The following is a 112,990-nucleotide window of genomic DNA, read 5'->3' as shown; positions in this document are numbered from 1 at the left end:
TTCTCCATTCCGGGGCGCATATATAAATCCATTAATATCCTTTTGTATTTCCTTGCCAAGACTGTTTATAGCTTCAGGATTACCGTGGACTAAAAATATCCTCCGCGGGTATAAGTTATTAGCAATATTTAATATTTCCATCTTATCGGCATGAGCTGAAAGACCAAACTTGCCTACACGGCATTTTACACTAATCTCTCGCTCTCCTAATTTAATAGTTCTGTCCTGTTTTTTATCAGCATCATCATCTGTTTCAATGATTTTTAACAAATCTTTTCCTGGTGATTCTTCATCCTGATACCCGGTTACGGCAATTAAATTGTTTTCATTAGTTGCTAAACTTTGGGCATACATTTGACTAGGTCCGCCGGTTAACATACCTGAACTGGCAATAATAACACATGGATTTTTTGATTCTAAGATTTCTTTACGAAATTCAGGGTTGGCCACAGGGGATACATTGTCATCATAAAAGATATCCACTCCTCTAAATACTTTTTTTGCCAAATTTGATCTTAAATAATTTGGGTTAAGCTTATAAATCCGACAAATATCCTTCACCATACCATCGACGTAAATTGGACACGAAAGCAGCTGCCCTCTGTTCATAGCTTTTTTTAATATCAGAATTACTTCCTGCGCCCTTCCCAATGCAAAGGCAGGAACTAAAACCTTCCCTCCGTTGATTATCACTTCATTTATAGATTCAATAAGTCTTTGTTCTTCTACTTGGCGGTTAGCGTGAAGCTTGTCTCCGTATGTAGATTCAAAAATAGCCACATCAGGCCTAAGTTTAGGAACGGTAGCCCCTTCTATTGTATTTTGCCTAAATCCAGAAATATCTCCCGAGTAAAACAAACTGCCTTCAGAACCAACCATATAAATAGACGCCGCACCTGCTATATGGCCTGCACTGTAAAAGGTAGCAGTAATATTACTGTCACTAAACAATTTAAAACTAAAATTTGGTGAAAAACAAACGGTTCTACCCAGCATTTCCTGTACATGATTTTCTGCATATATGGGAATTTCTGGTTCTCTTTCCATTATTTTTAGACTGTCATATAAAAGAACTCTTGTAAGGTCTTTAGACATATGAGTCATGTATATAAGTGCGTTAGGAAATTGACGGCTTATGGCCGGGAGAGCACCTGTATGATCTGTATGGGCATGGCTTATTATAATAGCATCAATACCACCGTTTTCTTGAATTAGCCTAAAATCCGGAAGGGTATCTTTTGATGAAGTAAGCCGTATACCGCAGTCCAATAAAATATTTTTTCCGTCTATTGTCACAAGATAGCAGGAAGCTCCTACTTCTTGTGCTCCACCACAAAATATTAACTTCAAGTTTTTACCTCCAATTTTATTAGTATTTATAATTAATCTGTTGTTTTTTATTCTTTAACAGAACTATTATATCAGAAGAGGTTTGATTTTTCAGTATTATATATCGAATTGAACAGCAATATGTAGCTTAAAGTCTTTAATTTGGTATAATAAGTTTATCATACATTATAATTTAAGTAATAGACGGAGGTTTAAAATGACACCGATTAAACTTATAGCTCCTACCCTCTTCGGTATAGAATCAGTCACTGCAAATGAATTAAGGAGATTGGGATATAGTAATGTAACAGTGGAAGACGGCAGGGTTACCTTTATAGGTGACAAGCAGGCGATTTGCCGTTCAAACCTTTGGATACGCTCTGCCGAAAGAATTTTAGTAAAGATAGGCGAGTTTTCTGCCACAACTTATGACGAACTCTTTGAGAATACAAAATCTCTTCCATGGGATGAGTGGATACCGGAAGATGGAGCTTTCCCCGTAAAGGGCTACTCCTTAAAATCAAAACTTTACAGCGTTCCTGACTGCCAGTCAATAATAAAGAAAGCTGTTGTAGAAAAATTAAAAAATAAATATAAGAAAAGTTGGTTTGATGAAACCGGACCTCTTTATCAGATACAATTTTCTCTAATGAAAGACAAAGTCACGCTCATGATAGATACTAGCGGTCCGGGGCTGCATAAAAGAGGCTATAGGGAAAAGGCCAACATAGCACCACTTCGTGAAACTCTGGCAGCTGCAATGATACTGCTAAGCAGATGGAAAACTGACAGGCCGCTGCTTGACCCGTTTTGCGGTTCGGGAACAATCCCCATTGAAGCCGCACTTATTGGAGCAAATATCGCACCGGGTTTGGATCGTGAATTTGTATCACAGAGTTGGCCACAAATACCTAAGAAAATATGGTGGGATGCAAGAAATGAGGCTCATTCACTGATAAAGAAAGAAAAGCTGGAAATTAGGGGTTCGGATATTGATAAAGAATCAGTAAAACTTTCTAAGGAAAATGCCTACAAGGCAAATGTTGATGAATATATTACTTTTGAAAATGTGGCTGTAAAGGACATCAAGCCCTTTGGAGACTATGGTTGTATTATATGCAATCCACCGTATGGTGAGCGTATGGGTGAAAAACATGAAGTAGAGCAAATCTACAAACAAATGGAAAAAGCCTTCAAACAATTTGATACATGGTCACAATATATACTCACACCACATGAAGACTTCCAAAACCACTTCGGAAAAATCGCAGATAAAAACCGAAAATTATATAATGGCATGATAAAGTGTTATTATTATCAATACTTTGGCCCTCGATTTTAGGAAATATCGAGTATATGAGCTTTTAATGATATATGATATAATTAGTATAGTATAACTTTAGAGTTTAGAATTTCCAACAAACGGGGGTTTGGATATTGGAAAAAAAATCTCGAGACCTTGTCGTGAATCGAAAAGCAAGGCATGACTATCATATATTAGAAACTTTTGAAGCAGGCATTGCTCTTACAGGTACCGAAGTAAAATCTGTGCGTGAGGGAAAATGCAATCTCAAAGATAGTTTTGCAAGAATTGAAAATGGCGAAATATATCTATATAATATGCATATAAGCCCATATGAAAAGGGTAATATTTTTAACAAAGACCCTTTAAGAACACGAAAGCTGTTAATGCATAAAAAACAAATTAACCGACTTTTTGGGCAGGTTAAAGAAAAAGGCCTGACTCTCATCCCACTTAGATTATACTTAAACGAGCGGGGACTTGTTAAGGTTGAATTAGCCTTGGCTAAAGGTAAGGCTCTATATGATAAACGTGAAGATGCAAAGCATAGAGATGCTGCAAGAGAAATAGAAAAGGCCTTCAAAGAGTTTAATAAAGCATAAACTATGATTTAGCTGCAGGAGAGATGTGCTTTCCTTAAATTTGCAGTAAATCATAGTTATAATGCTACTATTTTTTAATGATAACATGTTTGAGGAAGGGAAGAAAAATGCCAACATTTGATTTTGAATGCAGAAAATGTGGTAATCGTTTTAGTGAATTTGTCAGCATTAAAGATAAGGATAATGTTCGCTGTCCAGAATGTAATGGTGAGGTAAAGCAGCTTTTCACCGGTTTCCTTTTTACGAGGAAAAGTAATGCGAGCAGCACAGGCACATCCTGCAGTTCTTGCAGCGGAGGCAATTGCAGCACATGTGGGCATTGATTTTGATGCAGCAATTTAATGACTTAACACATGATAAAGTATTTTAAACTCATGCATTTCTCGCACTTGACATATAATGACTAATCCTTTATAATCTATAATTGCGAAGCCGATGAATACAGAAAACAAGTGGTTTTAATCACTTGGCAAAAATATAATAAGCTAATCTGGGCTTAGCAATGATGCGGGATTGTGTAACGGTAGCACCCATGACTCTGGATCATGTTGTCCAGGTTCGAATCCTGGTCCCGCAGCCACGGCCATATCGTCTAGGGGTTCAGGACGCCGCCCTCTCACGGCGGTAACGGGGGTTCGAATCCCCCTATGGCTACCAAATACAGTATAGGCGCAGGTTACAGAAGTTGACGATAAATTAAAATAGTTTCAAGGGTGCCGCCCTCCTTCAAATTAGGAGGATTTTTTATTATGTGGAAAAAGCACTTGAAGATGTTTTTACTATATAAAAAGGCTCAGGGTTTAGCAGAAAGAACATTGCAAGATTACGAATACAATATTGGTTTATTCTTCAAAGCGTATCCAAATGCTTTAAAAGACGATGAAAGGCTAGAAATGGCTGTTTTAGAATACTTTTCAAGCATCGGTCATCTTGCGCCGGCAACGTTCAATAGCCGCCGGAAAAACCTGAATACGTTCTTTTTGTGGCTGAAAGATGAAAAGGGTATCATTGAACAGAATCCTATATGTCATATCAAGCGGCGAAAAGAAGAAAAACTGCCACGGGCATCCGACGAAGAAACTCTGGCAAAACTCCTCAAGGCTCCCGACATAACAACCTTTGCCGGCCTTCGGGATTATGCTCTTATTGTGCTTACACTTGATACCGGTATCCGGCCCGGTGAGGCTTTTGGATTGCTGAAAAAGGATTTTGACCTTGAGACAGGGCAGATAGAAATTCCGGCAGAAGTGGCAAAAACAAGGACAAGACGAATCCTGCCTATCCTCCCTCAAACTGTTCTTGCCATTGCTGAATTGATACAATCCCGGCATAAATACTGGCCTGACACTGTTCCGGTGTTTTGCACAGAGAATGGTGGAAAGTTGGGAAAGAATCAGTGGGGTAGAAGGATGATAGAATATGGTGAGAAGATAGGCAAAAAGGTCACACCCTATCAACTCCGGCATTCTTTTGCCCTGCTATTTTTGCGAAACAAAGGAAGTGCTTTCCATCTTCAACAGATGTTAGGCCATACCACAATGGAAATGACGGAGAAGTATGTGTATTTGAGCAAAAGTGATGTGGATGAAGTGCATTATACGGCAAGTCCTCTAAATAAATTGATGCCGATGAAAAAAGAGTAAGGAATATCAAAAAGGAATGAAAATAACCCGGTTTTTGCCGGGTTTCTCTTTATACGCTCATATGCCGATTATGAAGGGGTTCTGTGTTTATACATCATACTATCTTAAAAATCCCGCTTACAGCTGAAATGTGGGAGCGGGTTGAGGGAAAAAGAAAAAACTATTCGGACTTTGAATTTTCATCGTCAAAATATAGTGATATTTGCTGTGGTTTCGATATATGATTAATCACTTTAAGAACTTTATGTTCATTTTTAATAGCTTCAGATGTTGCTATTTGTGTCGTTTCAATCTCAACTTCTAATGTATCCCCTTTGGCAAAAGCTCTGCTCTGTTAGGCAACTCTCTTCCTCCTTTCTCTTCGTTGTTAAAAAAGCAGAACCTGTAATATCTTATTTAGACATAAACAGGATTTATCCTGCTTACAAAACAAAAAATCCCCTGTTTGAGGGCAGTGGATCGGCTCTCTAGATCCCTCTCTGAGTAGGTTTATGCACTGCTGCTCGATTAGTTTTAATCCAATTTATTATTACTGTTCTTGAGAAAGTGCTCTTTAGTCAATAAAGATTGTTGCGCATTTATAAATTCCTTTTTCCTCATATCCTTATTAATGTTATAAACTCTTTTATTGCTTTGTATTAAAGGCCCAAAAAATATTAGAATAAGCACTAACCCTAACACAATATCAAGCCTAATAATGTTATATATTATGTCAGCAATAAAATAAAGGACAACTGGTATTACAATAAAAATTCCAATAAAATATGATAAGCCTTTTATAATATCAGTGCCAACATCGTTCTCAACTTCCATTAATTTAACACCTTCTGTTGCCTGACTATCAATAAAATGCCTAAACGAGACACATAATTCACTAATTTTATTCGAAACAAAATTGTTCTTCTTTATGAATAACGCAACCCAAGTCCGTAAAACATGAAATCCAGAGCAAAGTAAATGGATTAATAATTTGTATAATATACTGATAAGTAATATCATTATTATGGAAAAATAAATAGAAATTAATCCATAGCTTATAATATTCCTACTAGTTAAATCCTCATGTATAAGACAATAAAATAGAGCTTCTGCATCTCTATTCTTAAAAGACACATTGTTTAATATATAGTCTTGGTATAATTTTGTTTCTTTATCAATTGCTCTATTAATATCTTCAACTGTCATAGATTTATATTCTGCGAGAGATATCTCTTTTTCGTATTGCCTTAGTTCCCCAATATAATATTCTACTAGTTCCAAATCTAATGGACTAACTACATCAATTAACTTTTCCATCCTAATCTTTATTATTTTCTTATCATTAAAAGGAGAAAATATCTTTGAAACAATATCTTTCAGAAATGATACCGCAATAGGAAAAACAAGTTCTTTTAAAAAAGCAAACATTATTCACCCCCCCATCTAAAATACAAATTTATCAAACTATGTTTGCCTCAGTATTTTCAGCATAGTCGCTTTGTGTTTCTGGCACCTTTGATACCTCTTTGTATTCAATTCCGGCATACTTACACACACCTTTTGCTATCGCTGTGGATACGTGCTCCTGAAACTCAGCATCGGATAGGAGTTTCTCTTCCTCCGGATTCGATATAAAAGCAGTCCCGTGCTAGTATAATAATAGTACAAGTTAAACATGGACAATTTCTCCAGGAAACCATAAACTATATTCAGGAGGATGAGAAAAATGGTAAGAAGACAATTTACCAAGCAGTTTAAGGAAGATGCTTTAGCCTATGTCCATGATCACTCTGATCTAAGTGTTAATGCTTGTGCGTGCAATCTAGGCATCAGCTTGAGCACGCTCCATGGTTGGATAAAAAAAGCCAAAGAGACAGGAGAGGTTCATCGAGGTTCCGGAAACTATGCATCCGATGAAACCAAAGAGAATGCTCGCCTCAGAAGGGAATTGCAGGATACAAAAGATGCTCTTGAAATCTTAAAAAAAGCCATCAGCATCCTGGGCGACTGACCAAGGAGATCTTCTCGCAAACATCAAAGCTTGAAGAAGAATTAAAGCGAGAAGGCCTACGCCGCCTTAATGTCAGCGGGGTGCTGCGGATTCTAGGCGTATCTCGAAGCGGCTACAACAGCTTCAAGGAAAGGGAATCCAGTAAAGATAATAAGCCAACACGTAAACAGAAGATAAAGATTAATCCTCGACATTTACTTACAATCAAAGCAAATATAGGCGTTCCAAAAATCACGAAGGAGCTTGAAAAAATGGGCATCACAATCGCAGAAAAGACCGCCCTCCACTACATGAGGGAAATGAAAATTAAAGCCCGTTATATCAAGCCTTTTACTAAAACTACAATAGACCCTAACTTTGATAGCAACCTTAAAAATCTTCTCAAAGAACAATTCAACCCCGAAAAACCTAACGCAATTTGGTGTTCAGATATCACCTATATTTACACCAAAGAGGGATTTGCTTATTTGACTAGCATTATGGACTTATTCTCACGAAAAATTATCGCTTGGCGACTGTCGAAAACGCTTGAAGCAAAATGGGTAGTCGAGTGTGTTCTTGAGGCCAAGAAACTCAGACGTACTACACAGCCCTTGGTTCTTCACTCTGATCGAGGATCTCAGTATGTCTGTGGAAACTACCTTGAAGCTTTAAATACAATTATGCCTAGCTATTCTCAAAAAGCTAGTCCATGGCAAAATGCTTGTATCGAATCCTTTCACGCCTTAATCAAGAGAGAGTGGTTATATTGCTTTAAAATCAAGAACTTCAGCCATGCTTATAAACTTGTTTTTGAATATATTGAGACCTTTTATAATACTGTTAGAAGCCATAGTCACTGTGGATATTTATCGCCAAAGGAGTATGAAGATTATTATTATGCTCAGTTAAGAAAGTTTTTAGCGAAAGTTGGATAATGAGGAATTGTACCCGTTTGGGTTGTACTATTTATTGACATAGTACCATTCGCCTATAAATTCCCCTCCCACATCATCTGATAGGAATATATGTGCATCATTTTGTTCTTTTGTATTTGTAACAATTGTCCCCTGGTCTGGATAAATTGAATTAGTTTCAGTGCTCTTGTTCTCAACCTCTACCTCTAATGCTAAAATAGTGACTGCATCTTTATCATCGAACATACTTTTATAGTCTTCACTGGTTTCCAATTTTGCAACTTGCATTTTATTAATCTTCACAATAAATGGCCCTATTTCTTGGGCTGCTTCAACTTCCTCGTTTTTCTTAAAAATTGTAAGCTTTCCTATTTCACTTTCCTTGACTTCTGCCTGTTCATCTTTCTTTTTTTCTATATTTTCCTCTCCAACTTTATCTGCTATTGCATTCTGATTGTTGTCTGATTCATCTTTAGTGGCACTGCATCCAGTCAAAACTAATAGGACTATAAAACATATTATTAGTATTTTTTTCATCGATACCCCTCCCATATGTATGCTAACTTTAGCATACATATGCAGGAAAGAATTTCAACATTATTCAGCTTTTTACAATATAACTCTAAGAATACTTATGTAGAATGTTTACTTTTCTATCTTTCGTGTTATAATATATGTAAAGGTAATCAGCACCGCAAGGTGCGGTTGCCCAAAATAGTTACGGTTTAAGCCATAACCACCCTGGGGTAAGCAGGGTGGTTATCTTTTAGTCCCGAATTTCAGAACGGCTATGACGAACATTGCAAACATTATCATCAAAGACAATGCTTCATATGTAGTCATAAGCACCACCTCCCTTACGAGGGAAAGTGGCAACCACACCTGCCTGCCGATTACCTTGTCCTTATAATAACATCAGTTTTGAGAAAAGTCTATAAAAAGCTCTATTGAATCTATTACGTTTCAGTCGGATTAGTTGTAGTTATATCAGATTGCAAAAACATACTAGCCGTAAATGTTGCCGGAGTATTTACACCACCGCCCGCAAGCTTAACCGTTACATACGCATCGAACTGATGACCTGTTCCGTCAGGATACTCCACTTTAAACGTTGCAAGTTCATCATTGTCTTGCAATCCCTTCAATATCCTATAATTTGATGTAGATGTGCTATTATCAAACAGAAACACAAAATCTAAATCCCCTAAATCAGATATGCCAGGGATGTATTTCTTATGTTTATCCGATAGAGTAGTAACATCAATCTTCTCAGGGTCTCCACCTATTTCAGGTACTTCCATTAACAAATCGATTTCTTCAAAGTCAGTCATACTGCCTTCTTTATATGAAATTTTAGTTTCATTATAACTTATTCCTGCCATTATACTTCACTCCTTTTTTATTGATATACTAATAGATTTCTCTTGTCTACAATACCCCTAAACCTCATAGTCTTATGTTTTATGTTAGGGTCGGGTATGTCCCTTGCAAATTCCCTTCTAAAGCCTATAGAGTTCATTTTCTCATTCACCTGCTGGGCTAATGCACCTGTGCTTCTGTTATGCCATATATCTATTTGAATTACTATTTCAGTCAAATATTCAGGGCCTTTTTTAATATAGTCTTTGTTGAATTGCTCATAAAATGATATATAGGGAGGATTGGTAAAATCTTCAGGGTAAGCATCCGATACTTTATCTTCTCCTACAATCTCTTCCATTAGTTTATTTATGACCGGCTTGACATCATACATTACTTACCCACCTTCTTTATTTCCATCCTTACCTCACCCTTTATGGTTTCTTTAACATATTTCTCATTTTGTTTCATAGCTGGATACATATATGGATGTGGTCTTTGTCCATATGTTCCATAAAAAACCCCTTGCTCTGTTTCTATCTTGATAAATCCATATTTTTCAGCTACATCTGGGTCTATTTGGCTTTCATGTATCCACCACATGCCTTCAACGTATTTGGGGTTTATTCCCGGTGGTAGGTCTTTAGGTGATGCTCTACCAACTGGCCCCGTGCCAAATTCAACATACTGATTATGACCAGCTGTGCTTTTTACTATTCCTACTATTTTATCTTCTTCCTCTATTATTTCGGTTACTATGCCATCTTTTAACTGCCCATAATTAAATGGAGCGAAATCTTTTGCATCTCTCTGGATCTTTCTTGTGGCTTCAGTAACACCTCTCTTAACTGCTTTATTAACATCCCCACCCAAGCTATTCAGTTTCTTTAGTAATCTGTCAATGCCTTGCACACTACTCATTGTTTCACCTTCTCTAAGTCAGCTACTATATGGGTATTCCAAGGTCTTATAGCAACTATTTTATAATCAGGGTCTTGGCTTTCGTCAACACATACACAAACTCCGTCATTCTCGCTTAATTCCGTTCCTTTTTGACAATACATAGTAAGCATATAGGCAAGTCTCAGGCCATAAATTTCTGACAGCATTTTCCCGCCTGCTGGTTGGATATTGGCTTTTATAGCCCTGCCTTCCTTTTCATAGCCTGTATATTTTGTTCCATCAGCATCCTTGAAGGTACCGTGTTTTTTTACTGTATAAGGTTTTAAATCCCTTTGCCTAAGTCTCATATAATCACCTCGGCAATCTTCTTACGCTTCTAATCTTCTTCATTATGCTTTCAGGAATGCCTTCTTCAAAGTTTCTGTTTATTCCACCTTCACTATGGCCTGTTTGGCACTCAATACCTTGCTTATTATAGTAAATAATAGCCAACTCTACTTGTGCCCTTAGAAGGTTTACTGGCACTTCTGATAAATGTGTTAATTCCAAAATGGTATCCTTAGCATCTTCTAAATAAAGATTTAATAACTCATCTTGCGATGTATCTTCTAATGGTATGCCTAATTTAATTTTAAGTTTATCCAATTGCTCCATGAAATCACCTACTTAAGAAAAGAAGGCCACTATTTAGCAGCCTTCTTATTGGTGTCTTTCTTTTCCTCTTTCACTTCTTTAAACCCTTTACTAATAAGTTTATCTCTTTCATGCTCTGCCTCAGCAATCTTGACTACATTTAACCTTTCTAGCTTAAACACCAATCATCACCACCTACGCCAATGCTTCTTTAATATTTACTCGAATAGCCTTAAATTGATTGTCTTTAATCCATAGGTCATGATACTTTCTATAATCAATCTTCCAAGCATCTGCTTTTTGATTCACTTTTGGCTCAAATATTCTAATTACATCTGTTTTGCTCACTGCAATTGGAGCAGTTCTAGGAGTTATAATCCAATTGATATTTTTAGCTGTAGTATCAGGTGTAAATCCTCCAGCTTCTTGGCCGGACGTTTTGCCATCTAGAAACTGGTATTTGGTTTTCATCCTTAAAGAAGGAACTTTAATAATAGGGTTATTATCTATTCCTCTTACAGTAGTTTTAATATCTCCCTGCGTGAAGTCTATTACTGATAAATGTTTAGCCAATTCCGTTGAGTTCTCTAATATTGCAGCTACCTGCATATTCATAGTAATAACTAGAGGTATCTCCCCCGCCACATCGTATATAGCATAAATATCCTCTTTAAGCTTTGCCAATATAGTAGCGTCAGCTGGAGTGTATCCTCCTACTGCTGCGCTTTTTGCTATGGCCTGTGTTGCAATAGAAGAATACCTGTATGCGTCAATCTCGGGTATTACATGAGTTCTTTGAAACTCACCCATTACATTAGCAGCAGTTGCCACAAAATTAGTCTCATCTACATCCATTCTATCTAATTGGAATGTCCTGCCTCTATCCTGTGTAAGTGTTTTGGTCTGGTATTCTAGTGTTACCGCTCCATCCACAAAACCATTAGTTCTGTCATAATCCCCCAATGCATCCATGTCAATCATAGGGATTTTACACTCATTACCACCGTTATACTTTACTAATCCTGCGTTAGCTTCCATCCATCCGGATGTCGCCTGTGCAACAACCTGCTTATCAAGCTGCTGCATAAATAACTTTGCATATTCTAAAACATTAGGAATAGCAAACAGTTGAAGATTCATTACTTAACACTCTCCCTTTCTAAAATCCTAAATTTTGCCTTATAGTATCGGCTACTTGCTTTAACTCGCCACCATCAGGATTATCCCCAGTATTGTTGGGAGTTTGTCCGCCTAATGGCTGCTCGAATAAGTCTTTATAGCCTTCCTTTAAAAACTTAATCTGCTCGTCTAGGCCTTCAATACTGCCATCATCTTTGATTCTTAATTTTTCTCTGTCAAACTTACTCATCAATAAGTCGTCATATTTAGCTTTGTTGTCTTTCAGGGCCAATCTGATAGCATTGTCTAGAGTAATATTTTTGATTTTGGCTTCATAATCTACAGCGGCCCTTTTATTGGTCTCTTGTAGCTCTTTTACTTGCTTTTCTAGTTCCTCGTTACCTTTTACTTTATCCCCAAGGTCTTTGAGCTGTTTATCTCTCTCTTTGATATCAGATTCAAGCTGTTTCTTAGCCTCATTAACCTCGTTATATTTATCCTTAGGTATAAAGTATTTCGGCAGCTCTTTGTTTATATTTCCTACTATTTCATCAACCTTGGCCTCTTCAATTCCTGCTTTCTTAAGCAATTCTTTTAACCAATCCATTCTTTCATACCTCCATAGATTTTTATAGTCGCTCTCCGACTTGGGAGTTACTTTGTTCTTTATGCTCTACAAACTTTTAAAAAGAGCAATAAAAAAAGACCTTATTTGGTCTTAATCTACTTTTTCGTATGTTATTTCGAATATGTCTGCCTTACAAGGGTATCTTTCACCTTTCACTCCTGTAATAATATAACTTCCTTTATGAACATAGTGCTTGCCTTCCAATGTCCTAATGTATGGATATTTCTTTCCATAGTCGGTATCAAAATATTCTAGTTCATCTAAGTTAAGGTTTTGCCCTTCGAGTTTTATAATATCTACAATATCGAATCCATCCTCTAATCCACTTTTGAATTTCTCAGCCTCGATTATAACTGGTTTCTTCCTGTACCTTGCCATTTACTCACCCCTTCCCATCCATACTAATATTATCAAAGTCGCACATATAATTGCTGTTATCTGCACACTTGTTGCCAACACCTTCACCTCGCTTTAGGGAATAATAAAAGCACCCTCTAAAAGGATGCTAATCACCTGTAAAAAAATCAAGAAACTGTCTCCCCAGTTTTGTTAAAACAAAAGAATTCATACTGCCGGAGCTTGATTTTTTGAATTTAAGTGTTGCTTTTTTCCCGTTGCTAAGCTTCACCAGGTAATCTCCCATGTTTTTTACATTATCAAATAGTTCGTCATATTTGGATTGGGCTTTACTTTCTATGAGACCTAACCTTTCAAGTTTGTTTTGGATCAGAGCATATTGATCGTAGCTTATATTGGCGTCTTTTAAGATGTCCACATAGCTTTCAGATCTACTAAAGTAATCGTAAAGCTTTAAAACCCTTATATCCAGTATGTTCAGCTCGTCCAAAATATCATAATATATTAATATGACATCTTCTTGTAGTTTTTCCATAGAAGTGAGGTTTATAAAACCATTGGTAATATATTTTATCTTCTCTTCCTGTTTGGTCTCCATAACATAATCTAAGACTAAACCAAAATATTTGCCCTTGATCTCGATAAACCTTTCCTCATCTAATTCAATCAACTTTTCCTCTAACTCTTGTTGCCTTTTCCTAGTTTCAATCATAAACTCTTCAATCATTCGCTCGGAACGCTTTTGCTTATATGCTAACATTGCACTCGTCACCCCCTGCACCACTGAACCCGCTACCCCCTCTAAAAACATACTAGACACAATATCAACGGTCGGCTGGGCAGCAATATCGAATATGTCCTCTACTTTCCTTCTTAAATCCATAATTAACCCCCCTGCATAGCTTTTATCTGGGTCTATTATAGCATAATAAAAGCACCTACCGTTTTATCCAGTAAGGTGCTTATCTATATTGCTTTTCCTTCTTTTGTAGGCTTCTTTTGCTTCATTTAGGCTCATTTTATTAGCCCCACCTTTGTAGTCAGGATTATCATTTTGCAAACCATCATCCTGCCAGCCACAAACCTTACAAATTTCGAAGATGGAATCTTTTTCTAAAGTATATTGGCCGCAACATGAACATTGTTTATTTGGGTTCATATTTCTTTTTCTCCCCTTCCCAATATTCCAATCCTTTATCAGGCTTAAAGAATGTTGCTATTACCCCATCGGGTCTAGCAACTGCAAAACTATTATTGCTTTTGTCATATCTAAAAATATAACCTTGCTTTGTGGTAAATCCATCAATGTCTCCAGTAATTTTACTATTTAGTAAATCCTTGGCCATTACACTATATTCTTTTTCAGTTATATTCCCAAAATCAGAACTATGTCTTTGGTAGTGATCTTTAAACTTTTTAGGAGCAAAGTCTATAGCCTGCCAATCAATGGCATTCTTGTTATTGCTCCATATTTTTATAGTCATGTTATCCGGTATCCAGCCATCAATTTTCTGCTTGTAAAACGACTTAGTTTGCTCCCACTTCTTAATATCATTATACTTCAAATCTTGAAATTTATCAAAGGAATTAGGCATATCCTTTCCCAAAACCTCTTTATACTTTTCATACTGTTTCTTATCACTAACTTTGTTTAATATCTTCTTTTTCATTACCTCAGCTTGGTCTTGCCCGTATTTATCTACTACATATTTTTGATACCACTCTTTATAATCCATATCAGCCGGAATTAGATAAGTCCTACCTGTCACTGGGTCTCTAGCTCTTCTTTGGGTGTCCTTTAATGTATCCGGGCCAAGGTAAGCCCCTGTTGTGCTCCTGCAATTTGGATGCATGGGAGGAAGATTCTTCCCTGGTTCTGCTTCACTTACCTTAAATACCTTTCTGTCTAACTTCTGACATATCTCGCTTGTCCTATTATCCAAAGTAGATATATAGATATATTTCTCTATTCCACATTCTTTGTAACTTTCTATCTCTGCCATATTAGCCATATAAGTAGACTCTGTTCTCACTAGTCTCATTGCTGCATACTTGCCATATTCAGTATATTCCTCAAGCTCTTTAGCCATCTTGTAATAGCTTTTGCCACTCATAAAACCTGCAGTAATTGTCTCAGTTAGTTTTTCAGCTAATACATCAGTGTTGCCCCATATTCTTTCGGAAAAATGCTTACCGCTCCAAGGATTTTTGAGTATCTGTTCTATGGTTTTAGTCGGCAGTGCAGCAAAATCGAATCCAGTTCCCAAGCCTTTATGAATGTCATGTATGTTCCTGTAGTAAGCTTGGTTAATTGTATCAATATACTGCCTTTCGCTAAGAGTTATCTCCACATCTGCTATCTGCTTACACCTAAAATATACAGTTTCTTTTAAAGCTTCTAATCTTGTTATTCTAGCCTTATATGCCGGTGCATTGACTTTTGCTAACATCCATCTTTTTATAGTCTCGTTTTTTATATTAGGATAATATTGTCTCATAAGGTTTAAAATAAAATTAGGTATCCTTTGATTTAGATACCTTCTTGCCTCTTGATAAGATAAATTACTATCTGACGCATATTTATCAAATATATTTTTTATATCTTCCTCAATATCTCTTATAGCTTTATCATAGGCTTTAGTTATAGTTTGAATGGTCTTATCGCTATTCCTGTGATAATAATTCATTCTCTCCTTTGCTCTATTAGCCCAATACTTATCACTCCTCATCTTCACCATCTACTTTGCTAAATTTATCGGTGCCAAAGGCCTTTGCTGCTACTTTGGCTTTTTCTTCTTTTTGTTTCTTTAATTTCTCTAATTCACCTTCCACATCGCTAACCCATGGATGATTGGCTATAATGGTTTCTTGACTTATTACATCTTCTGAAGCTACACAATTGCTGATAGCCTCGGTTTCATTGATTTGTATATCTCTATTAAATATAAGCTCTACATCCTCATCGTAAGCGCCCTGACCATCTTCGGCTAAGTAAACATTCACAAAGTAAAGCAACTGCTCAAACGCTCTCTTGAATTCCACTTCTAGGTGATTACATTTTAAATCCAACCCTGCATATAAGAATTTAAGTGATATGCCACTAGGTGAATTCCCAAACTTATCTAAATCCTTCGGTACTCCCTGCCCAAATTCGTTTATGTCTCTTTTAAGCTGTTCAAAATGCTCTTTTGCCGCTTGAATGTCTATCTTTGGAGTTAGCGTGTCTACTCCACCATCTTTAACGTCATCAATTTTTATAGCACGATAATAGTTTAAATCCCTCATAAATTCTCCTAAATCCTGGCCACCATAACCTTTTAATACATAGATAAGGTTCTTGGTTTCTTCAATAAAATTATCTATATCACTCCTGGACTTATCATAGCTATCTATTAATGACTTTATGAATCGTACATCTGGATATTCTATTGCATTATTTTTAAAGCCTATGAAAGGTACCTTCCCCCATCCTCTGCCTTCTTCACCTTTTCTATAGTGTAATATAGGCCCTCCTTCATGTTGTTCGATATCAGGGATTAGATGCTCTCCATCCATCACATAGAAATAAACTTCATTTTCTGTATAATATTCTACTCTAGTAATTCTCTTCTTCTCCTTGCCCTCATACACCGTTTGCACGTAAAACCTAATCATTCCATCTAGTTCAGTGTGGGTGTTATCCTTCCACAAAGGCACACACTGTTCCGATGGTATCAGCATAGTTCCAAAGTTGCCCTGTTCGTCAATATATACCTGTAACCATGCAATACCTTTGTTAGACGCCTCATAGCCCAGCCTAGTAAGAGTGTATTGAAAGTATTTGCCTAGAGCATCTTTAACCTTCTTAATATATTCCTCATTATCACATTTCAACGCATAATCCTTTGTTAAGAGATATCCTATTTTCTCATCTACTAGGTTCTTTATAAACCCATGGGCTAGCTTATTGTTGGCCTTAGATCTATCGGTAACTTCCCCGCTTTCAGTCTGCCTTGTAATCCTTCTGTTGTAGATATCGTTTTCGACACGGTAGTATTTATCGCCTTCAACCATCCAGGCCCTTTTATCACTAGAGTTAAACTCTTGGATTTCGTTATATAAAATTTCTTCTGTGGTCATTATATTTATATTGTTTCTGAACAAACTCTTAAAATTAAACAAGTTATCACCTTCTTTACTTGAGTATTGATAGTCCCCTGCCTCGCATTTCATCTTCTAACGCATACCTAGTGGCATCTATGGTGTGATTATCCTTGTCCGGGTATTCACTCTTAACTTCCCCGTTTTTGTCTGTCTCAAGGGCATAGTTAATAAACTCTTTGGCTGCCCTTGGGCATCTTGCCGGATCTATTATTATTTCTTCAATCTCTTCAGATAAAAATTTAATGCCGTAGTCCACTGAGTCCGGCCCCTTCTTAGCTCCCTTTATTTTCACGCCATAACCTTTTAACTCTGCAATAGATTTAGGCTCTGCGCTATCCGCTATTGTCATTTTTTGAGTGTGAGGTTTTATACTGTTGTATAACTTTCTGTTAGACACTTGTATTCCGCTGAATTCATAAAACAAATATAGCCTTCTTCTTGTTTTATCATAGTGCATTTTTTCAAATGCCACCGGATCTACAGCATAACCAAAGTCAAGCCCTTGCTTAATCCTGTCAAATGTCTTAATCTCTTCATCTGTGATTTCTCTTAGTGTTACGTTGGTGAATACTTCAAGCCCTGTCCCGACTTCTTCGCCCATATACTCATGCCTGTAAGCTATTTCATTGGTCTTCTTTAGATGCTCTGCATCGGCAATAAATACATTTCCCAGCCAGTGTTCAGGCACGCTCCTATAATCTGAATGATGAACTTTTCTACCTGGCTTAGGTGTTTTAGCCTCTTGGTTTACCCATGACCTAGAGCTTTTAGGCGGATTATAAGTATAAAAAACTACAAATATCTCCCCGCCCCTCATTAGTGATTGGTTTATGATCCTCAATTCTTCAGGGCCGTAAAACTCGTCTAATTCTTCAAACCAAATATATTTTATATAGCCCTTTTTAACCTTGGTTGATTTAATCTTCTTAGGCTTATCGGCACCTCGGAACAAGATCTTTTGACCTGTAGGAATATATGTTATCTCAAGCTTTGACTGAGGTATATGCCATAGATGGCCAACACCGAGTATTTCTATGGCCCAGGCTAATTGCTCAAATACGCTGTCTTTCAGGGTATCTTTTACTTTTCTTAATGCTACTGCATTAGTAAATTCCCTTTGCTCTGCATCTCTCATCATGCCAAGTATTATTTCTAGGCTTGCAAAGGATGATTTAGTAGATCCCCTGCCACCTTTAAGCATGTATTCAGTGTGTTTATTCTTTTTTATATCTACATGTAAATCGTAAAAAGAAGGCGCAATCACTTCTGAAAGATTAACCCTCATTCGCATCACCTTCTATGTCGTCTACAATGGTAACTCTAATATTTGTATCTCCTTTGCCTTCCTTGATTTTGTCTACTTCAGCCTTCAACTTCTCAATCCTCATCTGTTGCTCTTCTGTTGCAAGGCTAGACTTCATCAACTCATCATACTTTGCAATCATATTGCGAAGTTCAGCCATGGCCCTTGATTGAGCCTTCAAGAATGTGGCCTGCCTATCCCAAGCAAACTGAAATTCCCATTCTGTTTCGGAGCCGCCGCCGTATTGGGTAGTGAATTCCTTCTCCTTCTTGAGCTCCTTAATCATTTCTTCTTTTTCAGTCACATACATAATCCTTTGAGCCCTAACAATAGCTGCATATTGGATGGTGATATTCTCCCATAAAATATCAAGCGGATCCTTCTCGGTTATCTCCTGCATTATGTGTAATGTCTCTTCCGGGAGATATTTAGAAAAGAATCCGTGGGTTTCGGCGTTCTTGTTTTTAGGTGGTGCCCCTCCGTCATTACCTACAGCATTCTTATTACCTTTGGGTGCACCCCTTTTGTTTTTGTGTGCACCCTTTTTGCCTTTGTTTTTTCTCTCGTCAGCCCAGTTGTGTCTCTTCACCCAAGATTTTAATGTGTTCATGCTGAGGTTATATTTTTCGCAGATATCTTTATATTTTAAACCGCTCATATAATCCTTTTTTGCTTTTTCTCTGATTACATCCAATATCACCACCTGCTTATTTTGAGTTGTTTTGTATATATGGGTTTTGGGCATGAAAAAAGAGCCTTGATAGGCTCTTAAATTGCTTTCCTTTGTTTTTTAATTTCATTATACATTTTCTCAAAGCCTAATGAAACTAAATAAACTAAGCCGTTATTACCTAACTTATAATTCTTTGAAATAACGTCCTCAGTGGAACAGGATTCAGAATATAACTTATTTATTAAATCAGGTCTGTTTAAAGGAAGTAAAGTTAAACTTTGTGTATCATAATTCCGCTTAATGTGGCCTATTATGTAACCCGCCTTACAGGCCTGCACTATACTATCAATATCGGCAGTTTCGCTTCTATCAATTAATTGTTGTAGTAGGAACAAAAAATTATATAAATCATTGAATAATTCCAACCTTAGCTACCTCCTATTCTTTTTATATGACCTCCTTCCCTTTTTACTTCGACACGAGAAAGGAGAGTCCTGCCATTGTCGAAAAATTATAAAAGCACCAGCTCAAACTTCAATAGTTCAAAACATCTCAAATAAACACTTGACATACGTATAATATACGTGTATAATATAACTAAGAGGTGAGGTTGGTGAAACGTAAAAACTTGATACATAAACTTAAAAAAGCGGGATGGGAAATATCAAGTGGTTCAAAACACGACATGGCAAAACACCCAAGCAAACCAGGTTTTAAAATCCCAATCCCGAGACATACTGAAATTAACGAATACACCGCAAACCAAATCCTCAAAGAAGCGGGGCTGGAATAAGGCCCCTCTTAAAACAATTACGAAAGGAGTTTTTTTATGAAGTATGTATATCCGGCTATATTTAAACTTCTTGAAAGCGGAGAATACTTTATCAAAGTGCCAGATTTACCCGGCTGTATAACTGAAGGTAAAAATCTTCCTGACGCTTTAGATATGGCACAAGATGCTATATCTATATGGCTCTGTGATGCTGAAGATAATAACGAACCCATTCCTCCGGCATCTGATATATTTAGTTTATCCTGCGATAAAGAAGAATTTGTAAATCTTATTTCTGTTGATACTACAGAATATCGTAATTTAAACGATAGTCGGGCCATTAAAAAAACATTAACTATACCCAACTGGTTAAATACTAGAGCTGAAAAGGTTGGTATTAACTTTTCCCAGGTGCTTCAAACTGCTTTAAAAGAAAAACTCGGTATCCATGACAGGCCATAATTGAAGGCCTGTTTTTGTATTACAAAAGCACCGGTTTCCCGATGCCTTGTTACACTTCGACTTAATATCATATTAACATACTTAAAGCGGACATAACGGACAACTTCAATTTTTCATTAAAAACCTTTCAGCCACTTTTCTCACACTGTCTGCTGTATTCCCTCCCCCTATACTTGCCGCCACTTGTCCCCAAGAAAGGCGTTTATATATCGAAGTGCTATTATTTGCCGTATTAGGCTATCATCTATACTTTCAATAAACTCATTGGTTTCTTCCACCAAGTCCATTAGTTCCTCTATTCTTCTGTTTAGCTTTCTTTGTAATCTTCTTACTCTGCGATTATAATCTTTGAAATTTATACCTGTAATTGTAAATGACCTTTCATTATAAGGGAAATATGGGTCAGAACCCTTTACGCTATCTGTTGCAATTTTATAATCCACATCAGCTATTTGTTTTTTTAATATCTCTATCTCGCTTTTTAAATACCTGATTTGAGACAGTTGTTCTTTGTCCATAGTTCCTCCTCCTTTTCCCCTTGCAGCAGCCCTCCCTTACCTCCCTTAGGCCTCTCTTGCATGATGCTCCGGTAATGTCTGTCTATTTCGGTTTGTCTCCCGTACATCTTTTGCATTTTTTGCAAACAACTTTTTTGAATACCGGTATATTAACCCTCATTGCCATCCTCCAGTTCTGCTTTTTTGTAACGGTCATTCCTCCGGCTCTATGGTCACCTTGAAAACTTTCCCAGATAGCAGCTGTAGGTTTATTACCGCTGGCATTTCCGACTGTGGTATGTCGAGCTTTATTCTTGCTCCGTCACCTTGACCGCTAACACTGATTGCGGATTGGATTGGCGGTAGGCTTGCTACAAATGAAAATTTATTCATCTATCAAATACCTCCTCATAGAATGCTTGTAAGTCTCTATTATCAAACCCCGGTGCTATTCTGCCTGTTATTTGGAAAGAAAGTTTAACGCATTCTGAATATGCTTTCTTTCTATCTCCTCCTGCAAGTTCAAGTGCTCTTCTTGCAAGTGAAGGAGAAACTTTGTCTGGATTACCTTTGCTCATCCTTATTGTTCCTCCTTTATATTTCTTAGATTCCTGTTGGATACGAAGCCGATACATGTTCCTACCCCGGTTATAGATGATTGTTTCTCATTTTTTACATCCTTTGTTAACCTTCCGGCCTTACAAGTTCCACAAATTCTACTGCCGGCATAATAACAACCCACTCTCCATAATCTTCTCTGAAAAAGACATAGTTGCTATTCTCGTCTTCTTCTAGCCACTTTTGAATTGTTTTCAAGCCGGATTTTCTCCGCTTGACTTCGACACGTTTGTCTATTTCCGGTATATACACATCACAACTGTATTTTTTGCTTTTGAGGGCCCCGCTCAAGGGCACCCGTTCTGCTTGTATCCCGTATTTTTGGAGAAGGTCAGCAACTTCCTTTTCGCCGTCGTAGCCTTTCTTTTTGCTACGTTTCCCCAGTTTGCTTGCTTTCGATTGTTTCTTCTTTTTCTTAGCCAATTTTCTCTCCTTTCTCTCCCTGACTTGTCGCTTACAAAGTATACTTTTATCTTCGGGCCAGTATAGGCCGTAGTCTACGCAATGCCAGCACCCGTCCCGTAGGTAGCTGTGGCAGTTTTCTCTTACTTCACATTCGATTTTTACCGCCTCCCTCTTCCATTTCTTTTTGTTCTTCTTCGTTTATAATTGCTATTTTTGCGTCAAATGTAACTCTATCTATGTCTCTCCTGATATATTGTTTCATTGTGGCTATCCTGCGTGCCTCGTATTTATCCAATTCAAAACGGATCCCCTTCCATGCTCTCACAATCACTGCCATCAAACTCAAATACCGGGTAATTGTCGTCTTTAGGCCAATCTAAAAACTTCACTTCATCGGCCACAACTTCAGTTATATATTTGCGTTGCCCGTCGTTGCCGTCATATGAGCGTATCTGTAGTCTTCCATCAACCGCCACTAACCGCCCTTTTCCGATGTGGTTTGCACAATTCTCCGCCAACTTGCCCCACGTGGCTATACGTATGAAGTCTGCCTCTTTTTCGCCCTGTTGGTTTTTGAAAGGCCTGTCTACCGCTAGGGTGAAATTGGCAACTGCCTTGCCTTCTTGTGTATACCGAAGTTCTACATCTCTTGTGAGACGCCCAATAAGGATAATTCTGTTAAGCATTTTTAGCCTCCTTGATTCTTTTTGCTATAGTTTCACTGATTGAATGTGATAGAATCACGTGCCCTGTTTCCGTAAATATTACTGTGTTTGTTTTTCTGCCCATCGTGATGTCTATCAGCATCCCCATATCTTTTGCATTATTTATCGCCCTTATAATAGGCTGTGACTTTGCTGAAAAGTCTACCGCTGCTAATACTTTGTCATGATTGATGAAGTGTTTGAAACCTCCGTTGAACATCACATCACCCTTTCTATGTCGCCGCATTTTAGAAGGTTTTTGCTGATACATTCTTTGTAACCTGCCGTGGTTTCAATGAGGTAAAAGTGTTTATATTCTTTGATGATGCGGCCTTTAATGTATTCGTGGGTTTTGCGCTTGTCGCCGCCGATTTTAAATTTGACTTTAGCCACTATTTATACCCCGCCTTCGTAGTATTCAGTCAGTCTTTGCATCTGCTTCCCTCCCGATAAAGTTTTTCTCTCTGCCTAAAAAGGTTTCTAACTCTCTTGGAATTGCAGCTCACCTCTGTTTTGTCGCTGTAATTCGTGGTTTTCACAATTTTCCTGACTATGAAGTTTATTGCCGCTATTTTGTTTCGGTTTCGGTTTTCGGTTATCCAGTTCATAAGGATTCCTCCTTCATGGTTTCTATGGAATGTTCAATTAAACTTCGTAATGTTTTCCAAATTCCTTAGTGATATTTTTAGTTATTAAAGACCTAACTCTTGTAATGTCTCCTTGCATTACTGCCCCCATATTTATATCCCATACCTGCTGTCTGGTTAGTATTGGATTTATTTTTGACTTCCTATTATCTGCATCACCCATATGGTAAAGTAAGAAGTCTTTTATTTCCTCGTCTGTTGCAAATTCGCCCAATATTTTCATACTCATTCTCCCTTCGTTGTTACACATAAATTGCATACTACTCTTTATGCCGTTTTCTCGTCCTTTGCAAAGCCGATGAATTTCATCTTGCCGGGGTCGAATAAAACATCTATCATGCCGACAGGGCCGTTTCTGTGCTTGCCGATGTGGATTTCCATATACCGGCAGTTGTTCTGTTTGCAGGTTATGAATTTGTCTTTTTGGCTGTTACTAAGTTGGTTTTCTGTTGGATAATGCAAAAACCAGATATTGTCGGCGTCTGCTTCGATTGCACCGGATTCCCGAAGGTCTGATAATACTGGTCGTTTGTTTTCTGCGTTTCTGTTGAGTTGTGCTAAGACTATGACCGGTTTGTTGATGTCAAGTGATAGGTTTTTGAGGTTTCTGGATATGCTTGCAACTTCTTGCTCCCTTGTTTTATTTTTGCCGTCTGGTGTGAGTATTTGGAGATAGTCTACGACGATGAGGTCTAGGCCGTATTTGGCTTGAATCTCCTTTGTAACAGCCTTGATGTCGCTTGGTGTTTTCGATTCTGTATCTATGATTAAATCCGATGTGCTATATTTACCCATAGCTTTCCCCAGCCTCTCCCATTGTGTATCGTTTATTTTCCCTGCCTTAATTCGGCCTGTATCGATTCCACTTGCCATGGAAAGAATCCTCATACCAATTGCATTCCCTGACATTTCACGGCTGACAAAATGCACTTTTCGGCCTTCTTTTGCTAGTTTCGTGGCTATATAAAGTCCTAAAGCTGTCTTGCCCACTGATGGCCTTGCGGCTATAACGGTCATTTCTCCGTCAAACAGGCCACCCGTGTAGTAGTCAAGGTCAGGTATTCCTGTGAGTAATAAGTCGTTTTTCTCGGCTTTGATAAACTGGCTTTCAATCCATTCCGTAGTTTCAAAAAGCACTGTCTTGAGGCTTTTTATCTTCGTGTTTTGTATGTCTGATTCAATATTGTCAAGGGCCTCATATATCTTTGTCTTTATGGCCTTTGCATCTTCGCCGGCCTTAATATCGCTTTTTATGGCCGATGTAAGTTTGTTTATTTTTCGTATGGCTGATATGTTTTTGACTTGAGCGGCCATTTTGTCAACTTCATCTTTTGTCGCCGCAATCATGCTGTCCATTTTGATTATGTCAGCTATGACAATGCTTGGCTCGGCCGCTTTGACGCTTGCTAGTGATATTGTTTCGCCTGTTAGCCAAAGGTGTTTTACAACTTCAAATACTTTTTTATTGTTGATGTTGGTAAAATCATCTTCGTTGAGTTTTACTAATGTATCATCCCCGCCTCGCTGTATGATTGCGGCAAGTAGGGCTGTTTCTAGTTCGTTCACCATCCCACCTCCTTTAGTGGCCGATGTGATTCTTGTTGAAAGGCATTGATTTGCGGCTCTTTTTCTGTCTTCCATTCTGCCGACTTTTTACACCAATTGCGGAATTGCGACCGGGCATTAGAATTTTTAGCGAGTGGCTTATCGAGCTTATACACGCTCCATTTTTTTAGTTCTTCCTTTATATCTAAAGAAGGAAAATCTATTAAAAGTGAATTTATGAAGTCTGTATCTTTTTCGGTATCGAAAGGATAATTGTCGATGTTTTTAAGTTGGTTAAGAAGTTCTCGCAAAAAAGGGTTATTAACTACTTCTTTATCTTTATCTTTATCTATATCTATATCTCCTTCTTCTTCTGTTGCGTTACGTAACGTTACAGTAACGTTACATTCATCTTTTTTGCCTTCTTCTAGCATTTTTTTAGCCCTGTGTTTAGCCACTCGTTTACGTGTCTGCTCCCTTATACGCTCAAGCCCCTCTATGTTTTGATGCTTTTCCCAGTTAGTAATCTTTAAATATCCTTCATTGTTAAACTCAATCATTTTTAGCCGCTTAAGGGTTTGTAATGCTAACTTGACAGTGTTTAAAGGCCTTCGGAATTTATGGGATAACATTTCGTCTGTGTATGGTATATTTTCTGTGAGGAATATAAAGCCGTTTGCATTACACTTGCCCGCTAAAGTAAGTAATTTCACCCATATAACCAATATGGCATCGGCCTCGGGAAGGCTCTCAATAAAGTCAATTTTCTCATCCTCAAACATATTTGTTGTTATTTTTATCCACTTTACCTCTCCCATACGCTCCCTCCTTGAGGAAAAAGAAGGCGGGTAGGGGGTTATAACCCGCCTCAATAAAGCTAACTTAATGCCCACTTACCGAAAACGATTTAGACCTGTTTATGCAACAAGCTCTACGCTATTTATCCACTTCTTAATCCTCTTCATCCCTTTGACTTCAGAAAAATATTTTGTGCTGCAATAAAGCTGTTTACCTTCACCAAAGTCCCGCTCGACGCTCTTGTCCACGAATTCTTCAAACAAAATCCTATACATCTTCTGCGATTCTCTGTCGTATTGGTAGATATACTTGACGTTGTCTGCCTGCAATACCGGCACGAGAATTGATTGTAAGCTCCATGCCTCGAAGGTGTGAAAGGCATGTTTTGCACTATATATCTCACGATAGAAGCACCAGTCGCCTTTAATATTGAGTACCTTTCCGGCCACCTTCCAGCCACTAGGTGTTTTAATTTGAAATGCTCGCTCTTTTCTCATTTATTGCACCCCCATAATTCTAGTTAAGGCTCTCATATTCTCCTGCTTGTCTAACATGCTCTGAAGAATAATTACAGACATATCGTACTCAAGCTTTAGAGATTTGTATTCTGCAAGCCATTTTTGGTAGCCTGCATTTTCCTTCTTCCTTCTTTCAAGCTCTGCTTGCCTTTTTGTCTCATTTGAATAAACTGGCTTGCCTGCTTCGTTCACTTCATCTGCTATTCTAGCAATTTGCTCACATTCCCAAACCTTCATATATTCCTGCAATTCATCGAGCTTGTTTTTCTTATATAAAATTTGTCTTCTGCACTCCTTTATTTCCTCATGTATACTCAACAAAACGTCTTTAACTTCCATGTTTATCCTCCTTGTTTTTTTCTAGCAATATTGATATACTAGAGATGGTATTGGAGGGCCTAGAAAGGCCCTGTTTTTATTGTTCAGGTAAAAGGTCATTTATTTTCTCTATTAAGTCGCTTGCCTCTTGCTTGGTTAAATCTTTACTACTGTCTTTACTATAATGTAATTTAATTAACCCCTTCATTTCTTCCCCTGGGATACCTTTTTCATTAGCCATGGCATACAATTTTTTCAATTGAGCTGCTGTGGCTTTGTCGGGTTTTTGAGTTTTGTTTTCGTCGGTTTTTGTGGCAGGTGACTTTTTGTATGCCTTCACCGGATTTGCATTGCCATTATTTCCACTTGCAAAATTCCCGTCGTCGTCATCTTCTGATGAAATTCCTAGCATTGCTGAAAGTGCATATCTCCTTGCATATGTGATTGCACTTCCTGCCCCTTGTGCTGTGGCTTTATCGGCTTTTAAAGTAAGCGGATCACTTTCTATCCATTCTCCCGATTCGTGCGTAATCAAGGTAGTAACTGTGACATTCTGCCCATCCCCAGAAGGGCTTTGAAGGACACTTAATCCATGTTTAGATAGAATAGGTCTTACGGTATTTAAAATGTCATTTAAAGGTGCATATTTGCTGTTGAAAAAGGGATTTTCTTCTGTATTTGCAGGGTTTTTCACCTCTGCCTGAAATGCCGCCAATGCCTTTGCAATGTTTTTGATACTCTCACTTTTTTGCACTTGTAACCCTCCTTAACTTTGCTGCCATCTCACCAGCTTTACCGACGTATAAGTAAACTAGTTTTTTAATCTTCCTCACCTCCAAACAAAATTTCAAGTTTTCTTCTTGCAAGTTTTGAACAAACTTCATCATACTTTTCATTCCATTCCCACGGCGGTATAGCTTCATCCATCGCTGCTTGTTCGTGTCTGATTTCTTCCAATTCGTTGTAGTTATACATTGTTTACACCTCCTAAAATCTCTGCATAGTAGCTGTAGCCTTCTAGTCGCCCGCTCCCCGGAGCATCCATAAGTATAGGTGTTGGCGTCCAGTATTGTGGGTTATACCAGACTACTTCCTCGCCTTCGTTGGGCTTGAATATCCAGCCGTAGCCGCCTTGGGATTTTGCGAATTTAACTGCGCTTTGTAAGTCTTTGAATGTGATTTTTTTGATGCCGTCTAGCATGGCTTTCCTCCTTTCATGCTGATTCATGGTCTTATCCTCTTGTATGTGGTAAAATTTACATGAGCCTGAACTTACCTCCCGTAAAAGGAGGTGATATCCTTGTTTAACAATGAGACTTTAAGAGCTTTGTCCCTTGAAATTCTAAAATCTAAATGTGATCTAAAGAATTCCAGTGAAGAAGAAATATTAAAATTCTACTTAGACATTTACGCAAGTCTTCAAAATGCCAATAAAACATTAAAGTCTGACGACAATATAAAAATCTTAAAGTAAGTATCCTTTAGCTATCTCACCCATAGCTAATGATATTTTTACAACTAGTTCAGGCTCATTTTTTACTAATTCCGACTTGCTTAACTCTCTTAATTGAACTAACTGGTCATATAAAATTTTTTCTACACTTAGTTCTTTACCTCTGTTTTTAAGTTCCTTCACCAATTCTTCTGTTGAAATCATTTTTAACTCTTCCACTTCTTCTCCCTCCTTTCATGTATAAAAATCGGAAAACTTTCTGTGTAATCCACTGCATGGTTTGTCCTCCTTTCATGTATAAAAAAACGAGAGGCGAGCGTCATGCGATATTAGCATCATGCTGTGAATCTCGTATTTTTGCTTCTTTTTCGTAAGCACCAGCGGTAAAAAAAATATATTCTATGCCGACACCAAAGAAATCGGCGATTATTTTTGCCATTTTAAGGCCAGGTGTCCTTTCCCCAATCTCATACATGGCTATAGTGCTAGGGCTGACACCAAGTTCATTTGCTAGGTCTCTCTGTGTCAGCCCTTTACTGTTTCTTAGCATTGCCAGTCTATTCCTTCTTTTACCCATGTTTCTGCCTCCTTTCACGTTTCGTCAGCGTCTTTCATATACTATTATACCACGATTCGTAAGCATGTCAAGGGTAAAAACAATCTTTTTTTACATTTCGTCAGCACTATTGCTGCGGCTCACTTATTGTGATAGTATATTTGTACATTACTCACGGAATGATAGTAGAAGGGAGGGAATTACAATGTTTAACGATAGGATAAGAAAGCTACGAAATGACAAGGGCTTAAGCCAACGGGAATTAGCCAAAATGCTCAAAATATCCCCAAGCACTATAGCAATGTATGAATTGGGGAAAAGAGAACCAGATATAGCTATGTTTCAGAGGCTTGCCGACTTCTTCAATGTGCCAGTCGAATATGTGATGGGCGTTTCGGATGAACCAAAACCATGGTGGGAAAAAGATGAAGAGCCTACTGATATAGAATTAGAGGAATTTATAAAAAATAATTCCAATATTAAACTCATGGGAGATCCGCTTGATGAAAAAGCCAAAGATGATGTGCTTATGTTTCTACGTGCGGCACACCAGATGATAAAGGAAAAGAGAAAGGCCGAGGAAGAGGTTGGGAAGGAATAGATAAATAATTCACTTGGGAGAGGAATTATTATGCCGGAACGTTTAGAGAACAGACTTGTTAATAAAAGTATTGAAGCCTTTATTTTAGGTATAGAAATTTATAATAAACCCACTATAAAATATCGTGTAGAGGGATTTAGTTTTTTTATATGTAACGCTTGGGAATTACTATTAAAGGCATATTTGGTCAAATGTAAAGGCGACGATTCAATATACTATTCAGATAACCCTGATCGCACTTTATCATTGAATAGATGTATAAAAGATGTATTCACCAATGATAAAGACCCATTGAGAATAAACTTAGAGACAATAATTGATTTAAGAAATATAAGCACTCATTTTATAACCGAAGAATATGAGCAAATTTATATACCATTATTCCAGTCCTGTGTTCTTAACTATTCTAATAAATTAGCTGATTTTTTTAATATAGATATTTCGACTCATATTCCACAGAACTTTTTAACATTATCTATTAACATCGACGAAATAACTGAAACTACTATAAAGGCAAAATACCCCAGACAAATCGCAGATAAAATATTAAAAGCAACTAAAGAAATTAACCGGCTATCATCCGAACATGGGCCGAGATTTTCAATTTCTATCACTCATGACTTACATTTAACTAAAAATAAAAAACATGCTTCAGCAGAGTTTAGACTTAGTGAAAGTGCTGAGGATGCGGCTTTTATAATAAAAGATATCCGAGATCCAAAAGAAACTCATAAATATACTACCGGTAAATGTGTAGATATTTTAAATAAGTGGATAGAAAGAGACGGGTTAGCATTTCAAAGTTTAAGCCCAGCAAAAGGCAAAGACAATACTTTTAATGCTTATCACTTTAGATTGTTCACAGATTTTTATAATTTGAAAAGTGATATTAAGTATTGTTATGAATTTAACCTACATAGCCAACCAACTTTTACATATAGTCAGGCCACTATAAATTTAATTTATTCCGAAATAAAAAAAGACCCTGAAAATATAATTCAGCATCTCAAAGATAAAATAAATAAAAGTTAACCCCAGGGGCAAAGGAATTCTAAGGTTAAATAACCCTACTCCCATTTGGGAACCCAGCCTTATCCTTCACGAGTTAACTTTATTTAATCATAGTATATACTATTTTTATAGAAAAATACATCAGGCTAGGAGGCCATATTTAGCCTCAAGATGCAATAATGTCCGTAATGCTGTGAATAACTTGTGGATATATAGATTTTTATTTAAATGTTTTATAAATAATTTTTGTTTTTATTTTCGTCCACCCATGACGGACATTTAATAATATTACAGGTTTTGCACTGTCCTTCTACCATAGACATTCAAGGAGGATTCAATGACTTACATAAGAGAGGCTGAAAAAATTGCCAATAAATACAATACCAGAAACCCTGTTGAAATCGCCAAAAACATGGATATAAGCGTTGTTTATTTGCCTTTTGATGAATTGTATGGCATGGCATGCTCTTTGGGAAAATACAGGCTTATTGGCGTGAATTCCGGCCTTGATGAGCCTATACAAAGATTAGTCATAGCCCATGAATTAGGTCATTTTGTATTGCACCCGGAAGGAAACTTTTTCTTTATATTGAATGAAACCATGTTTTACAGCAAGTTTGAGTATCAGGCCAATATGTTTGCAATAGGTTTATGCTATGGTGAGGAGGTGGCAAGATATGACTACGTGAGAGAAATTGCATCGGGAAAAATCGAAAATTTATGCAAAATTTTATAGAAGGAAGGATGCCGCCCCATCGCCAACGTCGCCGCCCTATTTTCGGCTGTAACCCGCATGGAATGCGCAGCCACGGCCATATCGTCTAGGGGTTCAGGACGCCGCCCTCTCACGGCGGTAACGGGGGTTCGAATCCCCCTATGGCTACCAAAGCATATATTTAAAGAAGTCGTTGCACAAATGCAATTAATTTATAGGCTGTTAGACTACTATGGGGAACATCATAAAGCTATTTTAAAATAGTTTTGCGATGTTCCCTTTTCTGTTATCAGTCTGCCAACACAAAATCTATTTGCCTTTCAGCGACATTTACTTTGTACACCTTGACTTTCACAATATCACCTATTCGAAAAGTCCTTCCTGTCCGTTCACCGTATAATATCATGGTTTTTTCATTAAAGTGATAGTAATCATCTTCAATATTGCTTACATGCACAAGCCCTTCTATGGTGTTGTCCAGTTCAACAAAAATGCCAAAAGGTGTAACTCCGGAAATAATAGCATCATCATACACCTGTCCAATTTTTGTAGACATATATTCAGCAATTTTCAAATCAACGGATTCTCTTTCTGCTTCTTCGGCGATACGCTCACGCTCAGAAGATATTTTAGCTATTTTTTCTACAAGTTTACCTAGCTTTTTCTGACGCTTTAAATCCAGTTTATTTTCTTGTTGTTCCCGTAAAATCCTGTGTATTGCAAGATCCGGATAGCGCCGTATGGGAGCTGTAAAATGAGTATAATAAAGTGACGCAAGGCCAAAATGGCCTAAATTCATCTCACTATATTGGGCTCGTTTTAAAGATCTCAGCAGCATTGTGTTTATCAAACGCTGTTCAGGCTTACCTTTTGCCTTTTCCAAGATTTGCTGCAGAGATTTGGGTTTTATGTTATTTGTTCCTTTTATGGTGTAGCCTAGATTGTAGAGGAATTCTCGCAGAGTAATAATTTTTTCGTCATCCGGCACTTCATGAACTCTGTAAATAAAAGGTGCTTTCAGCCAGAACATATGCTCTGCCACTATCTCATTAGCCGCAATCATAAATTCTTCTATAATGCGATTTGATATTCGTCTCTCTTCTTTTACTACATCGATTGGCCGTCCTTGATCATCGAGAATAACCTTAGTTTCATCTAAATCAAAATCCAGACTGCCTCTTGCAAATCGTTTCTGTGTCAGTTTTTCTGCTAACTGTTTCATTAAAATTAAATCATCTATCAAGTAATCAAAACGTTTCATAACTTCCGGATCTTTTTCTTCCAAAATTTTATTTACTTGAGTATATGTCATTCTTTCACAGGTTTTGATAACTCCGGGCGTTATTTTGTAACTCTTAACATCGGCATTTTCGTCAAAATCAATTATTACACTCATAGTAAGTCGGTCTACTTGAGGATTAAGACTACATATACCATTGGAAAGTTTTGGCGGCAGCATTGGAATTACTCTATCCACCAAGTAAACGCTACAACCTCTTTTTAAAGCCTCTGCATCCAAAGGGCTTTTTTCCTTTACGTAATAACTCACATCAGCAATGTGAACTCCCAGTCTATAACCATCATTAGTTTTTTCAATAGAAACCGCATCATCCAAATCTTTAGCATCTTCACCATCAATGGTCACCGTTTTTAAGTTTCTAAAATCCTTTCTGCCTCTTAAATCTTGCTCTCTTACTTCATCAGGAATTTGTTCTAACTGTTTCATAACCTTTGGCGGAAATTCTAGAGGAAGGTCGTACTTCTTTATTATAGATAAAACATCAATACCGGGTTCGTCTTGATGACCTAATATTTCTACTATCTCTCCTGCTGGATTTCTATACTTACCAGGCCACTCCGTAATCTGTGCGACAACCTTATGCCCTGTTTTTGCACCTTTTGCTTTTTCTTTTGGAATAAATACATCATAGAATAATCTCTTATCATCTGGTATTACAAAAGAAAATTGCTTACCTCTTTCTACAGTCCCAACAATTTTTTTATTAGCTCGTTTTAAGATGCGAATTACCTCGCCCTGAGTTTTCAAAGTCCTGTCTGCCGGTATTTTAGGTCGAACTAAGACCAAATCGCCGTGCATTGCACCATTCATATCTTCACGACTGATATAAATATCTTCCTGTTCTGTGTTATTAGGCACTAAAAAAGCAAATCCTCCCGGATGGCATTCCAATTGACCCGCTATCAAATTCATTTTTTCCGGAACACCATATCTTCCCCTGCGGTTTTTTACCACCATTCCGGTTTTTTCCATATAATCAAGGGTTTTTATAAGGAGATCTATTTCACTTTTATCAATATTCAATGCTGAAATAAGTTCCCCTTCGGTCATAGGTTTATACGCTTTTTCCTTCATAAAGTCCAACAATTGCTCATTTAAAGGCACATACATCTCCCCTATTCTATTTTGAAATTCTATTGAACAGGTTTGTCTATATTTTACCCATTATTGGCAAATATAACAACATCTCATTTTACTATTTTAATGCACATCCAAATTTTCATAATATTTAGCCGCAATTTATATGTATTTTAAATCAGTTTTACTATTATTTTAAATATTTCTTTCAGCAGCTGTTCAATACTTCTAAAATTATAATATTTGAATAAAAATTTAACGGTAGGATGTTATAGTATAATCGAGGATAAGCCCAACAGTTTTTTCAAAAAATAGATAACAAAGAAATAAAGGTGGGTGAATCACTTGTTTGCAAACCAAAAGTTTCGTGTCGCAACACTTATTTTTGTCATTATTATCATGGGGCTTAGTTACAATATTTTTATAACACGATCATTGCCTGCATTTAAATTGTTCATTGCAGGTCAGACTGTAGCCATTGACCCGGGACATGGCACCATAGATAAAGGTGCGGTCCATGAGGAAACCGGAGTTACTGAAAGCCCCATAAATCTGGCAATTGCTCTGCAGCTTAAAGAACTCTTGAAAAAACAAAATTTTAATGTGGTTTTAACTCGTGACAAAGAAACTATGGAGAACCAGACTAATGGCAAAGACCTTCAGCGTCGGATAGACCTTGCTGTAAAAGCCAATGCTGATATTTTGGTTAGCATCCATGTAAACAAATTTCCCGAACCTCAATATTTTGGTGCCCAGTGTTTTTACAATCCCCGAAAACCTGAAAGCAAGTTACTTGCTTTGCTCATCCAGGAAGAGTTAAAAAAATTAGATTCGGAAAATATAAGAGAAGCCCTTCCTAAAGATTTATTTATACTAAGAGAAAGCCCCATGCCTGCTGTTTTAGTTGAAGTCGGTTTTTTATCAAACCCTCAAGACCGTGAAAGATTACAAGATTCTACATATCAGGAAAAGATTGCACAATGTATTGAAAACGGCATTAATCGATATTTTGCAGGTGATTCTCCTACACAAACTCCTAAATATAATTGAAAATATTATGCACACATGATATTCTTTTCATATAAAATAAATGAGCTTAGATATATAATGCTGTAATACCAACTAAGCCAAGTTTGCGGCAGGGATTCTATGTATAAGAAGTTTTTAGGAGGAAAGCAAATGAGCATAAAACCGATAAAACAGTCAAATTCTCAAACTGATTTTGAAGATAATCTGCAAGTTAGGGAAAAGGTATCAAACATCCTTTCTGAAATACGAAAAAAAGGTGATATAGCCTTATTTAACTTCTGTCAAAAATTTGACGGATTTGAAGGCGGCAATCTTAAAATATCATCCGAACAGATTCAATCCGCCTATAAAAATCTCGACTCTGAAGACATTCAAGCTATGAAAAAAGCTGCAGAACGGATTGAACAATTCGCTCAGTTTCAAAAGGAGTCAATATTACCTCGCGAAGTCGAACTATCTCCGGGTGTCACTCTCGGTCATCATATTCTTCCTATTTCTTCATCAGCCTCTTATGTGCCCGGCGGAAGATACCCTCTTCCATCTTCGGCATTGATGTCGATTATACCTGCCCGTGTAGCCGGAGTAAAAAGGATTGTAGCTTGCTCGCCGCCTGATCGTTCCAGTGGCACTATTCACCCTGCTACACTAGTAGCCATGGATATAGCCGGAGCTTGTGAGATATACTGCATGGGTGGTGCCCATGCCATCGGAGCATTGGCATTTGGTACGGAAAGCGTTGCTCCTGCCGATATTATCGTAGGCCCCGGAAATCAATGGGTAACCGAAGCAAAACGCCAGGTCAGCGGCAATGTCGGGATAGATTTCATCGCAGGGCCCAGTGAAGTACTGATAATAGCAGATGATGCGGCAAATCCCGAATTCATAGCGACTGACCTCTTGGCACAGTCAGAACATGATCCGCAAGCCAGAGGTATCCTGGTATCCACTGATGAAAAGCTTATTCAAAGTGTTTTAAAATACTTAGAAGGTTTTTTAGGACAACTTCCTACTGCCTCAGTAGCCCGCAAGGCTTGGGAAGATAATGGAGAAATTTTCCTTGTGGATTGTTTTGAGGAAGCTGCTCATTTATCCAACAAAATAGCGCCGGAACATCTGGAATTACATATGTCGAATCCCGATACCATAATTCCACAACTTAGCAATTACGGGTCTTTATTCATCGGTAATTGGGCTGCAGAAGTCTTTGGAGATTATGTTTCAGGAACTAATCATATTCTTCCTACTATGAGAGCAGCCAGGTATACCGGCGGTGTATGGGTGGGCACCTTCTTAAAGGTAGTAAGCTACCAGAAAATCACGAAGGAAGGAGCCCAAGAACTGGCACCGGTAGCATTAAAACTTGCCGAGCTCGAAGGACTCTACGCTCACAAACTGGCGGCTGATTTAAGGGGTTAAATTTTACATTTATTTTAAGGAAATTGATTTTTGCTTTGTTTTTTTAGAATAAGTTATATTTGATTTCACTGTAGAAAGTCAGTTTTGCCATAAAAGTATCTATATAATGTTTTGTCATAAAAAAAGCGGGCGGCCAATGGCCGCCCCTACTTGTTACACCCACTATGCAGTCTTTATCTTTATTGATTATTCTCCAATAATGCCTTTACGGACGTTTCCAATCTGCTTTCTTCGCCTACGCTTCCCGTCATAAGAATACCTACTAATTTTACATTGCCATTCTTTCGAGATACTACAAGCAGAGGACTGCCCATGCTGCTGGTTTCCTTAAGCCATCCGTCTTCATCCACATCCATGCCGCCCGCTAAAACTACCTTGCTTAAATCTTCCGGGAGCAGGCGATATTCCAATGCATATACCTCAATAGTTTCATCTGTTAAGTCGTCAAAGCTTTTCACAAGTTCTAAACGCGTTATTTTGCTGTCAATAATTTTAACTTCCGGATTTTCTTCATAGTATGCAATATCTCTGTTTATTACTTCCCATGCCAAACCGGTAATTGGGTCTGACTCATCGGCTTTATATGTTTCGTGCATTTTAAGCGGCCCATCTGCTCCGCCAATTGTACTAATGGAACTATTTCCATTCTTCTTAATAAAATCTCCTTCTATCTTATCTGCTATTTTTAGAAGCTGTGCAAATGTGTTTTTATCTGCGGAAAGCTCTCGCACATCTTTTCCTATCATGGCATCTGCCTGATCCTTTGTGTATTGAATTAGATATTCATTTTTGCCGTCAGTCAAATTAAAGTTGATATAATCAACGTTACCTATGAGCGAAAATATGATAACGGCATTTTTCTCAAAAGGTGTTTGATTCAAAGCACCGGTATATCTATTTCTTGTCTGTGTATCGGTATTCAAATGCACTGTAATACCATAAGGAACATTTTCTGTGTGAAGTTCAAAATAATCATAGTCTACCTTCTCTGGGAACTCTAACAACTGTATGATATTGCCGACCTTTGATGCATCACCTACATAATCTGTCTTATATTTTAAAAATTTCTCGGCTGAAGTTAAATATTCGGTTTTGTTTGAAGGATTTGCTATCAGTGCTATTGATATTGCTATAACCAAAACTGCAGCCGGACATACAGCCCAAAGCACCGGCTTTTTATAGCTTAGCACATTTTTGATGCGAGATTTAATATTGCTTTCTCCAAAAGCCAGTGGGATTAAAATGCCTGATTGCTTTGCCGAAAGAGAAAGTAAAGAATGAGAATAGCTTGCTCTTATATCCTCACTTGACTGCCTAATAACGCTCTCATCGCATGACATTTCCATATCTTTAGACATGAGGAAATAACAAAGCCACATGAGTGGGTTAAACCAATGAATAATCAGCACTAAAAAAGCGAATGGCTTGATAATATAGTCCAGCCTTCTTATATGGGTTTGTTCATGTGCTAAAATAAAATTCAATTCCTTCTCAATTATCCCAGCAGGTATATAGATTTTGGGATTGATAAAGCCACAAACAAATGGAGTAGTGATTTTGTCAGTTTCAAATATATTGTCTTTTACAAGGGTTGCGGTTTTAATATTATTTATTACCTTCAAATAGGAAATAATGCTGTAGATAAGTAATACTACAATCCCAAAAATCCAAATATAACCGGCAATCCCTATTAAAATTTGCATGGGATTTGAACTGGCTATCGACGTAGCTGGTGGCAGTGATGAGTTAATAGCATCATTTATCCTGCTAATTCCGATATCAATCGAAGGTTTTTGCATTAAGCCAATTCTGTGGGGCACATATTCTACTATACCCGGGCTTGATTGAGTTTTAAGTGAAAGAAAACTCAAAAAGCTGAACGAAGAGTTAAAACTAAAAGGAAAAACAAGTCTTATCAGTAATGGAAACCATAATGCATAGGAAAAGACTTTAGGCAACTTTATCAAAAACGAACGTATTATTATAATCGCAATAGCTACATAGCTTGCAGTGATGCTCATATTGAGTACGGTTATAAATAGTCTGCTCACTTTGTGGCCTCCTCTATCATTTTTTGGATTTCTTCAGCTTCCTTTTTTGACAGCTTTTTATCTTGTAGAAATGTAGCCAAAAAAACAGGCAAAGAACCATCGAACTTATCCTCTAATAGCAACTCACTCTCATACTTCTGAACCTCTTCTCGTTTTACCAGAGCAGTAACTGTTGCATTTTCATTTTTTAAAATGCCGCGCTCAGATAGCTTTCTTATCATAGTATAGGTAGTAGACTTTTTCCAACCTAATTTTTCCCTGCAAATTTTCGTAAGTTCCGTAGAGTTAATAGGTTCAATTTCCCAAATAATATCCATGAATTTATACTCCGCATCAAAAAGCTTCAAATCTTCCATAAAATCTACGCCTCCAGTTAAGTCTATTATAGTAAACCTTTACTCTAAGTCTATCGCAATAAACCAATATTGTCAATAAAAAATAAAAGCTGCCAATGCAATATAACCAGACAGCTTTTTAACTGATATTATTCTTAAAAGCATCTTGAGCATAAAACCTACTGAAGATTGCTCCCTGTGTTAAATTTTGCGGTTATTTATCCGAACTGGGAATAAAAGGTATAATCCTTGATGCCAAATTACCGATGGGCATGGATTGCAGCCATATCTTTCCGGGACCTTTTAGAGTTGTTAGAAACAGGCCTTCTCCCCCAAAAACTACATTTGTAAAGCCCTTAACCGTTTCAATGTCAAAATTTACACTGGGTTCAAATATGGCTACATGCCCTGTATCTACTTTCATTTTTTCGCCGGGATCTAGTTGGTATTCCACCGCTTCGCCGTCTATTTCAAGAAAAACCCATCCCGGCCCTGTCACTCTTTGCAGTATAAAACCTTCGCCTCCAAAGATGCCGGCACCTAATTTCTTCTTTAAATGTATTTCCAGTTTTACACTTCGCTCGGCACAAAGAAAAGAGGTTTTTTGACATATCAGGGATTCTCCTGTATCAAGATAAATTGGGACGATTTTTCCGGGAAAGGACGATGAAAAAGCTATGGTTCCTGAACTTTTATTGAGAGTATATGTGGTCATAAAAAGGCTCTCTCCGGCCAGTTTCCTTGCTATTCCTCCAAAAAGTCCACCTTCCATATTTGTTTTCATTTCAAACCCATCACTCATCCACGACATACCACCTGATTCGGTAAAGATGCTTTCACCTTCATCTAAAGTAAGAAGCACCACAGGTAATGTATCTCCTCGAAGCTCATATTTCACAAAATCACTCCTCGTCAGCCTTAATTACATTAATAATACCACACTAGAAAAAGCAGGTAAACATTCTTATACATAAACCATTATGAATGTGTACAATTTATTTGAGATAATTTAGTGCTCTCTTTGTTTAAAAAATATAATAAAAAACAAGAGCCTTGCACAATTATATATAAAATAGGCTCTTTGGCCGAGAATATTTTAACAGGTGAGAAGCTCTTGTTTTTTTAAATGGCATAGCCGAAATTATTTTAGGCTTTTACAGTCCTAAACCTATTTGTAACCGCATTATATTTTTACTTAATACCGGCTATTTAATATACTCATTGCTTACTAAGATATCTGATATTATCTGTGTTGGTATAACAAATTCTTGAATTCCCATATATCCTGGGGCTACATCATATTTGTCAAAGGAAATAACGAGTTTGTCATCACTGTTGATATAGAAATTTTGTTCCTTTGATATTTTTTCAAACAGCTCTACAAGGCCTTCATCTTCAATACCTTCAACCCAGTAAATCATATTATCATCAGCCTCATGCCGCATCTTCATTTGCTCCTTGATATTTTCGCTTATAGTATCGACATAGCTATCATCTTTGAATAAACTCGGCAGAGTTATCAAAACTTCATTTTTCTTATCTATGGTATCGTATTTAAAGGTTGTTGATGATGATCCTACTGTGTTTACGACATAACGGCCTATTGATAGAATCCTGTCAGTATCTGTTTTTACAACATATCCGCTGTCTACACCCAGATGCCCTCCGCCATTTTGCTTCATATCTTCCATATCAGCTATAAATTGCTCATATAATTTTTCATTTTCCTTAAGATACTTCTCGTTTAAACTGCTTTGCAATTTTTCATCTTTTAAACCACTGATTTCAGGCACCTTTATGTTTGCATTAAAAGTATCCTCGTCTACGGTATATTCTCTAAAAGTAAGCACCTTCACAATGCTGCTGACAACAGGGATTTTCGAAAGGGTTTTGGCAAAAGCAGGACTCGTATTAACGCCAATTGTAAGCACAGCTACACAAGCTGCTGTAGACGCTGCCACGACAGCAGCTTTCCTCAATCTCCCTTTTGACGCCATAGTAGTGCTATTTGAACGGCTCTCCTTTAAGGCTTTTTTAACTACAAAGTCAAGCTCTTGTGGAATGGGAATATCCATGTATTCTTTTTTTAGTTTCTCTAAACTATTGTTTTTCATTTTGAAACCTCCCAATTTTCATCATTCATTTTAATGCGCAGTTTTTTAAGACCAGTATAAAGGCGGGTTTTTACAGTATTTACATTTTCGTTTAAAATTTTGGCAATCTCTTGAAGCTTTAAGTCTTCAAAATATCGCAAAATGATTATACTGCGGTAATTCGGCGGTAAATCATCTAAGGCAGCCTTTAAATCGAAATCTTCGTAACTGTCATATTCGCTTTCATCATTGGCATATAAAAAGACTTCACTAACTACAATCTCCTTCTTTCTCTTTCGCAAAAAGTCCAGCGAAGTGTTTACTACAATCCTATAAAACCAAGTCTTTATGTAACTTGGGTTTTTTAATGAATCTAACGATGCAAAAGCTTTATATATAGACTCTTGGATAATATCTAACGCATCATCAGAATTTCTAACATAACTATAAGCTAGTCTGTAATACCTGTCTTTAAATTCAATTACATGTTCTGCAATTTGTTCTTCCAAGTCGGTTTTACTCATTCGCGCGAGTTTCTCCTCTCTTTTTTTCAAGATACGTATCTCATTTTGGTCTACACTATATAGACGGCTACATCAAGTAAAAAGTTTTAACCATCCTTGAACCATTTAATTACCTACTCGAATATACTGAATGTATCTAAAGTTTTTCTCAGGGAGGAACAAAAGTATGAATATTGCCGTATCTGTGTCGGCACAAGGATATGGAAACGAAGCAGCTTTTGACTACCGAGCAGAAATGACAGGCCATTTAATAATTAAGCCCAGTACGGGGCACGAGTTTCTAAATATGCTGGCTGATTTATGTCAGTATCAGAAATCCATATATTTACTAAAGGTCTTCAGCCATTCTTATCCTCGCGGTATTATCATGTCTAACTGGAGCGGGTTTTATGACGAACCTGGACCTAGTGATACAAAAAGAGCCGCTTATTTAAGCGACTTAGCCGATAGAATCTATAAAGGAGAAATTAGATTTATTCCAGATTCACAAGTTTTATTATTTGGATGTGATTTAGGAAGTTTTTCTCAAAAACTTTCTTCTGTTACCGGAAGTATCGTGGTAGGTGCTGATGGAGGCACTTACCCTGAAATTTGGGGCAATCGAGAAACAGGTGTATTCCTAACCACCGGTAATTGGCTCGTATATAAAAATGGCAGCCTTGCGTACAATGCAGGCAAGCGGTATAGAGCATGGTAAATTTATTTCTTCTTGCTTAAACCTAATAGAAGCATTCTAAATGGCGTCCTATCTACAATATAGCAGAAGATATATGAACATACTGTTGTAAGAGCAAATACTAAAATCAGTTGAAAGACACGTGTTGTATATGTTCCATAAAATTTACCGACAACTTTTTTTACTACTGTTAAAATTTGCGGATTTACAAAGAAAATACCATATGAATACCGCGATATGCTGTTAAAAAGCGTTGTAAGTTTATCCTGCTTCATTAATTTTTGGGCAAGAAGATATATTGCAGGTATCGCTGCCATTGAATTAATCAAAACTGTGGGCCTCATAGAAGTATATGCTTCAAGATGTGATTGTCCGTATTTTATAAATCCAAGGTATGCTTCTATTATGACTAAGAATGTGGTTATGACATATAATAATGCGGTGAGTAATTTATTCAAATGTATTTCTTTTACAATACTCCAGTTTTGAGCTGCAACCCCGCCAAGAATAAAATAAAAATACCACCCTACAAAATTTACGGAATAATATTTCTGAAGCCAGTCGATTATATGTATTCCGCTCATGGTCATAAAAAAGCGGCAATATGTAATTATAGAAAAATATAGGACAAAATTTACCACTATAAATTTCAGGGGCTTCCTTATTCTTGCCATCAGACTTAAAAGAACAGGGAATATAAAATATAATTGTACAATCATTAATACAAACCATATTGGTGTATGTATATTTTCTTTAAATGTCCAATTGATATATGATAAAAGTGCTTCTTTAGCGGGTAAACCGATAAAAGCAAAGGATGGATTGAACACATCCCTTAAAATCATGTACACAAAACTCCAGACAAGATATGGAACAAATACAGTTTTAAATCTCCTTAAGTAAAAATCCTTCAAGTCAAGTTTCTTCCGACCGTATCCGTAGAAAAGTCCAAAACCTGAAACAAAAACAAATAAAGGCAGACAAATTCGCGACCATTGATTTAATATAAGCCCCAGATGAAAAGCATTACTGTTTACCGGACTGTATGCCACATAAGCCGCCGTAACATGGAGCACTAATACCATTAAGATAGCTGCTGCTCGCATAAAGTCCAATTCAACTACCCTAGACTTAGCCATATTTCTCCTCCGTTCTAAATCTCATCTTCCGTACACTTCACTGCCAACAGCAGTCCCTGCTCTATTTCAACTTTGGCGGCACTTGTCAAAAATACATTGCTGATTCCGCGTGCCGGTCCCATAAGAAGTGTTTCGCCTTTTAGCGGATAGTATAATCCCTCGGTCGTAACACCTGTTACTTTAGGAGTTATCGGAACAAGGGATAAGATATCCCCCTCTTTTCCCTCTATTTCAACAGGTTCATCTATTAAAAACATTTCCCAGTTTCCGTCTGCCAGTTTCAGCTCAAGCCCCTGTTGCTTAAAGCTTACCATCAAAAATATATTGGCAAGGCTGTGATCCGGCCGATTGCCAAGGCCACCCAAGAGTAAAGCTTCATCGGCGCCAAGTTTTAAAGCCTCACATACAGCTAATTCTGTATCAGTAAAGTCTTTTTCCGAAGGAAAGTTTTGCTTTTTAACGCCCCATTTTTGCACTTTTTCCATATCAGCGGGACTAATTGAGTCCATATCTCCTACCAATAAATCCGGTACAACCCCCATGTTAAAAGCATGGCGGGCACCACTGTCGGCACATATAACTATACTACAACAGCTTAAATATTTCTTGACTTTTTCATAGTTTTCAATATCTCCACCACCAAAAATAACTGCCTTCATGATAATCCTCCATAAACATATGCCAAAACTTTTATAATTAATTATATCATTTATCAACTCACAGTGAAAAGGCCTTTTATCATGCTAAAGGAATATATTGTGTTTATTCTCTGCAATCACAAAAAACATGTGATATTGATAAAACAAATTAGAAGTTGTATTTTTTCATTGAATACTAAAATATTATCTGATATAATGGGAATGATTTTAAATAAGATGAAGTTGAAGGGAGTTGTATCTTTTGAAAGAAAAGGTAGAAGTTGTTTTAAATAAAATTCGTCCGTCCTTGCAGGCTGATGGCGGAGATGTAGAATTGGTCGATGTAGATGAAGTTGCCGGTATAGTTAAAGTAAGGCTTACCGGTGCATGCGGCGGATGCCCGTTTGCAACCATGACCTTGAAAAACGGTATTGAAGAGGCATTAAAAGAAGAAATACCGGAAGTCAAAGAAGTGCAGCAGGTTTAAGTTTTATTGATTTGTTAGCAATGCTGATAAACCTTTTGCAATTTACTCGCATTAAACAGGGAAAATTAAAGTGGCCATTGCATAATGCATAAAAGCCCGAATAAAACCTAAAGCCATGCAATTAATATAGCGAAAAACTATCTTATATGCATGGCTTTTATTTATATATAGGTCTTACGACAACCCCCTTAATTTCTTTTATTATCCAAGTGGTATGTGTCATTTACAGTAACGATAAAGGCATCGCTGTCCGAAAGCTCTTTTAGACCGTCATACTCGATGACGGTAAGCGAGGTATTGCTTATTTTAAATTTCCAGAAAAAACTCTGCTTGAGATTCAATAGAACTGAAAGTACTGCTCTGATTGGACCTGCGTGGCTTACTACAAGTATACGGCCATCAGGATGCACATTAGCCGCTTTCATTAGAAACCTTGAAACCCTTTCACATAGCTGTGATAATGTTTCTCCCTCCGGGGGTTTCTCATAATAGGGATTACCAATCCAGCTTCGATATTCATGCGGCCATTTCTGCAATATATCCTCATATGTGAGACCTTCCCAAATTCCAAAGCTCAGTTCTCGCATCAGTTCGGTCGGTATCACTTCAATATTGTGCTGCTCTGCTATGATTTTAGCGGTTTCCATTGTTCTGCCTAGGTCGCTGGCATATGCCACATCCAACTTCTCATGCTTAAGTCTTTTTGAAAGTAACTCGGCTTGAATCTTACCTTCATCAGTCAGCGGAATATCAGATTGTCCTTGATATTTGCGCTGCTTATTCCAAATGGTTTCACCATGTCTTACCAGAAAAAATCTCGCCAAAATATCACCTAGTTCCATAAGATAGTATGATAAACATTAGTAAAGCTATTATCTCACAAAACTCATTTGTCGCACCATATGTATCTCCGGTCATACCTCCAAAATGCCTTGTAAGATATAAAATAAAAAGCAAGCCCGCCATAAAGACTCCTATAATCACAATCAGACTCTTCAAGCCCAGCATTATGTACATAATGATTATTGTTGCAATGCTTGCTATTATGAATGCCGAAATTTTTTGGCTTGTAAATGCTTTTCCCAAACCTTTTTCACGTATATAGGGATAAAAAACAATAGAAAAAGTCATCATCCATCTGCTTAAAACTGGAAAACCGATTAGCGATTGTATCACATAAACCTTGGGTAAAGAAGCGACAAGGACATATTTTAGCAGTATTACCGAAACAATACCTATAACTCCATAAGCTCCAATACGACTATCTTTCATGACAGCAAGCTTCTTTTCGCGGTCACCATAGCAAAAAAGAGCATCCATCGTATCGGCGAATCCGTCTAAGTGCATACCGCCGGTTATAATAATACTTATAATCACTGTAAGCCCTGCTGCAACTTCATGTGGTAATACCTTTTGCCCTAATATGTATATCAAACTTAAAATTCCTCCGATAACCGCACCTGCACATGGAAAAAATGGTAAGGATGATGCAATCTTGCCTTCATCCAGTTCTATCTGCGGAAAGGGTATACGTGTTAAAAACAAAATTGCTACATAAAATCCCATAATTATAAAACGGCTCTCCTTTCAAATAATTTGACTTCTTCCTCTTTATTCCTAATATCAGATAGCATTTATATGGTATTTACGAATAATTCTGCACCATGCCGAGTATCCGCCAGACTGTGTGAAAATGCATTTTTTTGGGTTCTTGTCATTTTTATGAAAGCTCTGTTTTATTGTCATCCTGAGGACTTTGTCTGAAGAATCTTGTTAAGATTCTTCTGTCGCTTTGCTCCCTCGAAATGGCGAAAAATACTTTCGTTTATTGTGGTGTGGGTAGCAGTTTTATACACCCTGCCATAAGTGTGCACCTGTAAGTAGGGAGCAGTCAAAATGCCTCGCACACAGAATAATAAATGTCTTGCATATGCATAAATTAATCTCAGAACTGTTAAATAATATCAAGTATTATTTCCCCTATAATCAATGCAATAATTGCCGTAATAAAACTTAACTTCACTGTGGTTTTTATATCTTCAGCCTCAATTTCTCTTAGTTTTTCACCCATGTATTCCCTAAAACTCATCTCACCGCCATAGGAATTCCATCCACCGAGACGAATTCCGAGCACTCCTGCAGTTATGGCTTCAGGAATACCGCTGTTAGGACTTTTATGTTTTTTTGCATCTGCAAGAACAGTTTTTATTCCCCTCTTAATATCGAGCCTTATCACAGTTGCGGCCATCAGCATTAAAATACCACCTATTCTGGCGGGGATAAAGTTTGCTAAATCATCCATATGGGCCGAAAACCATCCTAAGAATTCATATTTTTCATTCTTATATCCAACCATGGAATCTAGCGTGTTTACAGCTTTATAAGCCATAGCCAAAGGTGCTCCTCCAATAAATGCATATAGCAATGGAGATATAATCCCATCTATTGTATTTTCTGCCACTGTCTCAATGGTTGCACGACATATTTCATTTACAGGCATATCGGCTGTATCTCTGCCAACTATGAATGAAAGACGTTTACGGGCACTGCCTATATTGCTTTTCCTTATTTCATGGTATATGCCCATAGCCTCGTCTGCTAAGTTGCGAACGGATAAAGTGGTATATATAAGCCATATGTTAGTCACATACCCAAACCATGGATTAAATTTGTAGGTTGTTTTAATTATACAGTAAGTTGCTATATATACCAACAAAACAGTAGCAAACCAGAGGATTACTCCTGCAGTTTTCAGACCTCTTGAAGTCTTAAACAATTTTCTAAGGTTTTTTTCAAAACTATCTATTAGTTTTCCTATTATTACTACCGGATGTGTCGGCCTTACCGGATCACCAAGAATCATATCCAATAAAAATGCTAATAAAATAATTATACTCATACTCATGAATTACCCTTCTTAATTTACGGATTCATTATTTCTTTCAATGCTGAAATAAGAACATCGTTATCTTCTCGGCTTTTTACCGCCACCCTGAAAAAACTGTCATCTAGAAACATGTAATTTGAGCAGTCACGTATTAAAATCCCTTTTTTCTTAAGTTTTTCAGCTAATGTGGATATTTTTTCATCTTTGGTTATTTTAACAAAAACAAAGTTTGCTTCAGGAAATAATGGTTCAAGGCCTGGTATGTCTTTTAAATTTCCCCAAAGCCTTCTTTTTTCTAGCAAAATATATTGGCGGGTCCTATCTATGTATGGTTTATCGCTCATTACTTTGCTTCCCACAAATCCTGCAAAAGTATTAATATTCCATGGATCTTTTAAATCATAAAATCTTTTTATAAGTTTTTGATTTGCTAATACAAAACCTAAACGCAGACCGGCCAATGCAAAGAACTTAGTGACAGATTTTAGGATAATTAAGTTATCATGTTCTTCAATATAACTTACCATACTCTCATCTTTATCGACAAAATCCATAAAAGCCTCATCAAGCATAAGGTAAGATTTTTTATTTTGTAATTCCCTCAGTATTATCGCTAAATCTTCTTTTCGAACGAGTTTGCCTGTGGGATTATTAGGATTGCATATAATAAACAAGGAATTTTGGGTTATCTTGCCTTTTATATTATCAAATAATTCTAGGTCAAACCTGAAGTCATTTGTTCTCATATTTACAAATACCGTTTCAATATTTCTGCTTTCACACGATAGGGCATATTCTGAAAAGGTAGGTGAAGGAATTATTGTTTTAGATGGTCTTAAGGCTTCAAGAATTATATTTATAAGTTCCACGGAGCCATTGCCGGGCATCAGATTTTTGGGGCTGGTATTATAGTAGCTCGCTGCTGCTTCCTTTAATTCATTTTGCTCTACATCCGGATAATATATGATATCCTTTATATGCTCCATAATAATTTCTTCCACTATTGGTGCAAACCCCAACGGGTTGATATTGGCGCTAAAGTCCAGTATCTGCTCATAAGGTATATTAAGTTCCTTCGCTGCCTTATATACATTTCCTCCGTGTATCGGTTTTCCCTGCATTTTCTTCTCTCCTAAAACTAAGTTGTTAAGCACTGGAACAATTTTCACTAATTCTAGGTCCATTGTTATCCGTGCAAGTTCGTATGATTCGATATGTTTGATTATATTTAAGCATTATATCGCCTATTTCTTTCCAAAAATCTCGGCATATAATATAACCTTTTTCAAAAAAAATGCCTACAATAGATCCGCTGTGTGCTATATTAACTCCAATTGCACCATATCTGTCTCCAAGCTGAACAATATCAGATAAATGGGGCTTAAAGAGTATTGACTGGTGAGCAAAAGCACTAATTTTCATAGCCTCTCCCAAAAGCTTTAGATTGCCTTCTTCAAAAGCTTTAAAAGTAAGTTCCAGAGCCTGCTTGACCATCGGTTCTTTCTGCTTGTTTTTTTGTTTTAAATCTTTTATATTGTTAAATTGCTGGGTATCCACCTGTTCTCCAGTATCAATTATATATACATCCATTTCCGGCATATGACCCAATCTTTTCCTAACTGTCCCATGTATATGGTCAAACATCATTACACCCGGGTACATTATTCCATCACTGGGCTCAATAGAAAGTGCTATATTGGCTATGACATCATCGGATATACTCTTGCCCAAAGCTTGAGCCGTTGCAATGCAGGCAGCCGTAATATCCGCTGTGCTTGATGAAAGTCCTACCCCACAAGGTATATCGGTATTTATCAATATTTCGGCTTTTAACTTTTTAATCCCAAAATATGTCAGAGTTTTTTCCACGGCTTGAATTGCTTTAGTATGTTCAAGCTCGCTGCAATCAATATGTTTAATCATATTTCTATCCAAGTGAACCGATACCTCTGTATAAAGCGCTATGGGGCAAGTTACTAAAAAATCACGTTCATCTATTGTTCCCTCTACGATTTCCCCACAGCTGGCAGGGCATATAGCTTTACCCCACAAACGTTTCACCCCTTTACAAATCCCTATTTCAATTTTATCGGTAATCCGGAAACCATAAACACTGCTTCATCTACTGCAGCCGCCACTATTTGATTTACTTCCCCAAGCAAATCTCTGTATAATCTGCCTAACGGATATTCAGGCACCAAACCAAGACCGACTTCGTTGGATACAATAATAATATTTTTCCGTATTACCCTCATATTTTTAATCATGGCTTTGATTTCATCTAAAAGGTCAGCTCTAAGCCTATCCCAAGACTTTGTATCCTCTACCCTCTCCAAAGGAAGCCAGTTTGAAACCAAAAGAGCCATGCAGTCGATTAAAATTGTATCATAACCATTATATTTTTCGTCAGTTCCTATTTCATCAAGCACCTTGGACAAGTATCGAGGTTCCTCAACCGTCAACCAGTTGTCAGGTCTTCGTTTTTTATGAATACTTATCCTATGAGCCATTTCTTCGTCTAGAGCCTGAGCTGTGGCTATATATATAACTTTATTACCTCTCTTTAAAGCCTCTTTTTCAGCAAATCTGCTTTTCCCACTTCTGGCTCCTCCTGTTATAAAAATAGATTTCATCTTTTTTCTCCTTATCTTTTTCAAATCCTATAATCCTTGTTTTTCTTCTGAAAAAGCAAATAAATGAAAAATGGTCCGCCAAAAAGTGCTGTTAATATCCCCACCGGCAACTCCGTCGGTGCTATTATAACCCTGGATAAGGTATCTGCCAACATTAAGTACATACCGCCTACAAGAGCCGAAAGAGGGAATAAGTGCCTATAATCCGGTCCAATGACAACCCGGGTTATATGTGGAATAATCAGGCCTACAAATCCTATTACACCACTAACGGCCACTGCTGATGCCGTAAGCAGCGAAGCAGAGGCTAAGGCCGTTTTTTTGACCCTTTCCGTATCTACACCGGTAAAAAAGGCGGTTTCTTCACCTAACTGCAGTATGTTTAATTCTCTTAAGTTCCAATATGCCAAAGCAAATCCAATAATACCGTAGGGGAAATTCAGGTAAACTTCGCTCCATCCTTGGGAAGAAAAGCTTCCCATTAGCCAAAAATATATCTGGTGAAGTTTTTCATTACTAAAATACATAAAGAAAGAAACTATAGCAGAAATAAAACTGCTTACGGCTACGCCGGAAAGCAACAGTGTAAAAGAATAAGTGCGGCCACCGACACTGGCAAGACTGTAAACTAAGAATATTGTCCCTGCCGCACCAACAAAAGCAAAAAATGGTATTGACTCTATCCCAAGGATTTTCATGCCCGAAAAGAACAATATGCCCAGTGAAGCCCCTAATGAAGCTCCTGATGAAGCACCTATAATATAAGGATCTGCCATGGGATTTCGGAAAACACCTTGATATATTACACCAGCCGCAGAAAGTTCGGCCCCTACCAGAAAAGTCAAAAGGATTCTAGGAAGACGAAGTTGCAATATAATTGTTTCATCAGTAAAAGTCCAATTTTTAGATATATTACCTGCCAAGAATGGCAATCGACTAGCAATTATCTTAAAAACTTTACTTGGCGGAATGTTTACGGTCCCTATCCCCAAAGCAAAGATAGCTCCTAATACTGTTACTGCTGCTACAAAAATAAATACTGTATAGGGTTTAGTGTTTTTTAAAGAGTGGTTGTTCACAACATTCTCTCCCCTGAAATAAATAGAGCTGGCAAAGTTGCATAGTGTCAACAGCCTTAAATGCTGTTTGCTGTTTTAATCATTATTTAAACAGCTCCGGGTGCATCATTTCAGCAAGCTGTTCCAAACCATCTACAAGCCTTGGAGTAGCTCTTTGAACTAAATTTTCTTCAAGATAAAAAACTTTATTATTTTTTATTGCTTCAATGCTTTCCCAGCCTTGGCGATTGAGTATATCTTCTGCAGACTGATTACTGGAACCGTGGTGAGAGAAAATGATTATATCAGGATTTTTCGCTACAATCATCTCCTGGCTGTATTGCGGGTAAGCTTTTTTTGCATCTTTTGCTATATTTTCGCCACCAGCTCTTTGTATTATATCATTGACAAATGTTCCAGGCCCCGCGGTAGTGATTGGTGACGGCCATATTTCATAATAAACCTTCGGTCTCTCAGCTGTAAGTTTTGCAACCTTATCATCTATATCTTTCACTCTTGCCTTCAAATCGCCAACTACAGCCGCTGCTTTATCATCTACCCCTGTGGCCTTCCCTATGATTTCTATACTGGTAAATACATCTTCAAAGTCTTTTGGGTCAAGAACTACCGATGGAACATTCAATTTCTCCAATTCTTCTACAGCTTTCTGGTGCATACTGGTAGCAAGTATCAAATCTGGTTGCAGTGATATTATTTTCTCGATATTAGGCTCTGAAAAACCGCCAATCTTTTCTTTGCTTTTTGCTGCCTCCGGATAATCACAAAAATCAGTAACACCCACAATTCTATCTTCAAGGCCCAAAGTAAATAATATTTCTGTATTGCTTGGTGCAAGCGATATTATTCTTTCAGGCAGTTTTTCAATTGTTACCTCTCTTCCCATCTGATCTGTCAAAGTAATGGGAAATGCCGTATTTGTTTTATGGTTTTGGGGATTAGGTTCCGATATTTTTGATTCATTTTTGCAGCCTACTATGCATAAGATAATGATTACAATAATCAGAGTTTTTGTTATTATTTTAAAATGGTTTTTCATCCTTTTTATCCTTTCCCTTCTTTAAATATATTAAAAAGCCCGACCTTCTTTTTAAAGACCGGGCTGTTATTTCATCACGCAGTACACCCACCCTTTCTTCCGAAGGCTTGTACTTCATCAACAGGCAGGTTTCCTGACTCTCGGATCATATTCCCTGCACCTTCCCGATTTCTCAGTGGTATAGCAGTTTATCCCCGATTACAGTGGCGGGACCGTTCAGGGCTTTCACCTGATTCCCTTTTAACCTCGCGGCACCTGTCAAAACATATATTTATATATTTATTTCTATCCCTTGATTAGTATTATATACTCAATAATTTGTTTTCACAAGGTATTATGGACTTGAGCTTCCGCAATTTTTTGCAAGCTCCTTAAGCATCAATGGATTTAATATTTCATGTAAACAGTTAATAAAAAGCTATAACTGATGGGGTTCAGAAACTCATACTTTTTCTCTTTTACTCCTAAATACTCTTAAAAACCAATACCAAGAAATATAGAAAGCAGAAAAAATCAATAATATTCCTAAGACCTTATATTCTAACCGCAAAGTCAAAAACCAATTTAAGTTTGATTGAAGCTTGTCAAATAATACAACCCAAAAAATCGTCCACAGCAAATCGCCAATAAATGAAAATAAAGTATATGAAAAAAAATTTATTCTAAAAAGGCCGGCCGCCCATATTGCAGGAGTTCTTGTGATTCCTATCCATCGGCTAACCATATTTGTGATGCTCCCATATTTATCAAACCACTTTTTAATCTTGTTAATATCTTCATCATCTATCCTAAGAAAGCGGTTTATGCTTTTAAAAATCGGTTCTCCACCATAGTGACCTAAAAAATATGCTAAAATGTTACCAGTCAAATTACCCATGGTGGCAGTAGCAATTACCGGTAATGCAGACATGATATTGATATGGATTAGGTAAGCAGTCGCCATAAATGCAAATTGAATAGGCAGAGGAAGTCCCAAACCTTCAAGTAAGAGAATAATAAAAAGCCCAAAGTAGCCGTAAGAATATATCATTTGATTTGCATACTGTGAAATGTGCATATGTATATCACCTACCTAATTATACTTTATTTTACTCATCAAAACAAATAGCAGTCAATGTTGTTAGCAATTATTGACTGCTATCTCACTTTATGATTCACTTTTATATCTTTTTATACACTAAATATTAAGTATTTTGCCTGCTATACTGTTGACTTACTATGTTTTATCAATTTTTTCTATTGTAAATCCGGTAAATCCATAAATAATTGAAACAATGGGATTAATATAATTTAAAAATGCCCACGGACCATAGGCTACTGCCGAAATTCCCAAGATACTCTTCATGAAAGCTCCGCAAGTATTCCAAGGTACCAATACCGACGTTATTGTTCCTCCATCTTCTAAAGCTCTTGACAGGTTTTTGGGGTGCAAGCCCCGCTCTCTATAGGCATCTGCATACATTCTGCCCGGAACTACTATGGAGATATACTGTTCCGGCAGCATCATGTTTGTTGCTACACACGATGCTATGGTTGCGGCTATTAAACTCCCATCACTTTTCAGTCGTTTGAGTACAGGTTTCATTAGAGCTTCCATTTGCCCGGTTTTTTCCAGAATTCCTCCGAACATCATAGCAGCAATAGTTAACGAAACTGAGTACATCATAGCTGTCATACCGCCTGCAGTCAAAAGCTCATCAATTAACTGACTGCCAGTTTCGCTTACATATCCGGAGTAACCGGCAGTTATAATCATTCCCAAATCAGCTTTTTGAAATATTGCCGCTTCCACAGCACCTAATATCACACCAAAGGTTATGCTTGGAATAGCAGGAGCTTTCAGTGCAACACAGGTTATAACAACTAATGGCGGAATTAAAAGTAATGGACTAATAAAAAACTGTGCTTCTAAACCTTCTTTGATTTCATTTATGGTAGAAAAAGTCATTTCACCGCTTCCAAATTTAAAGCCGAGCACCAGATATAATATAATAACGATGACGTAAGTTACGCCAGTTGTATATAACATATGCCTGACATGTGTAAAAACATCGGTACCTGCCACCGCCGGTGCTAAATTTGTAGTATCTGAAAGAGGCGACATCTTATCGCCGAAATAAGCTCCGGAAATAATAGCACCTGCAGCTACGGGAGCAGGGATACCGAGCCCTTGGCCTATCCCCATCAAGGCTATACCCACGGTACCCACTGTTCCCCATGAAGTACCTGTAGCTAAAGACGTAATAGAGCATATCAATAACGCGCCTAATAGGAATATTTTTGGCGATAAAATATTAAAACCATAGTAAATCATGGAGGGAACTACACCTGCCTGAATCCATACACCTATTAGCACACCTATAATGGTTAAAATAATGATAGATTGCAGTGCTTGTGTTATACCTTCAATCATTCCCTGCTCAATATACTTCCAATCATACCCCACCTTAACAGCCACGACACCGGCTATGGCTGAACCCAGCAGCATTGGAATATGCGGATCTGCGTTAAATTTAACCAAAGATATACCCATGATAATAATCAACCCTGCAATAGAAATAAAAGCCTCATAAAAGTAAGGTTTCCTTTTAGCCAAATTTATCACTCCTAGTATGTATTCTTGAGAATGTATTTTTATGCAGCAGCGAGCATTAAGTAATTCTGCGCTTCATCATAAAATATGCTCAATTTTGATGAATTATTATGCATTAAATTTTATAATTATTAATTATATCACATAGCAGCTTTTTGACATAATCTTTTATAACCTTCGATTAATACCATACAAACGATAATCTTAAGATAACTTACTATCACTCCCTGTTGCTTAACTTTTAACGGTAATAGTGTCGCAAGGAATTATGTAAAGATAAAAACCACGAAATTAATTGTGATTAAAGTTTTTTCCGTGGTTTTAATCAAAGTGCTTTAATAATGCATTAAACCTTGATGTACAAGGTTGGAAATTGACTCATTCTGTGGTATAATTTAGATTATGTTTTAGCATTTTTTTGACCAACGCTCCAATTTTACCGGTTTCTTGAGCAGTTAGTTTGTCCCAACCTAAAAGCTGAGCTTTTTCTAAAAGTCCCAACTCCATAGCTGCTTCTATTTTAAGTTTCTCGGTAAGGTTGGAAATTTCATTTTTTTTAGTCATAAACTCACCTCGGTTTTAGATTGTCCCTGCTGGAAAATATTATTCCACATCATTAGAGTGAGGTGCCATTGATTTGATTGAACTTTTTAATATAACAAAAAAGTACGGCAATAAAACCGCAATTAATAATATATCCCTATTTGTAAGAAGCGGAGAGGTTCTTGGCCTGCTAGGTCCGAACGGAGCAGGCAAATCTACAACCATGAGAATCATTGCCGGATACCTGCTGCCAACATCGGGGTCTGTAAAAGTGGCTGGGTTTGATGTAGTAAAAGAACCTGTTACCGCCAAAAGGCATATAGGATATTTACCTGAAAATCCTCCACTTTATAAAGACATGACGGTCTGTGATTATATTAATTTTGCTGCGGAATTAAGAGGTTTAAAGGGCAAAGATAAGGCTCATCACGTCAATAGAGTCATTGAAGAAGTCGGAATTCCCGATGTTAAGAAACGCCTCATAGGTCATCTGTCCCGCGGGTATCGTCAACGTGTAGGGTTAGCTCAGGCCTTAGTAGCCAATCCTCAGGTTTTGATACTGGATGAACCCACAGTAGGTCTTGACCCTCAGCAAATCACAGAAATACGGCAGCTTATAAAAGAGCTTTCCGGAAAACGAACAGTAATTTTAAGTTCTCATATACTGCCGGAAGTAAGCAGTTTATGTCACAGAGTTGCAATAATCAATAAGGGAAATTTAATAGTAGAAAATACACCACAAAATTTAGGTAAATCTTTAATGGGGCATCGGGAAATCATAGTGCAAATAAAAGGCCCTCAAGATAAAATTCGCACCGCATTAGAGAGTCTTTCAGGTGTTAAAAACATCACAGTAAGCAAGGTTTTAAAGGAAAATTTATGCGAATACACCGTTCAATCTGAATTAGATAAAGATATAAGGGAATCGCTTTTCTATACGATGGCAGAATATAATTTTCCTATTTTGGAAATGAAATCATCTTTTATGTCTCTTGAAGAAATCTTCTTAGAACTTGTAACCGAAGAACCCACTGCAGCATCACAAAGGGAGGCGAACTAAATGAATGCGATAATATCTGTTTTTAAAAAAGAAATCAAGGGGTTTTTTTATTCACCTCTAGCATATGTTATTAGTGCTGTCATCCTTGCTTTAGGTGGTTATTTCTTCTCATTGACGCTTTTTATGACTCGAATAGCAGACCTTTCCGGTGTATTTATGAATCTTGCAGTAATCTTAATATTTGCAGCTCCCGCACTTACAATGAAACTTTTAGCCCAAGAAGAACAGGATGGCACAATGGAGTTTTTATTAACATCACCTATTACTGTACCGCAATTAATTCTGGGTAAGTATTTAGCTGCATTAGGCTTTTTTCTTTTCATAACAGTACTGACTTTTATATATCCTGGGATTTTACTGGCTCTTTCAGCTCCGGACAAGGGTGTTATTCTTGCTACTTATTTAGGCTTTTTTTTACTTATTGCCACATACCTTTCAATCGGCATTTTATGTTCTTCTTTTGCCAAAAGTCAAGTAATAGCAAGTATATCCGGTTTCGGCATTTTACTGCTTTTATGGATATCAAGCTGGCTTTCCGACAGTATTTCTGGACCGCTGGGTTCATTTTTTAAAACGCTTTCGATTTCTGAACACTATACGGATTTTTTAAGAGGTGTTATTGATACAACGCATATCGTGTATTTTATAAGCATCATACTGGTATCGCTGATTTTATCCATGTATAGCGTATCAAGGCGAGTATGGTCCTAGGAGGAAAGATTAGATGAAATATAAAGGGCTTTCATATACATTTGTCGTAGTTTTTCTTATATCTGCATTGGTCGGCATCAATATCGCAGCAGCTCAATATCACTATCGCTGGGATCTAACACAATCACATAGATTTACGCTTTCCAAAAAAACTGTTGAAGTTATAAATCAGTTAAATGAAAAGATAAAAATTACCGCTTTTATCGCCGAAAATAGCAGTACGGGCAGTGATATAAAAAATCTTTTAAAAGGATATGATTTTGCTTCTTCAAAAATTGACGTAAGTTTTTTTGATCCACAAAAAGAACCTGCACTTGCAAAAAAATATAATGTTCAAGAATACAACACTATTGTTGTTGAAGATGCAAAACACAGGCAAACCATAAGTCAATACAACCTTTATTCGCCAGGTACAAATCAATATTCAATGGACTTTAACGGTGAGCAAGCTGTAACTCGAGCCATCCTTAATCTTAAAGAACAAACAAATGCCGTTATTTACTTTCTTTCAGGTCATGGTGAAGCTAGTCCTATATCGGATCTGGACAAGTTTAATTTGTTTTTGAAAGGCGAGGGATACACCTCTAAGCAGCTTGAATTACCCGTAGAAGGCAGAATTCCGGAAGATGCGAACCTTATTATTGCAGCCGGTCCGCAAAAAGACCTGATATCTAAAGAGAGGGATTTGCTTGAAGATTATATAAAATCTGGCGGTAAGATGTTAATCTTTTTTGACCCGACCGACCCTAAAGTGCCGCTGGATGGTTGGAAGAGTCTGCTGGCCACTTTGGGCTTAAAAATGCACGATGATATAGTCGCTGATTCAGAAAGGTCTTTTTATTCGGATCCTCTCACACCGGTGCCTATGGTAGAAAAGCATGATGTAACAGATGTGCTTTTAGAAAAGAAACTTTCGGTTGTATTTCCATATGCCCGCAGCTTTGAAGTTTTACAGCAAGTTCCTGAAAAGCTTCAAGTAAATTCGCTCTTAATTACGAGCAAAAAAGCTTTTGGAGAAACAGAGCTTGAAAAAGTTCAAGCTTCATTAGATAAAAATGATATTCCCGGACCGCTGCATTTGGCTTATGCAATATCTAAAACAGCAGAGGCATCAAGGCAAGCACCTTTAGAACCAAATATGATAACAGCTCCCGATTTAGAACTTGGTGAGCCTGTAGCCGTTGTGGTTGGAAATCTTGCTTTTTTAGGTTCTCAATCAATAGGTCTTGCTGGAAACCTAGATTTTGCCGCAAGCAGTGTGAATTGGCTGCTTCAAACTTCGAATGTACTAAGTATTCCCGCCAAAACCACTGAACCGCCTTTTGTAAATTTGACAGGAGAAATGGTAAATAAGATTTTCTACACTACTGTAATATTTATACCACTTCTAATGCTCATCATCGGTTTTGTTATGTGGTTAAAAAGAAGAAATTTATAGGAGGATATTCTTTTGGCTATAATAAAAGCAAGTGAAAGTATTCTAAGTATAATGCTTATGATTTTACTGGGAAGTTTTTTAAACTCTAGACACTGGTTTGATGGCGACTGTCCCAACCTTTTGGTAAAGCTGGTTGTTAATATATCTTTACCCGCTCTTATGATATATAATATGATGAGCAACTTCGGAAAAGATGACCTCTTAACTGCAGGCAATGCACTTATAGTCCCTTCGTTATCTATGCTTTTGTGTTATTTAATGAGCATATTTGTTGCACATATCCTCAATATTAATTCTAGCAGGCGCGGGGCCTTTCGTTCCATGTTTTTTAATTCAAATACTATATTTATGGGACTGCCAATAAATATGGCCCTATTTGGTGAAAAAAGCCTGCCATATGTACTTTTTTATTATGTGGTTAACTCCTTCTTTTTTTGGACACTGGGTGTTTCTGAAATAAAAAAAGACGGAACAGCAAATGGCACACATACACCTGCTAAGGCTGTTTTTTCCATAGACACGGTAAGAAAAATTCTTTCACCACCGCTTATAGGTTTATTAGCAGCTCTTATGTTAATTCTATTAAATATCAATCTTCCGGATTTTCTTATGGATACTCTTAAAAATCTGGGTAACCTTACAACGCCTCTGTCTATGATTTTTATAGGAATCACAATCAGTGCCGTAAATATACGCAATATAAGATTTAATAAAGAAATGGCCGCACTGCTAATGGGTCGTTTTATAATTGCACCGTTGACCATTCTTCTTTTATCTAATGTATTTTATATTCCAAAGCTTATGAGAGATGTTTTTGTTATACAGGCAGCTATGCCGGTTATGACAAACACAGCTATTATCTCAAAAGCATATGGAGCCGATAGCGAATATGTAGCAATAATGATTACACTCACAACTTTGGCAATTCTCTTGGTTATACCACTATACATGTTTGTCTTAAATTACATATAAACATAAAAAGGTTCATCGTAAAATTACTTAGAAAGTAATTTTACGATGAACCTTTGTTTTTTATTATATAATCTTTGCTAAGGCTTTATTCACCATATTCCTTATTTCATCCGCTTCATTCATTGATAGTGCCTTTTCGGCAATTTGTTTGGCCTCATCATACGTAAGAGATCGGATTATTTTCTTAACTTGCGGTATTGAGGATGCACTCATAGAAAACTCATCCAATCCCATACCTAAAAGAATAGCCGTTGCCGAGGTATCCCCCGCCATTTCACCGCACATGCCGGTCCATTTACCTGCTTTATGCGAAGCATCAATGACATTTTTAATAAGTCTTAGCACTGCCGGATGAAGAGGCTCATATAAATATGATATATGTTCATTCATGCGGTCTACTGCTAAGGTATATTGGATTAAATCATTAGTTCCGATACTGAAGAAATCCACTTCCTTGGCCAGAATATCAGCCGTAATAGCCGCTGATGGTATTTCTACCATTATACCGACTTCTAGATTTTCATCAAAAGGTATTCCTTCGGCTTTCAGTTCTTGCTTTGCTTCATTTAAAATCGCATTAGCTCTGCGGACTTCTTCGGTGCCAGATACCATGGGATACATAATTTTAGCATTTCCATAAGCGCTAGCCCTTAGAATTGCTCTAAGCTGAGTCTTAAGTATGCTAGGTCTATCCAAACACATGCGAATAGCTCGCCAACCTAAAAATGGATTGAGTTCTTCAGGCATGTCAAGATATGTTAGTTTCTTATCTCCGCCAATGTCTAGTGTTCTTATAATAATAGGCCTTGGAGCCATTTTTTCAATTACTTCTCTATATGCATTAAATTGTTCTTCCTCTGTCGGAAGTGTTTCGCGATCCATGTATAAAAACTCAGTACGATAAAGGCCCACGCCTTCTGCTCCGTTTTCAATGGCACCTTTGACGTCTTTCGGTGTTCCAATATTTGCCGAAATTTCTACCTTCCGCAATTTATCGCTGGTTTCGGCAGGAAGCTCTTTAAGCTCCTTTAATTTTTTACGGTATTCGAGGTAATCCTGTTTCAGCTTCTTATATTTTTGCAAAATGGAATCATCTGGGTTTATATAGACAATTCCGTCATTGCCGTCTATGACAACAATATCTCCATCTTTAACTTTGTCCGTTATATTTTTCAAGCCGACTACCGCAGGTATTTCAAGGGACCTTGCCATTATAGCGGTATGGGATGTACGGCCGCCCATATCAGTTGCAAAGGCTAAAACCTTATCCTTGTCCATTTGAGCCGTATCAGAAGGTGTTAAATCCCTTGCTATAATAATAACCCTTTCGGTAAAACTAAAACTGTCGGAAGTAATACCCAAAACATTTTTTATTATTCTTGATCCAACATCTTTGATATCAACGGATCTTTCTTTCATATATGCATTTTTCATATCTTCAAAAGTCTCTATATACTTTTTTACAACTTGGGCTGTTGCATTGTCTGCAGTAATCAACTCAGTTTTTATTTTAGATTTTATCTCATCTAAAAAAACCGGATCTTCAAGTATCATAAGGTGAGCATCAAAAATTTCAGCCTTATCTCGGCTCAATTCTTTTTCCGTCTTTTGCTTAATTTGCTCAAGCTGCAATTTTGACGCACAAATGGCCTCTTCCAGCTTCTTTATTTCCTCATCTACAGCTTCTCTTGTAATAGATGCGGTATTAATCACAACCTCTTGAGGTTTTATGACATGAGCCTTTCCTATTTCGATTCCAGGTGATGCAGCAATTCCCTTTATCATACATTAACCTCCTATGTCAATCCTGCTCTTCTTTAATTATTTCACCCATCTCTTTTGCAATTCGATAAGGTTTTGTTATTATCCTAATGGGAAGCGACAATATGAACTTGGTCAAGTCTTGCTCTAGTTCTCGAGTCATTCGGTACGGTTTTGTAAAAATACGCTCGATAAAATCCACAGCATAATTTTCAATGAGTTTGTCTCGTCTAATTTCAATTTCGCTGCCGCAGTTTGAACATTTTATACTTTTTAAGGTGTTTCCTGCATATATAACCGTATGTGGAGTATCCTTGTTGCAATGCAGGCAAAAAAGTTCGGCTTTCATTTTTGAGGTCATTTTATACACCTCGTTTCACTGCTTTTTGACCTTTATAGTTGTACCTTAATTTTTAAAAAATTTATCCTGTATCCGCCTTAACTGCAAAACAATGGAGTCATCATCTAAATTTACCATATCATAACATATGGTTTCTCCCTTTTTTACGTCGGTTTTAAGAACCGTCTTATCGTTTATCAAGCCAATAGGAAGTGCATTTTGCTTGCGTGCATTTTCTGCCGTATCAATAATACCATAAACCGTGTATCCACCAATTCCGTCCAAAGACTCTCCTGCTTTTAAATCCTTCTTGGCTACCGCAACCGTTTCCGAAACCGGTGCACCTGCCGGAGAAATTGTTGGTTCACCATACAAAAATGCCCTGGCCGCCGAAAGCGGTGTTTCAATACACACTAAATGGTATGGCCTATATAAAACATAATTGGGGCCATCACCCATCGAAATATAAGACATAATCTCCTTTGTTACCGGATAGTCTGAATTAATAACTACAAAAACTCCCGGAGCTATACCAAATGCATAATCTACTACACCATGCTTGTCTAGTAATCCGCCTTGCTCCTTTAAGCTAAAAAGTTTTGGAATATCTTTTAAGGTAGCATAAGGTCCGATTAAACCTCTCTGAGATGGAACAAAACCCGTAGAATTAGATACCGCAGTCAACTCAATCATTGTATTTGTGGCATCAACAAAAGACGTGAGCATGCGCGGGTTAATACCCTTTGCATCGGCTTCTTGCCTCATTGTATCGGGATTTGCCTCTCGATTTAGCGGATTATTTTTACCTTTGCCTACGGCAACCACATTAAAACCTACAGCATCCGCAAAGTCATAAAGCTCTTTGATGGCACCTGGTTCATCTCCTGCAGACACAGTATATACGACCCCTGCACTATCTGCCATTTGTTTAAGCACCGGTCCTACCGTCACATCTGTTTCTACATTGAGCATAACAATATGTTTCCCATTATATATTGCTTTTAAAGCGGCATTAGCTCCTACCTCCGGTACACCTGTAGCTTCAATAACTACATCCACCGGTAAAGCCTTTGCCACAACTTCAAAGTCCTCAGTTACTACATATTTACCGCTTTTTATGGCTTTTTCAGCTTCAGACACAGTATTGGTTACATAAATATCTTTACAATCAACGCCTGCGGCCCGAAGGGCTTCTTTTGCTTTATCTACGGTTCTGTTGGCTATAATAGGTATATTCATACCTTTCATTTTTAACACCTGAGTTACAATTCCGCGACCCATTTGACCAACACCAACAAGGCCGACATTGATCTTTTCTCCGCTTTCGTCAAGCTTTCTAAGTCTTGTATTTATATTTAGCATGGTTATATACTCCTTATATCATCTGATAGCCGGATTACTGGGCATTTTCAATGATGATTTTTTCACCTATATCTATGGCTAGTGGCTCATTACCCTTTAAATGAATATCGCCGGGCATTTCAGATGTCGACTTGCCATCAAATTTAAGACATACATGACCCATTAACCTTAAATTATTATTAGCTTTCTCTCCGACAGCTGTAACAATGTAGGCCCTGCTTCCAAGGTAAAGTTTGTCACCTGTTTTAACATCCTCTGCCAGCTCGCCGCCGCTGTGCATTATAGAAATATCTTGCATTTCCAACGGCATCTCTTTTTTTGAAAATAACACAATTATTTTTTGACCAAAGAACTTTTGTGCCATTTCACCGATATTTGTTACAGTAACTTCATATTTTTTCATAGATTGCCTCCTTCTTTTCCTATGAGTTAAACTAATATATAATCAGGTTTAATATATTATTAAAAACCTCGTTAACAGCTTCGGCTAACTTATATTTACCATCTCATCACAGCTCATGCTACGTGAATTATTATACCATATTAAGTTATTATATCATAGCAAAATAATACTAAACGTTTGAATTGGAGTAAGAAATCTGGAATTAAATAAATTAAAGAAACGGTTCAATGCTAATATATAGCGTTTTGGACCGTTTCTTTTACAATATACTAATATATTAAAATAATTTTATTTCTTTGGAACACTTTCCCAATCAGCCAGAAATCTCTCAATACCAATATCTGTCAGTGGATGTTTTATCATCTGCATAAGCACTTTATACGGAACAGTTGCAATATCTGCACCGGCTCTGGCTGACTCAAATACATCCATAGGTGTCCTGATACTGGCCGCAATAATTTGTGTTGAAATATCGTGCAAGCTGAATATCTCGGCAATGTCTGAAACCAAAGCAATTCCGTCTTGAGTGATATCAGTAAATCTTCCTACGAAAGGACTTACATATGTAGCTCCGGCTCGTGCCGCTGCCAGTGCCTGGTTTGGATTAAACACCAGCGTTACATTTGTCTTGATGTTTTTTTTACTAAGTACGTTTACTGCTTTGAGTCCCTCCCATGTCATTGGTATTTTTATAACGATATTTGGATGCCAAGCAGCTATATCCTCAGCTTCCCTGACCATACCCTCCGCTTCAAGGCTTATTACCTCGGCACTGATTGGACCGTCAACTATTGAAGTGATTTCTATAATAGTTTCTTTAAAATCCCTGCCTTCTTTGGCTATCAAAGTCGGGTTTGTGGTAATGCCACAAATAATCCCCGTAGCGGCTGCTTCACGGATCTCATCAACATTAGCGGTGTCAAGAAAAAATTTCATTAAATTTAACCCCCATTATCTTTATACTACTTATACTGTTTATACTATTTTATACTATTTTCTAAAAATGTTCCAGCAAAATACTCATATTCCTAATCATTTAATTTTATTCTTTTCCCGGTTTCCAAGTAAACCACCATTTCACCGATATTGGTGCTATGATCTCCTATTCTTTCTAAATGCCTTGCTACCATTAAAAGTTGCGTGGCTTGAGATATAGTCTTAGGATTTTCCATCATAATAACAAGCAGTTCCCTAAAAATCTGAGCATAGAGATGGTCAATCTCCTCTTCCATATTAAACAAACTTTTTGCCATGTTTATATCTCTTCTTACAAACGAATCTAGCGCAACCCTTACTATATCTTGTGCAACCTTTGCCATACGAGGGATATCAATGAGCGGCTTTATATACTGCTCATCAATAATTCGTTTTGCAATTCTGGAAATGTTTACGGCCGTATCCGAAATTCGTTCCAAATCCGTAACCAATTTTATTCCGGCAAAAACAGCACGCATATCCTTAGCCATTGGTTGCTGTCGAATCACAAGTCTGATACACTTATCTTCTATTATTTGTTGAAGTTCGTCTACCTGGTCATCTCGATTAATAACGGTTTCGGCCAAGCCTAAATCCTTGCTTATTAAAGACTCGACAGCATCATATATTTGTTGCTCAATGATTCCTCCCATTTTCAATATCTCTTGATTAAGCTCATCTAAATCTTTATCAAACCACTGCCTGGGAGCTGACATTTTTTATACCTCCGCTCAAGTTATTATTTTGAGTTCTAGCCAAATCTTCCGGTAATGTAATCTTCCGTGCGTTTGTCCTTAGGCGTATGAAACATTTCCACGGTAGGCCCAAGTTCTACCAGTTCACCGCTCAAAAAGAAAGCAGTGTAGTCGGAAATTCTTGCGGCCTGCTGCATATTATGAGTAACTACAACTATAGTATACTGCTGCTTTAAATCTAAAATAAGTTCTTCAACCTTCATTGTAGAAATTGGATCTAAGGCTGAGCAGGGTTCATCCATCAATAGTACTTCAGGCTCAACGGCAAGGACTCGAGCTATACACAACCTTTGCTGCTGACCGCCGGATAGACCTAACGCTAAGTCCTTCAGCCTATCCTTTACTTCATTCCACAGGCCCACCGCCTTTAAGCTTCGCTCTACAATATTGTCAATTTCTGTTTTATTTCGTATACCGTGGATTCTGGGCCCATAAGCTATATTGTCATATATGTTCATAGGAAAAGGATTTGGTTTTTGAAACACCATCCCTACCCTTTTTCGCAATTCCACAACATCGGTAGTCGGCAACAGAATATTCTCGTTGTCAAGAAAGATTCTGCCTTCAGCTCGAGCTTCCTCTATAAGATCGTTCATGCGATTTAGATTCCTTAAAAAAGTAGTTTTACCGCAGCCCGAAGGACCTATCAGCGAAGTCACCTGACTGCTTTGTATAGCCATATTAATATTTTTAAGTACATGATTTTCTCCATAGTAAAAATTGAGATTTTCTGCCTTAAACTTATTTACCATTGGTATCCTCCCGGCTAAATAATAATATACATACTAAATCTTTGGTATATAAACGGTAAACGAAGTTCCCTTCTCAAGCTCACTTTCCACTTTAATCCAACCTTCCAAGCCTTTAACCAGATGTTTTACCATAGCAAGCCCCAACCCCGTACCACCTATTTCACCCGACCTTGCCCGATCTACCCTATAAAAACGCTCGAATATCCGATCAAGCTCGTCCTCGGCAATACCGATGCCATTATCAGCAACAGTAATCAATACATTTTCTAAAGTTTCCTCAACCATGATGCTAATTGTGCCACCCTCAGGTGTATACTTTATTGCATTATCCAAAAGATTTATCATAATTTGAAGAAGGCTGTCCTCATTACTCAAGATATGTGCGATATTCTCAGGTAATTTTAGATTTACTTTGTGTTTTTTCTCATTTATTGCCGTTTGCAAAATACTTAGTGCTTTCATTATAACTTCGATCATATCAACCGGTTTTTTAATAATCTCAGTGCCATTTTTTTCTATATGAGAAAAGTAAAGCAGTTCATTAATCAGCCGCGTCATTCGATCAGTCTCTTGTTTTATAATACCTAAAAAATATTTACAGTGATCCTGGCTTTTATACGCACCATCCAGCAGTGTCTCAACAAAACCTGCAATAGAAGTCAGCGGTGTCTTTAATTCATGGGATATATTTGCAACAAACTCTGTCCTAACTTTTTCTAATTTCCTTAAATCTGTAATATCCCTTAGTATTATCACTGCTCCAGAGTTTTCTATCTTATTTATCGGCGAGATATTTATATAAAATATTTTCTCTGTTGATGTAATAATTTTAAGTTCCTGACTTAGATTTTTAGAAGTTGTTAAAACAGTATTAACCAAATCATACAGCTCTTTATTTCTCAGCATTTCTAAGAGATGTCTGCCCAAAAATTCGTCTTTTTTTATTTTAAAAAGCTTTTCAGCCGCCGAATTCATCATAACTATATGGCAGTTATGGTCCACCGCAATTAGGCCTTCAGCCATGCTGCTTAAGACTGCCTCAGTCTTATCCCTTCCGTCTTTTAAGTCATTAATTGTTTTTTGCAAATTATCTGACATGCAATTAAAAGACTCGGCAAGTATTTTTATTTCTCCGGAAGCTCTGACAGGTATTTTCATGCCATAATTCCCTTGAGCCATCTCTTTAGCAGCTTGAGTTACTTCTTCCATAGGTTTTGTAACTCTTTTTGAAAAGACTGTACTCATAAAAAAAGCAATAATCAGTCCTGCAATAGTTGAAGAAAAAATAATTCCCCATATGGATTTAGAAAGATAATTAATTTTTGAAAGCGGTAAAGACAAACGCAGGACAGCAATAATTGCGTCGTTTTTCAGAACAGGCAGTGCGACATACATCATCATAGTTTTTACTGAACTGCTATAACGTATACTTTTCCCAATTTTACCCATATATGCTTGCCTTATCTCTTGCCTATTTTTGTGATTCTCCAGTTCCTCTGGATTTTTTTCGGTGTCGGCAATCACGTCGCCCTTTAAATCTACAATAGTTATTCGGGTATTAATATCTTTGCTCAATGCCCTCACTGTTTCATCAAGGCTTTCTTGCTGTTCTAGTTCGGAAGCTAAGAATGTCCGCAGAACTTTTGCATGTGTTAGAAGCATGTCTTCAGTAGTCTTTGTAAAAAATTGTTCAACTGCTCTTACGGTAAAAACTCCGGTCATAGAAAGACTTATAAATACGATGATCATATATGTTATAAAAATATTTCGCCTCAACAAACTCACTCCCTATACCCGAAGCGATAACCTACACCACGAACTGTTTCAATGTAATATCCTGTTTTATCATCGGCTTCTTCTAACTTTCTGCGCAAATTGCATACATGAACATCAACAGTGCGCGTATCGCCCATAAAATCGTAGCCCCATACCTTCTCCAGCAGATGCTCACGGCTAAATACATTAAAAGGATTGGCAGCAAAAACTTTTAGCAGCTCATATTCTTTTAATGTAAGGTCTAATCTTGAACCGCTAAGCAAAACTTCATGTTTTTGTTCATCAATAACAAGATCATTAAACTCGTTTACTGAATGCTCAGGCTCTTCAGGCTTTCTCCTGTCTTCTACGCGTCGAATGACTGCTCGCACTCTTGCTACCATCTCTCGTGGGCTAAACGGTTTTGTAATATAATCATCAGCTCCCAATTCTAGGCCAACGATTTTATCAATTTCGTCACCCAGAGCCGTAAGCATTATTATCGGGATTTTTTTGGTAGATGGGTCACCCTTTAGAATACGGCACACTTCCAATCCGTCAATTTTAGGCAACATAAGATCAAGAATAATCAAGAGCGGTTCATCAGTCCTTGCAATGCTTAAAGCTTCCTTGCCGTCCATAGCTTCTTTTACCTTATAGCCCCGGCTTTCAAGATTAAACCTAACTAATTCTCGGATATTTTTCTCGTCATCAACAACTAAGATTGCCTTCTTGGTAATTTCCATGGAATACCTCCAAAAGATATACTATATTATGTTTCATACTACAATTATAAGCATATTTCGTGGAAATTGAAAATATCCTTTTATATAATCTTTATGAAAGCCTTGAATATCTGCTTAAAACTATATGAGTAATCATATTTAATATTAATATAGTAATTATCAGCACTGCTGCCGTTCCAAAAGCCGCATCCAATGCTCCAACCTCCATTGCAGTAAGATATATATGCATAGCTAATGTTCGAGCAGGATCAAAAATTGAATGTGGAACCAGTACCGACCCTCCGAGAGTTAGAAGAAAGGCAGCTGTTTCGCCTATTATTCGACCTATCCCCAAAATAATACCTGTAATTATCCCGGGCATAGCTGCAGGGATAATTATATGAGCCACTGTCTGCTCTTTACTTGCTCCTAAAGCAAGGCTTCCCTCCTTATATTCTTGAGGAACGGCTTTTATAGCTTCCTCGCTTGCTCTTATTAAGATTGGTAATATCATAAATACACCGGTCAGCGCACCGGAAAGAATTGACCATCCGCCTGTTATAGGCTTCAATTTCACTACAAATAATGCAAATCCAAAAAGGCCAAATACTATAGACGGAACGGCCGACAGCATATCATTTCCGAAACGTATGGCTTTTACCCAGATAGTTTGTCTTGAATATTCAGTTAAGTATACAGCAGTAGCAATCCCCATAGGTGCCGCAATGAAAATCGTAACCGCAGTAAAATAAAATGTTCCGAGTATAGCAGGATAAATACCTCCCTCCATACCCATCCGACGTGGAAGCTGTGTTAAAAATTCTATGTTGATTTTGTTAAGTCCGCGAGAAATAATGTAAATAAGGATTGTCGCAAGGATTGAAAATGTCAAAAGACCGCTTAGCCATAATACGACTTTTATAACTTTTTCAGCAGTTTTGGGCTTCATTTGACCTTTACTCCTTTTTCATATATTCTCAGTGCAAATATGTTTATGACCATTATTAGTATAAATAACACTATTCCCGTTCCAAACAATGCCTGCATGTGATCGCCTGCAGCAGCATAAGCCATTTCGATAGCTATATTGCCGGTCAAACTTCGGACGGGAGAGAATATTGACTTAGGAAATCCTACCGTATTGCCTGCCACCATTATCACCGCCATGGTCTCACCGATAGCCCTTCCCATGCCTAAAACTACACCGGCTATAATGCCTGATTTTGCCGTCGGAAGTATAATGTGCCAAGTAGTCTGCCAATCAGTTGCCCCTAAAGCTAATGAGCCCTCCTTCAAATCATGTTCGACGGATTTCAGAGCATCACTAGTGATGTTTATAATAGTAGGCGAAATCATTATGGATAAAATAATGGAAGCTGCCAGTATGCTGTAACCCGACTGAATCTGTGATTGTTTTATTCCAAAACATGCTTTTTGAAATTCTCGTATTATAGGAACAACCATAGTCATGCCAAAAAGCCCGTATATAACGGAAGGAATTCCGGCCAAGAGCTCAATCGCAGGATTAATCAGTTTTTTAACTTTTTTTGGTGCATATTCCACTAAAAATATTGCCGTAAAAATACTAAGAGGCACACCGAGAACTATTGCACCCAATGTAGTAGTAAAAGTGCCCATAATCATCGGCAATATCCCGTATAAGCCTTCTGAAGGACTCCACTTTTGACCAAAAACAAAGTTAAAAAATCCAACTTTTTGTATTATCGGATAACCTTCAATAAAAACGAATAAGCATATCATAATGACTGCCGCTATAGATAAAGCAGCACACAAAAAAAGTATTTTTTGCATCCCAAGCTTCTCCTATTCTGTTAAAATGGGGCAGTAGCACAGAACAATATCGAGCTTATGAGAAACAGGTCTTTTTTTAAGAAGACCTGTTGCTGTCTGTGCGTATACTCAGGTTATGTCTTAATTTACAGGTATAAAGTCTTTTTCAACAATTTTTTGACCTTCACTGCTTAAAACAAAATCAATAAAGCTTTTAACCAAACCTGTTGGCTCTTCTTTGGTCATATAGATAAACGGCCTCGCCAGCTTATAAGAATTATTTAGAATATTTTCTTTTGAAATGTTAACACCGTCTACTTGAAGCGCTTTTACTTCATCATTTAGGGAGCCAAGCGATATAAATCCAATAGCATCAGGCGTTGTTGATACCGTTGTTCTCAATGCACCGGTGGAATTCTGAACAATGGCTTTCTCGGTAAATTTTACATCTTTACCCAATACTATTTCTTCAAAGGCACCTCTTGTTCCGGAACCATCTTCACGTATGACTACAGTTATTGAAGCATCACTGCCGCCTACATCCTTCCAATTTGTCACCTCACCTGAAAAAATGCTCCTTATTTGCTCAATGGTCAGGTTGCTGACTGGATTTTCCGGATTTACTATTACAGCAATACCATCTTTTGCAATAACAAATTCTTTTACATTTTTTTCTTCAGGTTTTAATTCACGGGAAGATGCACCGATATCCGCAGTTCCTTCCTGAGCTGCTTTAATGCCGGCTCCGGAACCGCCTCCTGCAACATTAATCTTAACTTTTGGATATTTGCTCATAAATTCCATAGCCAACTCTTCCGACAGCGGCTGAACTGATGTTGAACCTGCTATTTGGATGGAACCGCTAAGTTCAGCATTGTTATCATTATCATACTGTTCTTGAGGTTGGGAATCTGTGCTGCTGCCGCATCCAACAGCCGAGACTAATAAGGCTAATAACATTAACAAAGTAAAAATAGATTTTACATAATGTCTTAACATGTTTTCTCCTCCTTTAATTCTAAAAAATTATTTACCTCATCTATAATTATAAAAAGAGAAGTTTATATCAATGTTAAGGAATTGTTAAATATTATTATGGATATGTAAAGCTGAATAATTTAACTTATCAAGCTTTAAAACTTTTGAGAGCAGAAATTACCTCATTGAAAATCAGTATCAAGAATTTATAAATATAAAGAGCGACGGTGTGCACCGTCGCTCTTTAATAATGTTTATTAAATTTTTTAGTTCGGATTTTTTAAGGCATAAATCCTATCTGTCAAAAAATATGTTTTTACCAGTAGCCGACAAAGGAATTCCAAGCACCACATCACCCTCTATAAGCTGCATCTTTCGAGCTACAACCCCGATGCGGTACATAATTCGGTTATCTACATTCAGCATGCTTGCGGTCTTTACGGCAGAGCCTACCGCAATACCCAAGTCAACAAATCTCCATGGGCAAAACGGGCCTGCAAATTCAGCACCATCGTGGGGTTTAGGAAGTTTTGTGCAATCGTCATATCCGCATGCTCCGCAGTTGAGTCCGGCAGTTGCCGCATTTTTTACAGCAACTAACAGCACAGCCCCGCAACTTGCAATTCCTCGTCCATCCCGGTCATAATTTCGTTTGCCGTGTTTTTCTCCATAGGCAGCCATCTCTTCTCCCAACCTTACAAGCTCAGCCTCGTCATCTATAACCTTGACCTCGATATAGTCTTTCCCTGCAGTCTTAGGAGCGGTTCTGGCAGATAAAGCCATGAACTCAGCCGCCATTTTCAATGCATTTTTCATGAGAATAGTGCCTCCTTATAAATATTCATTTCAGTATATAAAATAAAATTAAAGTTTGACTTCTTACTTTCCTAATTGTTGTTTAAAATGCTAACTTTTTCAAATAATGATTTATTTTTTTCCTGTTTGGATTCAATCCGCTCAAGTCGTTTCTTAAACCGGCATATATCATCCTTTAAAGTGTATCCAATAAATGTATTTTTCTTATAAATTATTTCTAAAGCCCTTTGTGTTGCAAGAGCAGCTTTACCGTAATCTTTAAGTTTGTGCTCATAATATTTGGCAAGTTCTTCCAGTGCAAAGACGGTATCTATATTACCTTTAGCCATTTTAATCCAAAGATTTTCAGCATCCTCCCAACAATTCAATCTCTTGTAGAGCAGCGAGAGCTGCCTATATGATTTTTCTTGGACTTCCGGCACATCCAAGGCCATTTCATAACATCTTATACTCTGCTCAATCATGCCCATATCTTCAAAAACTCTGCCTAAACAGTAATAATCTTGATTTACACAGGTTTTTGAGTCGAAAGGAGTTTTAAAGGATTTTGCCATATTAACTGTTAGTGAAACCATAGACAGAATATCCATGCGGTTATGATAAAATATGGGCTTTAAAGAATTAGGATTTCTATCCCTCAAAAATCTGAAATAAACTGAAGGAATTTCATAGCCGGGTATATCACCTTCACGCCTAAGTGACAGAAGATTTTCCTCCAGCGATGAAAGGCTTACACTCTCCAATCGCTCTCTATAAAGCCTTCGTGCAGCAGCCAGAAGGTCAAGATGAAATGTCTTTTCTACCGGGTTTTCCATGCGGTTTAGCATATAGCGGGTTGATAAAAGGGGTATATCATATGATTTTCCGTTAAAGCTTACAAAGCTGTCAAAATTTTTTAACAAATCACTTAAACTATATAGTGCTGCCGCCTCCTCGTCATAATCGCTTATAAAATATTGTTTAATTTTAAAACTACTGCCTTCAAAAAAACCAACTCCTGCCAAAAAAGCCATGGTTCCCGTACCGCCGGCAAGGCCGGTGGTTTCTGTGTCAATGAAAATCGCTCGAGAAAAGTCAAAATCTTTATAGGCACAATTTTTAGCAATGAGTTTTACTATTTCCCCGGAAATATTAAATATGGCATTGAGTTCAATTTCACCGTGTATATGAGAACCAGGATAACTTTTTTCAACTACAAAGTGCTCACCAAGCGGTGTGTTTACTGTTGTTGCCCCAAGTAATGTACTTATCTCTGAGTAAGGCTTGGTTTTAATTGGCACATCGCTTCTCTTGTCACTTGCCTGTTTATTAGATACATATGCCCTTAACTTTTCCGAAAGATTCAATCGGAAAGCACCCCTTTAATGATTTTTAAAGCAAACTTTTTACTGCCAAAGCCAACTTCATCATATGGCCCTACACATGAAGGACAGCCATCCTCACAGTTGCATTCCATTATAACCTGTCGAGCCGCTTTTAACAGCTGGTCTTCCATATTATAGAGTTTTTCGGAAAAACCTACACCGCCGGGGAAATTATCGTAAATATATATGGTTGGTTTTTGTGTAAACGGCGACTTGATTTGCACAACCCCCCGAATATCTTTGGGATCACACATTAAATAAAGAGGAGCAATATTCACCATAACATTGCATAATCCCAGAAGACCTGATTCCATCTCCTCTCGAGAAAGTTCCTTTATATTCTCGGGAATTGAAAGCCAATATGCAGTCGTATGCATCTCCTCAGGCGGCAGGTGTATATGACCAAAACCTAAGTTTTCATGAGTAAAAAACTTTATCTTCTTAAACATTGTAGCCAAACTAGTAACCATTACTTCTCCTACATAGTTTTGGCCATTATCTACGGTCTTTTCTCTAAACACATCCAAAACCTTAATTTCTACAGCAAGATTTGCATCAGTATAATAATCTGCATCAACTTTTCGAACATAGGCCTTTTTTTCTTCATAATCTAACTTTTCCACCTGATATTGCTGACCCGCATGAATATATATTGCCTCTTCGTGAATCATCATCGGGGCACTACTTTGATCTACTTCCCCTATAACTTTAGCATCTTTGGTGATATCTATTATCACGAAATTTTCCGCCGATGCACTTCTAAGACTTACTTCTTCAGCAGGAAACGATTCAGCCATCCAGTGCCAGCGGCCTCCCACATGACGCAGAATTCTTTCTCCTTCTAAAAAATCCAAAATCTCATATATGTTTTCCTTGCCGAAAGTTTCACCGTCAGCAAAAGGTAATTCAAATGCGGCACATTTTATATGACTTACGAGAATATAAAGATTGTTCGGGTTAATCAAACCATGTTCCGGCGAAGCCTCAAAGAAATACTCAGGATGATTGATTATAAACTGGTCCAATGGGCTGCTGGAAGCTACGAGAATTGAAGCAGACAGCGAATTTCTTCGACCTGCTCGGCCGGTCTGCTGCCAGGTGCTTGCCACTGAGCCTGGATAACCGGTTATAATACTCGCATCCAAATTGCCTATATCTACGCCCAGTTCTAAGGCATTTGTGCTGACCACTCCAAAAATTTCCCCATCCCTAAGACCTTTTTCAATCTCTCTACGTTCTTTTGGAAGATAGCCACCGCGATATCCTTTTACCAAGTTCATTCCGCCGGGAATGCTTTTCATCTCATCGCGCAAGTATGTAAGCAGCACCTCTACCGCCAAGCGGCTGCGGGCAAAGATTATTGTTTGAATCTTATTTTTTAAAAAAGTTAAAGCAAGCGTTTTGGCTTCAAGCAAACTGCTGCGTCTGATGCCCAGCTGTCGATTTACTACAGGAGGGTTATAAAAGATGATATTTTTTTCACCAGATGGAGCACCGTTATGGTCAATTAATACCATGGGCGTTTCGGTTATTTTTTCTGCAAGTTCCCTAGGGTTGGCTATGGTAGCCGAACAGCAAATAAAAATAGGATCCGAACCGTAAAACCTGCATATTCGCTTGAGTCTTCGCAGGACATTTGCGGTATGGCTGCCAAATATTCCTCTATACATATGTATCTCATCAATCACTACATATTTCAGGTTGGAAAAAAGTTTCATCCACTTGGTGTGATGTGGCAAAATACCTGTATGAAGCATATCAGGATTTGTAACAACTATATGGCCGTCTTTCCTGATAGCTACCCTGGCATTAACGGGAGTATCGCCATCATAGGTAAATGTCTTGATATTTTCACCCATCACATTGACCAGATTCATAAGTTCTGATACTTGGTCTTGAGATAGGGCTTTTGTTGGAAACAGATATATAGCACGGGAATTTTTATCGGCAAGAAGATCATTGAGCACCGGAAGATTATAGCAAAGTGACTTACCCGAAGCTGTAGGAGTCACTACCGTAATATTGTTTTTTGCCGTTACTTCGTCAAGTGCTTTTCTCTGGTGAGAATAAAGCCTGTATATGCCCTTTTTTTTCAAAGCCGAAACTAGTTTCGGGTTCAAATATTCGGGAAAATCTTCATATTCACCGTGTTTTTCAGGAATAACTTTCCAACATGTTATGTTTTTGGCAAAACGCTCTTGGGTTTTTAACTGATCCATTACCTGTTCTAGATTCATTTAATGCCTCCCATCCACAGCTTCGTCCTTTATTATAACATACCAAAATACTGAAAAAAAGCAGCATGTGATAAATCTAGTATAAGAAACCGATGTGAATGTAAATTAGTTTTAATCTGCAAAGTAATATATTATAAAAAATGGGCGGTCGATGACCGCCCCTACCGGATATGGATAATTGAATTAGTAAATCATATATTGATAACTAATCCATTATTCCATTGCAAAAAGTTAATTTGAACTAGAAATGTCAACATATTGGTTTTGATTATAACAAGGCACGCTGTATGTTGACCATGAGTTTAAGAAAATAGGATTTTAATATTAGAACCGTTCATAAGAATCATTCATAAATTGTATGTTAGCAATTAAATTAGTAAATTGTATTTTGATAACTAAATTAAAAATGAAGTTTTTACACTAGAATCAATTAATAGTAAATAATCTCTATATGTTTGCCCATTTTTTCTAATATCTCTGCCAATTCTCTTACTACATTTAGCTTTATGGAAAGATTTTTAGGAAAATCAGGATTTTGATGTGCAGGATTTATAGCCCTGCCTAAAAGAAAAATAACATCCGTGGCATCTACGAGAATCCTCGCAAGCCTTGAAGCACCATCTTTTTGTTCCAGTTGGCGAAGTTCCTTATATTGGGCACAAGGGTCAAAATACCTCATAATAAGCTCTCTTGTACGAGCCAAAGTCAGAACACCTTCAGTCACAAGGTCTATCCCTTTGATATGTGCAATAGGAGGTATCTCAGGATCTATGAATTCTGTAGATGTTTCTATTTCTCTGCCTAGAACACGTGCTGCAATCTGAGCTGCGGTCCCTCCGCATACCACCTTTTTCCCGGGCTTTCGCATTAAATGAGCAATTACCTTTTCATCATCATCAGGCTTTTGAGGCGGCCCGGTAAATACTGTTACAAATTGTGGGGCAATGATTTTTAGTGCTGCAACTGTTGCATCATCTCCGGCTTTGTCCATGTAAAAATTCATGGTGGCTGTAGAGAGTAATTTAACAAGACCTCCTAAAGTGTGTTCAACTTTTGATACTTTTTCGATATATTGAGCTATATTCTCCCATTGCCATCCGAGATTTAATATACCACCTATTCCCGCATGTACGACACCGTCGCTCATAACTATAAAAATATCATCTCTTTGAACCTTCAAACGGTGTTCCCTTACTTCTTTTCCCTCTATCTTCCTTACTGTTCCGTTAAGTTTTATAACACTACCTTCTCTTAAAAGGACTACCGGAGGATTGCCATATTCGGCAATATAGCAATTCCCAAATGAATCTACTCTTATAATGGTAAATGTAGAATAGGCGATTTTTCGCACCTTGCAGATAGGCAATGTAGCCATTATAGTCTTAACCGTTTCTTCGATACTAGATCCTTGCTTCAACATCGTCACGGCTATTTTACTTGTCAGCGTCGCAAGGATATTTGCCTTGACTCCGCTGCCTAAGCCATCGGCCATTACCATAATAGTTTCTTCAACGCTTTGCACTGCCTCTACCTTATCGCCGCAAAGCTCTTCACCATATTTATTATTACTTTCCCAATACAATTCCGTTCTTACTTCCATTATTATTCACCCGGAATCTCATCAATTAAAAGCCGCTGTATCTTATTTAACAAAACTTTTGTTTCGGCCGTGGTTTCACCTAAAACACTTGCAATTTCCTGAGCTACTCTCATCTGCTTTTCTATGACCTGCTGAGCGGTTTCCACAGTTTCCTTGCGCAGCTTTATGCTTCTTTCTTGGATTTGTTGTTGAGCTGTTATATCCGTGATTATACCTATTATCAATGAATGTTCTTTTTCATAATATATATCTTGTTGAGTTATCAACTCATACATAGGTAAATACACTTTTTTGTTTATAATATTTTGTTTTGTTTTACTTACATATTTAAAATCATCATCATCAAACAGCAAACTTAAAGGTTTATGGATAATGTCAGTACTGCTAATTTTAAACATTTTTTCAGCACCATTGTTGAATACCTGAACATTCATATCCATATTTACTGCAATAATGGCATTCGGTGTTGATTCAATAATTAGATTCGAAAGGGATTCTGCTCGATTTCTCATGTAAGGCATACACATATGAATTTCGGCCATACCATTATATACAGCTTCAGCCTTTTCCCGACATGAATTATATCCGCAAACACCACAATTTAATTCGTGTTCCGGCCTATACTTCCCTGTAGTTTCTAATATGCGCTTTATTTCTTCTTCGCTGGGCTTTTTGATTTCCAAAGGCATTGGATTATAGGACTTTTTAAAATCTAATTGAATATCTGTTTGTTCTACCATCATCGGCTCTGCGCATGAGCTGTTATTTCGTGCAAATATTTTCACACATTTAATACGCTTAAAAGGGCCTCTGTTTATGCTGCCAACAGCAGGTCCGTTAATACATCCTCCTTCACAGGCATTCATTTCTATCCAAGTTCTATGAAATTCACCCTTTTTTATCTCATCAAGCATCATAATACAATTTTCCTTGCCGCTGACCTCGATAAATTCACGCCATTTATCTTGTATAAAAGGTTCAATGGTTTTATAACTGCCTCCCGGTATCGGGTAAAAATTGGCATCATCGCAAAAACCGTTTTCCACCTCATTTACAGACTCTAAAATGGGGTCAATTCCCTCTTCTTCCCACCATGCCATAAGCTCTTCAAAGGTTAATACCGCATCAATACCATAATTGCCTTCATCGTGAATCTCCACTTTTTTCGCAAGACATGGGCCTATAAAAGCCACTTCCTTATGTCCCTTTATATTTTTTAAGTATCTGCCATGTGCCTCCATAGGAGATACCACCGGCACTAAACATTCAATAAGCTCCGGGTAGTATTTTTGAATTAAGTAATTAATAGCAGGACATGCGGTAGTGATTAAGTTAGGCTTCGATCTGTTGTTGTAATGCTTTAAATAATCTTTGGCAATAAGCCTGGCACCTACAGAAGTTTGATATACAGCCGAAAATCCAAGTTTTTTTAAAGCTGAAACTATTTGACTATAATGCTGAAAGGAAAAAATTCCAGCAAACGAGGGTGCAAGGCTGACAGCCATATCATTATCATTTTTAAGTAAATGCTTTACCCTTTGAACATCGCTTTTAACGGTTTTAGCGTTTTGCGGACATATGGTAAGGCATGTGCCACATGTTATACACCTTTCATCGACTATCTCCGCTTGGTCATCTTTCATGCGGATTGCTTTTACAGGACATGCCCTTATGCATTTATAACAATTTTTACAATTTGCTCTGGAAAAGTTAATTACTTCCATCAGCTATGCCCCCAGTATTTTCTCCTTAAAAAAAGCTTCAGCACTATCTACATCAACTGAATAGGGCTTGCTATCTTCTATCCTGACCGAAACAGGATTGCGGCAGTTGTTACAGCAAAACTCGGCCTTTAGCTCCCACTCCTTATCAAGATTATACTCATTTATCAATTCTTTAAAAATCCTTATAATATCGTAGGACCCCTTTAAATGACACGAACTGCCCACACATACACTTATAGCTCTCATAAACTCTCCCCTCTATTCATTTAATTTTTTAATAACGCGAAATTACCTGCATATTTGATAAAACTATTCAGACTTCAATTTACAGATAACAGAATTTGCTCTAAAGTTATTATATAAATAAAAAAAGGTATTGTCAAATATTTCACAATCACCTCGTTACCTGTAACGCTATTGCTTTTATATCACCTTTAAATGTTTTTTTTGAAGTTTATACCGATTTCACTGCTAATATTTCCCAAACGCTCTCTTATTTTTTTTACCTTATCAAAATCAATGCCTATGAGATCCGCTATTTCATCATCTCTCAATCCTAAAGACACAGCATCCAAAAACAGATACAAGTCCACCCCGAATTCCTTTTTTATCTGACTTGCACTTACATCTATTTTGCTTAATGAGCCTTTCCTGTTATCGGTCATATTACTACGCCCCAATCTATACATGACTCTACTTAGAAGTTGTTTCCGTCACTCTTTCGATACTCAAATTCCCATCTTCATCAATCCATGCAGACTTCACTTCTTTTAGTCTTCCTATACCTTTTTGGTTTAACTGCCTAAGCATTAAATCTATACTCACTCCAACCCTATCTAAATTATCTTGAATCACTTCACCCCCATCTATTACTAAAGTCGGAAAAATCCCCTGATTTGACCATAAACCCAAATCCCTTGGAGTTACAGTCTGCATATATTTTTTCTTTATAACGCTTAATTTGCCATTAGGCTCTATGGCCGCTTCTTCAACTTCATTGATGTTAGTCACATCTTTTTCTCTGAGCAAAACGAGTAAATCTGTGATTGTAATTCGCTCTTTTTTTAAATTTGATACCACAACTTCGCCATCTTTTATGAGAATTCTTGATGTTCCCTGTAAGATATTTTCCACCTTGCGATTCTTAGTAATTATGATGGCAAGTAAATAGTTTAGCAAGGATGTAATAGCAACAGGAAAAATGCCATGCGTTAGCCTGATATCATGGTCTTCCAGTGGTATTGCAATAGCGGATCCCATTATAATCATAAACACAAGGTCAAATGGTGAAAGTTGAGCAACTGTTCGCTTACCCATAAGTCTTACCAATGTAAGACTTACCATAAAAAGTATTAAGGACTTATATGCATGCAGGAGTAAATCTTTTAATATACTCATGTATTCTTCACCTTTTCATTCATTTTATCAAGAGCTTTAATCATAATGTTAAAATCAGACATTAATGTTATTCCATTTCCAGCGTCTGTCATAGCTTCGGCTGCCTTTAACAGTGATTTTTGCACTTCCTTTATTAACATACACTGACTTTCAAATACCATATGCCTCAGTGAAATCAAAAGCTTTTTTTTAGATAATTGATTATAATCATTTGGCAAATCCACTAAAGCCTGACTCATAAGTTCTATCTCTTTGATATCTTTACTTAATTTTATAAGGCTTGAAGATTTAATCAATGCCTGTTGTAGATTGTCATCAACTTGACTCTCTACATCTCTTATAGAATCTGTCAAGGATTTCAAATTATCTTTATATGCAAGCATATTACCTGCAAATTCCAACGTAGTCGGGTTTTTCATGTTTTTTTATCCTTCCCTTTGTTTCTTTTATTTATTTTAAGGATTATAGCAGTTTTTATGCACCTGCATTTTCAATAAATATACAGTTGGAATAAATTGATTAATTTGATATACTTAATTTTGATTGAAACTACTTTAGCATTAATAGGAGCACTTATTTTAACAATATTTCGAGGTGAAACATATGAGACAAAAGTATACATACACAATATCAATAGCAGTTGTACTTTTTTTATTTAGTTTTTTGATACCTATATCTTTTGCTAACGGGGCGGAGCAAACAGAATCTCTTCCGTCTATATCAGGCGAGACAGGAATATTGATAGATGCCTCAACCGGAAAAGTGCTATATGAAAAAAATGCTTATACCCGTATGGAACCTGCCAGTACTACAAAAATCATGACAGCCATTTTGGCTCTTGAAAAAGGAAATCTTTCCGATGTAGTCACAACTGGCAAACAACCTACCTTGGCAGATGGCACAAGGATTTACCTTGAAGAAGGGGAGCAGCTCACTTTAGAGCAGATGCTCTATGGTATGATGCTAAACTCCGGCAATGATGCGGCAATCGCAATAGCAGAGCATATTGGTGGAAGTGTTGAAGCCTTTGTTGAAATGATGAATGAAAAAGCTCGCGAAATCGGAGCTAAAGATACTACCTTTGTAAACCCCAACGGATTGCCTGCGAAAGGGCATTTGACTACTGCCTATGATTTAGCTCTTATATCCAGATATGCCCTTTTAAATCTGCCGGAATTTAGAAAAATCGTATCAACTAAAAATGCTGAAATCCCTTGGCAGGCTCAAGACTCTGATAGACAACTTATAAATTTAAATAAACTCCTATGGAATTATGAAGGAGCAGACGGAGTTAAGACCGGATATACCAGTACTGCCGGCTCTACATTAGTAGCTTCAGCAACTCGAAATGGATGGCAGCTTATTTCGGTTATATTGAAATCCGATGCCATTAATGTTTGGCATGACAGTGCAGCCTTATTGGACTATGGTTTTACAAATTTTGAAAGAAAAAATATTTTGAGCGAAAATACATTAATAACCGAAGAAAAGGTTAAGTATGGAGATTCAATCGGATTACTTGCTAACACCTCATTTATTACCGTATTGCCAAAAAACGGCCCAGATGTCACACAAAAGGTTGTTATTAATCCGGATATAAAAGCCCCTGTTATAAAAGGAGAAATTCTTGGGCAAGTAATATTTTATCAAGGAAATGAAAAGCTTGGGAGCGTTGATCTAATTGCCGCTAATGATGTAAAACGAAAGATCTACACATATTGGTGGTTTTGGATAGTTTCCTTATTACTTATTATATATACACCTTTTAGAATAATGGTGGGCATAAGGCGGTACAAAAGAAATAAAAGGCGGGTTCACTATGTTTCTTCTTACGTAAAAAGGTACAGATAAAAAATATGCTTCCACTTAGAGTATAAACAGTTTCTTTATTTTAACTGTCTATCTTAATGGAAGCATATTAATTATTGCTTCAACTTTTGCTGTTTTTTTATTTTAAAACATATACTGTTACCCAGCGCCTTCCAAAGCGCTTTGTTTCTTCACTTGTGTTGAAAAACAAGTCTATCTTTTCACCTTTTATGGCTCCTCCCGTATCCTCAGCCCGTGCGAAACCATAACCATCCACGTAAACTCTAGTTCCCAACGGGATAACCTTTGGATCTACAGCTGCCACTCCCACTCTTGGCGTTGTACCAGTAGCAGTTCGGTTTCCTGTATGAGTATAGGCTGTAGCCAACATTCGGCGTTTTTCAGTATAGGAAAAATCTACGCCTCCACGCGATGCCAATTGCACTGTTCCTGTAAGTACTATCTGAGGCTTGGGTGCTTTTAATACATTTGATTGTGTTGATGTTGAAACAACTTTACCATCTTCAATTACTTCTATTGTTTTTACTTCTTCCTGACCTTCTTCTCCCTCTTGGATCACTTTTTTCTCACCAAGGGGTAAATTAAAGTCCTTCCTTGATACAACCTCAAACGGTATTGTTTTAACCTCAGTTGTAACTCTTTGCTCGACTCTAGTTATGGTTATTTCTCCGCTTTCTGATACAAATTCACAAAGAGACGGTTGAACTTTATCTTTTTCATTAAGGCTGATTTCGGCCTTTGCCAAAAGATTTACTACAGCATTAGGTTGGGTTTTTACTGTCACTTCCTTGCCATCAACAGCAATCTTTACCGGAAAAGCCCTTTTTATCGTTATCTGCATGCCTTCCGTCAATTTTGTATCAAGGCTTGGCATCACCACATCTTCAGGTTCTAAGACTATATTCTCATTAGCGAGCAGCTCTTTTACGGTTTTAGCAAAAGTTGAAACCTCAACCGTTTTATCCTTCTCTCTAATAATCACCTCTTTTTCCAAAGTGGCACAAACAACTGCTCCGGTGAAAACTATTACTGCAATACCGGATGCAATAGCCCATCGGGCTTTCAGCGAAAACACAAAATTCCCCCTCTTTGTAAAAGGTCTTTTAAAAGGTTTTTACTACCATTTAAAGAGCCTTTTACCATTTAATTCTTTCTCTTTATATATTATATAATACTTATATCAAAAGTATACATAGGTTGTCAAATTTTGATTTTCTTCCAATTATTCTTTTTAAATCTTAAAAACATAAAAAATGCTTCTACAACAAACTGGACCACAGTTGCCATCCAAACATAGACTATCGGTTTTTTAAATACAAATACTATCATGAATATAAGTGGCAAACGAACCAGCCATGTTCCTATAATACCTACCTTAAAAGTGCCTCGAGTATCTCCGGCTCCACGTAATGCTCCCGCCATAACCATGGAAATTGCAAGTGTAGGCTGTTCAAATGCTGCAATCCTTATACAAGCAGCTGCTATATTTTTGACTTCATCAATATTGGTAAATAAACTCATTAATTGATGGGAAAATAGTAGAAAAAGCAAGCCGACACCGCCCATCAAAATTAGTGCTAATTTCATAGCAACTAAGGCACTTTTTTCAGCTTCATCGGGGCGTTCTGCACCAAGACACTGTCCTGTTAGTGTTGAAGCTGCCACCGAAAAACCATATCCGGGCATAAATGACATAGATTCTGCGCTCACAGCTACCTGGTGAGCTGCAAAAGGCACAGTTCCCATGCGCGTTATCCAGATGGAAGAAATAAGTCGGCTGCCACTATGGGAAAATTCTTCTAAACATGAAGGCAAGCTCAACTTGGAAAGCTGCTTTACTACATCAATATCAATTTTTACAGCTTGCTTAAGATTCAACTTAACTATGTCTTTTCCTAATAATAAATAACTAAAGGTTATTATACCGCCCACTATTTGTGATAACACTGTAGCTAATGCAGCACCCTTTATTTCCATTCTGGGAAAACCAAAATAACCAAAAATCAATACATAATCGCCAACTATATTTATCGTATTTGCCACCAATGCGGACAGCATCGGAAGCCGCGTATTACCGGCACCCCTTAGAGCAGCATTTAAAACCATTGTTGGTATAAGAAAAATAATACCGAAAGAAACTATCTTTACATAAGTAATTCCCAGTGAAATAACTTCAGGGTCTTTCATGGTTAAAGAAAAAAATGGTCTTGCTAATAAAATGTTAATTACCATTAACACAATACTTACAGTTACTGAAATCAAAAAAGATTGAGCAATAACCTTATTCGCTTTTTCGGGCTGGTCCGCACCGACATGGCGAGCTACCAGTGCCGAAGTTCCAATCCCCATAGCTCCAATTATATTTACCAATGTAAAAGCCAGTTGTGAACCAAATCCGACTGCACTAAGTGCTTCAGCACTCAACCTTCCTACCATGGCTGTGTCAAACATCCATACAGCAGTATGTAATATATTTTCCAAAATAGCCGGCATAGCTAATCTGAATATGATTCGATTAAGCGAAGTCTTGTTTTGTACATCATTGTTGAATATCTCCATAGATTTACCTCACATTGTCATAATTATTAATATGCTGCTATAAATAATTATCTTACTTTGTTTTATATACTGTAGAAAATTACTTACTATAGAAGTATTATACTTGAAAACATTTCTTTAATATAGATGTTATTTTATGATTTTACTGTTGACAACCAGTCTATAAAGGGATATATTAATTAATATATTGTATATATATACATCCTTTGATATATTGATTTTTTCTGATTATTATGGGTAAATCTTGACACTGTGCACTTTTTCATCGTTCTTAACTTTCATTGATATATATTTTGTTGTGCAGAAACTTTAATAATTATGCATAATATTTTATAAAAATAAACAAGGAGGCTTTTTAATGTCTAAAAGTGAAAAAATAATTGAGATTACAGAAAAGTACAGTGCCCACAATTACAATCCATTACCGGTAGTTGTGTGTAAGGCTAAAGGAGTTTGGGTTGAAGATTTGGATGGCAACAAATACATGGATATGCTCAGCGCATACTCAGCAGTAGGTCAGGGCCATTGCCATCCAAAAATAATATCCGTGCTTAAAGAACAGGCTGATAAGGTAACACTGACATCTAGGGCCTTCCACAATGATAAGTTCGGGCCATTCTGTCAAAAGGTCGCCAATCTTGCCGGTAAAGATATGGTACTTCCAATGAATACAGGCGCAGAAGCTGTAGAAACGGCAATAAAAGCTGCTCGGCGCTGGGCCTATGATGTGAAGAAATTGCCCGAAAATTCGGCAGAAATTATCGTATGTGAGGATAATTTTCACGGCCGCACTACAACTATAATCTCTTTTTCTTCAGAAGAGGATTATAAGAGAGGTTTTGGCCCATTTACCCCCGGTTTTAAAATTATCCCTTATGGTGACATCGACGCACTTAAATCGGCTATCACGCCAAATACTGCCGCTTTCCTTTTGGAGCCCATTCAGGGTGAAGCGGGAATAAATGTGCCGTATGATGGATATTTAAAAGATGCATATGATTTATGTAAACAAAATAACGTGCTTTTTATCGCCGATGAAATTCAAACCGGTTTGGGACGCACCGGAAAAATGTTTGCTTGTGATTGGGAAAACGTTGTGCCTGACATCTATATACTGGGTAAGGCCCTTGGCGGTGGTGTAGCGCCTGTTTCTGCCGTTGTGGCAGACAAAGAAATCCTTGGTCTTTTTGAGCCAGGCTCCCACGGCTCTACTTTTGGAGGAAACCCCTTGGCTTGTGCATGTGCTATAGCAGCGCTGGAGGTTATAGAAGAAGAAAATCTTGTTGAACGCTCCTTAAAAATGGGCGAATATTTTCAAGAAAAGCTCAAGGAAATCAAAAACCCGATTATAAAAGACATTCGCGGTAAAGGTCTGCTTATAGGTGTTGAATTGACAGAAGAAGCTCGACCATACTGTGAAGCTTTGATGAAAAAAGGACTTCTCTGCAAAGACACCCACGCTGCCGTTATCCGCTTTGCTCCACCACTAATTATTACAAAAGAAGAAATTGATTGGGCAATGGAAAAAATAAAATCAGTTTTAGGCTAAAATCAAAAAGAAGGTAACTCCATACATGGAAGTTACCTTCTTCTTTGTTGCATCCTTTGTAGAAAGGTTGCTGCAATAAATCTAATTGCCTGCGACGGCTCACGGCCTGATGGCCGCTTCAATGAATATCATGCTCTCTATTCAGCCCGTGTAAAAACAGCAGCGATAAACCGCCACAAGCTAATAGACTGAACAAGCTGATAACCAATTGAACAGGTGTTGTTTCATAATAACCTGCCACGCAAAAGGCCGCTGTAATTGGATAAATGTAGCGCATTGTGCTTGGCATCCCGAAAAAAAGGCCAAGGAATGAATAGATTTCAGCGTATACGAGAGCAAGCCAGTAACCTTTTTTTAGCCTGTATACAATGGCTATGATGGGAGATACGGCCAGAAACAGGCAAATCCCTTCTAAAAGATATATTTTAGCGAAGTTAAGCACCATAGCCAAATCAAGCAAAGAAATATGAAGCACCGCTTCTACGGTCAATGTGACCGCAAACAAAAAAGCATACAGGACAACGGAAAAAACTGCCGTCATAATCAGCTTTGCCCGTATTAAATCTGAAACGCTGACAGGGATAAGGGAGAGGGATTTCATGGTATCGTCCTGATCCCCTGCAAATCATGTAGCTTCCCATAAGCGCAATGATGGCCGGGAACACATACAAGCTCCCCAGGGATTGTGTCGCGGTCATGTACCATGTAGCTTTGTCTACATAGCGCTTGCCGTAATATTGAAACTGCCCCTGCATAAATACGATAAATGCTACCATGATAACAGAAAAGACAGCAATCCATATAACCTCTGAGCGTTTTAGCTTTAGTCGTTCCGCCCATAACAATGTTCTCATTTCAATCCACCTAGTTTCCTTTCTAGTTTCCTTTTCCCAGCGCAATCCTCGCCCAAACCGCCCCGGCTGCTGCCCATATGCCGATACATAGAAAGGCTTTTCCTATGTGAATTGGCTCGTTCATAACAACTCCCTCAATATTCCGCATGATAATAGCCGCCGTACTGGAAAGAGGATGGACGTACATGTTCACCATGAGCAGGATAAAGCCAAGGAATGTATAAACGATGGTCACACATACCGGCAGGATATAGCCTTTCTGCGAAACGGCCACGGCAAGTACGGGTATCATGGCGAAAGGCGTTAAAACCCCGATTTCCAAGCACTTGATAAACAAAAAAGAAACGCTGTCGCTTGTAAATGCAATCATCCCCGGTACAATCCCCGCCAAAATGGAGCTAACTGCTGTAAGGAGCATAAAGCAGAGCGAATAAACCATTACAACCGTAAACTTGCTAAAAAAGTAACCTGTTTTGCTGACAGGAACAATCCATAGCTGCTTTAACATATTATTTTGGTTTTCGTCGTAAATCAGCATAGTGCAGAACATCCCCAGCACAAGAGGAAGGATAATCCAAGGCGTATAGGACAAGGCCGCCCACTTGTAAAACTGTATGGGCGTAACCCCTGCCATACTCGACGTGCCAAAATAGAATATGGCAACAAGGGGCATAAGCAATGAGGCAAGGAACATCAGCCAGATAAATTTTCTTCGCCGGAGCTTTAGGAACTCCGTCTGAACAAGATTAAGCAATGCCTTCTCCCCCTGTGACTTTTTTGAAATAATCCTCCAGAGTGTCATTGCAAAGTTGTGAACTGGTTACGGAGATATTTTCAAGCATCAGCGTTTTGTTGATTTCAGCCATGTCAAGGGCCGTTTCGTAAAGCCGCAGCGTATGGTCATCCTGTACTGAGTATTCTTTCACATGGAACCTGCGTTCCAGCACCAAAGCGGCCTTTGCCGTATCGGAAACTTGCAGCAGGATATACTTACCATTTTTCTTTTGCAGCTCCGCCAAGCTGTTTTCTTCCAGCAAAACGCCGTTATGGATAATCCCAATGTCGTCAGCCAGTAAGGAAATTTCCGAAAGAATATGGCTGGAAAGCAGAATCGTTTTTCCCCGTTCCACGCATAAGTCCCGGATAAAATTCCTTACTTCCGATATACCGATAGGGTCAAGGCCGTTTGTGGGTTCATCCAGTATGAGAAGCTCAGGGTCATGAAGGATGGCATTGGCGATTCCAAGGCGCTGTTTCATGCCAAGGGAATATTTGCTGAAAATCTTTTTGTCCTTATAGGGCAAGCCCACAACTCCAAGGGCCTCCTTAACGGCGTTCGGTTTTGAAGTTCCCCTCAGTTTCGCAAAGATTTCAAGGTTTTCAGTTCCCGTCAGATTAGGATAAAAACCGGGAGTTTCGATAATCGCCCCAATCCGGGGATAAATGCGTTTCTCGTTGCCTTTGATGTTTTGACCGAAAACGAAGGCTTCGCCGGAGGTAATGGAAGTAAGCCCCAAAATCATTTTCATAATCGTGGTTTTACCTGCTCCATTTCGGCCAAGCAGCCCGTAAATGCGGCCTTTTTGCACATGGAGGTTTACTTTACTTACGACAGTTTGCTCTCCGTATACCTTGGTCAACTGCCGGGTTTCAATCATCAGATGATCCATTTTGATTTCCTCTCCTAACTGTTTTTCCAGACAACGTAATTGTATAAATTTCCGTTTGGAATTGTTCACATAGCTTTTCTCCTTGCCACTTTTTAGTATAGCGTACAAACCTTGCCAAAACTTTGCCAAAACCTTGCTTATTTCTTGTTTTGAAAGAGGAAAGCCCTGTATCGTCACAGGGCTTTCGGAAGTGATATAGTCAATGTTGTGCCGCCATGCGGGAGACTTTCCGCACAAATCGTGCCGTCGTGTACGGCGACAAGTTCCTGAACAATGGATAGCCCAAGGCCGTTTCCGATACCCCCACGGGATTCATCACCCTGATACAGCCGTTCAAAAATATGGGACAAATCCTTTTCGGGTATCCCTTTGCCGTTGTCCGCTACAATGATATTTGCTTGCTTTTCATCCTCTGAAATATGAATGGATACTTCATTACCTTCACTGTGTAAAAGAACATTTTGAAGCAGGTTGTTGAGTATGCGCGTATACGCATTACGGTCTAACCGTATGCTGTATTCCGCATCGGGAATGTCTATTTCATAAGCAAATTGTTTATCCTCCAGCGTGGGTATCCAGTCTGCTAAAACGTCGCGGGAAAGCTCGTTCAAATCACAGGTTTCAAATTGGAATATTTGTTCTTTGGCGTCCAGTTTCACCCACTCGAACAGGGATTCCACAAAGCCCTTTAAGTGATTGGCCTTGTCTAAAGCTACTCTGATATATTCCTCTTTCTCCTCTCCCGTCACAATTTTTTCCTGAATGGCCTCCAAGTAGCCGACCAAGGAGGTCAAAGGGGTTTTGACATCATGGGAAAGGCTTGTCATAAGGCGCTTATAGGCTTGCTCCGATTGTTTCTGTCTGATAAGCTGTGCTTGATCGCTTGCAGCAATTTCATTGATATTGTAGCAAATCGTTTTTGTCATATCGTTTTTTCTTGTAAGAATACGGCGGTTGAGGTTCCCTTTTTTTATATCTTCCAGTACGTCTTTGATAATAGAAAGCTGTTCCCTGACACGGCAGAACCTTGTCGCAAGATAGGCAATCACACAGATACATAAAAGGGTAGTGAAAAAGAAAATCAGTGCCCAGTTCATGCCTTACACCTCCTTGTTAAAGCGATAACCGACGCCGTGCACGGTCAGGATATAAAAGGGGTGTTCTACGTCAGGCTCAATCTTTTTTCGCAGTTTACTGATAAAAGACATGATGTTGTTATCGTCAAAGGCATATTCACCCTCCCAAACCTGCGTGTAGATTTGCTTTTTCGTAAATACGCGCCCTTTATTGGAGGCCAGAAATACCAGTAAATCAAATTCCTTGCCGGTAAGATTGACTGATTCTCCATTTACGCAGACGGTTCGGTTTTCCTTGTCAATCACCATATTTTTAAGATTGAGAATATCAAGCTGCGTCGATTGATTGAATGTCGTGTATCGCCGTATCAGGGATTCTATTCGCGCCATCAGTTCATTGATGCTGAAGGGCTTTGTCAGGTAATCGTCCGCGCCAAGACGTAAACCGGTCACTTTGTCGATTTCATCGCCTTTAGCCGTAAGCATAAGTATGGGAACCATGCTGCCTTTTCGTATTTCGGACAACACCTGAAAGCCGTTTATGCCGGGCAGCATAACGTCCAAAATCACAAGGCAATATGCACCGTTTTGCTCTGCGATTTTTGTCAGTCCGTCCCTGCCCGTATAGGTAATATCCGCTTCCAATCCCTCTTGTTTGATGCATTTTTTCATCAATGCGCAAAGCTCTGCATCATCGTCTATGATTAAAACTCTATTTGGCATGTTTTTCCCTCCCGTATCTCTTGTTCTCCGACTTGATGGCATTTTTAGGAATAAGATGGGTTTTCCTTAATTAAAATAAGCTTTTTACTTTTTAATATCTTCAATAAGCAACTCACTGCTACAACCTATCTGAATATAACTAAAGCAAGGGTTTTTAGAATTGTGACAGTTCCTTATTTCATCAAAGGTCAGCTTAAATGACTGACTTCCGTTGCGTTTTACATATTCCCACAAAGAACTGTATTTGCTAATTGTATAACAATCTCCCTTTCAGAAAAATTATCAAGTCCACTATAAAAGAGCTTCAATTTGTTTCTTTGATTTTTATCCAATATTTCACCTGACAGTGCATTTAAGATAAAGCTTTCTACTTCATCTGTTTTTTGGTCTTTCATAATGAGTAAGACGTTCAGGATATCCAGTAGTATGGATTTTCGCATTAATCCGCAAGCTGTTTTTGCGTAATTTCCTTTTCTATCCGTAATTTACGAATAATATTGCCGATATCTGTATTTTGCATTGTTTCATCTCCATGCATATATTGTAATGAATACATGACGCCTGTTGTAGAAATTTGTATCCCTATACCTAAAGGGGAGGGGGTATTTTTGCCTCATTACAATCCAACACTAAACTTTGTATTACAACCTTTAAGGTACTTGGGCGATAGTGCTAAGGAAAGCATGTTTATTTATCGAGCCCTTATTCCCTTGTTTTTAGGTTGGAAACTTTAAACTCCCGCTCGGGCGTTTTTAGAATATATTCTATTCTATATTTGCAGAAAACCAGGTAGAACCTTCGCTATCTCCTCTTAAAATCTGATTATGCAAAAATTTACATCTTTATAAGATATATAATTAGCAATTATCTTATCCACAAGGATTAATTTTTAACTTCATCAAAAAAATGGGGAGAACTCTAACACATAATGTTTGCACTGAAGTATAGAAGACAAATAATCTATGGAAAGTATAAAACGGAGATCTGGAAAATATTACGCGAGATATATGTAAGGAATGGGATAGAGATAGTCATGTACCACCAGCTTAGCTGGTGGTACATGACTGCACATTATGTTTATTCAAACCAATGGACGCTAATCCACTCCGGGTAATAATTTCCGTAGTAACCGGGCCCACCTCTTAAGCCCCGCAAAATCTCTACCGCCTCTTCCGGCGCATTTATCGGCTGTAAGTAAAGCGACCCTTGGTCATAGCGCTCCAACCGCAGAAAGATAATTTCTTCCCCAGAGGACGACGGGTTGGGAAAATAGTCGGCTGTATCGGCGGGCCCTGCTGTAACAGGTACGGCATTACCATCCTTGTTCAGCTTATAAATCCGCTGGTTAGGAACCAAAGTCCCCGGCAAGATTTCCGATAGGTATAAGGTCTCTGCTTCGGGGCCGCGGCAAAAGAGTAGTTCATTAGTTTTATTCGAAAGCCATATAGGTTGGGTATCCGCATAGCCCTTTTGACTGTAATCAGTAATCTTGCCGCTGATAAGATCAACTATTTCCAAGCTCTTGTTGAGCATAACGTCCCGACCTCCGCCGGCAATATAAGCCAGCTTTGTGTTATCCGGAGAAAATGCCAGCCATTGGAGATACTTTAGACCGCCGCTCAAGTTAAGGGATTGGCCGGTTTTAACATTTAGCACACCCGTTTCAACGCTATCGGCTGTGATGGAGCTGGAATTCACTCCAAGATGATAGGCAAGGTGACGACCGTCCGGTGACCATTTTAGACTAATAAAGGCCCAGCTATAAATGCCCTCAAGATCCATGGGCGCCTCATCCTTTAGAGTATAAAGCACAGTCTGCTCGCCGGCAAGGTTTACTTGCACCAGCGTGGGCGGTTGCTCCGCAGTGCGCGGGAAAGAAATAGTTATGCTTTCCCCGCCCGGATGCCAAGCCAAAGATGGAATCGTAATGGAGTCTTCTTCCAGCAAGGTATTGGCTTTGATTCCTTCTGCTGTAATATCAGCATATCTAACAACGCCCGCAGGAATGTAGCCATCGGTGCTGTCTTTCATAACAGTATAGGCTATCCTGTCATCCTTAGGAGACCATAGCGGGTCACCGTAAATAGGCTCCGTATCCACCTGACTTGCAGCCTTTCCATCAGCCCGCACCACCCATAAATAAGCGGGTGCGCTTTCGCTACTTGCATATTTATAGGAAAGCCATTCACCGTCGGCTGACCAGCCTATTAATTCCACATAGCCTGAGTCTGTAAGCTGCTTTGGTAGAACATCCCGTTTCCGTCCGTCAAGCAGCCACAAATTGCCTTTATCAGTATATGCTACTACAGCATTAAACGCCTCATCACTTATCCGTTCCGGCGGGGTGCGGCGCTCGCCTGTAATAATCTGAACCTGATAAGCACTATTATCCCAGGCCACAGTGACTCCTAAATTTTCCGTTACGAAGCGAAGCGGCACATAGAACGTGCCATTGATCAATCGAGGAGGTACTGGGATGGAAATTGGCTCGCCATTTTTGCGCACTTCTCCCGTAGAAGGCCTGAAGAAAATTGTGCGTCCGTTTTTTTGAATCCAGGTTGTCCCCTCAACCTCATTCCACTGAAAGCCGGCATTAAGATATGCAGCAAGCTCTTCTAATGATACTAAAATCGATCCATTGTCCCAGCAAATGGGTGATGCTTGTGCCATAAGCTGACCGTCCACCATAAGCGTCGGTATCTTGACATCAGCTGTGACAGGCAGTGTCGCCGACATCAATACCATAAGCCCTGCCAGCAAAGCGGCAAAGCTGCGCAATCCAGTTATTTTCATAGCAAATATACCTTCCTTTCTTAATTATAACTTATTTATACGGAAATACACTTAATATATTTAGACTCAATTCATAATTAAAAGTTCCGCATATTAAAAATTATTTTAGCTAATGTCCATTGAACAAATTCCAAGCGCCTTCTAACAACCGTAACAAGATGGCTGCCCCATTGAGACGTAAGCGTAAAATCGGTCTGGTCTCCTATCTCTGGACAATATCTTTATATTTCTCATAAAATCGTACTTTTGCATTAACTTTAATAATTGTTTAAAGCTTAAAGATTATGCTGTAAAAGGTTTGACCTTAACTTTATCATCTATAAATGCTGCATAAAACTTTCAAACTCGTTTTGACTGTAGCATTCATCCTTCAAGATGGAATATCGTGCCTTCAAGCTGCTGAGGTTACGTTTTACTTCCTGGCATTCTTTAATTATTTGCTCTTTAAATTCTTCTGTATATTGTTTTATTGTCATTTAAGCAAGCCCCCTGTTTTTATACTATCATATACAAAGATTTTCTCTAAGTTGGTTAGGGGGCTATAGAGTTGTGACATCAAAAATGGCTCGCTGCTAAAGGCTGCCTTGAAAAGTCTGTGGACGTGTTTTCTCGAACTGCCATGTTAATAAAAAAGGCTTTCCTGTCTTCCAGCTATCTGCAAACAATTTATTTACAGATGGCAAAATACTAGAAAGCCCTATTAAGTCGTTTTTGCGTTCGCGGGAATAGTCAAAGCGGTTTTATAAGCATTTCTTGTAAACAACAATTGTTCCTTAAGCTACATAAGATATTCCTTTAACAGGAGCTCGATTGCCGAAGATGGCATTGTATACAATTTGCTTTTTGGCTAATTAGCTTCATAGCTTAAATGCTCCAATCTTTTTAACATGCGAAGCAGGTACCCATTATTCAATGCATCTATGAATTTATCCTCGAAAGGTATGCTACCAACCAAGTAAAGCAGAAGAGCGATAATTACATTGAGCTCTTGTGTTTCAACGTCTATATTAAACACCTCTTCAAGTTTAATGTTATTATCTCCCACAATATCAAGCCATTCATATTCATATTGAAATTCATCTGCAATAGCCTTGCATAAATTGTCACACTCATAAGATACGATAAGATTTTTACCATCTTTTTCATCATCATACACATAACACTCTTCAGAGTACGGATCCCCATAATACATATATAAATGACCATGATCTTCCAACGTCGGAATGTGTTTTAATATTTTGCTATATTTTCTTTCCATACAAATCTACCTTCTTTTATTGTGAAATAATATTTTTAGTTAGTTCCTTAGATTTTTCATTATAAATGGTATATTGACGAAAGTTGTGCCTCCTATTTTTTGGTATTTACCATAATTAATTAATGTTATAACGGGCATTACACTAAATTTTGTCTTTATTATAACCTTTACAGTTTTCGGAAGCAAGCCAATAGATGCAATTCGGTAAAATTCGGTAATAATTTCGCTTTAGCTTTAATACTTGACATGGCTTTAGTATTAGTGAACTATTTATTTAGTTCACTAATACCAAGTTGGTACAATACAATGTCAATAAATAGTACAACCCAAACGGGTATAATTCCTTATTATCCAGTTTTCGCTTAAAAAAGAGCTGATTCATAGTAGCCTAGGTGATATGTCCCCCATGGAATTTGAGAAATACTATTGGTTTCGTCAAGGGTTAGCCGCCAGTTAATATATAATCCGGTGTTACGAAAATGAAAATATGTTTATAAGATATCCTGCGATAAGATGAGGGAAGAACCGTTTTGCGTGTCCAGTTTGCATAGGCCACTCCATTTCAGTAGGGTGAAATAAATTATGAAACGAAAAGTTAAAAAATATGATTTTAAGGCTTTAGGTTAAGTAGGTCAAGCGATAAAGGAAGCAAGAAATGCAAAGAGGACGTCAAGAAATCAATTAGCTAATTGAAAGTTAAATATAGCTACTCATACAATGTTGGCTAATTCAGAAAGTGCACCAGGTGGCGAAACTTTTGCACAGAAGTTTTCCAAATATAAAAGCTATGGAATCGAATACAAAGAGCAGAAAAACAGCAGTATTGATAATGTCTACTACAATGGCGAATTAGTTAAGCTGTTTGTAGACGAAAATAAATGCGGCGGAGCTTTCAGTTTTGAATCTGCTGATGGTGGTGATATTGTTGTGCATACAACTTATGATAAAAATAACAAACTGAATGGAGTAGAAAAACAATAACAGAGGTTCTAATGAATGCTGTTTTAATAGCGAGGAGTAGAAAATTATATCCTAATAAGTTGTAACATAAACCTCCCTATGGCTAATCATAAGGAGGTTTATGTATATAGATGTTTCTGTAACGTAAACACTTCATAATATTTGCCTTTAGTACCCATTAGATCGGCATGACTTCCTTGTTCTATTATCTCACCATTATTAAGCACTATAATTTTATCACAAAGCTTAGCAGCACTTAATCTATGGCTAATAAGAATTACCGTTTTATCTTTTCCTATACGTGTGAAATCCTCATATACTTCACTCTCAATAAGAGGATCTAAGCTGGCAGTCGGTTCGTCCATAACTAATATTTTACTATTCTCTCAAATTCGGGTGATGCCAAGCACCTTTATACAGATACTTGGTCAACATCTGCTTGCGAAAAGCGTCCTTTTATTTTGCTCTGCACGTTTTTTCAACTCAGTTAATGATAATTTTTCATGCGTTTACCGTGGGGGCTATAGAGGAGGAGGAATGCTTTAGAATTATGAAAAGCGAATGCAAAGCTAGATGTTTATTTGAGTCGTGATGATAGAATAAAAGCACATTTTACTACATGTTTTCTTGCAATACTTATATATAGATATCTTGAAAAATATCTAAGCGAAGAATTTACAAGCTCTGAGATAATTCATAGCTTAAGGAATATGGATTTCAATTACATTCCTACTGAAGGGTATATTCCAACATATACAATGACTGACTTAACCGATATCTTACATGAAGTATTTGGATTTAGAACAGATACTGAAATAGTCAGTTTAAGGGAAATGAAAAAAATATTAAAAGATACGAAAAAGAAAAGGATATTACGCAAAATTTAAAAAATCGAGAAACTCTGGAACACCTTGCAAATAAGGCGTTCCAGAGTTTTATTGTTTCACAACCGTCAAAGATGAGATTATAACACGAGCATCTTCCAATGTAGTATTATGTCAACATAGTAATGCATTGGCTATAGCATTTATAAAATCAAGTTTAGAAAATATATGCACAATTCATACGTAGTTAGCAGTTCTCACTGGCTGTAAGTCATAAGTATCTCATCTGCTACTTGTTCATCCTGATCACGCCACTTTTTGAGATTGGAGGGTGGATTTGTTATAATAAAGTCCACCTTTAAATCCTTGTGCTGATCATCAAGAAAAGATGATGCATTTTTATCCTAAATCGCATGAAACATTACAAATTTCTAGGTTTATTTTTGCCAATCGATAAATAGCAGGATTGGCTTGCTATTCATAAACAGATATATTTATTTTACTACTTTTAAAGAGTCATAATATATAAGCCATATAAATAAAGAGCGTTAAAATGATTTTTGGAACTGAGGGAATTGTCGTCAATCTCCATGGGACTTTTAGTTAACTATTTGAATTACACGAAGATTTCTCTGTTTTCTATAACATCCCAAAATATAATTTTTCTATTTTAATTATAGTTTACTGAAAAAAGTGCAGTTTGATGATTTCTTACCAGTGCCGTTCTATTTACCAAGTTTATAATATTCCTTAAAAATGTCTTTTGGCACCATTTTACCTCCAGTGGCCCATACTAGATGGGTGAAATGTTCTGCTGGGATATGATCTAAACCTTCTCGTTTAAGGTAGTTTTGCCCCTCATACGTAGTAAGAATTCTCCGTGGTCCATCTAATCCTGCCAGAGCGCTAGGCTCTAACTGAATCCCCTCAAGATCATAAACATTCGCTAAATAGCGATATATCCGTTCGTCACTTAGAGTATAGGAACCACTGAGCAAAGGTTTTAATGTTTTTCCAACAAAACTCGAAGCCCTTCCTACTGCAAGACCATCTGCCGCCGTTTTATTATCAATCCCGATATCCTGCACAGAAATTTGGTTATGCAAATTGGTAACCATACCAAGAATCATACAGGGCGCGTGGGTGGGTTCGGCAAAGAAACAGTGAACCAAATCACCATAGACCTGTTTTAAACCATAAGCTACTCCACCAGGACCGCCGCCAACCCCGCAAGGAAGATAAACAAAAAGCGGATGATTGTCATCGACTACAATATTGGCTTCTAGTAGTTGCTTTTTAATCCTCCGTGCTACTACTGCATATCCAAGGAACAAATCTATAGAATTTTCATCATCAACGAAGTGAGTGTTAGGTTCGCCTTCAGCCTGTTTTCTCCCTTTGGCAACAGCAACGCTATAGTCATTTTCATATTCTATCACCGTAACTCCTTTTTCTCGCAACATGTCCTTTTTCCACTGGCGAGCATCCTGTGACATATGCACCGTTGTCTGGAAACCTAATGCTGCACCAATAATTCCAATTGAAAGACCCAAGTTGCCAGTAGAACCTACCGCTATAGAATATTTACCGAACAATTTGCGGAACTCCGGTGTAGCCAAAATTTTATAGTTGTCAGTCCGCTTTAGCTTGTTATTTTTCAGCGCAACATCTTCCGCATACTTCAATACTTCATAGATACCGCCTCGTGCTTTGATAGATCCAGAAATTGGCAAATCATTGTCACATTTCAAGTACAGGGTATTCTTAATATTGGTATTCCAATGAGTATCCAAATACTCACCCAGCCTAGGTGTAGGCTTAATTGGAGATTCGATAATCCCGTTGGTCAATCTAGTTTCAGGGAATATTTCTTCTAAGCAGGGAGCAAAGCGATCCAGCCGTTGTTCGGCATCTGTCACCATGTCTTCGGTTATTGCCGTTTGCTCAAGTATGACATGAGTGGGTTGTTTTTTATCATTAATCCATAAGATTTCTTCATAGTTCATCAACTTTTTTAGAATTGGGAATTCCTCAATTAGTGTTTTTATATTAACATTCACTCTACTGTTAATCCTTTCTTTATATATATTTATAATTTTAAAACATACCGGGTAATATACTGGAAAACGCTTGTAGAATCAAAAGCATTAGAAATGATATAACACTGGCCATTGTAGTAGTATATGTCGTAGTTACAAATGCTTCACCAACGGTCAGATTGTTATACCGTGCAGGTAGCCAGAAAGCGGCATCTGTTGGTAGAGTAAGACCGACAGAACCTGCACATATGGCAAGGCCAACAATTACCGGGGAGAATCCCATGGCAAGAGCTGGCGGACCTACAATGGAAACAGTTGTCAGCATACCAACTGTCGCAGATCCAACGGCAGCACGTATAATCATTGCCAGTAAGAAAGCCAATAGAAGAAGTGGCATATTAAAGCGATTTAGTAGCGCAACAAGCGCATCACCAACACCGCTTGACTGTAGAATGGTACCAAAACATCCGCCAGTACCGATAACCATAAGAATATTGCCCAGTTTGTCTGAAGATTGGTCAATGGCTTCCATAACTGTCCTCCCATCGTTTACAATGTACTTGCGAAGGGTAAAGCCAGTTACTAACATAGCAATAAACAGTGCTACGTTATTGTCACCCAAGAAGGTAAAAATAGTGCGAATAATATTTCCTTCCGGAAGAATGATGGAAAAGATAGAACCAAGTACGATTAGAGTAATCGGGAAAAGAATAAGTAAAAACGCAGTAATAGCAGAAGGCTTATTGCTGTCTTGCATAATAAGCTCATCGTCTTCCAGAATGGCTTTTATACCTTCTTTCATAGCTTTTTTCTCCTCTTCAGTCTGTGAGTGGTTGAGGAGGTTACCAAATTGCCAACCAGCAATTAAACTGGCTGGAAGAGCAATGACGATACCATATAGAATAAACCAGCCAAGATTGGCACCAACCTGACCTGCTACAGCAACTGGACCTGGGGTTGGGGCAACAATGCAGTGGGTGAGCAACAGACCCACAAACAATGCGCTTACATAGGAACCTCGTTTCTTCTTAGTTAATTCTTGCAAAGAGTTTACAAGAGGAGACAGCATAATGTAAGCAGAACCAAAATAAACAGGAATAGATACTATAAATCCGGCTAGGTTCAGAGCCAGTAAGTCATTTTTGGGTCCGACTACCCGAAGCAGGCCCTTAGCCATTTCTTCGGTCGCGCCGGATATCGCTAGTAACTCACCAAAAATCCCACCAAAGAGAATTACAATACCTATGCTCTTCATAGTATTGCCGAAGCCAGTTCCCAAATTGCTGAGAATATCCGGCAGCGGCATAAAGGTGAGAAAGCCCATGAGAATGGCCGCAGCAAACAGACCAACACCTGGACTTATTTTGAACTTGATCAAAGCAATAAGCAAAAGGGTCATTACAATAACAAAAGCAATTAAAACATTCATAAAAATCTCCTCATCTAATCGTTATTTTTTGTAATGATACAAGTATTTGCCCGGTGTCTTGCCGGTCATTTTCCCATCTTCATAGACGACAATGCCATCAACAAAAACCTTATCGATGCCTTTGGCACGACCAAGCGGATTGATATATGTTGCTACATCCTCTAAGTGGTCGTAATCTAGAAGCACCAAATCTGCATCGTAACCTTCTAGAATCAAGCCCTTATTGGCAATTCTTATACGCTCCGCGGTAAGTCCAGTCATGCGATGTACCATTTCCTCAAGTGAGAGAATGCTATTTTCTTTGACAAAGTAGTTGAGTGCCCGTGGAAATGAACCATAGGCTCTAGGATGACCTTTTTCGTTAGCTGCCTGAGTGATGCCATCTGTGCCGACAACTGTGTTCGGATTTTTTATGATATCAAAGACATCCTCATCGCACATACTACTATATACCGCAGTGCCGTAGCAGCCACTTTCCTGCATTAGGTCAAAAAAAGTTTCAAATTCATCTTTATCCAGTTTTTTGGCGTATTCGCTAATAGTAAGACCTTCTGCTTCCCTTACAGGGGATGTAGTGATTAAAATGCCACTCCAACCGCCGGCATTAAGATAATAGTTATCATACTTAGTTTCTGGATTGGTCATCTCCGCCTTGATTGTAGCACGTACCTTTGGATCTGCCAGCCTCTTTGTAAGCTCCTTGGTACCATCACTGTAATACCAAGGTGGAATGCAAGCGTTTAGATGGGTCATGTTTCGAGTGTAAGGGTATTGGTCTAAAGTAACCTGAATACCTTCTGCGGCAGCCTCGTCTACCAGACGCAAGGTCTCCTTTTGTAGTCCCCAGTTATTTTTGCCCAACACTTTGTGGTGGGATATAAATACAGGAACACCAGCCTGGCGCCCGATGTCAATCGTTTCCTTAACAGCTTCAACTACTTCGTCAGATTCATTTCGCATATGGGATGCATAGATACCGTTGTAGGGTTTCATTGCTTTAGCAAGCTCTATAAGCTCTTCAGTAGGTGCGTAAGTGCTTGGTGGATAAATCAAGCCGGTTGACATTCCAACCGCACCATTTTCCATAGCATACACCAGCAAATCTTTCATTTTGCTGAGTTCTTCTTCAGTAGCTTTACGATTTGCCATACCCATAACCGCAATACGAAGCGTGGCATGTCCTACGAATATTTTGATGTGTGCCGATTTTGGCTGTGCTTGCACATACTCGACAAAATTGGCGTAATCATTCCAATGCTCGGATTCTTTCGGAACAGCGTCAGGAGCAATAAGTAGATTGTTTTGATAATATTCAAGATATTCTCTGCTAGTTGGCGCCATTGACAAGCCACACTGTCCGGCGATTTCAGTAGTAATTCCTTGACAGGATTTACTCAGTCTAGCAAAGTCTTTTCCCACCACCATATCACCATGTGAATGGGAATCAATAAAGCCAGGTGTAAGATAACGCCCTTTACCTTCAATTACTTCTATGGCTTTATCGTCCAAGTTTTTCAAGCAGATTTTACCATCCTTGATGCCAACATTGCCTGTATAAGCAGCTTCTCCACTACCATCCAGGATTTTGACATTTTTGATTAACGTATCTAACACACAATTCACCCTTTCTAATACTTATTAATGTATACTTAACAAGTATAAGTATATATTAACAAGTATATTGATTAAAGTCAAGAAAAAGATAAACAATTAGTGAGGACAAGTTTACATAATAAAATAAGGTCTAATACTGCCTAAACCCATGCAGTATATCTTGTAAAAAGCACCGACCATGAAGGAAGGAATTCGACAGCTAAAAACTCAACCACCTGCTCAGAGCAGGTGGTTGAGTTTGATGCTTAAGCACCTTAAAAGCACCGCATGCCGGACTTTAGACATACAGTGCTGTGGGAAATCGACTACTCAGATAATGTACAACCGACTACCTAAATTCTAATTTTATCTATTAGAAACTGGGCGGTGTTATCGCAAAGATTATTTTAACCGTATGGTTGGAATTATTTTCCCAACGATGATTTGTAAAAGAAGGAATGACTAAACTGTCGCCTGTGTACAAAGTATAGAGATTTCCATCTAATAAGATGTTAACCGGGCCTTCTAGAATATATGCAACTTCCTCCCCAACATGGCTTTGTACTACTCCTTCTTGGTTCTTATGGGGTGGGATCTCCATTATGCAGAATTCGATATCACCTGAAATACCCGGTGTCAGTAGCCAGTAAATAATATCCTCTTCACTAGGCCAACCAATTGTTTTACGGCTATCCTTCCTTACGATATATTTTTTTGTGTCATCGTCTGTAATAAAAAACTTGAACATAGGAACATTTAAAGCTATAGAAATCATTTTTAGAGTATTAATAGATGGATTTACTTGTCCGTTTTCAATCTGGCTAAGCATAGAGGGTGTAATTCCAGCTTTTTCTGCCAGTTCCCGCATAGTAATTTTTTTTTGTTCACGATATAATTGTAATTTTTTTCCTATATTAGCGTTTTCCATTTCTCTCCTCCAGTGATAAATTTATTTGTTTTAATGGTATATGTACCATATAATATTACGATATTGTAAATAAAACACAACAGTAAACAAATAGGTCGCAGCTAATGAGTTTAATTTCTTAAAATAAATTGCTCAAAAAAATCTCTACCTGCCTCAAGAGACGATATATATTACTATCTCAACTTTCCCACCTGCTAATAGCAACTTGATCCTTGAAAAATCTATATAGTCACGCACACAACAATAATTTTTGTTTCAAAGGATGCGGTATTGTATCCAAAAATGTATTCATAATCTTGTTAGCCATTTCTTGGCTAATCAAAGGCAATTTACTTAGAGTCTGGCGAAGGGTATCAACCAAGAGTATCAGAGACTGATAAAGCTTTATGTCTTGCAATTCTTCTTTGAGGTAGAAAAACAGGTCTCTTAACGTTCTATCATCTGTAGCATTTCTAGCTTCCATAGACTCGGACGACTTCTTCGTCACTAACAGAAATGTCAGTATAAAGAAGAGCAAGCCAATTATCCGAACTGCGGTCCTTCACAAAAACAATTTTGGCATCAATAAATCTATCAGGAGTTGTGGTCTTATCTTCCCTGAGTACAGAATTTGTGGCTGGTGTGATCAAATACTTTAGCCAAAAGTTCTACCTTCTTACTGCGGTTGCGGCTGAAGAGCAAATCGTCGAAAATTATTACAGATTGCCGATTTTCTCCGGTTAGACCATCAATGAATAAAATCAGCCGTGTCATTATCAATTGAAGTAGCTTTTCCCAGTTAAAGCGGCTGTCGTTAAGGAAACGATAAGCGGTATTTTTCTTAAAAGGTAAGTCCTGACTGTTTACAGATAAGGTTCGATAAAGATTTTTGCCGTGAAAAACCAGAGAAAATAATGTTTTTAAAATGGTTACGCAGTGAATACCCGACTCTTTGTAGAAATTGTATTTAAGCAGGATTTTTGACAGATTTAACTTCTTAAAAAAATAATCAATTCGCGACTCAAGCATCTGGTCATTGTTTTGTAAATCTGATATACTGGTCATAGGGAAACCTCCTTATTGGCTGGTATGATTGGGTTTGGTTTACTTTAATTATACCACGTTAAGGGGGTTTCTTGTTGTTTTAATGTGCGTTTCTATATGAATTTTTCAAGGTTCAAGCCTATTTTGTTGGTGGGAAAGTTGAGTTACTTAGTTTAAAAGAGATATCCTAATGCTAAAATAAAGCTACAGGATGATTAGCAAAGGATAATTCTTTTTCCTCCTGCAAAACCATTTGGTTATTGCCTGGAAAGCGTGCTTCCTGACTTAGCTGTCATAACCTGCTAACTCAGATGCCGCATCCCTTTGATTAGACCATCAGCATGGTAGTTTCCAAAGGTGAATGCTAATAGTGTAAGGTTAGTTAGCGGCTGGGATTAGGATATCTCTTTTACTAATTGTTCTTCTATTTCTTTGGAAAGGTGGTGATTTTAATGAAGAACAATTTTCTTTCAACTTTATTCGTTGGTTTTGATGTAAGTTCTAAGACTAATGTCTTGTGTGCTCTTGATTTCGAAGGTAATAAACTTCTTAATCTAAAGGCTGCGAATAATCAGCCAGGTGCTAAGTTTTTTTTAGATAGTATCATCGACTGTTTGAATTCTAATGGCCTAAAATATGTTGTTATTGCTTTGGAATCTACTTCTTTTTACAGTACTCATATAGCAAATTTCTTGTCTTCAAGTGAAGAGCTTTTGCCTTTTAAGCCTCTCGTTTACTGTCTCAATCCCAAAACCGTTGCAAACTACAGGAAGTCTTTTGTTGATATGGATAAGACTGATCCCCTCGATGCTTTTATCATCGCCGATTTTGCAAGATGCGGCAGGATCACTTGTAAACCCTGGCGCGGGGCAAGTTTTTTCTCTGCAAAGGCTTTCTCGGCACAGGCTTCATTTGGTGGAGTCTATCGCTCGTGAGAAGGCCTATATGGTTTCTAATATTTATCTAAAGTTTAGTGATCTGGCGGTTTTGGATAAGGATGATAAGCCTTTCTCTAATACTTATGGTGCTACCTTGGCTGCGGTTTTAACTGAGTTTTTGTCTTTAGATGATATTGCATATGCTCCCACTCAAGATCTTGTAGCTTTTGTAAGGGAAAAGGGTAAAAACCGTTTTAGTGATCCTTATGAAACAGCTAAATTACTTCAAAAGGCTGCAAACAGCGTTAAAAACCATATACCTGAATATAAGGAATACTACTACAAGAAGTTCGGTGAAGTAACTACTCACCAACACAAAAGAGCACTCGCACTTACAGCTCGTAAATTAGTTCGGTTGATTTTTAGCTTGCTGACTAAAAATCAGATCTACTCAAGCGATAAAGGAAGCAAGAAATGCAAAGAGGACGTCAAGAAATCAATTAGCTAATTGAAAGTTAAATATAGCTACTCATACAATGTTGGCTAATAACCTTATCACCTAGAAGCGTAATTGCCTTTTGGGGACACTGATTGATACATCGGTAACACATAGTACAGCGATTGTTTGAAACAGCTTTTTTATTCACCATTTGTAAATTCTTCATTGGGCAGTGCAACGCACATTTTCCACAGCCAACACACTTATCATGATCAATTTTCAATTTGTTTGTATAGTCCTTTGTTTTGTTATAAAACCACAGTCGTTGCCCAAATAGTCCAGCTATATGATACAGAAAATTTAATCCCTCTTGTGCAGCCTCTCCTGCCTTAAAATTATTTGCAGCTATTTCTATTTTTTTGTCAGCATCTTTAATAAGTTTTACATTTTTATCATAGGAGCGTTTCAGTGCCTTAACATCAGCTACACTGTCAGGCATTTTTAAGTGTAAGCCTCCGACGATATTGGCTCCATATCTTTTCAACAATCTTGCAGATAGGCCTGCACCATCCCCGCTGAATAATCCCATTGTAGCAATTATAAAAACATTCTTTTGTATCCATACCGAACGGTTATCAACAATAAAATCATATACAATTTTAGGGAGGTTGCTATAATAGATTGGATAAGCCAAAACAATATTGTCCTTCTTTTTTATTTCTTCTAAGGACTGCCTATCCTCTATGGGGAATATGTTGGATATCCCAATGCAGTCTATCAAAAACTTGTTGACACAGTATTTTGTATTTCCGCTACCACTAAAATAAACTCCAATCATAATTTCACCTCCTGTAATTCAAAAAAGAGCTTTGAAATACCGCCAAGAAATCAGCTATTTTTTGTTCCCACCCTTCATCATAATGGACATTTTTCATAGTTGCCAAAGAGGTAATTCCATGAATGAAAGACCACATGGCAATGACTGCATCCTTTTGTTTTTCTTTTGGGTAATTCGTGCGTTCCAATAAAGAAATTACAATATCTTTGTAAATCTCAAAGGGTCTATAATTACTTTGACCATCCGTTGACAGTGACAAGTCAATCGTGAAATTGGATTGAGAGTACAGGAATGAAAAATATTGTGGATTCCTTATGAAAAAGGTTGCATAAGCCAAGCCCATATATGCTAAAAGTTCAGGGTCATGTTCGTGTTCCTTGATAGTTAATTCTAATATTTCTGAAAATTGATTTGTAATATGCTCTTGCATGGCATCCAAAAGTTCTTCTTTACTTTGAAAGTGACTGTATGGTGCAGCATGGCTCACTCCACATGCTGCTGCAACTTTCCTAATGGAAAAGTTGTGTATGCCATCTGTAGCAACAAGTTCTATTCCTTTTTCAATAAGAGCATTTTTTAAGTCTTTATGGTGGTATGATGATTTTTCCATTTCCATAACTAATCCTCCGATCTTTACAGTGTCTATATTATAATCTAGAGACCTTACACTGTCAAGATTAAGGGTCTTGTTCCGAAAAGAAATGTTGTTGAATCCAAATTCGTTTCAGATTCAATTTATGGGATTTTAAAATCAGAAAGTATTATTCTTAAAGATATCGCAACAGCTTTAAATGAACATATTCAAATTAAAAACACCATTGACCGACTCAGTCAAAACCTTCAGCGGCAACTATTGCCGGATATCCAAAAAAACTACACAAAAAGAATAGCAAAAGTCTTGGGTAATAACCCGGTCATCCTAGTAGATGATACAGATGTCATTAAACCTCATGGTAAAAAGTTTGAGGCACTCGGTAAGGTGAAAGATGATTCCAGTAAGGACAATAAAATTGAGAAGGGTTATTTAGTAACGGAAATGGTAGGTTTAACGGCTAGTAAAAATCCCGTAAATTTAGTACTTGCAACAAACAAAATAATCAAAGGTAAAGAAGATGTTGTAGATATTGTTAGAACCTATATGTCTAGATGGCGTATTGAGGAGTATTTCCGTTTTAAAAAGCAACATTTTGGGTTTAAAAACTTCAGAGTGAGAAGTTTAAGATCTATCAATAATCTTAATCAACTTCTAACATATGCTATAGGCCTACTAGGTATTCTAGCAGAAAAAATGAACAGTAACTACTGCACTTTGAGAATTAAACGTTTAAAATAGAGCCTGATTTAGGCTCTATTTGGGGATGCTAAAATATCTTTTTATTGGTCTATGATTTTAGACTTTCTTGAACCTGCTCCTAATGGAGTAATTTCCCCTTGGAGTTTTTACATTTTGCGGAAACTCAAAGGTTTCGTCATCTATAAAAAGTTTTTTCAAAGAATATAGGATTTAGAACGCATTGAAAGAATCTAATGCCTACAAAAGCAAAGGCATTTCTGTAATAGCCATTTTCCGATACCTGTTTATGCTGATTTTGGAAAAGATACGGTTTACAGATTTATAAATTCTATCCATATAAACTGGATTAGGTTTACCACTTTGCTTAGTACGCGAATTGCATCCGAAACCCTTACCAAGCTCACAGCTGAAAAGCGAGTGAATGTTCTAATACTGGACGATACACTGTGTTCTGTTCACCATCTTCTTTGATTTCCATCAAGGAAATGGGTTATGATATCATTGCAATGGCAAAGAAAACACCAAAAATCCATTATCTCTATGATGGAAAAATGCAACCACTAACAGAGATATACAAGAAAAACAAAAAGCGTAGAGGTAGATCTAGGTATCTTCTTTCCGTTGAAGTCACTATTAAAAAGGATGACTACTCAATCCCTGCTCGGATTGTATATGTCCGCAATAGAAATAAGCGTAAGGATTATCTAGCGATTATCACAACCGATATGAACATCAGTGAGGATGAAGTTATCCGTATATGTAGGAAGCGCTGGGATATCGAGGTATTTTTTAAAGTATGCAAATCGTATTTAAAGCTAGGCAAGGGGTGTAACTCCTTATCTTACGATGCAATGACAGCACATGTGGCTATCGTATTTACTAGGTATATGCTACTGGCTGTAGAGAATCGTCAACAATCTGACCTGCGAACATTGTAGAACTATTTTACTATATATCGGATGAGATGTCCGATATTACATGGATTCAGGCTTTTCACTTACTGATGCAGGTGTTCGTGGATACAGTTACGGATAAGTTATTCTTAACTTCTGAACAGTTAGATCAACTGGTGGAAACATTTATGGCTGCGCTCCCAAAAGAACTAAAGAAAAGGCTATAATTATGCGCATAAGGCCAGAAATCGGGATACTGTTTTAATCCCAAATATTGAATTCTCAAGGTACATAGACAATATTTATGTGCGAAGTTTAAGTATATAAGTTGTGCCTGCATCTCCTTCAGGTGTTACAATATACAAAACCCCATTAATTACTTTAAAATCTGTAATAGCCTCCGTATTTATGTCATCTACTGGTAATATAACCCTATTATCATCTAGACTAATTTGTATTATTGAATGGTCATTCCCTAATACATAAAGAGTTCCATCTTTACCAGCAATCTTAACAGCTTTTATTTCATCCATATCTATTTGATTTGAAAAATAACCCTCTGTCAATTTCAAAATCGAATTATTTGCCGAATTCAACAAATATAATCATCACCATCAATTGAGAAATCTTCTGGTCCTGATATATTACCTTCAAAATCTACTTGATAACTTAACAACTCTTTGGATTTAGCATTTTCATACACATCAATAGATACAATTGATTTGTCATTATCATACGTTTGTGCATAGCTGAATGTCGTTGGTATCATTACTAAAACTAATAGTAATGATAATGCATAAGTTCTAAACCGTATAAAAGATAATTGTCTTTTCATAGTTTACCGGTCTGGTCCCCTATCTCTTCCCCAATATCTATCACATAACCCTTTCATTATCAATTATCCATATTATCTACATATCGTTTCGTTCTGATAATTCAATTATACGTGCCATAAATTATACCTCTCTTGCCATTTTTATAAGTCGTTTAATGTCTATAAAATCCAATATATTATCCATAGCATCCTGATTGATAGTAAAATCGTATTTTTCAAATATAGTATTTGCCATTTCTACTAATTCCCGAATACTATTTACCAATTTGAAATTATCATATCTATCGTTTACCTCAATATAGCAATCATCAAAATTCTCATCTATTATTTCGTAATTTTTTCTCCTTGCACAATATTCTATCTTGATAATCTTACCATTAGTCATTAGTGACACTTGCCCAATATCTTTATGTATTCCATTGCCTGTTTTAGTCCTTTTATACACGTTCAATTCAAATATTGTTTTTGAAGGTATGATTAAAGGTTTTATGACTTCTGATTTCATCTTTTCATCAGTTATTAATCCTGCTTTTATCTTCACTGTTTGATGAAATTTTCTTAAAAGTTCATCTCTATGTTCTTTAGAATCGATCCACATATCCCCGTATTCACTCTTAAAATCAAGATAAGTTTTATATAGCTCTTCTTTACCCACCAGTACTTTATATTTTTTATAAAGTTCCTTACTATTAAAAGCCCTTTCTAAAACATTATCCATTTCTTTTTCAAATTTTTCAAATGCATTATAAACATTTTTTGCAAATCCAGTAAGGCTAGGCATAATGACATTACATTTTAAACTTTTTTCATTTTTACGCTTTTTATCTAGCTTTAAATCCTTTTCTTCTTGCTCCTGCAACCTTACATTAATACAATTAATTTCATCAAATGGGCTTCCTTGAATACTGGCATGATTTATAATAATGCCACAGCTTTCTACAGCCTCTTCAGCTACTTTCAATTGATAGCCTAATATTGCATACATTTTATCATCACCATATAATTCTTTCCCTCTCTGATACTGAGGCAATTTTTCATCTGGGATAAAGAATGCTTGTATACTTTCACTACAATATATTAGCGATTCATCAAATTCCAAAGTTAATGAATATTTTAAGGTTTTATCCAAGTTCTGTATTTCTTCATTTATAGCTATTTTTATCTTATCGCACAATTTCTCCTCAAACAGATTTATTCCGGGTAATGTTATTTTCATTTAATCCCTCCGCATAAATATTTATCTTTATATGTTGTAATCATCATGACATTCAACATTATCATGCCTATATAAAATTATGGAAATTGATGCTTCTGAATCAAATAAATGTAGCTTTATTATAATAGTTAGTTCATTATGTTGACCTAATTTTAAATATTTTAATATTTCTATTACCGCCAATAGCCTCTAGACTTTTTCAGAACCTTTTGCTCCGCATTCTTTTCATGCTCTCTTTTTCCAAATAATTCATCTTCTCTTGCTATTATAGGATTAAACCAATCTGCTTTTTTCTTTGCCCACTCAATCCATTCAGCAGTTGCTTGATCGCTCAAATCTGCTCTTAACTCTAATGCTTCTATATAAACTCTAATTTTACAAGCCAATTCAAATCCTGCGCGATATTTGTTAGTTTAGCTATCTTATCGGCTTCTTCACTATATAATTTTTCTCGCTCTTCACGAATCCTTATATCTTCTTCTCTTTTTCTTTGTGCTTCTTCATCTGCTTCACGCTTTTTCTTGACCACTTCAGATTGTTCATATAAATCTATCAGCATATCACCAAGCTGAGATTCTATTTTTACTTTCTCAGAATCTCTGAAATACTTGTTATTAAGAATAGATACCTTTAACTTACCGTTAAAAATATAATCATATTTTCTGATATTGGGTTTGCTTGCCCACTTTTTATGACGTATCGCATCCTCATAGACAACTAATTCTTGAGCTTCCTGTCTAGTAAGTTCATGTTTAACTTCATCTTGTCCTTCAAATACTTTAAGAGTCACTCTTTCATTTCTAATTATAAGTGAGAGATCATCATTAACAGATCCTCCTAATAGCTCAATTTGGCGGTAGAGCGTATCAAGAATCCGATGTATACGAGGAAGTGTTTCACTTGAAATAACACCTGCTAAAAATGGAGGGGGAGTCGAATAATTTCTAAAGCCTTTTTGAGCTTTTTCTTCTTTCTTATCATTTTTATTCCATTCTCTTACCTCTGGATGGTATTCCCTAATTTTTTTATGTAGTTTTTCTTTATAATCTGTTAACTGAATTTGTTCAGCTGCAAGCAAAACTTTCTGTCTCTCGTCTTCTGGTAAAAAATCCAGACTTTGCTCTTTAATAACTTTAACTTCTTTATAAGTTTTATAACCAATAATTTGATTTACTCCTTCCTTTGCAGGAAGAGGCGTTTTTTTAAGTTTTTCCCCTGCACGCACCCTTGCCCAGTATCCTCTCGATGGGACTGGAATATCAAGTGATTTACAAATCTTATGTATCATGACATCGGATACTCCATATGCAGCAGCAACTTGAACTACTGGTTTGTCCCATACTTCTTCATATAATTTTTCTCTGTTATATACATTGAAATTGTCTGATGCTCCAGAATATTCAAGACTCATTTCATCACTTTTTTCGGTGATCTCAGTTGTTGACTTTTCCCCATTACTTTCAGCTTCAATCACAGTTTTTGCTTCCATATCTTCTGTTTCTATCTCTTTATGCTCTTCATTTATTAAATCAGCATTTTCTGATCTGATTGAACCATTAGAAGCTTTTATTCCGTGGTTATCAGTAGGAAGTATAACTTCCTTTTCTGGATGTTCCGGCAGCTGAATTTTTTCAACAGATTTTCCAAAGCTTAATTTTGTCCAATATCCAGAAGGTGGAATAGGAATTTGTTTTTCTTTACATAGTCTAAGAAGTTCACTATAAGGAATATTATATTTTCTTGCAGTACCCGCCGCTGAAATTTCCCATATTTCATTATATAAAACTTCTCTGTTCATTTTAATGAATTTTTATCAGCCATAGTACCCCTCTCTTTACTAATTTCTTAGTTACAATATAAAGCCTTAAAAATTTATAAATCATTATTTTTATTATTCAGCGAAAACGCATACTCAAATAGTTCTAAATCTCTTGTTCCTCGTTTCCGCTTAATATAAAAAGCAAGTCTTTTTTCATTCCTTCAAATTGAGATATAATTGTGTTAAGATTTTTTTCTATATTTTCAACTTGAACTTCTGATATCCTTCCATATTTATAAGCAATCAGTCTTTCGGCAATGATATGGTAACTCCAACTTTCAGAATATCTGTCTTCATTATGAATAGCAAATCCAATCGGCAGCAGATTGTTTCTCAGTCCTATACTTACTGCCATTGGGGATATTCCAAGATATTCAGAAGCTATCTTACATGTAATCTTAGGAAACTTTCTTAGTTCTTCATCAGTATATTTTTCCGGTCTGGTCCCCTATCTCTGGACAATATCTTTGTATTTCTCATAAAATCGTACTTTTGCATTAACTTTAATAATTGTTTAAAGCTTAAAGATTATGCTGTAAAAGGTTTGACCTTTACTGCATAAAACTTATGCGGTGACATGAATTTTTATACTACCTGACCTATACTCGATTTGCCAGACACACAGTAGTTAGTATAAAATAACACTGTGGAGGGATTACCAATGAATAAAAACGGCAAACGGTATAGTGACGAATTTAAAGCTGATGCCATGAGCCTTGTAAAAGAAGGAAGGTCAATATCTAGCGTGGCAAAAGATTTAGGTATTAGCTATCAAAGTCTGCGCAACTGGCTTAATGCTTCAAGGCAAAAACAAGACCCCGAAGCATCTAGAATATTGGAGCTTGAGGCCTAGCTCAAGGCAGAAACAAAGAGAAACGCCGACTTAGAGGAAACTGTTGCCATATTAAAAAAAGCTACGGCCATCTTCGCCACAAGCAATCGGAAGTAAAGTATGAATTTATTAAAGAACACAGCTCCGAGTTCCCTGTTGAGAAGATGTGCCAAGTCCTTGAAGTATCCCGGAGCGGCTATTGTGCTTGGAAAGACAGAGGTCCAAGTAATAGAGAGCTTGAAAATCAACAAATCCTTAAAATAGCCAAGGAAAGTTATACACACAACAGAGGAATATGTGGCCTAGATAAAATGTTAGCAGATGTAAGAGAGAAATTCCCCAAATGTAGCCGTCATCGACTTTACAGACTGCAAAAACAGAATAATTTATACTCCAAGCGTAAAAAGAAATTTAAAGCTACCACAAACTCCAATCACAAGTTTCCTGTGGCAGAAAACCTGCTTAACCAGGACTTTAATATAGATAAACCCAATACCGTATGGGTTACAGACAGATATTACATATGTAGACACCCTTGAGGGCTGGCTGTATTTAGCCACTGTAAAAGATATATACACCAAAGAAATCGTAGGCTGGGCTACAGCAAATAATATGAAGACTGATTTATGCATAAGAGCTCTTGAAAGTGCAGCAATGAGACATAGACCTCCCAAAGGACTTATTCATCACTCCGACAGAGGGGTACAGTATTGCAGCAAAGAATACCAAAGTCTACTCAACAAATACTATATGATTCCCAGTATGAGCCGTAAAGGCAATTGCTATGATAATGCTTGTGCGGAAACATTCTTTTTGACAATAAAATGTGAGATTCTTTATCACGATAGATATAAAACCAGAAGGTAAGCATATTTTTACGGTTGAGGTCTTTGAGGGAGATAAAAAAGTAAAAAGTAAAAACTATGAACTTACAATCAACGGCAATACTGTGGATATAAAATCCCTCTAAGTCATAGATAACGATTGTAATTCAAAATCATTACAAATGCCACAATGTCAACCTTGTTACTCCTACCCATTTTGTGCCGAATATCTAAAAAATATGGTGCAAGATCCATTTTTACCCACTAATGGTGCTTCTTCGCCAAAATGAGGGCTGTAACTTGAAACTATAACTCCATCTGTAGCATGGCAAAATCCTAACTGATCTTTCCTGTTGACATTGCATTTGTAAGGATATAAATTACATTTCGTAAGATGCCGTTTAGCTTCTTTTACCTTTTCATGTAACCGCCCGTTTTCTAATAAGTTTAAATAACCGGGTTTTATATTAACCTGCATACTCTTCTTCTCCAAAAAGACTTTTTCAGCAAAATGATACCCATCAAAATTGTAATACTATTAATAATGTATAATCCTTGCTTTCTATGTATACATCTATCTTGCCGTAAAGTCCTAGGTCAAAATCTGCATCGACTTACCTCTTATTCATACGCTCATATGGCCTTTTATCTTTTTTGCTCCGTCATGCTTTTATGTACATAGCTTCTAAATATAATTTCCTAGCTACACTATATTTTAAACTTTAAAATGGTATTTTGTAGATCCTGAGCTAATTGTGATAGATCTCCGCTAGAGCTTGCGATCTCCTCCATTGATGCAGCTTGTTCTTCCATAGATGCTGTTACTTCTTGGGTAGCTGCAGAATTCTCCTCTGCAATGGAAGATAGATTTGCTAAAGTAGACATTATCTCATTTTTCATATCATACATTTCTTCCCCTGAGGCTTTTAATCTTTCTATGGCCTTTTGAGATTCTTTCATTGCTTCTTCGATTAGCTTATAGTTATTCTTGTTCTTTATAACACTTTGGGTCTGCTCATTTGTGATTTCAGATACCCTTTTCATAGTATCTACAGCATTT

General features: G+C 37.5%; 135 protein-coding genes, 3 tRNA genes, 5 pseudogenes and 1 riboswitch (2 of these 144 cut by a window edge). Of the genes and pseudogenes, 35 read left to right on the top strand and 108 right to left on the bottom strand.

The genetic code is table 11. From position 1 onward, the window contains the following. Nucleotides 1-1,350 carry the 5' portion of an MBL fold metallo-hydrolase gene (locus TEPIRE1_RS05305; RefSeq protein ID WP_023211457.1) on the bottom strand. Its footprint begins 309 nt before the window's first position, so only the first 1,350 of its 1,659 coding nucleotides appear in the window; it begins with the start codon at nt 1,348-1,350; its stop codon lies beyond the left edge, outside the window. A 196-nt stretch (nt 1,351-1,546) separates the two neighbouring features. Here TEPIRE1_RS05305 and TEPIRE1_RS05300 point away from each other — a divergent pair, with 196 nt between their 5' ends. The 6 genes from TEPIRE1_RS05300 (at nt 1,547) to TEPIRE1_RS05280 (ending at nt 4,877) form a co-directional block, all read left to right on the top strand. After that, the gene (locus tag TEPIRE1_RS05300; RefSeq protein ID WP_013778137.1) at nt 1,547-2,671 is read left to right on the top strand and encodes a THUMP domain-containing class I SAM-dependent RNA methyltransferase; all 1,125 of its coding nucleotides are present in this window, start codon (nt 1,547-1,549) and stop codon (nt 2,669-2,671) included. A gap of 95 nt (nt 2,672-2,766) precedes the next feature. Further along, on the top strand, nt 2,767-3,234 hold the full coding sequence (smpB, locus tag TEPIRE1_RS05295) for an SsrA-binding protein SmpB (RefSeq protein ID WP_013778136.1): 468 nt from the start codon (nt 2,767-2,769) through the stop codon (nt 3,232-3,234). A 107-nt stretch (nt 3,235-3,341) separates the two neighbouring features. After that, nucleotides 3,342-3,557 (top strand): FmdB family zinc ribbon protein, encoded by a 216-nt coding sequence (locus tag TEPIRE1_RS13445; protein ID WP_013778135.1) that lies wholly within the window; start codon nt 3,342-3,344, stop codon nt 3,555-3,557. A gap of 183 nt (nt 3,558-3,740) precedes the next feature. Beyond that, a tRNA-Gln gene (locus TEPIRE1_RS05290) sits at nt 3,741-3,814 on the top strand. 1 nt (nt 3,815) lies between these two features. Then, a tRNA-Glu gene (locus TEPIRE1_RS05285) sits at nt 3,816-3,891 on the top strand. Between the two features lie 92 nt (nt 3,892-3,983). Further along, nucleotides 3,984-4,877 carry a tyrosine-type recombinase/integrase gene (locus TEPIRE1_RS05280; RefSeq protein WP_013778134.1) on the top strand — a complete coding sequence of 298 codons (894 nt, stop codon included), beginning with the start codon at nt 3,984-3,986 and terminating at the stop codon, nt 4,875-4,877. A gap of 513 nt (nt 4,878-5,390) precedes the next feature. Here the strand turns inward: TEPIRE1_RS05280 and TEPIRE1_RS05275 are convergent. Further along, nucleotides 5,391-6,284: a hypothetical protein gene (locus TEPIRE1_RS05275; protein WP_013778133.1), complete on the bottom strand. Its 894-nt coding sequence runs from the start codon at nt 6,282-6,284 to the stop codon at nt 5,391-5,393. A 298-nt stretch (nt 6,285-6,582) separates the two neighbouring features. On the opposite strand from TEPIRE1_RS05275, the gene TEPIRE1_RS05270 reads away from it, so the two are divergent. Continuing rightward, the gene (locus TEPIRE1_RS05270) at nt 6,583-6,867 is read left to right on the top strand and encodes a transposase (protein ID WP_013778132.1); all 285 of its coding nucleotides are present in this window, start codon (nt 6,583-6,585) and stop codon (nt 6,865-6,867) included. Beyond that, entirely contained in the window at nt 6,864-7,784 is a 921-nt protein-coding gene (locus TEPIRE1_RS05265; protein ID WP_048894706.1) for an IS3 family transposase, read from the top strand. Before TEPIRE1_RS05270 ends, TEPIRE1_RS05265 begins: the two co-directional genes overlap by 4 nt. A 27-nt stretch (nt 7,785-7,811) precedes the next feature. On the opposite strand, the gene TEPIRE1_RS13665 is transcribed toward TEPIRE1_RS05265, so the two are convergent. The 18 genes from TEPIRE1_RS13665 to TEPIRE1_RS05185 all read right to left on the bottom strand — a co-directional run bounded on the left by TEPIRE1_RS13665 (nt 7,812) and on the right by TEPIRE1_RS05185 (nt 19,306). Further along, on the bottom strand, nt 7,812-8,300 hold the full coding sequence (locus tag TEPIRE1_RS13665) for a hypothetical protein (protein ID WP_013778131.1): 489 nt from the start codon (nt 8,298-8,300) through the stop codon (nt 7,812-7,814). A 222-nt stretch (nt 8,301-8,522) separates the two neighbouring features. Continuing rightward, nucleotides 8,523-8,606, bottom strand: coding sequence for a putative holin-like toxin (locus TEPIRE1_RS14475; RefSeq protein WP_023211453.1), 84 nt, complete (start codon nt 8,604-8,606; stop codon nt 8,523-8,525). 113 nt (nt 8,607-8,719) lie between these two features. Beyond that, nucleotides 8,720-9,145, bottom strand: coding sequence for a phage tail tube protein (locus TEPIRE1_RS05255; protein WP_013778130.1), 426 nt, complete (start codon nt 9,143-9,145; stop codon nt 8,720-8,722). Nucleotides 9,146-9,162: 17 nt separating this feature from the next. Then, nucleotides 9,163-9,516 carry a hypothetical protein gene (locus TEPIRE1_RS05250; RefSeq protein WP_013778129.1) on the bottom strand — a complete coding sequence of 118 codons (354 nt, stop codon included), beginning with the start codon at nt 9,514-9,516 and terminating at the stop codon, nt 9,163-9,165. After that, a complete protein-coding gene (locus TEPIRE1_RS05245) occupies nt 9,516-10,043 on the bottom strand; it encodes an HK97-gp10 family putative phage morphogenesis protein (RefSeq protein ID WP_013778128.1) in 528 nt (175 codons plus the stop codon). Before TEPIRE1_RS05245 ends, TEPIRE1_RS05250 begins: the two co-directional genes overlap by 1 nt. Then, nucleotides 10,040-10,372: a hypothetical protein gene (locus TEPIRE1_RS05240; RefSeq protein ID WP_013778127.1), complete on the bottom strand. Its 333-nt coding sequence runs from the start codon at nt 10,370-10,372 to the stop codon at nt 10,040-10,042. The genes TEPIRE1_RS05245 and TEPIRE1_RS05240 overlap by 4 nt, the downstream gene beginning before the upstream one ends. A gap of 4 nt (nt 10,373-10,376) precedes the next feature. Then, nucleotides 10,377-10,679: a phage head-tail connector protein gene (locus tag TEPIRE1_RS05235; protein WP_013778126.1), complete on the bottom strand. Its 303-nt coding sequence runs from the start codon at nt 10,677-10,679 to the stop codon at nt 10,377-10,379. Between the two features lie 29 nt (nt 10,680-10,708). Then, entirely contained in the window at nt 10,709-10,840 is a 132-nt protein-coding gene (locus TEPIRE1_RS14235; RefSeq protein ID WP_013778125.1) for a hypothetical protein, read from the bottom strand. 13 nt (nt 10,841-10,853) lie between these two features. Next, the gene (locus TEPIRE1_RS05230) at nt 10,854-11,798 is read right to left on the bottom strand and encodes a hypothetical protein (RefSeq protein WP_013778124.1); all 945 of its coding nucleotides are present in this window, start codon (nt 11,796-11,798) and stop codon (nt 10,854-10,856) included. A gap of 19 nt (nt 11,799-11,817) precedes the next feature. Then, on the bottom strand, nt 11,818-12,384 hold the full coding sequence (locus tag TEPIRE1_RS05225; protein WP_013778123.1) for a phage scaffolding protein: 567 nt from the start codon (nt 12,382-12,384) through the stop codon (nt 11,818-11,820). Nucleotides 12,385-12,495: 111 nt separating this feature from the next. After that, the gene (locus TEPIRE1_RS05220; protein WP_013778122.1) at nt 12,496-12,783 is read right to left on the bottom strand and encodes a hypothetical protein; all 288 of its coding nucleotides are present in this window, start codon (nt 12,781-12,783) and stop codon (nt 12,496-12,498) included. 127 nt (nt 12,784-12,910) lie between these two features. Then, on the bottom strand, nt 12,911-13,645 hold the full coding sequence (locus TEPIRE1_RS05215) for a hypothetical protein (RefSeq protein WP_013778121.1): 735 nt from the start codon (nt 13,643-13,645) through the stop codon (nt 12,911-12,913). A 63-nt stretch (nt 13,646-13,708) separates the two neighbouring features. Continuing rightward, nucleotides 13,709-13,921, bottom strand: coding sequence for a CPCC family cysteine-rich protein (locus TEPIRE1_RS05210; protein WP_013778120.1), 213 nt, complete (start codon nt 13,919-13,921; stop codon nt 13,709-13,711). After that, nucleotides 13,908-15,491 (bottom strand): minor capsid protein, encoded by a 1,584-nt coding sequence (locus TEPIRE1_RS05205; protein ID WP_023211451.1) that lies wholly within the window; start codon nt 15,489-15,491, stop codon nt 13,908-13,910. Before TEPIRE1_RS05205 ends, TEPIRE1_RS05210 begins: the two co-directional genes overlap by 14 nt. Continuing rightward, nucleotides 15,481-16,923 carry a phage portal protein gene (locus TEPIRE1_RS05200; RefSeq protein WP_013778118.1) on the bottom strand — a complete coding sequence of 481 codons (1,443 nt, stop codon included), beginning with the start codon at nt 16,921-16,923 and terminating at the stop codon, nt 15,481-15,483. Before TEPIRE1_RS05200 ends, TEPIRE1_RS05205 begins: the two co-directional genes overlap by 11 nt. 13 nt (nt 16,924-16,936) lie before the next feature. Then, the gene (locus TEPIRE1_RS05195; protein WP_013778117.1) at nt 16,937-18,190 is read right to left on the bottom strand and encodes a PBSX family phage terminase large subunit; all 1,254 of its coding nucleotides are present in this window, start codon (nt 18,188-18,190) and stop codon (nt 16,937-16,939) included. Next, complete coding sequence (gene terS, locus TEPIRE1_RS05190; RefSeq protein WP_013778116.1) at nt 18,180-18,902, bottom strand: phage terminase small subunit; 723 nt, start codon at nt 18,900-18,902, stop codon at nt 18,180-18,182. Before terS ends, TEPIRE1_RS05195 begins: the two co-directional genes overlap by 11 nt. A gap of 74 nt (nt 18,903-18,976) precedes the next feature. Next, a complete protein-coding gene (locus tag TEPIRE1_RS05185; protein ID WP_013778115.1) occupies nt 18,977-19,306 on the bottom strand; it encodes a hypothetical protein in 330 nt (109 codons plus the stop codon). A gap of 188 nt (nt 19,307-19,494) precedes the next feature. Between TEPIRE1_RS05185 and TEPIRE1_RS05180 the strand changes: the two genes are divergently transcribed. Beyond that, nucleotides 19,495-19,674 carry a type II toxin-antitoxin system HicA family toxin gene (locus TEPIRE1_RS05180; protein WP_013778114.1) on the top strand — a complete coding sequence of 60 codons (180 nt, stop codon included), beginning with the start codon at nt 19,495-19,497 and terminating at the stop codon, nt 19,672-19,674. Nucleotides 19,675-19,710: 36 nt separating this feature from the next. Continuing rightward, nucleotides 19,711-20,115 (top strand): type II toxin-antitoxin system HicB family antitoxin, encoded by a 405-nt coding sequence (locus TEPIRE1_RS05175; protein WP_013778113.1) that lies wholly within the window; start codon nt 19,711-19,713, stop codon nt 20,113-20,115. 167 nt (nt 20,116-20,282) lie between these two features. Here the strand turns inward: TEPIRE1_RS05175 and TEPIRE1_RS05170 are convergent, their stop codons facing one another. The 17 genes from TEPIRE1_RS05170 to TEPIRE1_RS05105 form a co-directional block, all read right to left on the bottom strand. Beyond that, entirely contained in the window at nt 20,283-20,633 is a 351-nt protein-coding gene (locus TEPIRE1_RS05170; protein ID WP_023211448.1) for a hypothetical protein, read from the bottom strand. Nucleotides 20,634-20,825: 192 nt separating this feature from the next. Further along, entirely contained in the window at nt 20,826-21,005 is a 180-nt protein-coding gene (locus TEPIRE1_RS05165; RefSeq protein WP_013778111.1) for a hypothetical protein, read from the bottom strand. Continuing rightward, entirely contained in the window at nt 21,002-21,190 is a 189-nt protein-coding gene (locus TEPIRE1_RS05160; protein ID WP_013778110.1) for a hypothetical protein, read from the bottom strand. Before TEPIRE1_RS05160 ends, TEPIRE1_RS05165 begins: the two co-directional genes overlap by 4 nt. Before the next feature lie 106 nt (nt 21,191-21,296). Then, nucleotides 21,297-21,653, bottom strand: a complete 357-nt coding sequence (locus TEPIRE1_RS05155) for a putative PDDEXK endonuclease (protein WP_013778109.1) — start codon at nt 21,651-21,653, stop codon at nt 21,297-21,299. A gap of 127 nt (nt 21,654-21,780) precedes the next feature. Beyond that, the gene (locus tag TEPIRE1_RS13765; protein ID WP_154646181.1) at nt 21,781-21,930 is read right to left on the bottom strand and encodes a hypothetical protein; all 150 of its coding nucleotides are present in this window, start codon (nt 21,928-21,930) and stop codon (nt 21,781-21,783) included. A gap of 1 nt (nt 21,931) precedes the next feature. Then, the gene (locus tag TEPIRE1_RS05150) at nt 21,932-22,321 is read right to left on the bottom strand and encodes a single-stranded DNA-binding protein (protein ID WP_013778107.1); all 390 of its coding nucleotides are present in this window, start codon (nt 22,319-22,321) and stop codon (nt 21,932-21,934) included. Then, nucleotides 22,314-22,610, bottom strand: a complete 297-nt coding sequence (locus tag TEPIRE1_RS05145; RefSeq protein ID WP_023211446.1) for a DUF370 domain-containing protein — start codon at nt 22,608-22,610, stop codon at nt 22,314-22,316. The genes TEPIRE1_RS05150 and TEPIRE1_RS05145 overlap by 8 nt, the downstream gene beginning before the upstream one ends. Next, complete coding sequence (locus TEPIRE1_RS13830; RefSeq protein WP_013778105.1) at nt 22,559-22,732, bottom strand: hypothetical protein; 174 nt, start codon at nt 22,730-22,732, stop codon at nt 22,559-22,561. The genes TEPIRE1_RS05145 and TEPIRE1_RS13830 overlap by 52 nt, the downstream gene beginning before the upstream one ends. Nucleotides 22,733-22,761: 29 nt before the next feature. Continuing rightward, nucleotides 22,762-22,947, bottom strand: a complete 186-nt coding sequence (locus TEPIRE1_RS05140; RefSeq protein ID WP_013778104.1) for a hypothetical protein — start codon at nt 22,945-22,947, stop codon at nt 22,762-22,764. Nucleotides 22,948-22,984: 37 nt separating this feature from the next. Next, the gene (locus TEPIRE1_RS05135; protein WP_013778103.1) at nt 22,985-23,209 is read right to left on the bottom strand and encodes a hypothetical protein; all 225 of its coding nucleotides are present in this window, start codon (nt 23,207-23,209) and stop codon (nt 22,985-22,987) included. A gap of 44 nt (nt 23,210-23,253) precedes the next feature. Next, entirely contained in the window at nt 23,254-24,552 is a 1,299-nt protein-coding gene (locus TEPIRE1_RS05130) for a replicative DNA helicase (protein WP_013778102.1), read from the bottom strand. Further along, entirely contained in the window at nt 24,549-25,349 is an 801-nt protein-coding gene (locus TEPIRE1_RS13250; RefSeq protein WP_013778101.1) for a phage replisome organizer N-terminal domain-containing protein, read from the bottom strand. The genes TEPIRE1_RS05130 and TEPIRE1_RS13250 overlap by 4 nt, the downstream gene beginning before the upstream one ends. A gap of 99 nt (nt 25,350-25,448) precedes the next feature. Then, nucleotides 25,449-25,826, bottom strand: coding sequence for a hypothetical protein (locus tag TEPIRE1_RS05120; protein WP_013778100.1), 378 nt, complete (start codon nt 25,824-25,826; stop codon nt 25,449-25,451). After that, nucleotides 25,827-26,186: a hypothetical protein gene (locus TEPIRE1_RS05115; protein ID WP_013778099.1), complete on the bottom strand. Its 360-nt coding sequence runs from the start codon at nt 26,184-26,186 to the stop codon at nt 25,827-25,829. Between the two features lie 76 nt (nt 26,187-26,262). After that, a complete protein-coding gene (locus TEPIRE1_RS05110) occupies nt 26,263-26,919 on the bottom strand; it encodes an ERF family protein (RefSeq protein ID WP_013778098.1) in 657 nt (218 codons plus the stop codon). A 65-nt stretch (nt 26,920-26,984) separates the two neighbouring features. Continuing rightward, entirely contained in the window at nt 26,985-27,140 is a 156-nt protein-coding gene (locus TEPIRE1_RS13825) for a hypothetical protein (RefSeq protein WP_013778097.1), read from the bottom strand. Continuing rightward, a complete protein-coding gene (locus TEPIRE1_RS05105; protein ID WP_231848330.1) occupies nt 27,133-27,393 on the bottom strand; it encodes a hypothetical protein in 261 nt (86 codons plus the stop codon). Before TEPIRE1_RS05105 ends, TEPIRE1_RS13825 begins: the two co-directional genes overlap by 8 nt. A gap of 72 nt (nt 27,394-27,465) precedes the next feature. On the opposite strand from TEPIRE1_RS05105, the gene TEPIRE1_RS13820 reads away from it, so the two are divergent. After that, entirely contained in the window at nt 27,466-27,639 is a 174-nt protein-coding gene (locus tag TEPIRE1_RS13820; protein WP_013778095.1) for a hypothetical protein, read from the top strand. Here the strand turns inward: TEPIRE1_RS13820 and TEPIRE1_RS05100 are convergent. Both TEPIRE1_RS05100 and TEPIRE1_RS05095 read right to left on the bottom strand, forming a co-directional pair. Next, on the bottom strand, nt 27,631-27,837 hold the full coding sequence (locus TEPIRE1_RS05100) for a hypothetical protein (protein ID WP_013778094.1): 207 nt from the start codon (nt 27,835-27,837) through the stop codon (nt 27,631-27,633). The two genes, TEPIRE1_RS13820 and TEPIRE1_RS05100, sit on opposite strands and share 9 nt — an antisense overlap. Nucleotides 27,838-27,937: 100 nt before the next feature. Next, nucleotides 27,938-28,195, bottom strand: a complete 258-nt coding sequence (locus tag TEPIRE1_RS05095) for a helix-turn-helix transcriptional regulator (protein ID WP_013778093.1) — start codon at nt 28,193-28,195, stop codon at nt 27,938-27,940. Between the two features lie 184 nt (nt 28,196-28,379). On the opposite strand from TEPIRE1_RS05095, the gene TEPIRE1_RS05090 reads away from it, so the two are divergent. From TEPIRE1_RS05090 to TEPIRE1_RS05075, 4 genes are all read left to right on the top strand, one after another. Then, nucleotides 28,380-28,775, top strand: coding sequence for a helix-turn-helix domain-containing protein (locus TEPIRE1_RS05090; protein ID WP_013778092.1), 396 nt, complete (start codon nt 28,380-28,382; stop codon nt 28,773-28,775). Nucleotides 28,776-28,805: 30 nt separating this feature from the next. Continuing rightward, entirely contained in the window at nt 28,806-29,807 is a 1,002-nt protein-coding gene (locus TEPIRE1_RS05085) for a DUF3644 domain-containing protein (protein WP_013778091.1), read from the top strand. A gap of 316 nt (nt 29,808-30,123) precedes the next feature. Beyond that, entirely contained in the window at nt 30,124-30,522 is a 399-nt protein-coding gene (locus TEPIRE1_RS05080; protein WP_013778090.1) for an ImmA/IrrE family metallo-endopeptidase, read from the top strand. 74 nt (nt 30,523-30,596) lie between these two features. Further along, nucleotides 30,597-30,672, top strand: a tRNA-Glu gene (locus tag TEPIRE1_RS05075). A 118-nt stretch (nt 30,673-30,790) separates the two neighbouring features. On the opposite strand, the gene rnr is transcribed toward TEPIRE1_RS05075, so the two are convergent. After that, entirely contained in the window at nt 30,791-32,911 is a 2,121-nt protein-coding gene (gene rnr / locus TEPIRE1_RS05070) for a ribonuclease R (RefSeq protein WP_015295215.1), read from the bottom strand. A 312-nt stretch (nt 32,912-33,223) separates the two neighbouring features. On the opposite strand from rnr, the gene TEPIRE1_RS05065 reads away from it, so the two are divergent. Together TEPIRE1_RS05065 and hisD are read left to right on the top strand one after the other, a co-directional pair. After that, nucleotides 33,224-33,928, top strand: coding sequence for an N-acetylmuramoyl-L-alanine amidase family protein (locus TEPIRE1_RS05065; RefSeq protein ID WP_013778088.1), 705 nt, complete (start codon nt 33,224-33,226; stop codon nt 33,926-33,928). 129 nt (nt 33,929-34,057) lie between these two features. Continuing rightward, nucleotides 34,058-35,323 carry a histidinol dehydrogenase gene (hisD, locus tag TEPIRE1_RS05060; protein WP_013778087.1) on the top strand — a complete coding sequence of 422 codons (1,266 nt, stop codon included), beginning with the start codon at nt 34,058-34,060 and terminating at the stop codon, nt 35,321-35,323. Nucleotides 35,324-35,502: 179 nt separating this feature from the next. On the opposite strand, the gene TEPIRE1_RS13440 is transcribed toward hisD, so the two are convergent. The 5 genes from TEPIRE1_RS13440 to TEPIRE1_RS05035 all read right to left on the bottom strand — a co-directional run bounded on the left by TEPIRE1_RS13440 (nt 35,503) and on the right by TEPIRE1_RS05035 (nt 40,326). Further along, the gene (locus tag TEPIRE1_RS13440) at nt 35,503-37,374 is read right to left on the bottom strand and encodes a M56 family metallopeptidase (RefSeq protein ID WP_013778086.1); all 1,872 of its coding nucleotides are present in this window, start codon (nt 37,372-37,374) and stop codon (nt 35,503-35,505) included. Then, complete coding sequence (locus tag TEPIRE1_RS05050; RefSeq protein WP_013778085.1) at nt 37,371-37,730, bottom strand: BlaI/MecI/CopY family transcriptional regulator; 360 nt, start codon at nt 37,728-37,730, stop codon at nt 37,371-37,373. The genes TEPIRE1_RS13440 and TEPIRE1_RS05050 overlap by 4 nt, the downstream gene beginning before the upstream one ends. Before the next feature lie 193 nt (nt 37,731-37,923). Continuing rightward, nucleotides 37,924-38,607, bottom strand: a complete 684-nt coding sequence (locus TEPIRE1_RS05045) for a TIGR00266 family protein (protein WP_013778084.1) — start codon at nt 38,605-38,607, stop codon at nt 37,924-37,926. A gap of 307 nt (nt 38,608-38,914) precedes the next feature. Continuing rightward, nucleotides 38,915-39,823 (bottom strand): anti-sigma-V factor RsiV, encoded by a 909-nt coding sequence (gene rsiV, locus TEPIRE1_RS05040; RefSeq protein WP_013778083.1) that lies wholly within the window; start codon nt 39,821-39,823, stop codon nt 38,915-38,917. Further along, nucleotides 39,820-40,326 carry a sigma-70 family RNA polymerase sigma factor gene (locus TEPIRE1_RS05035; RefSeq protein WP_013778082.1) on the bottom strand — a complete coding sequence of 169 codons (507 nt, stop codon included), beginning with the start codon at nt 40,324-40,326 and terminating at the stop codon, nt 39,820-39,822. The genes rsiV and TEPIRE1_RS05035 overlap by 4 nt, the downstream gene beginning before the upstream one ends. Nucleotides 40,327-40,492: 166 nt before the next feature. Between TEPIRE1_RS05035 and TEPIRE1_RS05030 the strand changes: the two genes are divergently transcribed. Beyond that, entirely contained in the window at nt 40,493-41,023 is a 531-nt protein-coding gene (locus TEPIRE1_RS05030) for a hypothetical protein (RefSeq protein WP_013778081.1), read from the top strand. Between the two features lie 2 nt (nt 41,024-41,025). Here the strand turns inward: TEPIRE1_RS05030 and TEPIRE1_RS05025 are convergent, their stop codons facing one another. Both TEPIRE1_RS05025 and TEPIRE1_RS05020 read right to left on the bottom strand, forming a co-directional pair. Next, on the bottom strand, nt 41,026-42,141 hold the full coding sequence (locus tag TEPIRE1_RS05025; protein ID WP_013778080.1) for an acyltransferase: 1,116 nt from the start codon (nt 42,139-42,141) through the stop codon (nt 41,026-41,028). 14 nt (nt 42,142-42,155) lie between these two features. Beyond that, on the bottom strand, nt 42,156-42,800 hold the full coding sequence (locus TEPIRE1_RS05020) for a thiamine diphosphokinase (RefSeq protein WP_013778079.1): 645 nt from the start codon (nt 42,798-42,800) through the stop codon (nt 42,156-42,158). A 241-nt stretch (nt 42,801-43,041) separates the two neighbouring features. Between TEPIRE1_RS05020 and TEPIRE1_RS05015 the strand changes: the two genes are divergently transcribed. Continuing rightward, complete coding sequence (locus TEPIRE1_RS05015; protein WP_013778078.1) at nt 43,042-43,266, top strand: NifU family protein; 225 nt, start codon at nt 43,042-43,044, stop codon at nt 43,264-43,266. A gap of 188 nt (nt 43,267-43,454) precedes the next feature. Here the strand turns inward: TEPIRE1_RS05015 and cobC are convergent, their stop codons facing one another. The 11 genes from cobC to TEPIRE1_RS04960 all read right to left on the bottom strand — a co-directional run bounded on the left by cobC (nt 43,455) and on the right by TEPIRE1_RS04960 (nt 54,058). After that, on the bottom strand, nt 43,455-44,090 hold the full coding sequence (gene cobC / locus TEPIRE1_RS05010; protein WP_015295207.1) for an alpha-ribazole phosphatase: 636 nt from the start codon (nt 44,088-44,090) through the stop codon (nt 43,455-43,457). A 4-nt stretch (nt 44,091-44,094) separates the two neighbouring features. Continuing rightward, on the bottom strand, nt 44,095-44,832 hold the full coding sequence (cobS, locus tag TEPIRE1_RS05005) for an adenosylcobinamide-GDP ribazoletransferase (protein WP_013778076.1): 738 nt from the start codon (nt 44,830-44,832) through the stop codon (nt 44,095-44,097). 388 nt (nt 44,833-45,220) lie between these two features. Further along, entirely contained in the window at nt 45,221-46,171 is a 951-nt protein-coding gene (gene cbiB, locus TEPIRE1_RS05000; protein WP_013778075.1) for an adenosylcobinamide-phosphate synthase CbiB, read from the bottom strand. 17 nt (nt 46,172-46,188) lie between these two features. Further along, nucleotides 46,189-47,274, bottom strand: a complete 1,086-nt coding sequence (cobD, locus tag TEPIRE1_RS04995) for a threonine-phosphate decarboxylase CobD (protein ID WP_015295206.1) — start codon at nt 47,272-47,274, stop codon at nt 46,189-46,191. Nucleotides 47,275-47,299: 25 nt separating this feature from the next. After that, nucleotides 47,300-48,214, bottom strand: coding sequence for a GHMP family kinase ATP-binding protein (locus TEPIRE1_RS04990; protein WP_144312793.1), 915 nt, complete (start codon nt 48,212-48,214; stop codon nt 47,300-47,302). A 14-nt stretch (nt 48,215-48,228) separates the two neighbouring features. After that, nucleotides 48,229-48,786: a bifunctional adenosylcobinamide kinase/adenosylcobinamide-phosphate guanylyltransferase gene (cobU, locus tag TEPIRE1_RS04985; RefSeq protein ID WP_013778072.1), complete on the bottom strand. Its 558-nt coding sequence runs from the start codon at nt 48,784-48,786 to the stop codon at nt 48,229-48,231. A gap of 20 nt (nt 48,787-48,806) precedes the next feature. Continuing rightward, a complete protein-coding gene (locus TEPIRE1_RS04980) occupies nt 48,807-49,865 on the bottom strand; it encodes a FecCD family ABC transporter permease (RefSeq protein ID WP_013778071.1) in 1,059 nt (352 codons plus the stop codon). Nucleotides 49,866-49,947: 82 nt separating this feature from the next. Beyond that, complete coding sequence (locus TEPIRE1_RS04975; protein WP_013778070.1) at nt 49,948-50,901, bottom strand: ABC transporter substrate-binding protein; 954 nt, start codon at nt 50,899-50,901, stop codon at nt 49,948-49,950. A 106-nt stretch (nt 50,902-51,007) separates the two neighbouring features. Further along, nucleotides 51,008-51,175, bottom strand: a riboswitch (cobalamin riboswitch). 168 nt (nt 51,176-51,343) lie between these two features. Then, on the bottom strand, nt 51,344-51,958 hold the full coding sequence (locus TEPIRE1_RS04970) for a DedA family protein (RefSeq protein ID WP_013778069.1): 615 nt from the start codon (nt 51,956-51,958) through the stop codon (nt 51,344-51,346). A 159-nt stretch (nt 51,959-52,117) separates the two neighbouring features. Continuing rightward, on the bottom strand, nt 52,118-53,497 hold the full coding sequence (gene nhaC / locus TEPIRE1_RS04965) for a Na+/H+ antiporter NhaC (RefSeq protein WP_013778068.1): 1,380 nt from the start codon (nt 53,495-53,497) through the stop codon (nt 52,118-52,120). Nucleotides 53,498-53,872: 375 nt separating this feature from the next. After that, nucleotides 53,873-54,058, bottom strand: coding sequence for a small, acid-soluble spore protein, alpha/beta type (locus tag TEPIRE1_RS04960; protein ID WP_013778067.1), 186 nt, complete (start codon nt 54,056-54,058; stop codon nt 53,873-53,875). Between the two features lie 73 nt (nt 54,059-54,131). Here TEPIRE1_RS04960 and TEPIRE1_RS04955 point away from each other — a divergent pair, with 73 nt between their 5' ends. The 4 genes from TEPIRE1_RS04955 to TEPIRE1_RS04940 are packed head-to-tail and all read left to right on the top strand — an operon-like array spanning nt 54,132 to nt 58,218. Continuing rightward, nucleotides 54,132-55,097, top strand: coding sequence for an ABC transporter ATP-binding protein (locus TEPIRE1_RS04955; RefSeq protein ID WP_013778066.1), 966 nt, complete (start codon nt 54,132-54,134; stop codon nt 55,095-55,097). After that, nucleotides 55,098-55,808: an ABC transporter permease gene (locus TEPIRE1_RS04950; protein WP_013778065.1), complete on the top strand. Its 711-nt coding sequence runs from the start codon at nt 55,098-55,100 to the stop codon at nt 55,806-55,808. It begins immediately after the preceding gene. Between the two features lie 13 nt (nt 55,809-55,821). Continuing rightward, nucleotides 55,822-57,246, top strand: a complete 1,425-nt coding sequence (locus TEPIRE1_RS04945) for a GldG family protein (protein WP_013778064.1) — start codon at nt 55,822-55,824, stop codon at nt 57,244-57,246. A gap of 12 nt (nt 57,247-57,258) precedes the next feature. Continuing rightward, entirely contained in the window at nt 57,259-58,218 is a 960-nt protein-coding gene (locus TEPIRE1_RS04940) for an AEC family transporter (protein WP_013778063.1), read from the top strand. Nucleotides 58,219-58,281: 63 nt separating this feature from the next. On the opposite strand, the gene ptsP is transcribed toward TEPIRE1_RS04940, so the two are convergent. The 21 genes from ptsP to TEPIRE1_RS04835 all read right to left on the bottom strand — a co-directional run bounded on the left by ptsP (nt 58,282) and on the right by TEPIRE1_RS04835 (nt 79,373). Next, nucleotides 58,282-60,003, bottom strand: coding sequence for a phosphoenolpyruvate--protein phosphotransferase (ptsP, locus tag TEPIRE1_RS04935; RefSeq protein ID WP_013778062.1), 1,722 nt, complete (start codon nt 60,001-60,003; stop codon nt 58,282-58,284). Between the two features lie 16 nt (nt 60,004-60,019). Then, nucleotides 60,020-60,340, bottom strand: coding sequence for a hypothetical protein (locus TEPIRE1_RS04930; RefSeq protein WP_013778061.1), 321 nt, complete (start codon nt 60,338-60,340; stop codon nt 60,020-60,022). A 45-nt stretch (nt 60,341-60,385) separates the two neighbouring features. After that, nucleotides 60,386-61,681: an NAD(P)H-dependent oxidoreductase gene (locus tag TEPIRE1_RS04925; protein WP_013778060.1), complete on the bottom strand. Its 1,296-nt coding sequence runs from the start codon at nt 61,679-61,681 to the stop codon at nt 60,386-60,388. A gap of 34 nt (nt 61,682-61,715) precedes the next feature. Further along, nucleotides 61,716-62,084 carry a PTS glucitol/sorbitol transporter subunit IIA gene (locus TEPIRE1_RS04920; RefSeq protein ID WP_013778059.1) on the bottom strand — a complete coding sequence of 123 codons (369 nt, stop codon included), beginning with the start codon at nt 62,082-62,084 and terminating at the stop codon, nt 61,716-61,718. Between the two features lie 288 nt (nt 62,085-62,372). Then, nucleotides 62,373-63,020, bottom strand: a complete 648-nt coding sequence (gene fsa / locus TEPIRE1_RS04915) for a fructose-6-phosphate aldolase (protein WP_013778058.1) — start codon at nt 63,018-63,020, stop codon at nt 62,373-62,375. A 92-nt stretch (nt 63,021-63,112) separates the two neighbouring features. Next, nucleotides 63,113-63,775 (bottom strand): phosphate signaling complex protein PhoU, encoded by a 663-nt coding sequence (gene phoU, locus TEPIRE1_RS04910; RefSeq protein WP_013778057.1) that lies wholly within the window; start codon nt 63,773-63,775, stop codon nt 63,113-63,115. A gap of 35 nt (nt 63,776-63,810) precedes the next feature. After that, a complete protein-coding gene (pstB, locus tag TEPIRE1_RS04905) occupies nt 63,811-64,566 on the bottom strand; it encodes a phosphate ABC transporter ATP-binding protein PstB (RefSeq protein ID WP_013778056.1) in 756 nt (251 codons plus the stop codon). 33 nt (nt 64,567-64,599) lie between these two features. Next, complete coding sequence (pnpS, locus tag TEPIRE1_RS04900; protein ID WP_023211436.1) at nt 64,600-66,351, bottom strand: two-component system histidine kinase PnpS; 1,752 nt, start codon at nt 66,349-66,351, stop codon at nt 64,600-64,602. Continuing rightward, nucleotides 66,348-67,067: a response regulator gene (locus TEPIRE1_RS04895; RefSeq protein ID WP_013778054.1), complete on the bottom strand. Its 720-nt coding sequence runs from the start codon at nt 67,065-67,067 to the stop codon at nt 66,348-66,350. Before TEPIRE1_RS04895 ends, pnpS begins: the two co-directional genes overlap by 4 nt. A gap of 91 nt (nt 67,068-67,158) precedes the next feature. Continuing rightward, entirely contained in the window at nt 67,159-67,995 is an 837-nt protein-coding gene (gene pstA, locus TEPIRE1_RS04890) for a phosphate ABC transporter permease PstA (RefSeq protein ID WP_013778053.1), read from the bottom strand. Beyond that, nucleotides 67,992-68,858 (bottom strand): phosphate ABC transporter permease subunit PstC, encoded by an 867-nt coding sequence (gene pstC / locus TEPIRE1_RS04885; RefSeq protein ID WP_013778052.1) that lies wholly within the window; start codon nt 68,856-68,858, stop codon nt 67,992-67,994. The genes pstA and pstC overlap by 4 nt, the downstream gene beginning before the upstream one ends. 120 nt (nt 68,859-68,978) lie before the next feature. Continuing rightward, nucleotides 68,979-69,836, bottom strand: a complete 858-nt coding sequence (locus TEPIRE1_RS04880) for a phosphate ABC transporter substrate-binding protein (RefSeq protein WP_013778051.1) — start codon at nt 69,834-69,836, stop codon at nt 68,979-68,981. A gap of 273 nt (nt 69,837-70,109) precedes the next feature. Beyond that, nucleotides 70,110-70,631 carry a ferredoxin domain-containing protein gene (locus TEPIRE1_RS04875; protein WP_013778050.1) on the bottom strand — a complete coding sequence of 174 codons (522 nt, stop codon included), beginning with the start codon at nt 70,629-70,631 and terminating at the stop codon, nt 70,110-70,112. Nucleotides 70,632-70,702: 71 nt separating this feature from the next. Further along, entirely contained in the window at nt 70,703-71,977 is a 1,275-nt protein-coding gene (locus tag TEPIRE1_RS04870; RefSeq protein ID WP_013778049.1) for a ribonuclease H-like domain-containing protein, read from the bottom strand. Next, nucleotides 71,974-74,232: a DEAD/DEAH box helicase gene (locus TEPIRE1_RS04865; protein ID WP_013778048.1), complete on the bottom strand. Its 2,259-nt coding sequence runs from the start codon at nt 74,230-74,232 to the stop codon at nt 71,974-71,976. The genes TEPIRE1_RS04870 and TEPIRE1_RS04865 overlap by 4 nt, the downstream gene beginning before the upstream one ends. 430 nt (nt 74,233-74,662) lie before the next feature. Beyond that, nucleotides 74,663-75,832, bottom strand: a complete 1,170-nt coding sequence (locus tag TEPIRE1_RS04860) for a SpoIIE family protein phosphatase (RefSeq protein WP_013778047.1) — start codon at nt 75,830-75,832, stop codon at nt 74,663-74,665. Between the two features lie 2 nt (nt 75,833-75,834). Further along, nucleotides 75,835-77,556: a [Fe-Fe] hydrogenase large subunit C-terminal domain-containing protein gene (locus TEPIRE1_RS04855; protein WP_013778046.1), complete on the bottom strand. Its 1,722-nt coding sequence runs from the start codon at nt 77,554-77,556 to the stop codon at nt 75,835-75,837. 3 nt (nt 77,557-77,559) lie between these two features. Further along, nucleotides 77,560-77,802 carry a (2Fe-2S) ferredoxin domain-containing protein gene (locus TEPIRE1_RS04850; RefSeq protein ID WP_013778045.1) on the bottom strand — a complete coding sequence of 81 codons (243 nt, stop codon included), beginning with the start codon at nt 77,800-77,802 and terminating at the stop codon, nt 77,560-77,562. Between the two features lie 188 nt (nt 77,803-77,990). After that, nucleotides 77,991-78,221 (bottom strand): hypothetical protein, encoded by a 231-nt coding sequence (locus TEPIRE1_RS04845; protein ID WP_015295196.1) that lies wholly within the window; start codon nt 78,219-78,221, stop codon nt 77,991-77,993. Nucleotides 78,222-78,249: 28 nt separating this feature from the next. After that, a complete protein-coding gene (locus TEPIRE1_RS04840; protein ID WP_013778043.1) occupies nt 78,250-78,954 on the bottom strand; it encodes a YetF domain-containing protein in 705 nt (234 codons plus the stop codon). Next, nucleotides 78,951-79,373, bottom strand: coding sequence for a DUF2138 family protein (locus TEPIRE1_RS04835; RefSeq protein ID WP_013778042.1), 423 nt, complete (start codon nt 79,371-79,373; stop codon nt 78,951-78,953). The genes TEPIRE1_RS04840 and TEPIRE1_RS04835 overlap by 4 nt, the downstream gene beginning before the upstream one ends. A gap of 184 nt (nt 79,374-79,557) precedes the next feature. Here TEPIRE1_RS04835 and TEPIRE1_RS04830 point away from each other — a divergent pair, with 184 nt between their 5' ends. Continuing rightward, on the top strand, nt 79,558-80,805 hold the full coding sequence (locus TEPIRE1_RS04830) for a D-alanyl-D-alanine carboxypeptidase family protein (RefSeq protein WP_013778041.1): 1,248 nt from the start codon (nt 79,558-79,560) through the stop codon (nt 80,803-80,805). A 97-nt stretch (nt 80,806-80,902) separates the two neighbouring features. On the opposite strand, the gene TEPIRE1_RS04825 is transcribed toward TEPIRE1_RS04830, so the two are convergent. Next, entirely contained in the window at nt 80,903-81,859 is a 957-nt protein-coding gene (locus tag TEPIRE1_RS04825; protein ID WP_013778040.1) for a ubiquitin-like domain-containing protein, read from the bottom strand. Between the two features lie 125 nt (nt 81,860-81,984). Then, nucleotides 81,985-83,343 carry an MATE family efflux transporter gene (locus tag TEPIRE1_RS04820; protein WP_013778039.1) on the bottom strand — a complete coding sequence of 453 codons (1,359 nt, stop codon included), beginning with the start codon at nt 83,341-83,343 and terminating at the stop codon, nt 81,985-81,987. Nucleotides 83,344-83,701: 358 nt separating this feature from the next. Here TEPIRE1_RS04820 and TEPIRE1_RS04815 point away from each other — a divergent pair, with 358 nt between their 5' ends. Continuing rightward, nucleotides 83,702-84,892 carry an ornithine--oxo-acid transaminase gene (locus TEPIRE1_RS04815; RefSeq protein WP_013778038.1) on the top strand — a complete coding sequence of 397 codons (1,191 nt, stop codon included), beginning with the start codon at nt 83,702-83,704 and terminating at the stop codon, nt 84,890-84,892. A gap of 118 nt (nt 84,893-85,010) precedes the next feature. Here TEPIRE1_RS04815 and TEPIRE1_RS04810 read toward each other — a convergent pair whose 3' ends face one another. From TEPIRE1_RS04810 to TEPIRE1_RS13760, 7 genes and pseudogenes are all read right to left on the bottom strand, one after another. Continuing rightward, nucleotides 85,011-85,493 (bottom strand): ABC transporter permease, encoded by a 483-nt coding sequence (locus tag TEPIRE1_RS04810; RefSeq protein ID WP_015295192.1) that lies wholly within the window; start codon nt 85,491-85,493, stop codon nt 85,011-85,013. A 76-nt stretch (nt 85,494-85,569) separates the two neighbouring features. Then, nucleotides 85,570-85,746 (bottom strand): annotated as a pseudogene (locus TEPIRE1_RS14230) (ABC transporter permease); the annotation flags it as partial. A 22-nt stretch (nt 85,747-85,768) separates the two neighbouring features. Continuing rightward, on the bottom strand, nt 85,769-86,500 hold the full coding sequence (locus tag TEPIRE1_RS04805; RefSeq protein ID WP_013778037.1) for an ABC transporter permease: 732 nt from the start codon (nt 86,498-86,500) through the stop codon (nt 85,769-85,771). Beyond that, complete coding sequence (locus TEPIRE1_RS04800; RefSeq protein ID WP_015295189.1) at nt 86,493-87,416, bottom strand: ABC transporter ATP-binding protein; 924 nt, start codon at nt 87,414-87,416, stop codon at nt 86,493-86,495. Before TEPIRE1_RS04800 ends, TEPIRE1_RS04805 begins: the two co-directional genes overlap by 8 nt. A 173-nt stretch (nt 87,417-87,589) precedes the next feature. Then, nucleotides 87,590-88,513: a sensor histidine kinase gene (locus TEPIRE1_RS04795; RefSeq protein WP_013778035.1), complete on the bottom strand. Its 924-nt coding sequence runs from the start codon at nt 88,511-88,513 to the stop codon at nt 87,590-87,592. 3 nt (nt 88,514-88,516) lie between these two features. Continuing rightward, nucleotides 88,517-89,215, bottom strand: coding sequence for a response regulator transcription factor (locus tag TEPIRE1_RS04790; RefSeq protein ID WP_013778034.1), 699 nt, complete (start codon nt 89,213-89,215; stop codon nt 88,517-88,519). 218 nt (nt 89,216-89,433) lie between these two features. Beyond that, the gene (locus tag TEPIRE1_RS13760) at nt 89,434-89,610 is read right to left on the bottom strand and encodes a hypothetical protein (protein ID WP_015295185.1); all 177 of its coding nucleotides are present in this window, start codon (nt 89,608-89,610) and stop codon (nt 89,434-89,436) included. A 533-nt stretch (nt 89,611-90,143) separates the two neighbouring features. On the opposite strand from TEPIRE1_RS13760, the pseudogene TEPIRE1_RS14100 reads away from it, so the two are divergent. Further along, nucleotides 90,144-90,245, top strand: a pseudogene (locus tag TEPIRE1_RS14100) (IS200/IS605 family transposase); the annotation flags it as partial. 47 nt (nt 90,246-90,292) lie between these two features. Here TEPIRE1_RS14100 and TEPIRE1_RS04785 read toward each other — a convergent pair. The 3 genes from TEPIRE1_RS04785 to TEPIRE1_RS04780 form a co-directional block, all read right to left on the bottom strand. Continuing rightward, a complete protein-coding gene (locus TEPIRE1_RS04785) occupies nt 90,293-91,903 on the bottom strand; it encodes a stalk domain-containing protein (RefSeq protein ID WP_414929846.1) in 1,611 nt (536 codons plus the stop codon). A 422-nt stretch (nt 91,904-92,325) separates the two neighbouring features. Next, entirely contained in the window at nt 92,326-92,484 is a 159-nt protein-coding gene (locus tag TEPIRE1_RS13815) for a hypothetical protein (RefSeq protein ID WP_013778032.1), read from the bottom strand. Between the two features lie 371 nt (nt 92,485-92,855). After that, the gene (locus tag TEPIRE1_RS04780; protein ID WP_023211433.1) at nt 92,856-93,266 is read right to left on the bottom strand and encodes a hypothetical protein; all 411 of its coding nucleotides are present in this window, start codon (nt 93,264-93,266) and stop codon (nt 92,856-92,858) included. A 717-nt stretch (nt 93,267-93,983) separates the two neighbouring features. On the opposite strand from TEPIRE1_RS04780, the gene TEPIRE1_RS04775 reads away from it, so the two are divergent. Then, nucleotides 93,984-94,247, top strand: a complete 264-nt coding sequence (locus TEPIRE1_RS04775) for a hypothetical protein (protein ID WP_015295181.1) — start codon at nt 93,984-93,986, stop codon at nt 94,245-94,247. 98 nt (nt 94,248-94,345) lie between these two features. Here TEPIRE1_RS04775 and TEPIRE1_RS04770 read toward each other — a convergent pair whose 3' ends face one another. Then, nucleotides 94,346-94,591, bottom strand: a complete 246-nt coding sequence (locus tag TEPIRE1_RS04770; protein WP_015295180.1) for an antibiotic ABC transporter ATP-binding protein — start codon at nt 94,589-94,591, stop codon at nt 94,346-94,348. A 161-nt stretch (nt 94,592-94,752) separates the two neighbouring features. Between TEPIRE1_RS04770 and TEPIRE1_RS04765 the strand changes: the two are divergent. Continuing rightward, nucleotides 94,753-95,113: pseudogene (locus TEPIRE1_RS04765) on the top strand (IS1634 family transposase); the annotation flags it as partial. Between the two features lie 662 nt (nt 95,114-95,775). Here TEPIRE1_RS04765 and TEPIRE1_RS04760 read toward each other — a convergent pair. The 6 genes from TEPIRE1_RS04760 to TEPIRE1_RS04735 form a co-directional block, all read right to left on the bottom strand. Beyond that, nucleotides 95,776-97,110 (bottom strand): D-serine ammonia-lyase, encoded by a 1,335-nt coding sequence (locus TEPIRE1_RS04760; RefSeq protein ID WP_013778031.1) that lies wholly within the window; start codon nt 97,108-97,110, stop codon nt 95,776-95,778. Nucleotides 97,111-97,147: 37 nt separating this feature from the next. After that, nucleotides 97,148-98,518, bottom strand: a complete 1,371-nt coding sequence (locus TEPIRE1_RS04755; protein WP_013778030.1) for a GntP family permease — start codon at nt 98,516-98,518, stop codon at nt 97,148-97,150. A 21-nt stretch (nt 98,519-98,539) separates the two neighbouring features. Beyond that, a complete protein-coding gene (locus tag TEPIRE1_RS04750; RefSeq protein ID WP_013778029.1) occupies nt 98,540-100,132 on the bottom strand; it encodes an N-acyl-D-amino-acid deacylase family protein in 1,593 nt (530 codons plus the stop codon). A 352-nt stretch (nt 100,133-100,484) separates the two neighbouring features. Next, complete coding sequence (locus TEPIRE1_RS04745; protein WP_013778028.1) at nt 100,485-101,039, bottom strand: helix-turn-helix domain-containing protein; 555 nt, start codon at nt 101,037-101,039, stop codon at nt 100,485-100,487. A 229-nt stretch (nt 101,040-101,268) separates the two neighbouring features. Beyond that, complete coding sequence (locus TEPIRE1_RS04740; protein ID WP_015295175.1) at nt 101,269-101,502, bottom strand: hypothetical protein; 234 nt, start codon at nt 101,500-101,502, stop codon at nt 101,269-101,271. Nucleotides 101,503-101,627: 125 nt separating this feature from the next. Next, the gene (locus TEPIRE1_RS04735) at nt 101,628-102,083 is read right to left on the bottom strand and encodes a hypothetical protein (RefSeq protein ID WP_013778027.1); all 456 of its coding nucleotides are present in this window, start codon (nt 102,081-102,083) and stop codon (nt 101,628-101,630) included. A 431-nt stretch (nt 102,084-102,514) separates the two neighbouring features. On the opposite strand from TEPIRE1_RS04735, the gene TEPIRE1_RS13910 reads away from it, so the two are divergent. Further along, nucleotides 102,515-102,997: an IS110 family transposase gene (locus TEPIRE1_RS13910; RefSeq protein WP_023211431.1), complete on the top strand. Its 483-nt coding sequence runs from the start codon at nt 102,515-102,517 to the stop codon at nt 102,995-102,997. Nucleotides 102,998-103,178: 181 nt separating this feature from the next. Beyond that, nucleotides 103,179-103,448 (top strand): annotated as a pseudogene (locus tag TEPIRE1_RS14470) (hypothetical protein); the annotation flags it as partial. Nucleotides 103,449-103,455: 7 nt separating this feature from the next. On the opposite strand, the gene TEPIRE1_RS04720 reads toward TEPIRE1_RS14470, so the two are convergent. Then, a complete protein-coding gene (locus TEPIRE1_RS04720; RefSeq protein ID WP_013778026.1) occupies nt 103,456-104,217 on the bottom strand; it encodes an EFR1 family ferrodoxin in 762 nt (253 codons plus the stop codon). Nucleotides 104,218-104,221: 4 nt separating this feature from the next. Beyond that, nucleotides 104,222-104,833, bottom strand: a complete 612-nt coding sequence (locus TEPIRE1_RS04715; protein ID WP_013778025.1) for a TetR/AcrR family transcriptional regulator — start codon at nt 104,831-104,833, stop codon at nt 104,222-104,224. A gap of 237 nt (nt 104,834-105,070) precedes the next feature. On the opposite strand from TEPIRE1_RS04715, the gene TEPIRE1_RS13240 reads away from it, so the two are divergent. Continuing rightward, nucleotides 105,071-105,550: a transposase gene (locus TEPIRE1_RS13240; RefSeq protein WP_015295173.1), complete on the top strand. Its 480-nt coding sequence runs from the start codon at nt 105,071-105,073 to the stop codon at nt 105,548-105,550. 142 nt (nt 105,551-105,692) lie between these two features. Further along, nucleotides 105,693-106,631, top strand: a pseudogene (locus TEPIRE1_RS14465) (IS4 family transposase). A 75-nt stretch (nt 106,632-106,706) separates the two neighbouring features. Here TEPIRE1_RS14465 and TEPIRE1_RS04700 read toward each other — a convergent pair. The 6 genes from TEPIRE1_RS04700 to TEPIRE1_RS04680 form a co-directional block, all read right to left on the bottom strand. Continuing rightward, nucleotides 106,707-107,000: a hypothetical protein gene (locus TEPIRE1_RS04700; protein ID WP_013778024.1), complete on the bottom strand. Its 294-nt coding sequence runs from the start codon at nt 106,998-107,000 to the stop codon at nt 106,707-106,709. Continuing rightward, a complete protein-coding gene (locus tag TEPIRE1_RS04695) occupies nt 106,997-107,239 on the bottom strand; it encodes a hypothetical protein (protein WP_013778023.1) in 243 nt (80 codons plus the stop codon). The genes TEPIRE1_RS04700 and TEPIRE1_RS04695 overlap by 4 nt, the downstream gene beginning before the upstream one ends. Nucleotides 107,240-107,360: 121 nt before the next feature. Further along, a complete protein-coding gene (locus TEPIRE1_RS04690; protein WP_013778022.1) occupies nt 107,361-108,455 on the bottom strand; it encodes a hypothetical protein in 1,095 nt (364 codons plus the stop codon). 173 nt (nt 108,456-108,628) lie between these two features. After that, entirely contained in the window at nt 108,629-108,841 is a 213-nt protein-coding gene (locus TEPIRE1_RS13895) for a hypothetical protein (RefSeq protein WP_015295166.1), read from the bottom strand. After that, entirely contained in the window at nt 108,814-110,253 is a 1,440-nt protein-coding gene (locus TEPIRE1_RS04685; protein ID WP_023211425.1) for a hypothetical protein, read from the bottom strand. The genes TEPIRE1_RS13895 and TEPIRE1_RS04685 overlap by 28 nt, the downstream gene beginning before the upstream one ends. A 124-nt stretch (nt 110,254-110,377) precedes the next feature. Next, a complete protein-coding gene (locus TEPIRE1_RS04680) occupies nt 110,378-110,671 on the bottom strand; it encodes a hypothetical protein (RefSeq protein ID WP_173391428.1) in 294 nt (97 codons plus the stop codon). Nucleotides 110,672-110,935: 264 nt separating this feature from the next. On the opposite strand from TEPIRE1_RS04680, the gene TEPIRE1_RS04675 reads away from it, so the two are divergent. The 3 genes from TEPIRE1_RS04675 to TEPIRE1_RS14455 all read left to right on the top strand — a co-directional run bounded on the left by TEPIRE1_RS04675 (nt 110,936) and on the right by TEPIRE1_RS14455 (nt 111,973). Beyond that, nucleotides 110,936-111,127 carry a transposase gene (locus tag TEPIRE1_RS04675; protein ID WP_013778020.1) on the top strand — a complete coding sequence of 64 codons (192 nt, stop codon included), beginning with the start codon at nt 110,936-110,938 and terminating at the stop codon, nt 111,125-111,127. 143 nt (nt 111,128-111,270) lie between these two features. Beyond that, on the top strand, nt 111,271-111,645 hold the full coding sequence (locus TEPIRE1_RS14460; protein ID WP_023211423.1) for an IS3 family transposase: 375 nt from the start codon (nt 111,271-111,273) through the stop codon (nt 111,643-111,645). Next, entirely contained in the window at nt 111,590-111,973 is a 384-nt protein-coding gene (locus tag TEPIRE1_RS14455) for an IS3 family transposase (protein ID WP_081460108.1), read from the top strand. Before TEPIRE1_RS14460 ends, TEPIRE1_RS14455 begins: the two co-directional genes overlap by 56 nt. A 165-nt stretch (nt 111,974-112,138) precedes the next feature. Here TEPIRE1_RS14455 and TEPIRE1_RS04670 read toward each other — a convergent pair whose 3' ends face one another. Further along, the gene (locus tag TEPIRE1_RS04670; protein ID WP_013778019.1) at nt 112,139-112,408 is read right to left on the bottom strand and encodes a hypothetical protein; all 270 of its coding nucleotides are present in this window, start codon (nt 112,406-112,408) and stop codon (nt 112,139-112,141) included. A gap of 230 nt (nt 112,409-112,638) precedes the next feature. Then, a protein-coding gene (locus tag TEPIRE1_RS04665) for a methyl-accepting chemotaxis protein (RefSeq protein ID WP_023211419.1) crosses the window boundary here: on the bottom strand, nt 112,639-112,990 show its end. Its footprint extends 488 nt past the window's final position; the window shows 352 of its 840 coding nt (coding positions 489-840); its start codon lies off the right edge, out of view; its stop codon occupies nt 112,639-112,641.

The sequence above is a fragment of the Tepidanaerobacter acetatoxydans Re1 genome (genome assembly GCF_000328765.2).
GTDB lineage: Bacteria > Bacillota > Thermosediminibacteria > Thermosediminibacterales > Tepidanaerobacteraceae > Tepidanaerobacter > Tepidanaerobacter acetatoxydans.
Note: the sequence above shows the minus strand (reverse complement) of the source record. Positions and strands in the feature narration are given on the sequence as shown.

Coding starts and splice junctions, on each gene's coding strand:
- TEPIRE1_RS05300 (WP_013778137.1), top strand. CDS start 1,547: ATGACACCGATTAAACTTATAGCTCCTACCCTCTTCGGTATAGAATCA.
- TEPIRE1_RS13445 (WP_013778135.1), top strand. CDS start 3,342: ATGCCAACATTTGATTTTGAATGCAGAAAATGTGGTAATCGTTTTAGT.
- TEPIRE1_RS05280 (WP_013778134.1), top strand. CDS start 3,984: ATGTGGAAAAAGCACTTGAAGATGTTTTTACTATATAAAAAGGCTCAG.
- TEPIRE1_RS05275 (WP_013778133.1), bottom strand. CDS start 6,284: ATGTTTGCTTTTTTAAAAGAACTTGTTTTTCCTATTGCGGTATCATTT.
- TEPIRE1_RS05270 (WP_013778132.1), top strand. CDS start 6,583: ATGGTAAGAAGACAATTTACCAAGCAGTTTAAGGAAGATGCTTTAGCC.
- TEPIRE1_RS13665 (WP_013778131.1), bottom strand. CDS start 8,300: ATGAAAAAAATACTAATAATATGTTTTATAGTCCTATTAGTTTTGACT.
- TEPIRE1_RS14475 (WP_023211453.1), bottom strand. CDS start 8,606: ATGACTACATATGAAGCATTGTCTTTGATGATAATGTTTGCAATGTTC.
- TEPIRE1_RS05255 (WP_013778130.1), bottom strand. CDS start 9,145: ATGGCAGGAATAAGTTATAATGAAACTAAAATTTCATATAAAGAAGGC.
- TEPIRE1_RS05250 (WP_013778129.1), bottom strand. CDS start 9,516: ATGTATGATGTCAAGCCGGTCATAAATAAACTAATGGAAGAGATTGTA.
- TEPIRE1_RS05245 (WP_013778128.1), bottom strand. CDS start 10,043: ATGAGTAGTGTGCAAGGCATTGACAGATTACTAAAGAAACTGAATAGC.
- TEPIRE1_RS05240 (WP_013778127.1), bottom strand. CDS start 10,372: ATGAGACTTAGGCAAAGGGATTTAAAACCTTATACAGTAAAAAAACAC.
- TEPIRE1_RS05235 (WP_013778126.1), bottom strand. CDS start 10,679: ATGGAGCAATTGGATAAACTTAAAATTAAATTAGGCATACCATTAGAA.
- TEPIRE1_RS05230 (WP_013778124.1), bottom strand. CDS start 11,798: ATGAATCTTCAACTGTTTGCTATTCCTAATGTTTTAGAATATGCAAAG.
- TEPIRE1_RS05225 (WP_013778123.1), bottom strand. CDS start 12,384: ATGGATTGGTTAAAAGAATTGCTTAAGAAAGCAGGAATTGAAGAGGCC.
- TEPIRE1_RS05220 (WP_013778122.1), bottom strand. CDS start 12,783: ATGGCAAGGTACAGGAAGAAACCAGTTATAATCGAGGCTGAGAAATTC.
- TEPIRE1_RS05215 (WP_013778121.1), bottom strand. CDS start 13,645: ATGGATTTAAGAAGGAAAGTAGAGGACATATTCGATATTGCTGCCCAG.
- TEPIRE1_RS05210 (WP_013778120.1), bottom strand. CDS start 13,921: ATGAACCCAAATAAACAATGTTCATGTTGCGGCCAATATACTTTAGAA.
- TEPIRE1_RS05205 (WP_023211451.1), bottom strand. CDS start 15,491: ATGAGGAGTGATAAGTATTGGGCTAATAGAGCAAAGGAGAGAATGAAT.
- TEPIRE1_RS05195 (WP_013778117.1), bottom strand. CDS start 18,190: ATGAGGGTTAATCTTTCAGAAGTGATTGCGCCTTCTTTTTACGATTTA.
- TEPIRE1_RS05175 (WP_013778113.1), top strand. CDS start 19,711: ATGAAGTATGTATATCCGGCTATATTTAAACTTCTTGAAAGCGGAGAA.
- TEPIRE1_RS05170 (WP_023211448.1), bottom strand. CDS start 20,633: ATGGACAAAGAACAACTGTCTCAAATCAGGTATTTAAAAAGCGAGATA.
- TEPIRE1_RS05165 (WP_013778111.1), bottom strand. CDS start 21,005: ATGAATAAATTTTCATTTGTAGCAAGCCTACCGCCAATCCAATCCGCA.
- TEPIRE1_RS05160 (WP_013778110.1), bottom strand. CDS start 21,190: ATGAGCAAAGGTAATCCAGACAAAGTTTCTCCTTCACTTGCAAGAAGA.
- TEPIRE1_RS05150 (WP_013778107.1), bottom strand. CDS start 22,321: ATGCTTAACAGAATTATCCTTATTGGGCGTCTCACAAGAGATGTAGAA.
- TEPIRE1_RS05145 (WP_023211446.1), bottom strand. CDS start 22,610: ATGTATCAGCAAAAACCTTCTAAAATGCGGCGACATAGAAAGGGTGAT.
- TEPIRE1_RS05140 (WP_013778104.1), bottom strand. CDS start 22,947: ATGAACTGGATAACCGAAAACCGAAACCGAAACAAAATAGCGGCAATA.
- TEPIRE1_RS05135 (WP_013778103.1), bottom strand. CDS start 23,209: ATGAAAATATTGGGCGAATTTGCAACAGACGAGGAAATAAAAGACTTC.
- TEPIRE1_RS13250 (WP_013778101.1), bottom strand. CDS start 25,349: ATGGGAGAGGTAAAGTGGATAAAAATAACAACAAATATGTTTGAGGAT.
- TEPIRE1_RS05120 (WP_013778100.1), bottom strand. CDS start 25,826: ATGAGAAAAGAGCGAGCATTTCAAATTAAAACACCTAGTGGCTGGAAG.
- TEPIRE1_RS05115 (WP_013778099.1), bottom strand. CDS start 26,186: ATGGAAGTTAAAGACGTTTTGTTGAGTATACATGAGGAAATAAAGGAG.
- TEPIRE1_RS13825 (WP_013778097.1), bottom strand. CDS start 27,140: ATGTATAACTACAACGAATTGGAAGAAATCAGACACGAACAAGCAGCG.
- TEPIRE1_RS05105 (WP_231848330.1), bottom strand. CDS start 27,393: ATGAATCAGCATGAAAGGAGGAAAGCCATGCTAGACGGCATCAAAAAA.
- TEPIRE1_RS05095 (WP_013778093.1), bottom strand. CDS start 28,195: ATGGGTAAAAGAAGGAATAGACTGGCAATGCTAAGAAACAGTAAAGGG.
- TEPIRE1_RS05090 (WP_013778092.1), top strand. CDS start 28,380: ATGTTTAACGATAGGATAAGAAAGCTACGAAATGACAAGGGCTTAAGC.
- TEPIRE1_RS05085 (WP_013778091.1), top strand. CDS start 28,806: ATGCCGGAACGTTTAGAGAACAGACTTGTTAATAAAAGTATTGAAGCC.
- TEPIRE1_RS05080 (WP_013778090.1), top strand. CDS start 30,124: ATGACTTACATAAGAGAGGCTGAAAAAATTGCCAATAAATACAATACC.
- rnr (WP_015295215.1), bottom strand. CDS start 32,911: ATGTATGTGCCTTTAAATGAGCAATTGTTGGACTTTATGAAGGAAAAA.
- hisD (WP_013778087.1), top strand. CDS start 34,058: ATGAGCATAAAACCGATAAAACAGTCAAATTCTCAAACTGATTTTGAA.
- TEPIRE1_RS05050 (WP_013778085.1), bottom strand. CDS start 37,730: ATGGAAGATTTGAAGCTTTTTGATGCGGAGTATAAATTCATGGATATT.
- rsiV (WP_013778083.1), bottom strand. CDS start 39,823: ATGAAAAACAATAGTTTAGAGAAACTAAAAAAAGAATACATGGATATT.
- TEPIRE1_RS05035 (WP_013778082.1), bottom strand. CDS start 40,326: ATGAGTAAAACCGACTTGGAAGAACAAATTGCAGAACATGTAATTGAA.
- TEPIRE1_RS05030 (WP_013778081.1), top strand. CDS start 40,493: ATGAATATTGCCGTATCTGTGTCGGCACAAGGATATGGAAACGAAGCA.
- TEPIRE1_RS05025 (WP_013778080.1), bottom strand. CDS start 42,141: ATGGCTAAGTCTAGGGTAGTTGAATTGGACTTTATGCGAGCAGCAGCT.
- TEPIRE1_RS05020 (WP_013778079.1), bottom strand. CDS start 42,800: ATGAAGGCAGTTATTTTTGGTGGTGGAGATATTGAAAACTATGAAAAA.
- cobS (WP_013778076.1), bottom strand. CDS start 44,832: ATGGGATTTTATGTAGCAATTTTGTTTTTAACACGTATACCCTTTCCG.
- cbiB (WP_013778075.1), bottom strand. CDS start 46,171: ATGAGTATGAGTATAATTATTTTATTAGCATTTTTATTGGATATGATT.
- cobD (WP_015295206.1), bottom strand. CDS start 47,274: ATGCAGGGAAAACCGATACACGGAGGAAATGTATATAAGGCAGCGAAG.
- cobU (WP_013778072.1), bottom strand. CDS start 48,786: ATGAAATCTATTTTTATAACAGGAGGAGCCAGAAGTGGGAAAAGCAGA.
- TEPIRE1_RS04975 (WP_013778070.1), bottom strand. CDS start 50,901: ATGAAAAACCATTTTAAAATAATAACAAAAACTCTGATTATTGTAATC.
- TEPIRE1_RS04970 (WP_013778069.1), bottom strand. CDS start 51,958: ATGCACATTTCACAGTATGCAAATCAAATGATATATTCTTACGGCTAC.
- TEPIRE1_RS04960 (WP_013778067.1), bottom strand. CDS start 54,058: ATGACTAAAAAAAATGAAATTTCCAACCTTACCGAGAAACTTAAAATA.
- TEPIRE1_RS04950 (WP_013778065.1), top strand. CDS start 55,098: ATGAATGCGATAATATCTGTTTTTAAAAAAGAAATCAAGGGGTTTTTT.
- TEPIRE1_RS04945 (WP_013778064.1), top strand. CDS start 55,822: ATGAAATATAAAGGGCTTTCATATACATTTGTCGTAGTTTTTCTTATA.
- ptsP (WP_013778062.1), bottom strand. CDS start 60,003: ATGATAAAGGGAATTGCTGCATCACCTGGAATCGAAATAGGAAAGGCT.
- TEPIRE1_RS04930 (WP_013778061.1), bottom strand. CDS start 60,340: ATGACCTCAAAAATGAAAGCCGAACTTTTTTGCCTGCATTGCAACAAG.
- TEPIRE1_RS04925 (WP_013778060.1), bottom strand. CDS start 61,681: ATGCTAAATATAAATACAAGACTTAGAAAGCTTGACGAAAGCGGAGAA.
- TEPIRE1_RS04920 (WP_013778059.1), bottom strand. CDS start 62,084: ATGAAAAAATATGAAGTTACTGTAACAAATATCGGTGAAATGGCACAA.
- fsa (WP_013778058.1), bottom strand. CDS start 63,020: ATGAAATTTTTTCTTGACACCGCTAATGTTGATGAGATCCGTGAAGCA.
- phoU (WP_013778057.1), bottom strand. CDS start 63,775: ATGTCAGCTCCCAGGCAGTGGTTTGATAAAGATTTAGATGAGCTTAAT.
- pstB (WP_013778056.1), bottom strand. CDS start 64,566: ATGGTAAATAAGTTTAAGGCAGAAAATCTCAATTTTTACTATGGAGAA.
- TEPIRE1_RS04895 (WP_013778054.1), bottom strand. CDS start 67,067: ATGGAAATTACCAAGAAGGCAATCTTAGTTGTTGATGACGAGAAAAAT.
- pstA (WP_013778053.1), bottom strand. CDS start 67,995: ATGAAGCCCAAAACTGCTGAAAAAGTTATAAAAGTCGTATTATGGCTA.
- pstC (WP_013778052.1), bottom strand. CDS start 68,858: ATGCAAAAAATACTTTTTTTGTGTGCTGCTTTATCTATAGCGGCAGTC.
- TEPIRE1_RS04880 (WP_013778051.1), bottom strand. CDS start 69,836: ATGTTAAGACATTATGTAAAATCTATTTTTACTTTGTTAATGTTATTA.
- TEPIRE1_RS04875 (WP_013778050.1), bottom strand. CDS start 70,631: ATGAAAAATGCATTGAAAATGGCGGCTGAGTTCATGGCTTTATCTGCC.
- TEPIRE1_RS04865 (WP_013778048.1), bottom strand. CDS start 74,232: ATGAATCTAGAACAGGTAATGGATCAGTTAAAAACCCAAGAGCGTTTT.
- TEPIRE1_RS04860 (WP_013778047.1), bottom strand. CDS start 75,832: ATGGAAGTAAGAACGGAATTGTATTGGGAAAGTAATAATAAATATGGT.
- TEPIRE1_RS04855 (WP_013778046.1), bottom strand. CDS start 77,556: ATGGAAGTAATTAACTTTTCCAGAGCAAATTGTAAAAATTGTTATAAA.
- TEPIRE1_RS04850 (WP_013778045.1), bottom strand. CDS start 77,802: ATGAGAGCTATAAGTGTATGTGTGGGCAGTTCGTGTCATTTAAAGGGG.
- TEPIRE1_RS04845 (WP_015295196.1), bottom strand. CDS start 78,221: ATGACCGATAACAGGAAAGGCTCATTAAGCAAAATAGATGTAAGTGCA.
- TEPIRE1_RS04840 (WP_013778043.1), bottom strand. CDS start 78,954: ATGAGTATATTAAAAGATTTACTCCTGCATGCATATAAGTCCTTAATA.
- TEPIRE1_RS04835 (WP_013778042.1), bottom strand. CDS start 79,373: ATGAAAAACCCGACTACGTTGGAATTTGCAGGTAATATGCTTGCATAT.
- TEPIRE1_RS04830 (WP_013778041.1), top strand. CDS start 79,558: ATGAGACAAAAGTATACATACACAATATCAATAGCAGTTGTACTTTTT.
- TEPIRE1_RS04820 (WP_013778039.1), bottom strand. CDS start 83,343: ATGGAGATATTCAACAATGATGTACAAAACAAGACTTCGCTTAATCGA.
- TEPIRE1_RS04815 (WP_013778038.1), top strand. CDS start 83,702: ATGTCTAAAAGTGAAAAAATAATTGAGATTACAGAAAAGTACAGTGCC.
- TEPIRE1_RS04810 (WP_015295192.1), bottom strand. CDS start 85,493: ATGAAATCCCTCTCCCTTATCCCTGTCAGCGTTTCAGATTTAATACGG.
- TEPIRE1_RS04800 (WP_015295189.1), bottom strand. CDS start 87,416: ATGGATCATCTGATGATTGAAACCCGGCAGTTGACCAAGGTATACGGA.
- TEPIRE1_RS04795 (WP_013778035.1), bottom strand. CDS start 88,513: ATGAACTGGGCACTGATTTTCTTTTTCACTACCCTTTTATGTATCTGT.
- TEPIRE1_RS04790 (WP_013778034.1), bottom strand. CDS start 89,215: ATGCCAAATAGAGTTTTAATCATAGACGATGATGCAGAGCTTTGCGCA.
- TEPIRE1_RS13760 (WP_015295185.1), bottom strand. CDS start 89,610: ATGAAAGACCAAAAAACAGATGAAGTAGAAAGCTTTATCTTAAATGCA.
- TEPIRE1_RS04785 (WP_414929846.1), bottom strand. CDS start 91,903: ATGGTGGACGGTCAGCTTATGGCACAAGCATCACCCATTTGCTGGGAC.
- TEPIRE1_RS13815 (WP_013778032.1), bottom strand. CDS start 92,484: ATGACAATAAAACAATATACAGAAGAATTTAAAGAGCAAATAATTAAA.
- TEPIRE1_RS04780 (WP_023211433.1), bottom strand. CDS start 93,266: ATGGAAAGAAAATATAGCAAAATATTAAAACACATTCCGACGTTGGAA.
- TEPIRE1_RS04775 (WP_015295181.1), top strand. CDS start 93,984: ATGTTGGCTAATTCAGAAAGTGCACCAGGTGGCGAAACTTTTGCACAG.
- TEPIRE1_RS04770 (WP_015295180.1), bottom strand. CDS start 94,591: ATGGACGAACCGACTGCCAGCTTAGATCCTCTTATTGAGAGTGAAGTA.
- TEPIRE1_RS04755 (WP_013778030.1), bottom strand. CDS start 98,518: ATGAATGTTTTAATTGCTTTTGTTATTGTAATGACCCTTTTGCTTATT.
- TEPIRE1_RS04745 (WP_013778028.1), bottom strand. CDS start 101,039: ATGGAAAACGCTAATATAGGAAAAAAATTACAATTATATCGTGAACAA.
- TEPIRE1_RS04740 (WP_015295175.1), bottom strand. CDS start 101,502: ATGGAAGCTAGAAATGCTACAGATGATAGAACGTTAAGAGACCTGTTT.
- TEPIRE1_RS04735 (WP_013778027.1), bottom strand. CDS start 102,083: ATGACCAGTATATCAGATTTACAAAACAATGACCAGATGCTTGAGTCG.
- TEPIRE1_RS13910 (WP_023211431.1), top strand. CDS start 102,515: ATGAAGAACAATTTTCTTTCAACTTTATTCGTTGGTTTTGATGTAAGT.
- TEPIRE1_RS04720 (WP_013778026.1), bottom strand. CDS start 104,217: ATGATTGGAGTTTATTTTAGTGGTAGCGGAAATACAAAATACTGTGTC.
- TEPIRE1_RS04715 (WP_013778025.1), bottom strand. CDS start 104,833: ATGGAAATGGAAAAATCATCATACCACCATAAAGACTTAAAAAATGCT.
- TEPIRE1_RS04695 (WP_013778023.1), bottom strand. CDS start 107,239: ATGAAAAGACAATTATCTTTTATACGGTTTAGAACTTATGCATTATCA.
- TEPIRE1_RS04690 (WP_013778022.1), bottom strand. CDS start 108,455: ATGAAAATAACATTACCCGGAATAAATCTGTTTGAGGAGAAATTGTGC.
- TEPIRE1_RS04685 (WP_023211425.1), bottom strand. CDS start 110,253: ATGAACAGAGAAGTTTTATATAATGAAATATGGGAAATTTCAGCGGCG.
- TEPIRE1_RS04675 (WP_013778020.1), top strand. CDS start 110,936: ATGAATAAAAACGGCAAACGGTATAGTGACGAATTTAAAGCTGATGCC.
- TEPIRE1_RS14460 (WP_023211423.1), top strand. CDS start 111,271: ATGTGCCAAGTCCTTGAAGTATCCCGGAGCGGCTATTGTGCTTGGAAA.
- TEPIRE1_RS04670 (WP_013778019.1), bottom strand. CDS start 112,408: ATGCAGGTTAATATAAAACCCGGTTATTTAAACTTATTAGAAAACGGG.